The sequence below is a fragment of the Variovorax sp. DAIF25 genome (assembly GCF_050711835.1).
Taxonomy (GTDB): Bacteria; Pseudomonadota; Gammaproteobacteria; order Burkholderiales; family Burkholderiaceae_C; genus Variovorax.
Map to the genome: position 1 here is coordinate 5,061,501 of NZ_CP136636.1, position 113,033 is coordinate 5,174,533.

Consider the following 113,033-nt stretch of genomic DNA (forward strand, 5'->3'; position numbering starts at 1 on the left):
AGATCGCCGAGTGCGTGGCGCTCGAGCAGGCGGTGCGGCTGGGCTTCGACCGGCTCGAGGCCGAGGCGCAAGGCCGCGCGGGCGACGGCAACCACACGCGGCTGTTCAGCCGCATCGCCTGGGTGCTGCCGGGCCTCGATGGCCTGCCGGCCCTGCGCCGGCGCATCGCCGCGCTCGAACTGCAGCCCGCGCAGGCCACCGCGGCCTTCGCCAAGCTGGTCGCGGGGCTGCTGTCGGTGGTGTTCGAAGCCGCCGACGGCGCCACCGACCCCGAGATCTCGCGCCTGCTGGTGGCGCTGTTCAATTTCATGCAGGGCAAGGAGTTCGCGGGCCAGGAGCGCGCCCTCGGCGCCGCCGCCCTCGCCATGGGCCGCGTCGACGACGCCCAGCGGGCCCAGTGGCTGCACCTGGTCGAGTCGCAGGAGCGCTGCTTCCAGGTCTTCACCGAGTTCTCCAATCCCACGCTGCTCGCGCTGTGGCGCCAGAGCCAGAGCGACAGCACGCTGGCCGAGCTCGAGCGCATGCGCCGCATCGGCACCGTGCATCCGGGCGCGGCACCCGCGGGCGGTCTGCCCGATCCGCGGCTGAGCCAGGCCTGGTTCGACTGCTGCAGCGCGCGCATCGACGCCATGCGCACCGTCGAGGACCGGCTGGCCGACGACCTGCGCCTGCAGTGCGGCCACAAGACCGAACAGGCGCGGCGCGAGCTCGAGGACTACCGGCGCCTGCTCGACACCCTGGCGCCGCGCGACGACGGCGAGCGCTTCTTCGACGACGTGCTGGCGCCGGTACTGGTCGCGGCGCGGCCGTCCGCGCCCGAGGCCACCACGCTCTACGGCCGCACGCTCGAGCGCTCGGTGCTCGACATGGTGCAGGCCCAGTCGCGCCGGCTGCAGGCCATGGGCGACGAGCTCGAGACCGTGCGCGCCTCGCTCAACGAGCGCAAGCTGGTCGAGCGCGCCAAGGGTCTGCTGATGGCGCACCGCCGGATGAGCGAGGAAGAGGCGCACAAGATGCTGCGCCAGACCGCGATGAATCAGAACCGCCGGCTGGTCGACGTGGCCGAGTCGGTGCTCGCGATGGCCGACTACCTGCCACGCTGATCGGTCCGCTCTGGTGCAGTGCACAACAAGCGTGCCTTCTGACGCGCCGGCCGCCCTTCCCCACCGAATCGAAGGCCCGGGCGCACCCATACGGCGCATCGAGCTAGCAAAGCCATAGCAAAACCAGGCGCGCCGAGGCTGGCACGCGCTTTGCTCAAGACAGTTCATGAGGCCTGCGGGCCTCCAGGCAGAGGGCCCCCAATGGCGGGGGCCGTCCACCGACCCGGACAAAGGCGTCCTTATCCCGCGGGGCTGGCTCGTTTGCGAGCAGCCCCCTGCGGCGGTGAGGACGCCTTTTCGTTTTTGTCTTCCTTCCTTCTCTTCGCTGGAGTCCCCCATGTCCGATACGCTGCAAACCAAACTGAGCCGGCGCCGCGTGCTGCAGGCCGCCGCCATCGGCGCCGTCGGGATCGATCCCGCGCTGCGCGCCGCCGTCTGGGCCCAGGGCTCCGACAAGCCCGAGAAGGAGGAAGTGAAGATCGGGTTCATTCCGCTGACCGACTGCGCCAGCGTGGTGATGGCCTCGGTGCTGGGCATCGACAAGAAATACGGCGTGAAGATCGTGCCGAGCAAGGAGGCGAGCTGGGCCGGCGTGCGCGACAAGCTGGCCAACGGCGACCTCGACATGGCCCACGTGCTCTACGGCCTGGTCTATGGCATGCACCTGGGCCTGAGCGGCCCGAAGAAGGACATGGCCGTGCTCATGACCCTCAACAACAACGGCCAGGCGATCACGCTGTCGAAGAAGCTGGCCGACAAGGGCGCGGTCGACGCGGCCTCGCTCGCCAAGCTGATCGCCAGCGAGAAGCGCGAATACACCTTCGCCCAGACCTTCCCCACCGGCACCCACGCGATGTGGCTCTACTACTGGCTCGCCTCGGCCGGCATCGACCCGTTCAAGGACGTCAAGAACATCACCGTGCCGCCTCCGCAGATGGTGGCCAACATGCGCGTGGGCAACATGGACGGCTACTGCGTGGGCGAGCCCTGGGGCCAGCGCGCGATCATGGACGGCATCGGCATCACGGCCATCACCACGCAGGACATCTGGAAGGACCATCCCGAGAAGGTGCTCGGCACCACGGCCGAGTTCGCGAAGAAGTATCCGAACACCGCGCGCGCCGTGACCGCCGCCGTGCTCGAGGCCGGCAAGTGGATCGACACCGGCCTGCAGAACAAGAACAAGATGGCCGAGACCATCGCCGACAAGAGCTACGTCAACACCAGCGTGGACGCGATCAACCAGCGCATCCTGGGCCGCTACGTCAACGGCCTGGGCAAGAGCTGGGACGACCCCAACCACATGAAGTTCTACAACGGCGGCGCGGTCACCTTCCCCTACCTGTCGGACGGCATGTGGTTCCTCACGCAGCACAAGCGCTGGGGCCTGCTCAAGGAGCATCCCGACTACCTCAAGGTCGCGACCGAGATCAACCGCATCGACATCTACAAGCAGGCCGCCGCCGCCACGCAGACGCCGGTGCCCAAGGACCCGATGCGCAGCAGCAAGCTGTTCGACGGTTCGGTCTGGGACGGCAAGGACCCGAAGAAGTACGCCGAGTCCTTCAAGCTCCATGCATAGGGAGAACACCATGGTCAGCGCAGTCTTCCATTCGCCGCTCGAGGCGGTCGCCGCGCCGTCGGCCCCGGCCATTGCGGCCAAGCCCGCCGCCACCGCGGCACCCGTTCGCCCCCTGACAGCGCCCGAGCCGCGGGCGCGCACCCCGCTCGACCTGCGCGCCTTCTGGATGCGCGTGTTGCCGCCGCTCGCGGGCTTCGGCCTGCTGCTGCTGGTGTGGGAGATCGTGGCCATGCGCAGCACCACCGGCTTTCCCTCGCCGCTGGCGGTCTGGCAGCAGGCGCTCACGGTGTTCAGCGATCCCTTCTACAGCAAGGGCCCCAACGACCAGGGCGTGGGCTGGAACGTGCTGTCCTCGCTGCAGCGCGTGGCGCTGGGCTTCGGCCTCGCGGCACTGGTCGGCATTCCGGCCGGCTTCGCGATCGGGCGCTTCGAGTTCCTTGCGCGCATGTTCAATCCGCTGATCAGCCTGCTGCGCCCGGTCTCGCCGCTGGCCTGGCTGCCGATCGGCCTCCTGGTGTTCAAGGGCGCCAACCCGGCCGCGATCTGGACCATCTTCATCTGCTCGATCTGGCCGATGGTCATCAACACCGCCGTGGGCGTGCAGCGCGTGCCGAGCGACTACATGAACGTGGCCAAGGTGCTGAACCTCAGCGAATGGAAGATCCTCACCAAGATCCTGTTCCCGGCCGTGCTGCCCTACATGCTGACCGGCGTGCGGCTGGCCGTGGGCACCGCCTGGCTGGTGATCGTGGCGGCCGAGATGCTGACCGGCGGCGTGGGCATCGGCTTCTGGGTCTGGGACGAATGGAACAACCTCAACGTCGCCAACATCATCATCGCGATCTTCGTGATCGGCATCGTCGGCCTGGTGCTCGAGTTCGCGCTGATCAAGCTCGCGACGGCCTTCACGTTCGAAGAGGTGAAATCATGATCGACGAGTCGAGGTACATCGAGATCCACGGCGTCGAGCAGGCCTTCAAGACGCCCAAGGGCCGCTTCGTCGCGCTGCGCGACGTCCACCTCGGTGTGGCCAAGGGCGAGTTCATCACGCTGATCGGCCATTCGGGCTGCGGCAAGTCCACGCTCTTGAACCTGATCGCCGGCCTCACCACGCCCACCGCGGGCGCGCTGCTGTGCGCCAACAAGGAGATCAAGGGCCCGGGCCCCGAGCGCGCCGTGGTGTTCCAGAACCATTCGCTGCTGCCCTGGCTCACCTGCTTCGAGAACGTCTACCTCGCGGTCGAGCGCGTGTTCGCCGCCACCGAGAACAAGGCGCAGCTGCGCGCGCGCACCGACGCGGCGCTGGCGCTGGTCGGCCTCACGCCGGCGGCGCAGAAGCGCCCCGGCGAGATCTCAGGCGGCATGAAGCAGCGCGTGGGCATCGCGCGCGCGCTGTCGATGGAACCCAAGGTGCTGCTGATGGACGAGCCCTTCGGCGCGCTCGACGCCCTCACGCGCGCCAAGCTGCAGGACGAGCTGCTGGCCATCGTGCAGAAGACGCGCAGCACGGTCGTGATGGTCACGCACGACGTGGACGAGGCCGTGCTGCTGAGCGACCGCATCGTGATGCTGACCAACGGCCCGGCCGCCACCATCGGCGAGGTGCTCACGGTCGACATCCCGCGTCCGCGCAACCGCGTCGAGCTCGCGGAGGACCCGGCCTACGTGCATGCGCGCAAGGCCGTGATCGACTTCCTCTACACGCGGCAAGGGCACGTGGAGAAGGCAGCGGCCTGAACCACGACTTTGCCCCCGGGCGCATCACGACATGATGACCTGGAGGCTGTGCTCGTACGAGGCCGTGAGGCCCTCGAAGGTGTCGACCAGCGCCTCGCTCGAGCGCACCAGCGCGGCGCGACCGTCGGCGCTCTCGAGCGCGCGCACGCCGCCCACCAGCCGCAGCCATTCGTCGCGCGCGCTCGCGAGCCCGGCGCGGATCTCCGCGGTGCTCAGCGGCGCGCGCTCGAGTTCGAGCAGCGCGGCCTCGAACTCGTCCATGGTCGGCAGCAGCCGCGCCTGGGCGGCCTGCTGCTCGAGCGCCGAGGCCAGCAGCGCGTCCTTGGCCAGGCGCTGGGCGCGCATGCGCTGGCGTCCGCAGATGTTGACGATGCGCAGCGCGCGCCGCGCGCCCGAGGCTTCGAGCGCCTCGGTCAGCGCCTCGGCGGCCGCGAGCAGCACCTCGGCGCGATGGTCGATGTCGGCCAGCCCGGCCGCGCTGGGGCGCGCCGCGAGCGCGGTCGACAGCACGGTCCAGGCCGTCCGCGCCTCGGCCAGCGCCAGGGCACCCGCCGCCTGCAGGCCGAGGGTCGCGAGGTGATCGAGATTGCGCTGCACCCGCTCGGCCGACTGCGCACGCAGCACGCGCGCGCGCTGCACGTCGATGCCGCCCAACAGTTGCGCGGCCAGCCGCACCAGCCGCTGCGACAGCATGCGCAGCTGGCCCGCGCGGTTGATGGCGTCGGCCCATTGCGCGGCCTCGATGACCGAGCGCGAGACCTCGCCGAGCCGCAGGTTCGCATGCATCGCGGCACCGCGCAGCAGGCCGAAGGCCTCGTCCTCGCCGATGCCGCGCGCGGACATCAGCAGGCCCTTGGCGCGATCGACCCACTTGCGCTCGTCCATCCGGGTGCGCAGGTTCTCCAACTCGGTGCGCAGCGCGCGTTCGCGCTGCCAGCGGGCCTGCGCGCGCGCGAGCAACGCGACCAGCGATGCCGCGTCGAGCGACTCGAGCGGCGACCAGGCATGCACGCCGAGCGCGACCAGCTCCTCGTGCCGTGCGCCGTCGAGCGGCCCGCTCGCCAGGCTCAGCGCGCAGGGCGGCAGGCCCGACCAGGCGCGCAGCACCTCGCTCAGTTCGCGCGTCGGCGCGGCCGTGCAGACCAGCACCTGGCGCGGCGCGAGCGCCTCGGCCTCGCGCGCGAAGCCCGGCAGGTCCGTGCAGCCGAGCAGCTCGATGCCAGCCGCGGCCAGCGCATCGCTCATCGCCGCGGGCAAGGCGCTCGGGCCGGGTTCATCGGGCAGGACAACGAGAAGGGACATCGGGGAGATCGGACAAAGGGCATGGGATCGGGCACCGCGAGCATAGGCGAGGGCCGATGCCCCTCGCGTCTTTCGTGGGCGGCATGCGTCTTGCATGAAACGGGCCGCGGTGTAACGAAGCACCACTTTGGTGAGGCCGCAGGCTCCTGCGTCCGTTCCGGCAGCAACGATGCCGGCTGCACCCTTCATGCCGACGGCGCGCGCCGCCGGCTCCCCCGTCCCACCCCCGTCCGTCGACTCGGCCTCCACAGGGCCGGGCCGCGGCTTTTCGCACCCACGAACGCCATGTCCGGTTTCAGGAATTTCTTGCGCTCAGGCCACGGCCCGACACTGTTCGCGGCCTTCCTGTATTTCTCGTTCTCCTGCTGCATCTGGGTGCTCAACGGCGCCATGGCGCCCTTCATCGGCGAGAGCTTCGACCTCTCGCCGGCGCAGAAGGGGCTGATGCTCTCGGTGCCGATCATCGCGGGCGCGCTGATGCGCTTCCCGCTCGGCATCCTGTCGCAGTACATCGGCCGCAAGAAGGCCACGATGGTCGAGATGGCGCTGATCGCGGTGGCGATGCTGTTCGGCTTCTTCTTCGTGCGCAGCTTCAACGACCTGCTGGCCATGGGCGTGCTGCTGGGCATCGCGGGCGCGAGCTTCGGCGTGGCGCTGTCGCTCGGTTCGGGCTGGTTTCCGCCGCAGCACAAGGGCCTGGCGATGGGGCTGGTGGGCGCGGGCAACGTGGGCACGGCGGTGTCGGTGCTGATCGCGCCGCCGCTCGCGCAGTGGCTGGGCTGGCAGGCGGTGTACGGCGTGGCCGCCGGCGCGATCCTGATCCCGATGGTGGTGATGGTGGTGTTCGCCAAGGAGCCGCCCGACGTGAACGCCCATTCGAGCTTCCGCGAGCACATCGCCTGCCTGTTCGAGAAGGACGGCTGGGTGTTCAGCCTGATCTACGGCGTGACCTTCGGCGGCTTCATCGGCCTCACGACCTTCCTGCCCTCCTACTACTACGACCAGTTCGGCGTCAGCAAGGTGCAGGCGGGCCAGCTCACCATGCTCGCGGCCTTCATGGGCGCGGCGGTGCGCATCGCCGGCGGCTGGATCTCCGACCGCTGGGGCGGCGTGAACACGCTGACGGTGGTGCTGCTGGTGGTGGCCGTGGCGCTGGCGCTGGTGGGCCTGGCTTCGGGCTCGCTGGTGCTCACCACCCTGCTGCTGATCGTCTGCTTCGCGGCGCTGGGCGCGGGCAACGGCGCGCTGTTCCAGCTCGTGCCGCTGCGCTGGCCGCTGAGCACCGCGGTGGCCGGCTCGATGATCGGCGAGATCGGCGCCCTCGGCGGCGGCCTGGTGCCCAACGCCATGGGCCTGTCGAAGCAGTACCTGGGCAGCTACCTCTGGGGTTTCGTCTTCTTCGCGGCGCTGTCGCTCGTGATGCTGGGCGTGATGCGCGTGATGCAGATCCGCTGGACCCGCACCTGGGCCGAGAAGGGCGGCCGGGCACGCGTGGCGCCGGCAACCACCTCGCAGCGGAGGACCGCATGACCCGCCATCGCGCTCGCGCCTCAGCGTGGCAGGAACAGCAGCCACACCACCAGCAGCAGGTTGAACAGCACCGACACGCCGAGCGCGAGCTGGTAGAGCGCCAGCGGATCGCGGCGGATCAGCGGCGTGGCGACGGGCGCGCCCACCGGGCGCGAGGCGCCGCGCTCGAGCGCGAGCAGCAGCTCCTCGGCGGTCTCGAAGCGTTCGCGCGGATCGCGCGCCACGGCCTTGCGCACCAGGTGGTCGAGCCAGATCGGCACATCGGGCCGCAGGCGCGACAGCGCCACCGGGTCGCGCCGGTAGCGCCCCACCTGGTAGGGCTCGATTTCGCCGTAGGGCAGGTGGCCGGTGAGCCACTGGTAGAGGGTCACGCCGAGCGCGAACAGGTCGCTGCCGGCGTCGGCCGTGCCGCCCTCCTCCCACTGCTCGGGGTTGATGTAGCTCGGCGTGCCGGCATGCAGCTCGCGCTGCGCCGCGCTCTCGCGGCCCGACAGCGCCACGCCCAGGTCGAGGATGCGCCAGCGCCCGTCGTCGCCGCGGTGCAGGTTGCCGGGCTTGATGTCGCGGTGCACCACGCCCTGGCGGTGCAGCCGGCCGAGGGCGCGGCTCCATGCGATGGCGGCCGCCACCACCTCGGCCACGGCGCCGCGCGGGGCCGCCTTGCGCAGCTGCTCGAGCGTGCGGCCGCCATGCCAGTCGAACACGATGTAGAGCGCGCTGGCCTCGGCCGCGCGCTCGTGCGCCCGCACGAAGCCGTCGCCGCCCACGCGCAGCCCGAGCCAGGCCTCGTGCGCGAGCATCGCGCGCTCCTGCGGATCGCCGGCGCGCGCGGGATGCAGGGTCTTGAGCGCGACCAGCTCGCGCGTGAGCGGATCGCGCGCCTGGTAGAGCAGGTGCACGCCGGTGTCGGCCACCAGCGCCGTCACCACGTAGCCGTCGAGCGCCTCGCCCACCTTGAGCGCGGGCGGCGGCGCGAGCCGGCGGCCGTCGCCGAGCTCGTCGTCGAGCCGGCGCGCATCGAGCCCCAGCACGCGGATCACCAGCGCGGTCGCGTTGTCGCGCGTGCCGGCATCGAGTGCCGCGTTCACCAGCGCCTCGCTGGCGGCCTCGGCGTCGCCCTGCAGCGCCAGCGCGGCCAGTCGCCGCGCATCGAGCACGCCATGCACGCCGTCGGAACTCAGCACGAAGCAATCGCCCACGCGCAGGTCGCCCTGCAGGTAGTCGACGCGCACCTGGTCGTCGAGGCCGATGGCGCGCGTGAGCCGGCTGCGCAGGTCGGGATGGTCGAAGGCATGGTCCTGCGTCAGCGGCACGGCGGCGGCCTCGCCGGCGCGCACGCGCCAGGCGCGCGTGTCGCCCACGTGGGCCAGCGTGTAGCCCTGGCCGTGCAGCACCAGCGCGGTCAGCGTGGTGAGGGCGGCGCCGCCCTCCTCGCCCTTCCCGCGCTGGCGGCGGCGGTTGTGGTCGGCCAGCCAGCCGTTCTGCGCGCCGATCAGCCGGTCGAGCGCGGCGGTCGGCTCCCAGGTGGCGGGCGTGGCGAAGTAATCGGCCAGCAGGCCCATCACCGTGGTCTGCGCCGCCTCGCGGCCGCGCCCGCCGGCCGAGACGCCGTCGGCGATGGCCGCGATCAGCCCGCGCGCCTCGTCGCCCGGCGGCGCATGCACCGCGCCGGCGAAGTCCTCGTTGGCCTCGCGCGGGCCGCGCTGGCTGCTGTAGCCGATGTCCACCTCGAAGCTCATGGCGCGATTCTGACCGCGCGCGATGGGCAGGCGCTCGCTTGATGTCCCCTAGTTCGCAGAAAGGCAGGGCCCGATGGAAAAGATGAAACTCGTGCTGATCGGCAACGGCATGGCCGGCGTGCGCACGCTCGAGGAGCTGCTGAAGATCGCCCCCGGCCTCTACGACATCACGGTGTTCGGCGCCGAGCCGCATCCCAACTACAACCGCATCATGCTGTCGCCGGTGCTCGCGGGCGAGCAGACGCTCGACGAGATCGTGCTCAACGGCTGGGACTGGTACCGCGACCACGGCATCGCGGTGCATGCCGGCAGGAAGGTGGTCGAGGTCGACCGCGTGAAGCGCATCGTGCGCGCCGACGACGGCACCGAGGCCGCCTACGACCGCCTGCTGGTCTGCACCGGCTCCACCCCCTTCATGCTGCCGGTACCCGGCAAGGAGCTCGAGGGCGTGATCGCCTACCGCGACATCGCAGACACCGACTGCATGATCGAGACCGCGCGCACGCACCGCCACGCGGTGGTGATCGGCGGCGGCCTCCTGGGCCTCGAGGCCGCCAACGGCCTGATGCGGCGCGGCATGGAGGTGACCGTGGTGCACGTCATGCCCTGGCTCATGGAACGCCAGCTCGACGAGGCCGCGGCCCGGCTGCTGCAGCAGTCGCTCGAGGAACGCGGCCTGAAGTTCAGGATGGGCGCGCAGACGCAGGAACTGGTCGGCGGCGAGCAGGGCCGCGTCACCGCGATCCGCTTCAAGGACGGCACCGAGGTTCCGGCCGACCTGGTCGTGATGGCCGTGGGCATCCGCCCCAACGTCGAGCTGGCCGAGCGCATGCGGCTGCACTGCCACCGCGGCATCGTGGTCACCGACACCCTGCAGACCGTGACCGACGCGCGCATCTACGCGGTCGGCGAATGCGCGGCGCACCGCGGCATCGCCTACGGCCTGGTGGCGCCGCTGTTCGAGCAGGCCAAGGTGGCGGCCAACCACCTCGCGCAGTTCGGCATCGGTCGCTACCAGGGCTCGCTGACCTCGACCAAGCTCAAGGTCACGGGCATCGACCTGTTCAGCGCGGGCGAGTTCATGGGCGGCGAAGGCACCGAGGAGATCGTGATGAGCGACCCCTTCGGCGGCGTCTACAAGAAGCTGGTGCTCAAGGACGACAAGCTGGTGGGCGCCTGCCTCTACGGCGACACGGTGGACGGCAGCTGGTACTACGAGCTGGTGCGCGAGGGGCGCAGCGTGCAGGAGATCCGCGACCGGCTGATGTTCGGTGAAGCCGTCGTCGGCGATGCCGGCGGAGCCGGCGACGAAAGCCCCGCCGCCGAACCGAAAGCCACCGCATGACCGACACCCGCTCCACCTGCCCCTACTGCGGCGTCGGCTGCGGCGTGATCATCGAGTCCGAGGGCGCGCAGATCACCGGCGTGCGCGGCGACCCGGACCATCCGGCCAACTTCGGCCGCCTCTGCACCAAGGGCTCGACCCTGCACCTGACGGCCAGCGCACCGATCACGCGCCAGACGCGGCTGCTGCGCCCGATGCAGCGCGCGCGCCGCGGCGAAGCACCGCAGCCGCTGGGCTGGGACGCGGCGCTCGACCAGGCGGCCGGCCGCTTCGCCGGCATCGTGCAGGCGCACGGCCCCGACGCGGTCGGCTTCTACGTCTCGGGCCAGTTGCTCACCGAGGACTACTACGTCTTCAACAAGCTCGCCAAGGGCCTGGTCGGCACCAACAACATCGATACCAACTCGCGCCTGTGCATGAGCAGCGCGGTGGCCGGCTACAAGCAGACGCTGGGCGCCGACGCACCCCCTGCCTGCTACGACGACCTGCGGCATGCGCAGTGCCTGTTCATCGTCGGCAGCAACACCGCCTGGGCCCATCCGATCCTGTTTCGACGCATCGAGGACGCGAAGGCCGCCAACCCCGCGCTGAAGATCGTGGTGGCCGACCCGCGCCGCACCGACACGGTGGAGATCGCCGACCTGTTCCTGCCGCTGCAGCCGGGCACCGACGTGATGCTGTTCAACGGCATGCTGCACCTGATGCTGCGCGAAGGCTGGATCGACGCCGACTACATCGCGGCCCACACCAGCGGCTTCGAGGCGCTGAAGGCCACGGTGGGCGACTGCACGCCCGAGACGGTGGCACGGGTCTGCGGCCTGTCGACCGAGCAGCTGTTCGAGGCAGCCCGGCTGTTCGCCACCTCGCCGGCCACGCTGAGCCTGTACTGCCAGGGCCTCAACCAGTCCTCGAGCGGCACCGCGAAGAATGCCGCGCTGATCAACCTGCACCTGGCCACGGGCCAGATCGGGCGCGCGGGCGCGGGGCCGTTCTCGCTCACCGGCCAGCCCAATGCGATGGGGGGGCGCGAGGTCGGCGGCCTCGCGAACCTGCTGAGCGCGCACCGCGATCTCGCGAACCCTGCGCACCGCGCCGAGGTCGCCGCGCTCTGGGGCGTGCCCTCGGTGCCCGCACAGCCCGGCAAGACCGCGGTCGAGATGTTCCAGGCCGCGGCCGACGGCGAGATCCGCGCGCTGTGGATCGCCTGCACCAACCCGGCCCAGTCGATGCCCGACCAGGCCACGGTACGCCGCGCGCTCGAGCGTGCCGAGTTCGTGGTGGTGCAGGAAGCCTTCGCCACCACCGCCACCTGCGCCTACGCCGACCTGCTGCTGCCGGCCACCACCTGGGGCGAGAAGGAAGGCACGGTCACCAACAGCGAACGCCGCATCTCGCGCGTGCGCCCCGCCGTGCCACCGGCCGGCGAAGCACGCCACGACTGGTCGATCGCGGCCGAATTCGCGCGCCGGCTCGAGGCCCGGCTGGGCCGCGCGGCCACGCTGTTTCCCTACGAGAACGCCGAATCGGTCTGGAACGAGCACCGCGAATCGACGCGCGGGCGCGACCTCGACATCACCGGCCTGAGCTGGGCGCTGCTCGAGCACGCCGGCCCGCAGCAATGGCCGCTGCGCGAGGGCGAGACGGCCGGCCGCGCGCGCCTCTACGAGGACGGCGTGTTCCCCACGCCCGACGGCCGCGCGCGCTTCGCCGACACCGTCTACCGCCCGCTGGCCGAGCCGCGCGAACCGCGCTGGCCGTTCTCGCTCAACACCGGCCGGCTGCGCGACCAGTGGCACGGCATGAGCCGCACCGGCAACGTCGGCCGGCTGTTCGGCCACGTGGCCGAGCCCGCGGTGCAGATGAATCCGCAGGACATGGCGCGGCGCGCGCTGCGCGAGGGCGACCTGGTGCACCTGAGCTCGCGGCGTGGCTCGATCCTGCTGCCCGCACGTGCCAGCGAGGAGATCGCGCCCGACCAGGCCTTCGTCGCGATGCACTGGGGCGGCGAGTACCTGGGCGGCTCGTCCTCCACCGGCACGCCGCTCGCGGGCATCAATGCCGTCACTACGCCGGCGTACTGCCCCATCTCGAAGCAGCCCGAGCTCAAGCACGTGCCGGTCAAGATCCTCAAGGCCGAGCTGCCCTGGTCGCTGCTGGCCATGGCCTGGCTGCCCGACGACGACGCGCTGGCCGCGCGCCGGGCGCTGCAGGCGCTGATGGCGGCCTTCCCGTTCGCGGCCTGCGTGCCCTTCTCGGGCGCCGACGGCAGCCGCGGCGGCCTGCTGTTCCGCGCCGCCGCCTACGAGGCGCCCGACGACGCCCTGCTCTCGCGCATCGAGGGCCTGCTGGGCCTGCAGGCGCCCGACACCCTGCGCTATGCCGACCGCCGCCGCGGCCAGCGCCGCGCGGCGCGGCTGGCGCGCCGGGCCGACGGCGCGCGGCTCGAGGCCTTCCTGCTGGGCGGCGACACCAGCGCCGAGGCCTGGATCGCCACCGTGCTGCGCGAGGAGCTGCCGGCGCAGGACTATGGCCGGCTGCTGCTGTCGCCCGGCGCGCGCGCGCCGGTGGCGGTGCAGTCGCGCGGCAAGCCGGTCTGCACCTGCTTCAACGTGACCGACCTCGCGATCGAGCGCCAGCTGCGGCGCTGCGACGGATCGCCCGCGGAACGGCTGGCCGCGCTGCAGGGGGCGCTGAAATGCGGCACCAACTGCGGTTCGTGCATTCCCGAACTCAAGCGACGGGTGCGCTCGACGCCGGTGGAGGCGCTGGCGTGAGCCGTGCCCTGCCTTGCTCCTTCCCCCGCTGGGGGAAGGCCGGGATGGGGGCACCGGGCCGTTCCATCGTTACGCACGCATCCATCGCACGGTGCCCCCACCCCAGCCCTCCCCCAGCGGGGGAGGGAGCACAAGCCCCCGCGTCCAGGACAGGCATAAGCGAACTCTCATTCCGGCATAAGCCTTGCGGGACAATCCGCCTACCCATGGGAATCAGCCACTACATCAAGGAAATCGGCCGGGGCGCGCGCGGCGCCCGGCCGTTGTCGCGCGAACAGGCCTGCGACCTGTTCGGCCAGGTGCTCGACGGCACCGTCACCGACCTCGAGATCGGCGGCTTCTGCCTCGCGATGCGCATCAAGGGCGAAACGCCCGAGGAGATGGCCGGCTTCCTCGACGCCACGCATGCGCGGCTGGCGCGCTTTCCCGCCACCGAACGCCCGCTGGTCGTGCTGCCCAGCTACAACGGCGCGCGCAAGCTGCCGGTGCTCACGCCGCTGCTGGCGCTGCTGCTGGCGCGCGAGGGCCTGCCGGTGCTGGTGCACGGCAGCGCCACCGAGACCGCGCGCGTGCTGGCCTCCAACGTGCTCGAGGCGCTGGGCATCGCGCCGCTGGCCGCGGTGCGCGAAATCGCCGCCGGCGAGGCCGCCTTCGCCGCCACCGAGCTGATGAGCCCGGGCCTCAAGCGGCTGCTCGACGTGCGCCGCGTGGTCGGCCTGCGCAACCCGGGCCACAGCGTGGTCAAGCTGATGCAGCCGGGCGCCGGCGCCTGCGTGGTGGTCGGCAGCTATACCCATCCCGAGTACGCGCGCGTCATGGCCGAGACCTTCGAGCTCACCGGCATGACGGCGCTGCTGTCGCGCGGCCTCGAGGGCGAGGTGGTGTCGGACCCGCGCCGCACGGCCCAGATCGACGGCTTCGTGCGCGGCGTGCGCACCGAGCTGCAGGCCCAGCAGCCCGGCACCGACCCCGAGGTGCCCGGCCTGCCGAAGGACATCGACGTCGCGACCACGGCCGACTACACGCGCCGCGTGCTGGCGGGCGAGCTCCCCGTGCCCGAGGCGATCGCAACGCAGGTCCGGTACATCACGCAACTGGCATCCCACGCATGACAACCAACGCCCCCACCCCCTCCCTCATCGCCGGCCGCTGCACGCTGGTGGGCGCCGGCCCGGGCGACCCCGAGCTGCTGACCGTCAAGGCCGTGAAGGCGATCCAGGCCGCCACGGTGCTGCTGGTCGACGACCTCGTGAACGACGCCATCGTGCAGGCTTATGCCCGGCCCGATGCGCGCATCGTGCACGTGGGCAAGCGCGGCGGCTGCAAGAGCACGCCGCAGGCCTTCATCGAGCGGCTGATGATCACCGCGGTGCGCGAGGGCGAGACGGTGGTGCGGCTCAAGGGCGGCGATCCCTTCATCTTCGGCCGCGGCGGCGAGGAGGTCGAGCACCTGCGCGAGGCCGGCATCGAGTGCACGGTGGTCAACGGCATCACGGCCGGCCTCGCGGCCGTCACCGCGCTGGGCGTGCCGCTCACGCACCGCGACCATGCGCAGGGCGTGGTGTTCGTCACCGGCCATGCGAAGACGGGCGCCGGCGCCGCCGACGATCCGACCGACTGGCGCACGCTGGCCGCGACCGCGCATGCAGCGCGGCTCACGCTGGTGATCTACATGGGCGTGTCGGGCGCGGCCCGCATCGAGCGCGAGCTGCTGCACGGCCTGCCGGCCGGCACGCCGGTGGCCGTGATCCAGCATGCGAGCCTGCCGCAGCAGCGCCACGTCGCGACCACGCTGGGCCAATTGCAGCGCGGCATCGCCGAGGCCGGCCTCGCGAGCCCGGCGGTGATCGTGGTGGGCGACGTGCTGCGCGGCCTGGCCGCCGCCGGCCTGCCGGCGGACGCGGACCGCTTCGGCACCTGATCCCGGCACGCGCCGTACGCCCTAAGGCGTAGCGGCGAACCAGGCGGCCCGCGCACCCGAGCGCGTGGCATGGATCGTGCTCGGCCACGGGCAATGAATGCCGTCGCCACGCCCGTCCCCGCCGCCATCGAGATCGTCGCGCTGAGCAAGCGCTACGCCCCGGGCACCCCGGCCGCCGTCGACCGGATCGACCTGCGCATCGCCAGCGGCAGCTACTGCTGCCTGCTCGGCCCCTCGGGCTGCGGCAAGAGCACCACGCTGCGCATGATCGCGGGCCACGAGTCGGTGACCAGCGGCGACATCCTGCTCGACAACCGCAACATCACCGACCTGCCGGCCGCCGCGCGCGGCACGGCGATGATGTTCCAGAGCTTCGCGCTGTTCCCGCACCTGTCGGCCACCGACAACGTGGCCTTCAGCCTCAAGATGAAGGGCGTGGCCAAGGCCGAGCGCCAGCAGCGCGCCAATGCGCTGCTCGAGCGCGTCGCGATGGGGCACCTGGCCGCGCGCAAGCCCGGCGAACTCTCGGGCGGCCAGCAGCAGCGCGTGGCGCTGGCGCGCGCGCTCATCACCGAGCCGCGCGTGCTGCTGCTCGACGAACCGCTGTCGGCGCTCGACCCCTTCCTGCGCATCCAGATGCGCGCCGAGCTGCGGCGCTGGCAGAAGGAGCTGGGCCTGACCTTCGTGCACGTCACGCACTCGCAGGAAGAAGCGATGGCGCTGGCCGACACCATGGTGGTGATGAACCACGGCGTGATCGAGCAGGTCGGCTCGCCGCACGCGGTCTACAACCATCCGGCCAGCGAGTTCGTGGCGCGCTTCATGGGCGGCCACAACGTGCTCGACACGCCCGCCGGCCCGATCGCGGTGCGCAACGACCGCATGCGGATCGCGCCGGCCGCCGAGACGGCCGAGGGCCTCGCCGCCACCGTCACCGACGTCGAATACCAGGGCACCTACGTGCTGCTGGGCCTCGCGCTCGACGCGGCCGAGCCCGGGCGCGCGAGCGTGTCGGTGCAGCTCGGCGAGGCCGCGTTCCTCGCAAAGCCGTACGCGCTCGGCGAGGCCGTGCGGCTGTCGTGGGCCGAGGCCGATGCGCGCGTGCTCGGGCCGGGCGCGAAGCCGCCGGGCGAGCGCACGCCGGAGCCCACGGCCGCGCTGCGCGACGACACGGCAGCGATCGCGATGACGCTCTGAGCCCCCTCTTTTCTTTCTTCCCTTCCGCGTTCCTCCCCTTTCTTTCAGGAGACTCAGCATGACCGACACCCTCGACTCCCCCCTCGGACTCAAGCGCCGCACCTTGCTGCAAGGCACGGCCGGCATCCTGGCCACGGGCATCGCGCCCTTCGTGCATGCGCAGGACAAGGTGGTGCTGCGCTACCTCGGCACGGCAGTGAACCAGGACAAGGCGATCGCCGAGAAGTTCAAGGCCGACACCGGGATCGAGATCCAGTACGTGGCCGTGACCACCGACGACGTGACCAAGCGCGCGGTGACGGCGCCCAACAGCTTCGACCTGATCGACACCGAGTTCTTCTCGCTCAAGAAGATCGTGCCGACCGGCAACCTCAAGGGCATCGACAGCAAGCGCGTGAAGAACGCCGACAAGATCACCTCGCTGTTCACCAAGGGCGAGGTGGCGGGCAAGAAGGTCGGCGACCAGGGCACGGCGCCCGTGAAGGTGATCTACCTCGAGGGCGAGAAGAGCAAGGCCTTCGCCAAGTCGGCCACGCAGTTCATGTCGCTGATCCCGACCACCTACAACGCCGACACGCTGGGCATCCGCCCCGACCTGATCAAGCGCCCGATCGGCTCCTGGGCCGAACTGCTGAACCCCGAGTTCAAGGGCAAGACCGCGATCCTCAACATCCCCTCGATCGGCATCATGGACGCGGCGATGGTGGTGGAGGCCAAGGGCCTCCACAAGTACGCCGACAAGGGCAACATGACCAAGGCCGAGATCGACCTCACGATCAAGACGCTGATCGAGGCCAAGAAGGCCGGCCAGTTCCGCGCGCTGTGGAAGGACTTCAACGAGTCGGTGAACCTGATGGCCTCGGGCGAGGTGGTGATCCAGTCGATGTGGTCGCCGGCCGTGACGGCCGTGCGCAGCAAGGGCATCGATTGCACCTTCCAGCCGCTCAAGGAAGGCTATCGCGCCTGGGCCTCGGGCTTCGGCCTGCCGGCCACGCTGTCGGGCAAGAAGCTCGACGCGGCCTACGAGTTCATCAACTGGTTCCTCGACGGCTGGGCCGGCGCCTACCTCAACCGCCAGGGCTACTACAGCGCGGTGCTCGACACGGCGAAGGCCAAGATGGAAGCCTACGAGTGGGCCTACTGGATGGAGGGCAAGCCCGCGGCGCAGGACATCAAGAGCCCGCAGGGCGACGTGATCGCCAAGGCCGGCGCGGTGCGCGACGGCGGCAGCTACGAGCAGCGCATGGGCGGCATCGCCTGCTGGAACGCGGTGATGGACGAGAACGAGTACATGGTCCGCAAGTGGAACGAGTTCGTCGCGGCCTGATCCCGTGAGTGCACCCACCGCCCGCGCGAACGCCGCCACCGAGCCGCTGCATGCCGTGAAGGCGTGGTGGCAGGCGGCGCCGTTCGCGCTGGTGTTCCTGCTGTTCTTCCTGGTTCCGCTGGCGCTGGTGGCGATGGTGAGCCTGTGGAACTTCAACGAGTACGAGCTGATCCCGGCGTTCACGCTGCGCAACTACCTGAGCCTGTTCGAGGGCTGTTCGCGGCTGACCGACAACGGCGACCTCTGCGTGACGCTCAACACCTACCTGAGCACCTTCAAGTTCTGCCTGCTGGTCTGGGGCATCACGCTGCTGATCGGCTTCTCGGTGGCCTACTTCCTGGCCTTCCACGTGCGCTCGTCGACGATGCAGACGGTGCTGTTCGTGCTGTGCACGGTGCCGTTCTGGACCTCGAACGTGATCCGCATGATCTCGTGGGTGCCGCTGCTGGGCCGCAACGGGCTGGTGAACCAGGCGCTGATGGGCCTGGGGCTGGTGCAGCAGCCGGTGGAGTGGCTGCTGTTCTCCGACTTCTCGGTGGTGCTGGCCTTCGTGCACCTCTACACGATGTTCATGATCGTGCCGATCTTCAACAGCATGATGCGCATCGACCGCTCGCTGCTCGAGGCCGCGAACGACGCGGGCGCCTCGGGCTGGCAGACGCTGTGGAACGTGGTGGTGCCGCTGTCGCGCACGGGCATCCTGATCGGCTCGATCTTCGTCATCACGATCGTGATGGGCGACTTCGTGACCATCGGCGTGATGGGCGGCCAGCAGATCGCCTCGATCGGCAAGATCATCCAGGTGCAGACCTCGTACCTGCAGTTCCCGCTGGCGGCCGCCAACGCGATGATCCTGCTGGCCGTGGTGCTGATGATCATCTGGGGGCTGACGCGGCTGGTGGACATACGCAAGGAGCTCTAGCAGGCTGTTGAATTTCTCCGGGGAACTGCTGGTTCGGGAAGAGACTGATGCTGGTACGGTTGAAGTGACGCAACGACGTGGGGTGATACCGATGCGCGGATCAGATGGGATGCAGGAAGGCCTGTTCACGCTGGCCAAACTTGATGACTTCGTGCCGCCAGACCATCCGCTGCGAGCCATCCACGGGCTGGTCAATGAGGCACTGGTCGGCTTGAACGGTCTGTTCAACACGATCTACGCCGAGACTGGGCGAGCGTCGATTGCCCCCGAGAAGTTGCTACGGGCAATGCTGATCCAGGTGTTCTTCTCCGTGCGCAGCGAACGGCAACTGATGGAGCAGGTTCGCTACAACCTGCTATTTCGTTGGTTCATCGGGCTGGCCATCGATGACGAGGTCTGGGACCACTCAGTCTTTTCCAAGAACCGTGATCGCCTGCTGGAGCACGCTGTCGTCGAGAGCTTCTTCGCCCAGGTGATGCGACTGGCTGACAAGCGCAAGCTGCTGAGCAAGGAGCACTTCTCGGTGGACGGCACGCTCATCCAGGCTTGGGCCAGTCACAAGAGCTTCTTGCCCAAGGACGGCGACGGGCCCGGGGCGGGTGGCGGCCCCGCAGGTCGCAACCAGGAGCGCGATTGGAAGGGCCGACCACGCAGCAACGATACGCACCAGAGCAAGACAGATCCGGATGCCAGACTGTTCCGCAAGGGCGCCAGCACTGCAGCGATCCTGGCGTATCAAGGCCATGTGCTGATGGAGAACCGCAACGGTCTGGTTGTTGGCGCGGTGGTTACGTACGCCGACGGCTACGGCGAGCGCTCGGCAGCATTGGCGATGCTCGACACCGTCCCCGGAGCACACCGTAAGACGGTCGCAGCCGACAAGGGCTACGACACGCGAGACTTCATCGCCGACTGCCGCAAGCGCGGCGTGACGCCGCACGTGGCCAGCCACACGACGCGTTGGGGTGGCAGCGCCGTCGATGGACGAACGACTCGTCACGCCGGCTACGCTGCCAGCCAGGTCGTGCGCAAGCGCATCGAAGAGCACTTCGGCTGGGCGAAGACGGTCGGGAGGATACGACAGACGATGTACCGCGGACTCCAGCGTGTCGACCAGCAGTTCAAGCTCACCATGACGGCCAGCAATATCGTGCGGATGGCTCGAATGCTGTGCATTGGGCCTCAAAGGGCTGTGCAATGAGCCCACGAACGGCCCCCTGCCCGACGTGTGGCGCACGTGCGCAAAGCCTCATCGGTCCAAACCGACAGCCAAGCCCTGGCCAATTCGGCTTCAACCGCCTGATCAAGCTAACCAATCGACGTTTGCAACGTCGAATTTCAACAGCCTGCTAGGTGGTCTTCTTGCATTGCCAGTTTCGATGTGTGGGACGCGCTCGCGCCGACGGGGTGCTCTGCTCCGCGAATGTCCCCCGGCCTTCGGCCTCCTCCTTGATTTCGCTGCGCAGAGCACCCCATCGACGCGAGCGAGGCGCAGCGGTGATGACGGGCCGGGCACCACCGGCCTGCCCAGATGCACGGGGCACCGGGTACTCCCCGCAGCGAAATCAAGGAGGAGCCCGAAGGGCGGGGGACATTCGCGGAGGGGAGTACCCGGTGCCCCGTGCATCCGCCCCGAAAAAAGACACACCATGACCGACCACATCCGAGAGAAACGCAACAAGGGCTTCTGGCCCCTGGCCACCGTCTTCGCCCTCTTCGTGCTGTTCCTCTACGGCCCGATGATCACGATCTTCGTGCTGAGCTTCCAGGGCCCCGAGGGCGGCCTGACCTTCCCGCTGCGGGGCGTCTCGCTGCATTGGTTCCACAAGCTCGCCGAGGGCCTGGGCACGGTCGACATCGGCGCCGCGTTCCGGCGTTCGCTCGCGCTGGGCGCCGTGGTCATGGGCTTCACCGTCGTGCTCTCGGTGCTCGCCGGCCTCGCGTTCCGCAAGAAGCTCGCGGGCGGCAACACCCTGTTCTTCGTCACGGTAGCGAGCCTGATCATGCCGTCGATCATCATCTCGCTGGGCATCGGCCTGCAGTTCCGGCTGCTCGACACCGGCATCAAGGCCCTGCTGACCGCCATCGACGCCACCACCCTGCTCGAGGGCTACGGCACCGCGCTCGGCCTGTTCAGCTCCGCCCTCGGCGCCCACCTGACCTGGACCCTGCCCTTCGGATTGCTCATCATGTTCGCGGTCTTCAATCGCTTCAACCCGGCCTACGAGGAGGCCGCGCGCGACCTCGGCGCCACGCCCTGGCAGACCTTCCGCTTCATCGTGCTGCCGCTGATCGGCCCCTCGATCGTGGGCATCGGCATGTTCGGCTTCACCCTCTCGTGGGACGAGATCGCGCGCACCTCGCAGGCCATCGGCGACGTCAACACCCTGCCGCTCGAGCTGCAGGGCCTGACCTCGACCGTGACCACCCCTTCGATCTATGCCCTCGGCACGGTGACCACCGTGGTGTCGCTGCTGGTCATGGCGGCGGCGCTGGGGGCGGCCGCGCTGCTGCGGCGGCGCTCCACCCGAAGGGGGTGACCGCTTTGGCGCCGCCCGACCTAAAATCGCGCCCCTACAAAAAAGCAAGACAGAGGCGGGCATGCTGGAAATCGACAAACTCAACGAACTCGCCGAAAGCCACGGCGAGCTGCGCCGCGGCAAGGGCATGGTCACGGGCACCATCGCCATCAGCCTCGCGGTGCTGTGCTTCCTCGGCGTGCTGGTGTTCCACTTCCCGCAGTACCTGAGCACGCCCGAGCTGCGCAAGAGCTACAACGTCGACCTCATGCGCTGGGTGCTGCTCGTCGCCATGGTGGTCTCGGGCGGCCTCTCGCTGGTCAACATCATCTTCAACCGCACGCGCTGGCTCTCGTCCTTCGCCTTCCTGCTGATCGTGCTGTCGGCCCTGCTCGGCGGCCACAAGGTCCCCGTCAACGACTTCGCCGACAACACCCCCTACATCGGCCTCGACTGGTTCATCCTCGACCTGCTCGGCTCCTCGCTGATCTTCATCTTCATCGAGAAGCTGTTCGCGCTGCGCAAGGACCAGCCCGTGTTCCGCGCCGAGTGGCAGACCGACTTCCACCACTTCGTGGTCAACCACATGATCGTGGGCTTCGTGCTGCTGGCCACCAACCTCATGGTGCACAAGCTGTTCGGCTGGGCCGCCAACGACGGCATCCGCGGCTGGGTCGGCAACCTGCCGTTCTGGGCCGGGCTGCTGCTGATCATCCTGGTGGCCGACCTGGTGCAGTACTGGACGCATCGCGCCTACCACGAGGTGCCCGTGCTGTGGCGGCTGCACGCGGTGCACCACAGCGTGAAGAGCATGGACTGGATGGCCGGCTCGCGCCAGCACATCCTCGAGCTGCTGATCACGCGCACCCTGGTGCTGGCGCCGATCTACGTGCTGGGCTTCAGCAAGGAAGTGATCGACGCCTACATCGTGGTGGTGGGCTTCCAGGCGGTGTTCAACCACTGCAACGTGAGCGTGCGGCTCGGCCCGCTGCGCTACGTGATCGTGACGCCCAACTTCCACCACTGGCACCACAGCCAGGACCAGGAAGCGCTCGACAAGAACTATGCGGCGCACTACGCCTTCCTCGACTACCTCTTCGGCACGGCCGTGAAGACCACCCGGCTCTGGCCCGAGAAGTACGGCGTGCTCGGCGACTACGTGCCGAACGGCTTCTTCAAGCAGTTGAAGTTCCCGTTCCTCTGGAAGGGCTGATGCGCGTGTTCCGCCAGACCTGCGCGGCCCTCGCTGCCGCGGGCGCCGCCCTGTTGCTCGGGGCCTGCGCCACCCGCCTCGACCTGCCCTCGCAAGACAGCGGCCTGCGCCTGCGGGTGCAGAGCTCGGTGATCGCGCCGGGCAACGGCGGCGAGCTGATCGCGGCCGATGCGCTGGAGCCCGGCGACATCCTGCTGACCTCGATCGCCACGGTGAACTCCTTCGGCATCCGGCTGGGCACCTTCTCGCCCGTGAGCCATGCGGTGCTCTACCTCGGCGACGGCCGGATCGCCGAGGCCGTCGGCACCGGCGTGCGCGCGCGGGCGCTGGCCGAGGTGGTCGACGAGGAGCAGATGGTGGTGGCCTTCCGCGTGCCCGGCGTCGACGCGGCCGGCGCCGAGCGCATGCGTGCCTGGGCGCTGTCGCAGGTCGGCGTGCGCTACAACACCGTGGGCGTGCTGCTCAACGCCCCCTTCGTGCTGAACCGCCGGCTGTGCGAGCTGCCGCTGATGCCGGGCGCGGTCAGCCACTACTGCATGAGCGGCATGGCCATGGTGCAGCTGGGCGCGAGCCGCGACGACCAGTTCTTCTGCTCGCAGTTCGTGCTCGAGGCCTACAACCAGGCCGGCCTGCCGATCACCAGCGCCGACCCGCGCTGGGTCAGCCCGGCCGACCTGCTGCACATGCGCGAGGGCGACGTGCCCTCGATCGCCGCCACCCAGCCGCTGCGCTACGTGGGCCACCTCAAGTACAACCCGCCGCCGGTGCTGGCGGCCGACGGGCCATGAGCGCCGCGCCGGGCCGCCCCAAGCAAGCTCGCACCGCAGTGCGAAGCACGGAGGTACTTCAGTGAGCGAAGTCTCGCGTTTCGACGCCGTGGTGATCGGCGCCGGCGCCGCCGGGCTGTTTTGCGCGGGCGTGGCGGGCCAGCGCGGGCTCCGCGTGCTGCTGCTCGACCACAGCGAGAAGGTGGGCGAGAAGATCCGCATCTCGGGCGGCGGCCGCGCCAACTTCACCAACCGCGACCTCGACGTGCGCGCGCCGCAGCGCCACTTCATCGGCGAGAACCCGAATTTCTGCCGCTCGGCGCTGTCGCGCTATGCGCCGCAGCAGTTCATCGAGCTGGTGCAGAAGCACGGCATCGCCTTCCACGAGAAGCACAAGGGGCAGCTGTTCTGCGACGGCTCCTCGCAGCAGATCGTCGACATGCTGCTGGCCGAATGCGCGGCCGGCGGGGTCGAGCGCTGGCAGCCCTGCCGCATCGGGCAGATCACGTTCTCGGCCGAAAATGCAGATGGGACGAGCGTCGGCAGCTATCGAATCGAGAGCAGCCGCGGCCCGATCGAGACGCCGAAGATCGTGGTCGCCACGGGCGGCCTGTCGATCCCGCAGATCGGCGCCAGCGACTTCGGCTACCGCATCGCCGAGCAGTTCGGCCTGCGCATGGTCGCGCCGCGCCCGGCGCTGGTGCCGCTGACCTTCGGCGGCGAGGCCTGGGCGCCCTATGCCGAACTGGCCGGGCTGGCGCTGCCGGTGCGCATCGAGACCGGGGCCAAGAAGGAAAAGATGGCCTTCCTGGAGGACCTGCTGTTCACCCACCGCGGCCTCTCGGGCCCGGCCGTGCTGCAGATCTCGAGCTACTGGAAGCCAGGCGCGCCGCTCACGCTGGATTTCGCGCCCGGCGTGGACGTGGCCGCGGCCTTCGCCGAGGCCAAGCTGCGCTCGAAGAAACGCATCGCCAACGAGCTCGCCGCCCTGGTGCCCTCGCGGCTGGCCGATGCCTGGGTCGGCCAGGACGGCGCGCTGCAGCGGCCGATCAACGAGGCCGCCGACCGCGCGCTGGCCGCGCTGGCCGAGCGCATCGCGCGCTGGCAGATCGTGCCCTCGGGCACCGAGGGCTACAAGAAGGCCGAGGTCACGGCCGGCGGCGTCGACACCCGGGACCTGTCGTCCCAGACGATGGAATCGAAGCAGCCGGGCCTGTATTTCATCGGCGAAGTGGTCGACGTGACCGGCTGGCTGGGCGGCTACAACTTCCAATGGGCATGGGCGAGTGCCCACGCCTGCGCAAACGCGCTATAATCGCCGGCTAACTTTGGCCTTCCCTCAACGGCCACACACTTTTTCTTGTTGAGGAACCCCGGCCTGGGGCTCTCGATCCTCCCCCGGCCAAATTTCAAATCAACGATTCCTGATGACCACCATCCGCGTTAAAGAAAACGAGCCCTTCGACGTCGCCCTGCGCCGCTTCAAGCGCACCATCGAAAAGCTCGGCCTGCTGACCGACCTGCGCGCCCGCGAGTTCTACGAAAAGCCGACCGCCGAGCGCAAGCGCAAGAAGGCAGCCGCCGTGAAGCGCCATTACAAGCGCGTTCGCAGCATGCAGCTGCCCAAGAAGCTGTACTGACGCACCCTGGCACCGGACACCGCGGCCGATTCGACAACACCGAACCCGCCGCCCTCCGCCCCGCCAACTGCCTTCCAGCCGCGCCAGGGAAACCTGCCGCGGCTTTGTTTTTTCCCGCAGGAGACCCCATGAGCCTCAAAGAACAGATCACCGAAGACATGAAGACCGCGATGCGCGCCAAGGACTCCGAGCGCCTGGGCACGATCCGGCTGCTGCTGGCCGCGCTCAAGCAGAAGGAAGTCGACGAGCGCATCGAGCTCGACGACGCCATGGTCGTGGCCATCGTCGACAAGCTGGTGAAGCAGCGCAAGGACTCGGTCACCGCCTTCACCCAGGGCGGCCGCATCGACCTGGCCGACAAGGAAGCCGCCGAGATCAAGGTGCTCGAGGTCTACCTGCCGCAGCGCCTGGGCGCCGACGAGATCGCCGCCGAGGTCAAGGCCATCGTGGCCGAGCTCGGCGCCGCGGGCCCGGGCGACATGGGCAAGGTGATGGGCGCGGTCAAGACGCGCCTGGCCGGCAAGGCCGACATGGGCCTGGTGAGCGCCGCGGTCAAGGCCGCGCTGACCGGCGCCTGATCGCCATGACCGCCGGCACCGAGACCGCCGCGATCCCGAAGGCCTGCGCCTGCCTGGTCGACGCGCGCGGCCGGCTGCTGGTGTTCCGCCATCCCGAGGACGGCAACATGCAGCTGCCCAAGGGCACCATCGAACCGGGCGAATCGCCCGAGTTCGCGGTGCGGCGCGAGCTGCTCGAGGAATCGGGCATCGACCATGCCGGCGCGCTGGTCTCGCTGGGCACCCTGCAGCGCGACTGCGAGGCCGGCGTCGAGGGCAACACCCACCGCCATCCGCAGCTGTGGCACCTGTTCCTGATCCACGCCGAAGGGCCGCTGCCCGAGCACTTCGACCACGTGGCCATGGGCAGCCCCGAGGAGGACGGCCTGGTGTTCTCGTTCAGCTGGCTGGCGCCCGAGGATCCGATCGACGGCTACGCCCTGCCCTACCGCCAGGCCATCGAGCGCGTGCGCGCCGCGCAGGCCCTGGCGGCGGCCCAGCCCGTCGCCGCGGGCTGAACGCCCCCCAGCGCGCTCACCCCATGGCCCGCACGGCCATGTAGGCACCCAGCAGCCCCAGCCCGATCAGGAAGCAGCGCCTGAACACCGGCACCGGCAGCCGCTGGCGCAGCCAGGTGCCCAGCACCATCCCCACGATCGCCGGCACCAGCATCAGCGCCGAGCCGCCGAGCACCGCCAGCGGATAGCCGCCGTTGCCCGCGAGCCCGATCGCGAGCACCACGGTCGAGGTGGTGAACGAGATGCCCATCGCCTGGATCAGCGCGTCGCGCTGGAAGCCCAGCGCCTGCAGGTAGGGCACGGCCGGCACCACGAACACCCCGGTCACGGCCGTCACCAGCCCGGTCGCGATGCCGACCAGCGGCCCGAGCCAGCGCTCGTGCGCGGGCGCCACCTTCAGCTGCCGTCCGGTCAGCCCCCACAGCGCATAGGCCACCAGCGCCACGCCAAGCGCCACCGAGGCCCAGGCCCCGGCCGGCACGCCCAGCCACCAGGCGCCGCCCAGCGTGCCCGCCACGATGCCGGCCTGCATGCCGCCGATGCGCCGCAGCACCGGCAGGAAAGTCGCGCGCGGCCCGGTCTGCCAGACGTTGGTGATCAGCGAGGGCACGATCAGCAGCGCCGCCGCCTGCACCGGGCGCATCCACAGCGCGAGCAGGCCCATCGACACCGTGGGCAGCCCGAGGCCGATCACGCCCTTGATCACGCCGGCCAGCAGGAAGACCGCCGCGGCGGCGAAGCCGTGCCCCGCGAGGCCGGCCAGTTCGTTCGAGAAGGAGGAAGACGTCATCGGCGCGCAGTCTGCCGGCCGCGGCGCCGGCCGGGAATCCGGCATTCGCGCAGCGAGCCTCAGGCACAGACTGAGGCCGGCGTGCTACCTTGCGGGCTCACCATGCGATTCGATCTCACCGACCTGCGGCTCTTCCTCCACGTCGTCGAGGCCGGCAGCCTGACCGCCGGCGCGCAGCGCTCGCACATGACGCTGGCCTCGGCCAGCCAGCGCGTGCGCGGCATGGAGGATGCGCTCGGCACCCCGCTGCTCACGCGCCATGCGCAAGGCGTGCGCCCCACCGAGGCCGGCCGCACCCTGCTGCACCATGCGCGCGTGGTGCTGCAGCAGATGGAGCGGCTGCGCGGCGAACTCGGCGAATACGGCCAGGGCCTCAAGGGCCATGTGCGCTTCCTCTGCGGCACCTCGGCGCTGACCGAGCACCTGCCCGAGGTGCTGGCGCGCTTCCTGGCCCAGCATCCGCGGGTATCGATCGACCTCGAGGAACGGCCCAGCCCCGACACCGTGGAGGCGCTGCGCGCCGGGCTGTGCGACATCGGCATCGTCTCCGACGCCATCGACACCGAGGGCCTCGAATGCCATCCGTTCCGGCGCGACGACCTGGTGCTGGTGATGCCGCGCGGCCATGCGCTGGCCGGGCGCCGGCGCGTGAAGCTGGCCGAGGTGGTCGACAGCGAGTTCGTCGGCCTGCCCGCCGACAGCGCGCTGCAGCAGCTCGTGACCATGCATGCGCGCGCGCTCGGGCGCCACCTGTCCTACCGGGTGCGGGTGCGCAACTTCGAGGCCGTGTGCCGCATGGTCGAGCAGGGCATCGGCGTGGGCATCCTGCCGCAGACCGCGGCCGCGCGCTGTGCGCGTTCGATGAAGATCGCGCGCGCCTCGCTGGCCGATGCCTGGGCCGAGCGCACGCTGATGGCCTGCGTGCGCAATTCGGAGGAGCTGCCGCTGAACGCGCGGCGCATGCTCGCCTACCTGCTGGAGCCGGTGGAGAAGTGTCTTAAGCCCCGCGCGTGACCGGCCGCCCTTGCGCCGCGCGCGCCGCCACGAAGGCCTCGAAAGCCTCGGCGCTGGTCTTGCGCGGGCGGTAGCCGAAGCGCTCCTTCAGCGCGGTGTTCGAGAGCACCGGCCGGTAGCGCAGGAAGTCGAGCTGCTCGGGCCCGTAGCGGCTCACGCCGAGCGCCGAGCCCACCGCCAGCGCCGTCTTCAGCACGCCCGCGGGAAAGTCGATGGTGCGCTTGCCCAGGCGCGCCGCGATCTCGTGGATCGGCAGCGCGCCATCGCCCGCGAGGTTGTAGCACCCGGCCGGCGCGCCGCCCTCGAGCGCATGGGCGATGGCGCCGGTCACGTCCTCGTCCCAGACGAAGACGAAGGGACTCGCGCTGCCACGGATCGCGATCAGCCGCCGCTTCTCGAACAGCGCCGTGATCTGGTTGTCGACGCGCTCGCCGAGGATGGTGCCGATGCGCAGCACCGTCTGCGCCAGCGAGGGATGGCGCGCGCGCCAGTCGGCCAGCAGCTCTTCGACCTGGCGCTTGTGGTCGGCATAGGCGAACACCGCGTTGCCGCGCAGCGGCTGGTGCTCATCGATCCAGGCCGGGTTGTCGGCGTGGTAGCCGTAGGCCGCGCCGCTCGATGACACCACGATGTGCGCAACCCGGTACATGGTGCAGGCCTTGAGCACGTTGCGCGTGCCGCCCACGTCGACCGAATGCTCGAAGTCGCGGTTCGAGTCCCTGCCCGGCGTGACGATCGAGGCCAGATGCACCACGGTGTCGATCGCATGGTCGGCGAAGGCCTTGCCGATGCCGGCCTCGCGCACGTCCTGCGCCAGGTAGGCCACGCCCGGCAGCCGGCACGCGGGCGGCACCTCGCGCACGTCGAGCGCCACCAGGCCCTCGAGCTGCCCGTGGCCGAGCCGCGGCGCGAGCGCGGCCAGCACGCCGCGGCCCAGGAAGCCGTCGGCGCCCGTCACCAGCACGCGGCGCGCGGCGGCGGTCATGGCGTCGCGGGCCGGCGGCCCCACCAGCTCGCGAGCGCGAGGCCCGCGATGATGTCCCAGAATCCCCAGACGCCGGCCACCACCGCCATGCCGCCGAGTCCGCCGAAGAAGCTGAAGATCAGCACCAGCCCGAGCCCCGCGTTGCGGATGCCGACCTCGATCGCCACCGCGCGCCGGTCGTAGTCGGCCAGCCCCGACAGCCGCGCGCAGAGGTAGCCGGTGCCGAAGGCCAGCGCGTCGTGCAGCACCACGGCCAGCAGCACCAGCCCCACGTAGTCGAGGAAGTAGCGCCAGTTGCCCGCGATCGCGCCGACGATGAAGGCGATCAGCGCGAGGAAGCTCAGGATCCGCGCCGGCTTCTTGATGCGCGCCGTGAGCCCCGGCAGCCGGTGCGCGCAGGCCACGCCGAGCACGAAGGGAATGCCGATGATCATCACGATGTGGCCCAGCATGTCGAGCGGATCGAGCGCGATGGTCTGGAGCAGCGGCGCGGCGGTCGGATGCAGCCCGCCCCAGAAGGCGAAGTTCAGCGGCATCAGCACGATCGACAGCGCGTTCGAGATCGCGGTCATCGACACCGACAGCGCCACGTTGCCGCCCGCGCGGTGCGTGAGGATCTGCGAGATGTTGCCCGGCGGGCAGCAGGCCACCAGGATCATGCCGAGCGCGATGCTCGGCGCAGGCTTCAGCAGCAACGTGAGCGCGAAGGTCACGGCCGGCAGCACGATGAACTGCGCGCCGATGCCCACCGCCATCGCGCCGGGCATGCGCGCCACGCGCTTGAAGTCCTCGATGCGCGTGTCGAGCGCGATGCCGAACATCAGGAAGCCCAGCACCACGTTGAGCAGCACCAGCGAGGCCGGATTGAAGTGCAGGCGGATCTCGTCGACGGGCAGCATGGGGCGCGTGTCCTTTTTTCGTCGGCTCAGGAAGGATCGGCCAGCGCCGCCGAGGCGGCGCGCACCGCGGCGCGGTAGGTGTCCTTGTGCACGTAATAGGCCATGCGCTCGAGCTGCAGGTACTTGTAGCCGCCCGACAGGTCGGGCGGCGGACCCTTGGCGGCCGCGCGCAGCGCCGCGGCCTTGGGCGAGCCCGCCGCCTGCGCGCGCAGGTAGCGCGCCACCAGCTCGGCCTGCTCGTAGCGCCCCTGCCAGCCGATGCCGCTGGCCTCGATCATGCCGAGCACCGCAAGGTTCTCGAAGCGCGGCGAGAAGATGTTGAGGTGCAGCCGCGGCGCCATGCCCTGCCAGTCGAGCAGCGCGCGGTCGATGAAGGGGTAGTGCAGCGCATAGCCGGTGGCGGTGAGGATCAGGTCGTAGTCGTGCGTGCCGCCGTCCTTGAAGTACACGGTGTGGCCGGCCAGCCGCTCGACGTCGGCGCGCACCGCGATGTCGCCATGGCCGATGTGGTGCAGGATCAGCGAATTGACGATCGGGTGCGACTCGTACATGCGGTAGTCGGGCTTCGGAAAGCCGAAGCGCGTGGGGTCGCCTGTGAACCACTGCAGCACCTTGGCGTCCAGCCGCTGCTTGAGCCATGGCGGCAGCGGCTTGCTGCCGCCGAGCGTGTCGGCCGGCTTGCCGAACACGTACTTGGGCACGAAGTAGTAGCCGCGCCGCACCGAGATGTCCACGCACTTCGCGTAGTGCACCGCATCGACCGCGATGTCGCAGCCCGAGTTGCCCGCGCCCACGATCAGCACCCGCTTGCCCTTGAAGATCTCGGCATGCTTGTAGTCGCTGGTGTGCAGCAGCTCGCCCTCGAAGTGGCCGTCGAAGCGCGGATGCTTGGGCTCGGACAGCGTACCGTTGGCGATCACCACGCCCTTGAATTCGAAGGTCTCCACGCCCTCCTCGCCATCGCCGTCGGCCGGGCCCACGCTGACCTGCCAGGTGGTGTCGGGTGCGTCCGAGGTCGGCTCCACGCGCAGCACGCGCGTGCCGAAGCGGTAGTGCTCGCGCAGCCCGAAACGCGTGGCGAAGTCGCTGAAGTAACGGCGCAGCTCGCGGTGGCTCGGGTAGTCGGCCACCGTGTCGGGCATCGGGAATTCGCTGAACTCGGTGGTCCTCTTGCTCGAGATCAGGTGCGCCGAGTGGTAGACCGTGGAGCGCGGGTTCGCGATGTCCCACAGCCCGCCCACGTCGCTGTGCGCCTCGAAACCCTGGAAGGGAATGCCGTGCTTCTGCAGGTTGCGGGCACCGGCGAGGCCCGAGGGGCCGGCGCCGATCAGCGCGATCTGTTCGTGGGTGGGCACTGTCACTGTCACGTTGGCGGCGAGCCTTCCTTCGGCGAGGGCGGTGATGAAAAGGGTGGCAGCCCGGGGATCGGCGTGGCGCCGGCCTCGCCCGCGCGCGGCTTGCGCGGCTGGCCGCGCAAGAGCCGGTCGTGCAGCGCCTCGGGCAGGCAAGCCAGCGCCTTCGAGAGCCAGCCGATGCGCCGCGGCAGCACGATGCGCTCGCGGCCCGCGGCCACCGCCGCGAGCGTGCGGCGCGCGGCCTCCTCGGGCTCGAGCAGCCCCGGCATCGCGAAGCGGTTGCCGGCGGTCAGCGCGGTGCGGATGTAGCCCGGGCTCACCGTGTGCACCCCGACGCCGCTGCCGCGCAACTCGGCGCGCAGGCTCTCGAGGTAGCGGATCAGCCCGGCCTTGCTCGCGCAGTAGGCGCCGTTGCCCGGCATGCCGCGCCAGCCCGCGATGCTGGCCATGCCGACCAGCGCGCCGCGCGCCTCGCCACGCATCGCGGCCACGAAGGGCTGGAAGGTGGTGGCGGCGCCCAGCAGGTTGATCTCGAGCATGCGGCGCAGCACCGCGAGGTCCTCGGCCTGCGCGGTGTCGAAGCCGCCGGCCACGCCCGCGTTGGCGATCACCAGGTCGGGCGTGCCGGCCCGGGCCATCCAGTCGGCGGCCATGGCCTGCATCGCCACCGTGTCGGCCACGTCGGGCGTGTAGACCGCGCAGCGATCGGGCGCCAGTGCCTCGAGCGCGCGCAGCCGTTCGCGGTCGAGCCCCACCAGTGCCACCTGCGTGCCGTCGGCGATCAGCCCGCGCGCCAAGGCCTGGCCCAGGCCGCCACAGGCGCCCGTCAGCACGGCATTGCGAAAGCGAGGGGGCATCGGGGAAGCGCGGCTCGAAAAAAGATGCGCCCCAATGTAGCGGCGCGTTTTGCCGCACCGCCCCGGCGTTTTCCCTTGCACGCCGGAAAGCGGGATCGGACAGCCGAACGCAGAAGAAAGCCAAAAGAGCGCAGAGGTCGCAGAAGAAACCAATAAAAGTTTTGGCTGTCCTTCTGCGGCTTCTGCGAACCTTCGCGTCTTCTGCGTTCGGCTGTCCGCTCCCCCGCCTCAAGCCTCGGCGGGAAACTCGATCTGGATCTTCACGTCCGTCGCCCGCCCCGCCGCGGCCTCCTCGAAGGCGCGGATGCCGTCCTCGAACGCGAAGGTGCGCGAGATGAAGGGCTTGACGTCGACCTGGCCCGAGGCGATCAGCGCGAGCGCGCGCGGGAAGATGTTGGCGTAGCGGAACACCGACTCGATGCGCAGCTCCTTCGCCTGGATCGCGACGATGTCGAAGGCCACCGGCGCCGGTGGAATGCCGACCAGCACCACGCAGCCGCCGGGGCAGGCGAGCTCGAAGATGCCCTCGAAGGCGCGCACGCTGCCGCTGGCCTCGAACACCGCGTTGACACCCCAGCCGTCGGTCAGCTCGCGCACCGCGTCCGCCAGCTTGCGCTCGCGGATGTTCACCGTGCTCACGGCCGGGTTGTCGGCGAACAGCGCGAGCTTCTCAGGCACCAGGTCTGCCAGGATCACGCGCGCCGCGCCGCCCGCGAGCGCGGCCAGCACGGTCATCGCGCCGATGGTGCCGGCGCCCACCACCACCGCCACGTCGCCGGGCTTGAGCGCGGCCTTCTTCGCGGCCTGCAGGCCGATCGCCAGCGGCTCGACGATCGCGCCCTCGGCGAAGCTCACGTTGTCGGGCAGGCGGAAGGTGAAGGCCGCGGGATGCACCACATAGGGCGTGAGGCAGCCGTGGATCGGCGGCGTGGCCCAGAAGCGCACGGCCGGGTCGAGGTTGTAGATGCCCTCGCGCACCGCGCGCGAGTCGAGCTGCGGAATGCCGGGCTCCATGCAGACCCGGTCGCCGGGCCGCAGGTGCGTGACCTCGGCGCCGACCTCGGCCACCGTGCCCGAGGCCTCGTGGCCGAGGATCATCGGCGCGTCGACCACGTAGGGCCCGATGCCGCCGTGCTGGTAGTAGTGGACGTCGCTGCCGCAGACGCCGACGGTGTGCATGCGGATCTTCACGTCGCGCGCACCGAAGGGCTGCGGCGGCAGCTCGATCTCGCGCAGCGCGAGTTCGTGGGCTTTCTCGAGGACAAGGGCTTTCATGGAGGACGGGTGTTTCTGAGAGGAAGTCGATGAAGGGGTTCAGTGCAGCGGCGCCACCGCGTCGCGCCGCAGCGAGGCGCCGGTCTGCGCGTCGAACAGGTGGAGCTGGGCCGCGTCGATGCCGAAGCGCACGCGCTCGCCGAGCCGCGGCGCGCGCGCCGAATGCACCAGCGCGGCGATCTCGCTGCCCGGGCCGTCGCCGATGCTCACGAGCACCTCGTTGCCCAGGTACTCCACCAGTTGCACCTCGCCCACGAAGGCGCCCGCGTCGTCGGGCAGCGCCAGCAGGTGGGCCGGCCGGATGCCGAGCGTGACGCGCTCGCGCCCCTCGAGCGCGAAGCGGCGCGCATCCACGCGCACCGTGCCGCCGTGCCCGCGCAGCACGGCACCGCCGTCGCCGTGCGCCACCGTCATCTCGAGCAGGTTCATCGGCGGCGTGCCGATGAAGCCGGCCACGAAGGCCGAGCGCGGGTTCTCGTAGATCTCGCGCGGCGAGCCCACCTGCTCGATGCGGCCGTCGCGCAGCAGCACGATGCGGTCGGCCAGGGTCATGGCCTCGTGCTGGTCGTGCGTGACGTAGACCGTGGTGGTGCGCAGCGTCTGGTGCAGCCGCGCGATCTCCACGCGCATGTGGTTGCGCAGCTTGGCGTCGAGGTTCGACAGCGGCTCGTCGAACAGGAACACCTTGGGCGTCTTGATCATCGCGCGCGCGATCGCCACGCGCTGCTGCTGGCCGCCCGAGAGCTCGGTCGGCCGGCGCTCGAGGTAGCGCTCCAGTCCCAGCGTGTCCGACACCTCCTTCACGCGGCGCGCGATCTCGCTCTTGGGCACCTTGAGGCGCTTGAGCCCGAAGGCGATGTTGTCGCGCACACTCATGTGCGGATAGAGCGCGTAGTTCTGGAACACCATCGCGATGCCGCGCTCCTGCGGCGGCAGGTCGTTGACGCGCGTGCCGCCGATCAGCAGCTCGCCGCCGCTGATGTCCTCCAGGCCCGCGAGCATGCGCAGGATGGTCGACTTGCCGCAGCCCGAGGGGCCGAGGAAGACGACGAACTCGTTGTCGCAGACGTCGAGGTCGAACTGGTGCACCACTTGCGTGTCGCCGTAGCGCTTGATGATCTTGTGACAGCTGATTGCGGACATGTTGTTGCTTCTCTCGGAAAGGGGATGCGCGGTCTTCATGCGGCGTCGCGCTTGCGCTTGAAGGCCGCGTTGAGGAAGCCGCTGAGCACGCCGATCATCAGGAGCGGCGGCAGCGACAGCAGGATCACGGAGGCATTCAGGATGCCCCAGGGCACGTCGCGCCCGAGCTGGCTCAGCTCCGAGGCCACGATGGGCAGCGTCTTGGCGTCCGAGGTGGTCAGCATCAGCGCGATCAGGAACTCGTTCCACACCAGCACGAAGCCGAAGGCGATGGCACCGACCAGCGAGCGCGCGGCGATCGGCAGCGCCACCTTGAAGAAGATCGCGTAGGGACCGTAGCCGTCGACGCGGCCGGCCTCCTCCACCTCCCGGGGCACCGCCTTGAAGGCCGGGATCGCGAGCCAGATCACGGTGGACAGCGTGAGCAGCGTGTAGGTCACGATCAGCGCGATGCGCGTGTCGTAGAGCTCGAGTTGCAGCCAGATCACCATCAGCGGGATCGCCACCGCCACCGGCGGCAGGAAGCGCATCGACAGCACGAAGAACTGGATGTCGTCGGCGCGCCGCACCGGGTAGCGCGCCAGCGCATACGCCGCGGGCAGGCCCAGCAGCGCGCCGATCAGCACCGCCGAGCCCACCACCACGAGCGAGTTGACGAGCCCCTGCGCGACCGCCTCGCGGCCCAGCACGTAGGCGTAGTTCTCGAGCGTGGGCGTGAAGAGGAACTTCGGCGTCGCCGAGACGATGTCGACCCGGTTCTTGAACGAGTTGAGGAAGGTCCAGAGCACCGGCACCAGCGCCGAGAGCGCGGCGGCGGCGAGCACCAGCCGCGCCACCAGGGTGCCGAGGCCCGGCCGCCGGCGCGCGGCCGGGCGGGTGGCGGGCACATCGCCGGCGCGCAGCACGGGCGCGGCGGAAGTCGTGGCGGGGGTCATGCGGGCCGGGTCCATTTCCAGAGGTAGGTGAAGGCCACGGTCGAGGCCACCATCATCAGCACGGCCATGCTCGAGGCGTAGGAGATGCGGCCCGACTCGATGAAGCCCTGCGAGAAGGCATACATGTCGAGGGTCTCGGTCGAGATGCCGGGGCCGCCGCGCGTCATCACGTAGATCAGGTCGAAGGCGCGCAGCGACTCGATCATCTTCACGAAAGTGAGGCTGATCAGCGGCGCGCGCAGCATCGGCAGCGCGACGAAGGCGTAGACCTCCCAGGGCTTCGCATGGTCCATGCGCGCCGCCTCGAAGGGCTGCGGCGGCAGGGTCTCGAGCAGCTTGAGCACGATCACCGCGAAGAACAGGCCCCACTGCCAGACGTCGACGAAGGCCACCGTGAGCAGCGCCGTCAGCGGCTGCGCGAGCAGGTCCAGCGGCTCGCCGGTGATCGCCTTGTAGGGCCAGGTCAAGAGGCCGAACAGCGGATGGAAGGCGAACTTCCAGACGAAGGCGGCCGATACGCGCGGCAGCAGCACCGGCACGATGAACAGCATGCACAGCACATTGCGCCAGCGCGGCGTGGCGCTCTGGAACAGCAGCACGCCGAGCAGCACCGCGAGCCCCATGGTGGCGCTCACGGTCAGCAGCTCCCAGGTCAGCGAGACGCCGACCGAGTTGAGGAAGCGCCGGTCCGAGAACAGCTGCAGGTAGTTGGAGAACCACACCCAGCCGATGTCGGACTGGCCGAGCTCGCGGTCCTGCAGCGACACGGCGATGGCGAACACGGTGGGCACCAGCGCCAGCACCGCGAGCACGAGCAGGCCGGGGCCGATGAAGACGAGCGGCAGTCGGGTCTTGTGAAGGGTCATCGCGGGACTCGCAAGGAACGCGGGGCCGGGCGGCTCACTTGCGGCGCCGCGCGATCAGCTGCTTGGCGTAGCCGTCGAGCTCGTCGAGGCCGGCCTGGATGTCGGTGCGCGAACCGGTGATCAACTCCTCGAGGATGATCCCCCAGCGGTCGCCGAGGTCGGGCCAGGCCGGGTCCTGCCAGAAGTTGACCGCGGTGAGCTTGCCGGTGTCGGCCAGCGCCTTGCCGAGGTCGGCGCCGTAGCGCTTGGAGAACTCGGGACTGCCCAGCACGCTGGTGCGGTTCAGTTCGCCGAACTGGCCCTCGGCGAGGCGGCGCTGCTCGTTCTTCTTCGAGGTGGCCCAGGCGATGAAAAGGCCGGCGCACTTCTTCGCCTCCTCGCTCTTGTTGGCCTTGGCGCCGATCGCCAGGCCGTGGCCGTAGCCGCCGCCGGTCAGCGGCGCGGGCGGCGTGGCATAGGCGATCTTGCCGATCACGGTCGACATCTTGGGATCGAGCGCATTGCCCGCGAGCGGGGTCGACTCGACCAGCATCGCGACCTTGCCCGCGAGGAAGGCGCCGGTGGCCTCGTCCCAGCCACCGGTCTTGGTGCCGGGCGCCGAGTACTTGAAGAGCTCGAGGTAGGTCTGCGTGGCCTTGAGCGCCGCGGGCGAGTCGAACACCGGCTTGTCGCCGTCGAACCACTGGCCGCCGTAGCCGCGGAAGTAGGGCATCCAGCGCCACACGTTGGCGCCCGAGCCGCGCTGGCCGCGCAGCGCCACGCCGTAGACGCCGTTGGCCGGGTCGTTGAGCTTCTTCGCGGCGGCCACGAACTCCTCGAGCGTGGCCGGCGGCTTGATGCCGGCCTTCTCGAGCAGGTCCTTGCGGTAGACCATCAGGTCGCCGCCGCCGGTCAGCGGCGCGAACCAGGCCTCGCCCGCGTAGGTGGCGACCTTCTGGCGGCCGGGATCGAAGTCGGCGTAGTCGTAGTCGGCCGGGTAGTACTTCGCGAGCGGCACGATCCACTTCGACTGCGCGAACAACGGCACGTTGGCCTCGTCCACGTAGTAGACGTGGTACTTGCCCACGGTCGAGGCATCGGCGCGCGTCTTGGTGCGGCGGTCGTTCTCGTTGAGGTTGTCGATGCTGAACGAGGCGCCGGCCAGGGTCTTGAACTCGTCCTTGTACTTTTCGAGCAGGGTCAGGCCGTCACGCGGCTGCGCCAGCACCCGCACGTCCTCCTTGCACGACGCGGCCTGCGCGAGCGCTCCACCGGCGGCACCGGCCGCCAGCAGCGCCACGAGCAGCGTGCGGACCCGGACGCGCCTCCCTGCGGATTCTTTGAACATCGCTTGTCTCCGTTGAACTTGTTGCGGATCGCCGGCCGAAGCCGGGGAACAAGCCCGCCGTGCCGGACGCCCTTTTCGGGGGGCGGCGCGACAGCGACGGGACGGGGTGAAGCGTATGCAGCGGCTCAGCGGTGCCGCGTACCCCCCAACCGGGGTACTGGTACTTTCATGACCAGGCCGACTGGGGTTTTACCGGGGTCGTGGGCGGGTAGTGGACCGTGCGCAGCCCGAAGCGTTCCTGCGCCTGCTGGCGGTAGGCGCTGGGCGTCATGCCCTTGTGCTGCAGGAAGCGGCGGTTGAAGTTGGCGATGTTGAAGAAGCCGACCTCGTAGCAGATGTCGCTGACCAGCCGGTCCGAGGTCTGCAGCATCTGGCAGGCCTTGGCGATGCGCAGCCGGGTCACGAACTCGGTGAAGGTGCTGCCCATCTGGCGGTGGAAGTAGCGCGAGAAGCTGCTCTCGGCCATGTTCGCGATGGCGCTGACCGAGGCCAGCGAGATCTCCTCGGCCAGGTGCTCGTCGAGGTGGTCGAGCACGCGGCGCATGCGCGTGCTGGTGGCCGGATCGCCGTCGGAGGGTTCGTCCTCGCTCGAGATCAGGCGCCAGTCCTCCCAGCGCGCGAGCTCGTGCAGCAGGCCGATGAACTCCGCCAGCCGCGCCATGCCCTCGTGCGCCTGCACGCGCTGGAAGCGCTCGCGCGCCAGCTCGCCGATGCCGAAGAACTCGATGCCGCGGCGCGCGCGGTCGAGCATCGGCAGCACCGCGTCGATCTCGGGGAACAGCGCCGAGCCCTTGCGCAGCGGCTCCTCGCGGAAGTGGATCACCATGCTGCGGTCGGCGATGCCGTCGGCCGGCACGTCGTCGGAGATCCAGGTGTGCGGCAGCCGCGCCCCCACCAGCGCCACGTAGCCGGGCTCGAAGCGGCCGATGTGGTTGCCCACGAAGGCCTGGCCGGTGGTGCGGTTGATGATCTGCAGCTCGTACTCGTCGTGGTAGTGCCAGCAGTCGAAGGGCCAGGGCACACCGTGCTGCAGACAGCGCACGGTGCCGCCGCCCGCGGGCTCGAAGCCCAGGCGCGGGTCGCGCAGCAGTTCGTGTTCGAGTTCGGGTTTGCGGGCGGCGCGCTGTGTTCTGCTCATTGTTGTCTCCCCGGGGATCGGCAAGGCTCGAACCCTGGTGCCGCCGCCGCGGCGCCCGTGCGGCGTGGCCTCAGGCGCCAGCGACCTTCATGCGGTTGACCAGCAGCGAGCCCGTCGTCTTGGCGCCGAAAGTGTAAGCATCGGCCCCGATGGCTTCAATCCCCATCGGCCTGGCTTGCGGAATCACCCGCGTTGGTGCGGCGCAAGCCGAGCCTTTGATGCACAACGGCGCCTTCATGGCAGGGTCCGCAACGGACCATAGATATCGCCCAGCAATCCGTCGATCAGTTCATGGATGGCAATGGCAGCACGGGTGTGCACGGCCTGGGGCTTGATAGCCATGACCACGTCGCGGTACATGCGCTCGGCATCCAGGGGACGAACCACCAACCGCCGGCGTGGCCGTAGCAAGCGCAGGCTGATCCAGGGAAAGACGCTGGGCCCCAGGCCCGCGAGCACCGCTGCGACCTGGGTGGCCGTGGAGTTCACCTCACCGGCCACCTGGTAGCCGATGTCGAGCGGCGCAAAGGCCCGGTCCAGCGCGCCGCGCGTGGCATTGGGCAGGCTGGGCAGCAGCAGCGGCTGCCGCGCCAGCTCCCGCAGCGACATGGGCTTGCCATCCCCTTCGCTGGCCTCGGTCCGGGCGCAACCGAAGAAGAAAGGTTCGCGCACGACCGGCCGGGTCTCCAGCCTGGCCGTGGCCTCCGACGCGTAGAGCACGGCCATGTCGAAGCGGCCACTGTGCACGCCCTCCACCAGATGGCCGCTCAGCCCTTCATGCAGGGACAGGATGACGGCCGGCCAGCGCGCACGGCAAGCCGCCAGCAGGGGAACGGACAGCGCCTGGGCGATGCTGCCCGCGATGGCCACCGACACCGAGCCGGCCACCTGCGACTCCTCGGCCTGCACCGAGGCCCTGGCATCGGCCACCTGGCGCAGTATGGCCAGGGCCTGGCCATAGAGCAGCCGGCCCGTGGCCGTGGGCTGTACGCCCAGCGGGCCGCGCACCAGCAGCGCGCTTTGCAACTCCAGCTCCAGCAGCTTGAGCTGGTGGCTCACGGCGGACGGCACCACGTGCAGCGCATCGCAGGCGCGCGTGATGCTCTGGGCGTCGATCACGGCGACGAGGTATCGCAGTTGGCGCAGTTCCACGAGGGTCCGCAGGGGCATTCGATTTGGGAGAAGCCCGGTTCTGAATTCCTCAGCCACGGGCAGCGGGGTACTGCCTACATTGTGCTTGCCGCCCCCTTCCATCCCAAGTCCATGCTCCCTCGTCTCCGATCCCTGCTGTACATCCCTGCCACGGCAACGCGCTTCATGGCGCGCGCCGCACAGTATGGAGCCGATGCCATCGTGCTGGACCTCGAAGACGCCGTCGCCCCCGCGCACAAGGCGCAGGCACGCGCACTGCTGGCGCCGGCCATCGCCGGCCTGAAGGGGGCCTGCTCCTTGTTCGTGCGCATCAATGCCGGCGAGGGCCTGCTGCGTGCGGACACCGAGGCCGCGCTGTCGGCGGGCTGTGACGGCTTGGTGATCCCCAAGGTGGAGTCGGCCGCCGACGTGCTGCGCGTCGCAGCGCTGGTCGACGCCCGCGGCATGAGCGCCTTGCATCTCCAAGCCATCGTGGAGACTCCCCTGGCGATGCTGCGGCTCGACGAGATCGTCCACGCATCGCCCCGCCTCGCATCGGTGGCCTTCGGCGGCGAGGACTTCGCCACCGCCCTGGGTGTGCCGCCTACGCCGCGCACGCTGGCCATGCCGGCGCAGGCCGTGGCCATCGCGGCGCTGGCGGCCGGGCTGCATCCCGTGGGGCTGGCAGGGACCATAGGAAACTATGCCGACCTGGCTCAGTTCAGGGAACTGGCCGACCTGTCGCGCGCCCTGGGAATGCGCGGCGCCGCCTGCATCCACCCGGCCCAGCTGGCGGCGCTGCACTCGTGTTTCGGCGTCAGCCAGGAGGATCTGCAGCAGGCCCGCGACATCGTTTCGGCCTACCAGCATGCCTTGTCACGGGGACAGGGCGCCGTGGCCGTCGCGGGCCGCATGGTCGATGCGCCGATCGCGGAACGCGCGCGCCGCCTGCTGCTGGACGCGGGAGAAAACGCATGAACACCACCCCTCTCGCGCTGCGCGGCATCCGCGTGCTCGACCTCTCGCGCCTGGCCGCGGGCAACATGCTCACGCTGCAACTGGCCGACTTCGGCGCCGAGGTCATCAAGGTCGAGGCCCCCGGCGGCGACACGCTGCGCGACTGGAAGAACGACGGTCAGTCGCTGTGGTGGCAGGTCTATGCTCGCAACAAGAAGAGCATCTGCCTGGACCTGCACGACAGTGCCGATGTGCAAAGCCTGCTGCAGCTGGCCGAGTCCGCGCAGATCCTGGTCGAGAGCTTTCGCCACGGCGCCATGGAGAAATTCGGCCTGGGGCCCACCGTCTTGCTGCAACGCAATCCCCGGCTCGTGATAGTGCGCATCTCGGGCTGGGGGCAGACCGGCCCCTATGCGCACCGGCCCGGCTTCGGCACCCTGGTCGAGGCCTTCTCCGGCTTTGCCGAGAAAAACGGCTTTCCCGACAAGCCCCCCGCCCTGCCCAACCTGGGCCTGGCCGACATGATCGCGGGACTGGCCGGCGTGGGCGCGGCCATGTTCGCCCTGCGCGAGGTGGAGACCCATGGCGGGCAGGGGCAGGTCGTGGACCTGTCCCTGCTGGAGCCCATGCTGGCCGTGCTGGGCCCTGATCCGGCGATCTTTCAGCGCACGGGCCAACTGCCCCGGCGCATGGGCAACCGCGCCGCCATCGCGGCCCCGCGCAATGCCTACCAGTGCGCGGACGGGCGCTGGCTGGTGATGTCGGGCTCCACCCAGCGCATGGCCGAACGCATTCTGGAGGCCATCGGCCGCAAGGACCTGTGCAACGACCCGCGCTTCGCTACCAACGCCGATCGCCTGCGGCATATCGATGCGCTCGATGCGCTGATCGGCGACTTCACCGCCGCGCGCAGCCTGCGGGAGAACCTGGCGCACTTCGAGCAGTGGGGGGTGACCGTGGGGCCCGTGCTCGACGTGAAGCAGCTGATGGATGACGAACATGTGCGCGCCCGCGCCAGCATCACCAGCGTGGCCGGCGCCGACGGCAGCCCGCTTGCCATGCACAACGTCTTTCCCCGCCTGTCGCGCACTCCGGGCGCCATACGCAGCCTGGGGCCGGCGCTGGGCGAGCACCAGCACCTGGTGCCGCCGCGCACCTGAAACGCATCCCAACACAATGACGGAGACAACCATGGCCTTCTTGCGCAACCTGAACCACCTGCTGCACCTGACCACGCTGGCAGCGTTGGCGACAGCCTTGCTGCTACTGGCAACGCCTGCGCGCGCGGGCACCACGCCCCTCGTCACACTGGTCGTTCCCGCCGCGCCCGGCGGCTCCAACGATATCGTGGCACGCGTGCTGGAGCCGCAACTGCGCGGCGAACTCGCCGGCCCCGTCGTGGTCGAGAACCGGGGTGGCGGCGGCGGCAATGTCGGCGCCGCACACGTGGCACGCGCCGAGGCCGGCAGCAATGTCTGGCTGCTGACTTCGGCCAGCATCATCACCATGAACCCGAGCCTGTTCAAGAACCCGGGATTCGACACGCTGCGCGACTTCGCCCCCGTCAGCGGCATCGCCACCGTGCCCCATGTGCTGCTCGTCCACAAGGACTTCGCCCCCTCCACCCTGGCCGAGCTGCTGACCGCGCTGCGCGAGGCGCCCGGCAAGTACTTCTTCGGCTCGGCGGGCAACGGCACCTACTCGCACATCCTCATGGAATTCCTCAAACGCGCCGAGAAGGTAGACGCCTCCCATGTGCCGTTTCGCGGCGTGGCGCCGGCCATGACCGAGCTGATGGCCGGGCGCATACAGATGCTGGTCAGCACCCTGCCCTCGGCCATGCCCTACTTGAACCGCCGCGATGTCAAGGCCTTGGCCCTGTTCTCCGAGCAGCGCAGCGAATTCCTGCCCGAGCTGCCGACGGCCCGGGAGACCGTTCCCGGCCTGGTCGGCGACCTGTGGATCGCGCTGTATGCGCCCGCCGGCACGCCAGCACGGGACATCGAGCGCATGCGCCAGGCAGTGGAGAAAGCCAAGGCATCGTCCGGCCTGCGCGAGAAATTCCGAAAAATGGGCGCCAGCATCTACGCCCCCACGGTCGAAGAACTGCGCCAGCAGACCTCGGCCGATCTGTCACGCTGGAGCCAGCTGATCAAGCAGGCCGGCATCCAGATCGACTAGAGTCTGCCCGCTTTCAGCTGCCTGCCACCTTCATGCGGTTGACCAGCAGCGAGCCCGTCGTCTTGGCGCCGAAAGTGTAAGCATCGGCCCCGATGGCTTCAATCCCCATCAGCATGTCCTTGAGGTTGCCGGCGATGGTGATCTCCTCCACCGGGAACGCGATGCGGCCCTTCTCGACCCAGAAGCCGCTGGCGCCGCGCGAGTAGTCGCCGGTCACGTAGTTCACGCCCTGCCCCATCAGCTCGATGACGAACAGGCCGGTGCCCAGCTTCTGCAGCATGGCGTCGAGGTCGTCGCCGGCCTGCGTGAGGCGCGAGCTCAGCACCAGGTTGTGCGAGCCGCCGGCATTGCCGGTGGTCTTCATGCCGAGCTTGCGCGCCGAGTAGGTCGAGAGGAAGTAGCCCTCGAGCCGGCCCGCGTCGACCACCTTGCGCGCCCGCGTGACCACGCCCTCGTCGTCGAAGGGCGAGCTGCCCTTGCCACGCAGCACGTGCGGGTCTTCGCTGACGTCGACGTGCGAAGGCAGCACCGGCTTGCCGAGCGAGTCGAGCAGGAAGGTGCTCTTGCGGTAGAGCGCGCCGCCGCTGGTGGCCTGCACCAGCCCGCCGAGCAGGCCCGCGGCCAGCGGCGACTCGAACAGCACCGGGCATTCCACCGTCTTGATCTTGCGCGACTTCAGGCGGCTCAGCGCGCGCTCGGCGGCATAGCGGCCCACGGCCTGCGGGCTCGCGAGCTCGTCGGCCGAGCGCATCGAGCTGTACCAGGCGTCGCGCTGCATGTTGTCGCCCTTGCCGGCGATCGGCGCCACCGAGATCGAGTGGCGCGAGCTCGCGTAGCCGCCGCGGAAACCGTGGGTGTGGGCGCTGAAGAAGTGGCTCTGCTGGGCCGAGACGCCCGCGCCTTCGCTGTTGGTGATGCGCTTGTCGGTCGACAGCGCGGCCGCCTCGCACTCGAGCGCCAGCTTGGCGGCCTGCTCGCTCGTGACCTCCCAGGGGTGGAACAGGTCGAGGTCGGGATGCTCCTTGGCGATGTCGGCCTCGTCGGGCAGGCCGCTGACCGGGTCCTCGGCCGTGAAGCGCGCGATGTCGTAGGCCGCCTGCACGGTCTGCGCGATGGCCGCCTCGGAGAAGTCGGAGGTGCTGGCATTGCCGCGCCGGTGGCCGACGTAGACGGTGACGCCCAGCGACTTGTCGCGGTTGCGCTCGACGTTCTCGAGTTCGCCCTTGCGCACCGAGACGCTGAGGCCGCAGCCCTCGGAAGCTTCGGCCCCCGCGTTGGTGGCCCCCAGCTTCTTGGCATGCGCCAGGGCCGAATCGACCAGGTTTTCGAAGAAGGAGCGGCTGTAGGCGAAGCCGGAGTCGGCGCGCGAGGAAGAGGTCGTCATGTGGGTGGCTATGATACTTGCGCCCCCCGTTTCCCGTTTGGCACCGTTTTCCCCTCGGTCCCGCCGCGTTGCACCGCCGCGCGGCGCGGCACAGAATCCATCCCCATGTCCCGCAAACCCAAAAAAGGCTACTTCGTCCGCGGCCAGTTCGTCGCCGAAGGCAGCGAACTCGACCTGGAGCTCAAGCGCGAGCTCAAGGGCACCGACGACGCCAGCCGCACCGACCTCAAGCGCGAGAGCGCCGAACTGCAGAAGCTCGGCGAAGAGCTCATGACCCTGCGCGCCGCGCTGTTCGACGCGCTGCCGCTCGGCGAGAAGCTGGTCGAGGCGATCCACGAGGCCAGGCGCATCACCAATTTCGAGGGCAAGCGCCGCCAGATGCAGTTCATCGGCAAGCTGATGCGCAAGCTCGACGAGCCCACCATCGAGGCGATCCGCGCCGCGCTGGCCGAGCAGTCCAGCGGCCCGGCCGCGGAGACCGCGCTGCTGCACGAGGCCGAACGCTGGCGCGACCGCCTGATCGCCGACGACGATGCGCTCGGCGGCTGGATCGAGACCCACCCGGCCACCGATGCCCAGCAGCTGCGCGCCCTCGTGCGCCAGGCGCGCAAGGACATCAAGGCCGGCCCGGCCGGCGAGGCGCCGCGCCAGGGCAAGGCCTACCGCGAGGTGTTCCAGCTCGTGCGCGAGCAGCTCGCGGTGCATGGCGGCGACGACCATGCGGCGGCCGCGGCGGAACAGGGCCGGGAGGAGGATGCATGAGCGGTTTCGATCCGGTACGCATCGGCATCGTCTCGATCAGCGACCGCGCCTCGAGCGGCGCCTATGAGGACAAGGGCCTGCCCGCGCTGCAGGACTGGCTGCGCCGCGCGCTCCGCAACCCGATCGACTTCGAGCCCCGGCTCATCCCCGACGAAGCACCCGGCATCAGCGCCGCGCTGATCGAGCTGGTCGACGCCGGCTGCTCGCTGGTGCTGACCACCGGCGGCACCGGCCCCGCGCTGCGCGACGTGACGCCCGAGGCCACGCTGGCCGTGGCGCACAAGGAGATGCCGGGCTTCGGCGAGCAGATGCGCCAGATCAGCCTGCGCTTCGTGCCGACCGCGATCCTCTCGCGCCAGGTCGCGGTGATCCGCGACAGGAGCCTGATCATCAACCTGCCGGGCCAGCCCAAGTCGATCGCGGAAACGCTCGAAGGCTTGAAGGACGCCGAGGGCACGCAACTCGTGCCCGGCATCTTCGCGGCCGTGCCCTACTGCATCGACCTGATCGGCGGGCCCTACCTCGAGACCGACGACACGGTCTGCAAGGCCTTCCGTCCGAAGTCGGCGATCCGGCCCGCGCGTTAGGGCTGGACCGCCGCGCTCCTGGCCTCGACCTCCTTGAGGCAGGCCTGCACCGCGGCATTCGACGCCTGCTCGTAGCAGCGCGAGGCGGCCGCGCGCAGCTGCTTCTGCTGCTCGCGGCGCTGCTGCGCGCTGTCGATCTGCCAGGTCATGAGCCATTGCATGGCCAGCGCCAGCACGATGCCGAAGCCGATGGCGGCGCCGACCACGGTCGAGCGCCAGGTCCTCGTGGGGGGCGCGGAGGTCGCGGGCGCCGATGCCGCGTCGAAGGCCATCGGCGCATGCGAGGGTGCGTCGCCCTTGCGGCGCCGCGGCTCGCGGGCGGCGGCCGCCTCGATGGCGGGCGAATAAGACTGGCGGTGGCTGCGGCTCATCGGTCCTGTGTGCTGTGATTCGCGGCGGATTGTGCGCCATCCGCGAGTCACGAAGCGCTCAGGCGCCGAAGCCGTGCGTCTCCCCCGCCTGCTCGCACGGCACGCGCTCGGCCTGCACGGTCGAATGGTGGATGTCGAAGCGCTCGGCCAGCAGCGCGCGCAGCCGCTGCACCAGCGGCGCGAGGTCGTCGACGCCGGACGCGCTCACCACGTGCACGCTGAGGCTCACCTTGCCGCTGGACAGCGCCCACACGTGCAGGTCGTGCAGGCTGGCCACGCCCTCGCTCGCGAGCAGCGCGCGCTCGATCTCGGGCAGGTCGACCTCGTCGGGCACGCCCTCGAGCAGCACGTTGAGGCTCTCGCGCAGCAGGCGCCAGGTGCGCGGCAGCACCCACAGGCCGATGGCCACCGCGATCAGCGAGTCGACCCAGGCCCAGCCGGTGTAGCGGATCACCAGGGCGCCGACGATCACGCCCACCGAGCCCAGCATGTCGGCCCAGACCTCGAGGTAGGCGCCCTTGACGTTGAGGCTCTTGTCCTTGCCGCCGGCCAGCAGGCGCATGCCGATCAGGTTGACGACCAGCCCGCCCGCGGCCACCAGCAGCATCATGGTCGACTGGATCTCGGCCGGCGCCGCGATGCGCCGCCAGGCCTCGTAGAGCACGTAGATCGCCACCAGGAACAGCAGCACCGCGTTGAGCACCGCCGCGAGGATCTCGAAGCGGTGGTAGCCGAAGGTGCGGCGCCGGTCGGCCGGCCGCTGGCCGATGCGGATGGCGGCCAGCGAGATCGCCAGCGCCACCGTGTCGGTGAACATGTGGGCGGCATCGGACAGCAGCGCGAGGCTGCCCGAGACCAGCCCGCCGACCACCTCCGCCACGAGGTAGGTCGAGGTCAGCAGCAGCGCCCAGCGCAGTGCCTTCTCGTTCGCGCCGGCGCCGTGCGAATGCTCATGGGCCATGGGATGCGGCTCGCGGTTCGGGGTCGATCGGCGCGCCCTGCTGCCGTTCGCGGGCTTCCTCCTCGGTCTCTTCCTCGTCGCGCCGGTGCGCGATGCGGTAGAGCAGCGGAAGCACCAGCAGCGTGAGCGCGGTCGAGGACAGGATACCGCCGATCACCACCGTGGCCAACGGCCGCTGCACCTCGGCGCCGGTGCCGGTGGCGATGGCCATCGGCACGAAGCCCAGCGAGGCCACCAGCGCGGTCATCAGCACCGGCCGCAGCCGGGTCAGCGCGCCCTCGCGGATCGCGGCGTCGAGCGGCAGGCCGCCCTCGCGCAGGTTGCGGATGAACGACAGCATCACCAGCCCGTTGAGCACCGCCACGCCCGACAGCGCGATGAAGCCCACCGCGGCCGAGATCGACAGCGGGATGTCGCGCAGCCACAGCGCCACGATGCCGCCGGTGAGCGCGAACGGGATGCCGGTGAAGACCAGCAGGCCGTCCTTGAGGTTGCCGAACATCGCGAACAGCAGCACGAACACCAGCAGCAGCGACACCGGCACCACGATCTGCAGCCGCTTGGTCGCCGACTCGAGGTTCTCGTACTGGCCGCCCCAGTCGGTCCAGTAGCCCACGGGAATGCGCACCGACTGCATCGCCTGCTCGGCCTCGGCCACGAAGGAGCCGAGGTCGCGCCCGCGCACGTTGGCGCTGACCACGATGCGGCGCTTGCCGTCCTCGCGGCTGATCTGGTTGGGACCGGGCGCGACCGACAGCGTGGCGACCTCGCCGAGCGGGATGAAGCTCAGGCGCTGGCCCTCGGGCGCGGCGCCGGTCGCGCCCTGCACCGTGCTGCCGGCGATGCCCGCGGGCGCCGCCGTGCCGCGCGGCAGCGCGATCGGCAGCCGCTGGATCGCCTCCAGGTCGGTGCGCAGGTTCTCGGGCAGGCGCACCACGATGCCGAAGCGCCGGTCGCCGTCGAACAGGATGCCCGCTTCGCGGCCGCCGACCGCGGTCGAGACCGCGTCCTGCACGTCGCCCACGTTGAGGCCGTAGCGCGCGGTCTTGCCGCGGTCGATCTCCACCGTGAGCATCGGCAGGCCCGTGGTCTGCTCGACCTTGACCTCGGCCGCGCCGCCGATGCCGTTGAGCACGCCGGCCACCTGCGCGGCGGTCTTCTCGAGCACCGCCATGTCGTCGCCGAAGATCTTCACCGCCACGTCGCTGCGCACGCCCGAGATCAGCTCGTTGAAGCGCAGCTGGATCGGTTGCGAGAACTCGTAGTTGTTGCCCGGCAGCTTCTCGACCTCCTCCTGCACCGCCACCAGCAGCTCGGCGCGGCTGCGCCGGGGCGTGGGCCATTCGCTCTCGGGCTTGAGCATGATGTAGCCGTCGGAGATGTTCGGCGGCATCGGGTCGGAAGCGATCTCGGCCGTGCCGGTGCGCGCGAACACGCGCTCGATCTCGGGGAATTTCGCCTTCAGCGTGCGCTCGAGCTGCTGCTGCATCTCGACCGACTGCGTGAGGCTGGTGCCCGGGATGCGCAGCGCCTGGATCGCGAAGTCGCCCTCGCTGAGGCTGGGCACGAACTCGGTGCCCAGGCGCGTGGCCAGCAGGCCCGACAGCACCACCGCCACCGAGGCCAGCGTGATCACCAGCGGCTTGGCGTTCATCACGCGTGCCAGCAGCGGCGCATAGGCGCGGCGCGCCCACGACATCAGCCGGTTCTCCTTCTCGCCGACCTTGCTGCCGATGAACAGCGCCACGGCCGCGGGGATGAAGGTGATCGACAGGATCATCGCGCCCAGCAGCGCGATCACCACGGTGAAGGCCATCGGGTGGAACAGCTTTCCCTCGACGCCGGTGAGCGCGAAGATCGGCAGGTACACGATCATGATGATGAGCTGGCCGAACAGCAGCGGCCGGCGCGCCTCCTGCGAGGCCGCGAAGACCTCGTGGAAGCGCTCGCTGCGCGTGAGCGGCCGGCCCTTGTGGGCCTGCGCATGGGCCAGGCGCCGCACGCAGTTCTCCACGATCACCACCGCGCCGTCGATGATGATGCCGAAGTCGAGCGCGCCCAGGCTCATGAGGTTGGCGCTGATGCGCTGGTTCACCATGCCGGTGAAGGTGAACAGCATCGACAGCGGGATCACCAGCGCGGTGATGATGGCCGCGCGGATGTTGCCGAGGAACAGGAACAGGATCGCGATCACCAGCACCGCGCCCTCCAGCAGGTTCTTCTTCACCGTGGCGATGGCCTTGTCGACCAGCACCGTGCGGTCGTACACCGTCACCGCCTTCACGCCCTCGGGCAGGGTGCGGTTGATCTCCTGCATCTTGCGGTCCACCGCCTGCGAGACGCTGCGGCTGTTCTCGCCGATCAGCATGAACACCGTGCCGAGCACCACCTCGCGGCCGTTGTCGGTGGCCGCGCCCGTGCGCAGCTCCTGGCCGATGCCGACCTGCGCCACGTCGGACACGCGCAGCGGCACGCCCTGCGCGTTGCCGAGGATCACGTTGCCGATGTCCTCGGCCGACTTCACCTGGCCCGGCGCGCGGATCAGGTACTGCTCGCCGCGCTTCTCGATGTAGCCCGCGCCCACGTTGGCGTTGTTGCGCTCGAGCGCGGTCACGATGTCGGTCATCGTGAGGCCGTGCGCGAGCAGCTTGGCGGGATCGGGCGCGATCTGGAACTCCTTGGCATAGCCACCGATGGAGTTGATCTCGGTCACGCCCGGCACGTTGCGCAGCTGCGGCTTGATGATCCAGTCCTGGATCTCGCGCAGGTCGGTGGACGTGTAGGGCTGGCCGTCGGGCCGCTTCGCGCCCTCCTCCGTCTCCACGGTCCAGAGGTAGATCTCGCCCAGGCCGGTGGAGATCGGCCCCACCACCGGCGAGATCCCCTCGGGCATCTTCTCGCGCGCCGACTGGATGCGCTCGTTGACGAGCTGGCGCGCGAAGTAGATGTCGGTGCCGTCCTTGAAGATCACCGTCACCTGCGACAGCCCGTAGCGCGACAGCGAGCGCGTCTGCTGCAGGCCCGGCAGGCCGGCCATCACGGTCTCGATCGGGTAGGTCACGCGCTGCTCGGTCTCGAGCGGCGAGTAGCCGGGCGCGGCGGTGTTGATCTGCACCTGCACGTTGGTGATGTCGGGCACCGCGTCGATGGGCAGCTTCTGGTAGCTGAACACGCCGAGCGCGGCCATGCCCAGCACCGCGAGCAGCACCAGCCAGCGCTGCTCGATGGCGAATCGGATCACACGTTCGAACATCGTGCGTCCTCAGTGGGTGTGGGTCGCAGAGGCCTTGCCCTGCTGGGACTTGACGACGAAGCTGCCCGCGGCGGCATAGGCCTGGCCCGGCTTCAGGCCACCGGTGATCTCGATGCGCTGTCCGTCGCTGCGCCCGGTCTGCACCGCCTGCGGCAGGAAGCCGCCCGGCACGCGCAGGAACACGGTGGGCTTGTCCTCCACGCTCTGCACCGCCTCGGCCGACACCGTGACCGGCGCCTGCAGCTCGGAGGCCACCAGCTCGACATTGACGAACAGCCCCGGGCGCCACACGCGCTGCGGGTTGGTCAGCGTCACGCGCGCGGTCGCGGTGCGCGTCTGCGCACCGAGCAGCGCGCCCACGTACGAGACCTTGCCCTGCGCCACCTGGTCGAAGGCGGTGGAACGGATGCGGACCGTCTCGCCGGTGCGCACCAGCGGCAGGTGCTGCGCCGGCACGCTGATCTCGGCCCAGACGGTGGACAGGTCGGACACGGTGAAGACGTTGGCGTCCTCCTTGACCGATTCGCCGAGCGAGATGTGCTTCTCGACCACCAGCCCGTCGAAGGGCGCGCGCAGCTCGTAGCGGCCCAGCGAGCCGCCGCCCGAGCCCGGCACGGCGCCGAGCGCCAGCAGCTTCTGGTTCGCGTTGGCGACCGCGATCTGCGCCTCCTGCATCAGCTGCTGCGCCTGCAGGTAGTCCTGCTGCGGCGAGATCTTCTCCTCCCACAGCTTCTTCTCGCGCTCGTAGGTGCTGCGCGCCAGCTCGAGCCGGCGCTGCGCCGACTGCAGCTCGCTGCGCTGCTCCGACAGCGCCGGGCTCGAGATCACCGCCAGCACCTGGCCGCGCTTGACCTCCTGCCCGAGGTTGGCGGGCACGCTGTCGACCACGCCCGGCACGCGCGGCACCACGTGCGCCGTGCGGTCCTCGTTGAAGCGGATCTCGCCCGGCAGCTGCAGCGCGGTGCGGATGTTCGCGGGGCCGGTGGTCTCGATCGCCACGCCGGCGGCCTTGATCTGGGCCTCGGTGAAGGCGATCCTGCGGTCCTCGCCCTCGTGCCCGCCGGCGGCGGCCTTGGGCTCGGCCTTGGCGTCGCCCTTCGCTTCGCCCTTTGCTTCGCCCTTGGCCTCCTCCTTGGCCCCGTGCCCGTGGCCGTCATCACCGGCCTCGGCCTTCTTCTCGCCCTTGCCCTCCTCCTCGTGGTGCTCGCCATCGGCATGGCCCTTCGCCTCCTCGTGGTCATGGCCATGGCCGGCGGCCTCCTTGCCGCTCTCGTGGTGCTCCTCGTCGGCATGCGCGGCCGACTCGGCGTGGCCGCCGGCGGGCTTCGACGGTCCTCCGGTGCGCAGGATCAGCGCGCCGACGGCCAGCCCCACGGCCAGCACGACGGCGATCGCGATCCATTGCTTGCGGCCCACGGCGGGCGCGGCGTTCTTGCGTTCTTGTTCGATGCTCATGGGAAACCTCAGCGGGTGACAGCGGAATGGGGGGTGGCGGCGGGAATGGCGGCCATGGGGGCCGGGGTGGCGAGGTCGTCGGACAGGCCCTCGGTGCCGAGCAGCCGGTCGAGTTCGCCCGCGGCGCGGTGCGCCTCGGCCAGCGCCAGCAGGTACTGCGCGCGCACCTGGAACAGCGTGCGCTGCGCATCGAGCGCCTCGAGGAAGCTGAACTTGCCGAGCTCGAAGCCCTTGGTGGCCGCGCGCCAGGCCTCGGCCGCGCCGGGCAGCGCGTCGCGCTGCAGGGTCTCGGCGGTGGCACGCGCCGAGCGCAGCCGTTCGCTCGCCTGGGCCAGGTCGGCGCCGAGCTGCAGTTCGGCCGCGGCGAGCTCGTCGCGCGCCTTCTCCTCGCGGCTCAGGGCCTCGGCGAGGTTGCCGCGGTTGGTGTCGAAGATCGGCAGCGGCACCGACAGGCCCAGCACCACCTGGTCACGGCGCGAACTGCCGGCACCGCCCTCGCCTTCGGAGGCCGGCACGCGCTTGGCGCCCAGCGACACGGTCACGTCGGGAATGCGCTTGGCGCGCTCCAGCTCGGACAGCGCGCGCCGGCGCTCGACCTCGAGCCGCGCCTGGCGCAGCGCCGGTGCCTCGGCACGGCGCAGCGCCACCTCCTGCTCGCCCAGGGGCTGCGGCAGGCGGTCGACCGCGCCGTCGACCTGCGTGAAGCGCGGCGCCGGATTGCCCCACAGCGCCGCGAGCTGCTGGCGCGCCGTGCGCAGGGTGCCCTCGGCCTGCATCAGCTCGACGCGGATGCCGGCCTCGGCCACGCGCGAGCGGGTTTCCTCGAGCGGCGAGACCTTGCCGGCCGCCACGCGGTTGGCCGCGGCGCGCGTGGCCGCCTGCGCGAGGCCCACCGAGTCCTGCGCCAGTCGCAGCCGTTCCTGCGCCGAGAGCACCTCGAAGAACAGCGTGATCGCGGTGGCGCGCAGCTCGGCGCGCTTGGCCGCGAGCGCGGATTCGGCCTGGTCGCGCGCGCGTTCGGCCGCGCTCACGCGCGCCGCGCGCTTGCCGCCGAGCTCGATCGGCTGGCTCAGTTGAACGGTGGTGGTGCGGTTGTCGCGCCGCGTGTCCTCGAGCGTCACGTCGAGCGTGGGATTGGGCCAGGCGCCGGCCTGCACCAGCGCGCCATCGGTGGCCTCGCGCTCGCGCCGGGCCGCGAACAGGCCCGGGTTGGCCTGGAACGCCAGCGCGAGCGCGCTGCGCAGGGTCAGCGGGCCCGCGGGCTCGAGGCTGGCGGAGGCCTGCGATGAGGCAGCAGAAGTGGAAGTGCCGGTCGCGGCCTGCTGCGTGGGCAGCGAAGGCTGGGCGAAGACCGGGGGTACCGCCAAGGCCAACACGGCCAGCGGCACGAAGAGCGTGCGCATCGGATTCTCCTGGGTTGCGAAACAACGAACGGGAAAATCCGGCGAGAGCTCAGTGCATGAACGGTGTCAGTGCGAAAAGGGAATGAAGGCGTGCTCTCGCCGGATCAGGCGGCGAGAGTCCATGCGGGGCGCACGGGCACTTCGGGGATGTGGGAGTCGAAGGACTCGGCGAGCACGGCGCGCGGGCCCTGCGGAACGAAGGCGATGCCGGGCACTTCGGCGGGCGCCGCCACCGCATGCTGCGCATGACCGAAGTGGCACAGGGCACAGTCGCCGATCGCGGGGTTCGGCGCGTTGCCGGCGTCCTTCGACGTACCCGCGTCGGCGTGACTGCGGTCTTCGGCCGCGTTGCCCGGATGCTCGTGGTGGCCCCAGTGCTGTGTCTGCGCGTCCTGCTCGTGCGCGCAATAGGCGGCCGACATCGCCCAGCTGTACTGGAGCGGAAGCAGGAACACCAGGAAGATCAACAGCCAGCGGCGCATGGGAGCGGGAGTATATCGACGGCACCTGCGGCACCGAGGCTTTCAAGACCCCACGGAACGCGGGTGCAGCGCACTGTACGACGCCTCGACACGGCTTTGTCCGTCAAGCGGATTACGAATTTGTAACCCCCTGCGAGGGCCCTGTTTCATTACCATCCGGCGATGCGAATTCTTGTCATCGAGGACGAGCCCAAGCTGGGCGACTACCTCAAGAAAGGCCTGGAGGAGAACGGTTACGTCGTCGACATCGCGCGCGACGGCATCGAAGGCCGCTACCTGGCCACCGAGGGCGACTACGGCCTGATCCTGCTCGACGTGATGCTCCCGGGCATCGACGGATTCGCGGTGCTCAAGGCGATACGCCGCACCAAGAACGTCCCGGTGCTGGTGCTGACCGCGCGCGACAAGGTCGAGGACCGCGTCAACGGCCTGCAGCAGGGCGCCGACGACTACCTGGTCAAGCCCTTCTCGTTCTCGGAACTGCTCGCGCGCATCCAGGCCCTGCTGCGCCGCGGCCAGGCCCAAGACGCCACCGTGTTGCGTCTGGCCGATCTGGAGCTCGACCTCGCGAGCCGCAAGTGCCAGCGCGCGCGCAAGCGCGTCGACCTGACCTCGAAGGAATTCATGCTGCTGACGGTGCTGCTGCGCCGGCGCGGCCAGATCCTCTCGCGCACCACGCTGGCCGAGCAGGTGTGGGACATGAACTTCGACAGCGACACCAACGTGGTCGAGGTGGCGATCCGCCGGCTGCGCGGCAAGATCGACGATCCCTTCGAGGTGAAGCTGCTGCACACGGTGCGCGGCATGGGCTACGTGCTCGAAGACCGCTCCTGGGCCTGAGAGCCCGGTCCCCCTTTCTCTCCGGCGAGCATGCGCGCCCCCTCGATACGCCGCCGGCTGTCGCTCTGGTTCGCGGCCCAGACCTTCTTCGGCCTCAGCGTGGTGTGCCTCGCGGTCTACCTGGTCACGGCCTGGAACTTCGGCGCCAAGCAGGACACCGAGATCGCGCACAAGGCCGAGCTGGTGCAGCACCTGCTGGCCGAGGGCGAGAAGGCCGGCGATCTCTCGACCCTGCGGCACAAGCTCGAGGACTTCTTCTCGATGGAGGACGAGTTCAGCCTCTCCATCGTCACGGCCACGGGCGACACCATCTTCCGCTCCACGCCGCCCACGGGCGGGCGCTGGGTGCGCAGCGACCGGCAGATGCCGTGGCGCGCGCCGGGCGCGCCGGGCGCGCAGACCGCGCCGCTGACGGTCTCCATCGGCATCAGCGTGGCCAACGACGCGCGGCTGCTCGAGCGCCTGGCCTGGACCCTGCTGGGCGCGGTGCTGCTGGGCACGGCGCTGGTCTCGCTGACCGGCTTCTGGCTGGTGCGGCGCGGGCTGCGGCCGCTCAAGGCGCTGGCCGAGCGCACCGCGGCGATGGCGCCCGACCGGCCCAACGAGCCGATCGACGCGCTGGCCTTCGCCGAGGAGCTGCGGCCCTGGATCACGCAGTTCAACGCACTGCTTTTGCGTGTGCAGCGCGCCTACGTGCAGCTCGAATCCTTCAATGCCGACGTGGCGCACGAGCTGCGCACGCCGCTGGCCAACCTGATCGGCTCGACCGAGCTCGCGCTGACCCGGCCGCGCGGCAACGAGGAGCTGCAGGCCGTGCTGGCCTCCAACCTCGAGGAGATCGGCCGCCTCTCGGGCATCGTGACCGACATGCTGTTCCTCTCGCAGGCCGAGCGCGGCGGCGCGACGCGCTCGCGCGCGACCGTGAGCCTGGCGGCGCAGGCGGTGGACGTGATCGACTTCCACGACGCCATGCTCGAGGAGGCCGGGCTGCAGGCGCGCGTCGAAGGCGATGCCAGGGTCGACGTCGATGCGGCGCTGGTGCGCCGCGCGCTGTCGAACCTGCTGGGCAATGCCATCCGCTTCGCGGCGCCGGGCTCGGCCATCGCGATCGAGATCGGGCCCGACACCGGCCCGGGAAGCCAGCGCGACGCCATCGCGCTGGTGCTCGTCAACCGCGGCGCCGCCATCGCGCCCGAGGTGCTGCCGCGGCTGTTCGAGCGCTTCTACCGCGCGGCCCCGGCGCGCGACGGTTCGGCCCGCCACCATGGGCTGGGCCTGGCTATCGTCGAGGCCATCGCGCGCATGCATGGCGGCCGCGTGTTCGCCTCCAGCCAGGACGGCACGACGCGCATCGGCTTCACGGTGCCAACGCACCCATGATGCGCGGGCGTCCGGCCGCCGCGGGTCGCTGACGCCTTTCTTCTTCATCGCGAACGCAACGCCCGAGAACTTTGGGCTTCCTTCGCTGAACTGCGCGTACCTTTCGTCGGCCCAGCCGGGTTTATCCCGATACGGCGCAGGCGCCGCGCCCCCAAGAATCCGCCCTCAATAAAAGCACGGACGTTCGTTTTATTAACCGGCACTCAAGGAGATGAGCATGAATGGATTTTTCGGTGGTCTGCTGCGCCGCTTGGCGCTTCCGACGGTCTTCGCCCTGCTGGGCCCCCTGAGCCTTCTCGGCCTCGCGGCCCCCGCGCAGGCGCAGGACAACGCCACGCAGACCAAGTACCCGATCGTGCTCGTGCACGGCCTGTTCGGTTTCGATTCGCTGTTCGGCGTCGACTACTGGTACGGCATTCCCTCGGCGCTGCAGCGCAGCGGCGCGCGCGTGTTCGTGGCGCAGGTGTCGGCCGCCAACAGCACCGAGGTGCGCGGCGAGCAGCTGCTCGCGCAGGTGAAGAACGTCATGGCGATCACCGGGGCCGCCAAGGTCAACCTGGTGGGCCATTCGCATGGCGGCCCGACCATCCGCTACGTGGCCGGCGTGGCGCCGCAGCTCGTGGCCTCGGTCACCTCGGTGGCCGGCCCGAACAAGGGCTCGCGCGTGGCCGACATCCTGCGCGGCACCGTGCCGGCCGGCTCGCTCAGCGAGACGGTGCTCAACGGCGCGGTGAATGCCTTCGTCGCGCTCATCAACCTCGGCTCGGGCGGCAGCGGGCTGCCGCAGATGCCGGTGGCCGCGCTCGATTCGCTGACCGCGGCCGGCTCGGCCGACTTCACGCGCCGCTTCCCGCAGGCCGTGCCCACGGGCTGCGGCGACGGCGCCGAGGTGGTCGGCGGCGTGCGCTACTACTCGTGGACCGGCAAGCAGCCCGTGACCAACCTGCTCGATCCCAGCGACGCTTCGCTCGGCCTGCTGAGCCTGAGCTTCGGCGAGACCAACGACGGCCTGGTGGCCGTGTGCTCCTCACGCCTGGGCAAGCACCTGGGCGACTACCGCCAGAACCACCTCGACGAGGTGAACCAGCTGCTCGGCGTGCGCGACTGGCTCGCACCCGATCCGGTCGCGCTGTACCGCCAGCACGCCACCCGCCTCAAGCAGATCGGCCTGTGACGCGCCGCTGGCCCCTGGTTCTGGCCGCGGCCGCGGTGGTGGCGCTCGGCGGCTGGTGGTTCGGCGCGTCGGGCCCGGCGGAAAGCGAGGCGCGCACGGGCGAGGCCGCGTCGGCCGGCCCCGCGCCGTTGCCGCAGGCACCCGCGGCCACCGCACCCGCCGCCATCGCCGACAGCTTCCTCACGCCGAACCTGCGCGACCGCATCGAGGCGCTCTTGCTCGAGGCCGGCGAGGCCGCGAGCCCCGAGGACCTCAAGCGCCGCGTCGAGGCGCTGGTGCCCGCGCACTTCGCGCCGCACGAGGCGGCGCGCGCCCGCGCGCTGCTGGGCCGCTACGTCGACTACCGCGTGGCGCTCGGCGCGCTGCAGCTGCCGGCCGACCTCGGCGACCCGCGCGCGCTGCGCGACACGGTCGAGGCGCGCCGCCGGGTGCGCGAACGGCACTTCATGCCCGACGAATACCAGGCGCTGTTCGGTGCCGACGACGACTTCGACCGCTACAGCCTCGCGCGGCTCGAGATCGAGCGCAACACCGCCCTCACGCCCGCGCAGCGCCAGGCCGCGCTCGAGGACAACGAGCGCAGCCTCGGCGAGACGCAGCGCGCCCAGCGCGCCGGGACCGTGGCCCAGCTCCAGGTGGCCTCGCAGACCGCGGCGCTCGAGGCGCGCGGCGCCAGCGACCAGGAACGCTTCGCCGAGCGCAGCGCGCAGTACGGCGCGCCGGCCGCGCAGCAGCTCGCCCAGCTCGACCGCGAGGAACGCGACTGGCAGGGGCGGCTCGCGCAGTACGCGGCGTTGCAATCGGCCAAGGCCGACGCGCAGTCGCTCGAACAGATGAAGCAGCAGCTCTTCACGCCCGAGGAACGGATGCGGCTGGAAGCGGCGCTGCAGTTGCGCGCGCAGGCGGCGGCCGCGGCGCCGTCGATGACGCCGCGCTAGGACCCGCTAGGAGGCTTCGCGCGCGACCACGAACTCGGCGCCCGGCGCCGCGCTGCGCACCGTCAGCTGCCAGCCATGCGCGAGCGCGATCTCCTGGCAGATCGCGAGCCCCAGGCCCGAGCCTTCGTCGCGCCGTCCGGCGCCGCGCCAGAAGCGCTCGAAGACTTTCGGCAGCTCGGTGGCGCTCAGCCCGGGCCCCTGGTCGCGCACCGAGATTCGCTGCTCATCGGCCACCAGCCGCACCGTCGCGTTCGGCGGCGAATGCTGGATCGCGTTCTCGAGCAGGTTCTTCAGCAGCGTGAACAGCGCGCCGCGGTCGGCGCGCCAGCCGAGCGACTCGGAGGCCACGCGCAGGTCGAGCCGCACCCGGCGCCGCTCGGCCAGCCGGGCCAGGTAGTCGCCCACCTCGTCGACCAGCGCGGCCAGGTGCACGAGGCCGATCTCGTAGTTGCGCAGCTCGGTGGCCTCGGCCAAATGCAGCAGCTGGTTCACGTGGCGGGCCATCTGGTCGACGTCGCGCAGCAGGGCCTCGCGATCGAGGCCGGCATCGCCCGCGCCATGCAGCTCGATCTGGGCGCGGATCAGCGCCAGCGGGGTCTTGAGCTCGTGCGCCACCGTGCCGAGGAAGTCCTGCTGCGCGACATAGCCGCGCTCGAGCCGGTCGAGCGCGCGGTTGAAGGCCTCGATCAGCGGCAGCATCTCGGACGGCAGCCCGCGCACCTCGAGCCGCGCATCGAGCGTGCGCGGCGTGATGCAGGCGGCGCTGTCGGATGCCGCGCGCAGCGGCCGCAACATGCGGCCGAGCGTGAAGTACATGGCGACGGCGAACACCAGCACCGAGGCCAGGCTCGCGAACAGCATGCCCTGCCCCAGCGCCGGCAGGCCGACGGCGCGCTCCATGACCTCGATGAAGCGCCGGCTGATCGCCACCTGCACGTACCAGCGCCGGCCGCCATGCTCGATGGCCTCGGTCGCGACCCGCATCGGCAGGCCGTCCGCCACCGCGTCGAAGGAGCGGCCTTCCGGCTCGAAGCTGCCGTTGTCCGCGCGCAGCGCCGCCAGGCCCTGCCCCACGGGCAGCACGACCCGGCCCGCCGCGTCGAGCACGCGCACCGAGGTCTCGCGGCCCAGGCCCGCATAGAGCCACATCGTGAGGCGGGATTCGTCCAGGCCCACCGGCTGCCCGGCCGCGTCGAAGCGCAGCGCGCGAGCGATCAGGCGCGCATGGTTGGCGATGCTCTCGTTGAACACCTGGCCGCGCAGCGCGAACGCCACGGCACCGCCCGCGGCGATCAGCACGATGCACACGAGCACGCCCGCCACGTAGGTGACCAGCAGGCGCGTGCCGAGGCTACGCGGCATCGCGAAGCGCATAGCCGTGGCCTCTCACGTTGGCGATCTGCAAGCTCGAGTCCACGGCCTGCAGCTTCCTGCGCAGCCGGTGCAGGGCCACGTCGAGCGCATTGGGCGTGACCGCTTCCGACAGGCCCCAGGCGGCCGACTCGAGCGCGCCGCGCCGCACGGTCTGCCCACCGGCGCGCACCAGGCACAGCATGATCTGCAGCTCGGCCGGCGCCAGCGTGACCGCCTCGGGGCCGCAGGCCAGCGTGCCGCTGTCGGGCTGGATCCGGATGTCGCCATGGGCCGGCGACAGGCTCTGCAGTTGCACCGGCCGGCGCAGCAGCGCGCGCACGCGCGCCACCAGCTCCTCCATCGAGAAGGGCTTGGCCAGGTAGTCGTCGGCGCCGGACTCGAGGCCATCGACGCGGTCGTGCAGAGCATCGCGCGAGGTCAGCATCAGGCACGGCGTGCGCGTGCCGGCCGCGCGCAGCCGGCGCACCAGCTCCAGGCCGTCGCCGTCGGGCAGGCCGCGGTCGACCACCAGCGCCGCATAGGCGGTGTGGCGCAATGCATGCGCGGCGCTGTCGATGCGGCCGAAGACATCGGCCTCGATGCCCGCGCCCGACAGCGCCTTGCAGACCAGCGCGGCCATGCGTTCGTGGTCTTCGATCAGCGCGATCCGGTTCATGCGCCCGAGGATGCCTCAGAAACGGTAGAGGTAGCCGGCCGACGCCGAACCCAGGCTCGAGCGATTCACCAGCGGGCTGTTCTTGATCTGCTTGCCCAGCTGGGTGGAGCCGACGTCGAGGAACACCGACTGGTGGCGGTCGATCGCATAGCCCACGCGCAGGCCGATCTCGGTGTTGACGCTCGAGCGGCCCAGGTAGAGCGGACGCCCGATGCGGACCTCCTGCGCGCGCACGCCGTAGTAGTAGTCGACGTACTTGTCGTCGACCCACACGGCCTCGAGGCGCGGCGTGAAGGTGAAGCGACCGGCGCGGAAGTCGCGCTGCACGCCCAGGCGCAGGTGCTGGCCCTTGCTCTTGCCCGAGGCATCGCCAAGCCATTCGAGCGAGACGTCGGCCAGCTCGTTGCGCCAGACGAGGCCGGCGCCGAGCCAGATGCTGCCCTTGCGCTCTTCCATGCCCGAGAGCACGGGCGCATCGTCGGGCTTGTAGCCGCCCAGGCCGTAGCGGGCGCGCAGGCCGAAGGACAGCGAGGAACGGCCGCCCAGTTCGAGCGCCGGCAGCTTGAGTTCCGCGCCGGTGCCGAACACGCGCACATGGCGGTTCTCGAAGTAGACCAGCGGCAGGCCCTGCGACTTGTTGCCGGCGTCGGTGTAGGGCTGCTGCCTGACGCCGGCCGCGATGCCCAGGCCCCAGCGGGCGCGGTCATCGGACGCGGCGGCGGAAGGCTCGGCGAGCGGCTGTTCGAGGGCCGTGTCCTGTGCCCAGGCGGGCGCGGCCCACGGGGTCAGCGACAGGCCCGCGAGCACGGGCAGGCAACGGGAGAAGGAAGAGAGCGAGGAAGCACGCGGCATGGCGAAGCCAATCGGGTTGTCAGGGAAGCCCGGATGCTCGATGGGGCAGTCTTACCGCGGTCTTACCGGCCCGCGTCCGTACGGTAAGCCCGCGGAAAGACGGGCGGGCCGAGGATGCGCGCCTCTTTCGAACCGGAGCCGCCCATGCCCATGCGTTTCTCGACCCGACTTCCTGCTGCGCGATGCAGCACGCCGCGCTGATGCCCGCGCCCTGGGTGCCCTCGCCCTGGTCCGCGCGCAAGGCACCGGCGCGCGTGCCGCCGGCCGCACCGGCGCCTCCGCCTGCGCCTAGGACTCCACGCGCGCCGCCTCGGCCGCGCGCGCCTTGCGCCCCATCACGAGGTTGATCAGCGGCCCCGTCATCGCCGTGGTCGCCAGCGCCATCACCAGCAGCATGGTGAAGAGCTCGGGGCCGATCAGGCCGACGTCGAGGCCGATCTTGATGACGATCAGCTCCATCAGCCCGCGCGCGTTCATCAGCGCGCCGGTCGCCAGGCTGTCGCGCCAGCCGTAGCCGGCCAGGCGCGCGCCGATCGCGCCGCCGGCCAGCTTGCCGATGCTGGCGACCGCGACGATCAGCAGCAGCGCGCCGATGCCCGCGCCCGAGAAGGCGCTGGCCGTGGTGCCCAGCCCCGCGAGCGCGAAGAACAGCGGCATCAGCAGCACGATCGACAGCGGCTCGATGCGCTCCTGCAGCGAGCGCAGCAGGCGGTCGTCGCGCGGCAGGCAGGCACCGAACAGGAAGGCGCCGAACACCGCATGCAGGTGCAGCCATTCGGTGAGCAGGGCCGAGACCAGCAGGCCGATCATCAGCGAGGCCAGCACCGTGGTCGACGGTTCACCGTCGGGCGCGCGGGTGCGCAGCAGCCAGGCATAGGCCGGCTTCAGGCCGAGGAACAGGAAGGCGAACAGCGCCACCGCGCCGCCGCCGGTGCGCAGCAGCCCGAGGTAGCCCTCGCCCGCGCCGGCCAGCGCCACCACGAAGGCCAGCAGCACCCAGGCGAAGACGTCGACCACCGCGGCCGCACCCAGCGAGAGCTGACCGAAGGGGGTGCGCGTCAGGCCGCGGTCCTTGAGGATGCGCGCCATCACGGGGAATGCGGTGATCGACAGCGCCGCCGCGATGAACAGCGCGAAGGGCCAGAAGCCCACGCCGGCCGGTGCCAGCGAAGGATGCAGCGCGGGCGCGATCGCCAGCCCCAGGCCCAGCGGCGCGATCACGCTGGCGATGCCGACCCAGCCGGCCGACTTGAGCTGCGCCTTCACGCCCTGCGAGGCGCGCAGCTCGAGGCCGACCACGAACATGAACAGCACCAGGCCCACGGTGGCGAGCGCCGACAGGCCGCCCAGCGACTCCTTCGCGAAGATCTGGCCATGCAGCGAGGGGAACAGCGCGCCCATGACGGCCGGCCCCAGCATCAGGCCGGCGGCCATCTCGCCGACCACGCCCGGTTGGCCGAGGTGGCGCAGCACCCATCCGCAGACGCGGGCCGTGCCGAGGATGACGATCAGTTGCAGCAGCAGCGTCGTGGCGGACATGGCCGGATGTTAAGTCCCGCCGCGCTCGGCCTCGGTCCACAGCGCGGCCATGGCGCGCAGCAGCGACTCCTCGACCACCGGCTTGAACAGCACCGGCACGCCCGACTCGCGCACGCGCTGCAGCCGCGGCGGCGCGGTCTCGCCGGTCACCAGCAGCAGCGGCAGCCGTCCGCCCTGGCTCCGGCGCAGGCGCAGCCCGGCATCGAGGCCATCGGAGCCATCGGCCAGCCGGTAGTCGCACAGCAGCAGGTCGTAGGGCCGGCCCTCGGCGCCGGCCCGCGCCAGCGCCTGCGCGGCGGCGGCCTCGTCGGCCACCGCGTGCAGGTCGATCGCGTGCTGGCGCAACAGGCCGGTCATGGCATCGCGGATGTCGGCCTCGTCGTCGACCAGCAGCACGCGGCGCGGCATCGGTTCCATGCGCGGCATCGGCGCGCGCGGCCCGAACGAAGGCCCGGGCGTGAAGGACTGGCGCCACGGCGGCGCGGCCGCGGCGGCGGGCGCGCAGGCCTCGTCGCGCGCCGGCGCGGCGGGCACCACCACGCGCACGTGCGTGCCGCGGCCCAGGCGCGAATGCACCTGCACCGGATGACCGAGCAGGCGCGACAGACGCTGCACGATCGCCAGCCCGATGCCGAGCCCGCGCGAGCGGTCGCGGCCCGGGTTGTCGATCTGGTAGAACTCCTCGAAGATCCGGCCCGACTGCTCGGGCGCGATGCCGATGCCGGTGTCGCGCACCTCGATCCACACCACCTCGCCGCGGTCGCGCGCGATCACCGTCACCCCGCCGCGCCAGGTGTACTTGAGCGCGTTGTCCATCAGGTTCGACAGCATGCGGTGCAGCAGCTGCGGATCGCTGCGCACCCACAGGCCGCTGGCGCGCACGCGCAGCTGCAGCTGGCGCTGCTCGGCCTGGGCCGAGAAGGTGTGGTTGAGCGGCAGGAACAGCGCATCGAGCGGCACCGCGTCGAGTGCCGGCGCGACCACGCCGGCATCGAGCCGCGAGACGTCGAGCATGGTGTCGAGCGAATGGCCCAGCGCATGCACCGCGCGCATCAGCCGCTCGGCGTTGCGGCCCTCGGGGCGGTTGCGCAGCTCGTTCTCGAGCGCGGCGCCGAACAGCGCGATGGCATGCAGCGGCTGGCGCAGGTCGTGGCTGGCGGTGCCGAGGAAGCGGCTCTTCTCCTGGCTCGCGCGCTCGGTGGCCACCACCTGCTCGCCCAGGCGCGCGGCCAGCACCTCGTTGCGAAAGCGCAGCCGCAGCGCCTCGTCGAGCACGCGGTGCTGGCGCGTCGCGATGCGCAAGGTGAGCACCAGGTGCACCGCGCCGAAGACCGCGAGGAACAGGTGCACGCCGTCGCCCTGCCAGGCCAGCGCGAGCACCAGCCCCGCCATCATCGGGATGCCGTAGCCGAACAAGGCGGGCTTGAGCGAGCACAGCGACTGCATCGAGCGGGTCCAGCCGCTCATGATGACCACCACCAGCAGCGTGGTCGTCACCAGGTCGTCGCGCGCCATGAAGAAGGCCGGCACCGGCGCCGCGACGAGGCTCAGCAGCGTGACCTGCGCGGCATAGCGACGCGCCCAGGTCGCGCTCATGGCATCGGGGATGCCGGCATGCCAGCGCGGCGCCAGCAGCACCGCGAGGTCGATGATGACCACCAGACCCAGCCACAGCAGCGCGAGGACCGAGCTGCGCTCGAAGGTCGCGACGCCGAGCGCGATCGCGAAGCCGATGTGGGTGGCGACCGAGACGTTGCGCGAGGCATAGAACGACGCCAGGTGCTCGCGCAGCACGCGCTGCGCGAGGGCACGGTCGAGGGGCTCGCCGTTCGGGTCGCGGGCTGCGGCGCTGGTCATCGGGACGATTCTGGGGACCGCCCCCGGCGCTCGGAAGTGCCCTAAGTCATGGGACGAACCAGCGGTCGGCCCACTGGTTGAGCGGCTTCAGCCGCCGTACCAGCTCGGCGCCCGACTCGGTCAGCGCATAGCCCGCGTCGCCCAGCGCCACGATCCCCGTGGCGCGCAGCTCCTTCAGCCGGTCGTTGAGCACCGAGGGCGACATCTCGCCGCAGCTGGTGCGCAGCGCGCGAAAGCTCTGCGGCTGGCCGTCGCGCAGCTCCCACAGCACGCGCAGGGTGCCCTTGCGGCCGAGCTGCTCGAGCAGCCGCATGACGGGACGGCGGTGCACCGCGGGGGCTTCGGCGGGATCGTTCTCTTGCATGGTTCGGCGGGCGAGTCGCGTGCGTTACTGCGCTACGCATTTCGTAGCGATAGACTGGAGCATCGCTACGGATTTCGTAGCGATTTCGAGCCATTCTATGCAAGGAGTTCCCATGACTGCAGAGACCGCGCCCCGCATCCCGCCGCTCGAGGCGCCCTACCCCGAAGGCATCGCCGAACTGCTCGCGCGCATGACGCCACCGCAGGCCCCCGAGGTGCTGGGCCTGTTCCGGGTGATGGCCGTGAATCCCCGGCTCGCCGAGCGCACGCTCGAGCTGGGCCGCCACTTCCTGGGCCGCAAGGCCTCGATCTCGCTGCGCGAGCGCGAGCTCGTGATCCTGCGCGTGTGCGCGCGCTGCGGCGCCGAGTACGAATGGGGCGTGCACTGGAGCGGCTTCGCCGACGCGGCCGGCCTCGGCGAGGCCGAGCGGCGGGCGACCGCCGAGCGCGATGCGGACCTGGGCGCGCTGCAGCCGCGCGACGCGCTGCTGCTGCGCATGGTGGACCAGCTGCACGACACGGGCGACATCGACGACGTGCTGTGGCGCGCGCTCGGCGAACACTGGAGCCATGCGCAGCTGCTCGAGCTGATGATGCTCGCGGGCTGGTACCACGCGGTGAGCTACGTCTGCAACGCGGCGCGCGTGCCGCTCGAGCGCTGGGGCGCGCGCTGGTAGCTCAGGCGGCGTTCTTCTCGGCGCGCATCAGGCGCAGCCCGTTCGCCACCACCAGCAGGCTCGCGCCCATGTCGGCGAACACGGCCATCCACATGGTCGCGCTGCCGAACACCGCGAGCACGAAGAACACGCCCTTGATGCCGAGCGCCAGCGTGATGTTCTGCCACAGCACGGTATGCGCGCGGCGCGACAGCCGGATGGTCTCGGGAATGCGGCGCAGGTCGTCGTTCATGATGACCACGTCGGCCGCCTCCATCGCGGTGTCGGTGCCGGCGCCGCCCATCGCGAAGCCGATGTCGGCCTGCGCGAGCGCGGGCGCGTCGTTGATGCCGTCGCCGGTCATGGCGGCCATGCCGTAGCGCTGCTGCATCGCCTTCACGGCATCGAGCTTCTCCTCCGGCAGCAGGTTGCCGCGCACGTCCTCGATGCCGGCATGCGCGCCGATGGTCCGGGCGGTGGCGGCGTTGTCGCCGGTCAGCATCACGGGCACCACGCCGAGCGCGCGCAGCTCGGCCACGGCCGCCTGCGACGAGGGCTTGATGGTGTCGGCCACCGCGAACAGCGCGAGCACCGCCTGCTCCGAGGCCAGCAGGGTGACCGTGCGGCCGGCTTCCTCGTGGCGCTTCAGCGCGGCCTCGATCGCGGGCGTGCACAGGCCGCGTTCCTCGATCAGTCGGTGGTTGGCCAGCGCGTAGCGTTGGCCGCCGTGCACGGCTTCCACGCCGCGGCCGGGCAGCGCCGCGAAGTCCTGCACTTCCTCGAGCGCATGGTCGACCGACTTCAGCCCCTCGGCGATGGCCCTGGACACCGGGTGGTCGGAACGCCCCGCGATGCTGGCCGCGATGGCGAGCACGGCCGCGTCGCCGCCGGCCGTGGCGCCGAGCACCTCGGACTCGACCAGCCTGGGCTTGCCCTCGGTGATGGTGCCGGTCTTGTCGAGCGCCACCGCCTTGAGCTTGCGCGCCTCCTCGAGGTAGGTGCCGCCCTTGATCAGGATGCCGCGCCGCGCGGCCGAGGCCAGCGCGCTCACCACCGTCACCGGCGTGGAGATCACCAGCGCGCAGGGGCAGGCGATGACCAGCAGCACCAGCGCCTTGTAGATCGCCTCGAGCCAGGTCCAGCCCATGGCCCAGGGCGTGAACAGCGCGATGGCCAGCGCGATCGCGAACACGGCCGGCGTGTAGATCGCGGCGAAGCGGTCGACGAAGCGCTGCGTGGGCGCGCGCGTGCCCTGCGCCTCCTCCACCGCGTGGATGATGCGCGCCAGCGTGGTGTTGGCGGCCACCGCGGTGACGCGGAACTCGAGCCCCGCGGTCTGGTTGATGGTGCCGGCGAAGACGGTGTCGCCCACGGTCTTGTCGACCGGGATGCTCTCGCCCGTGACCGGCGCCTGGTCGATCGCGCTGCTGCCGGCCGTGACCACGCCGTCGAGCGCCACGCGCTCGCCGGGGCGGATGCGCACCACCGCGCCCAGCGGCACCTCGCTCGCGGCCACGGTCTGCCAGCCACCGTCGGGCTGGCGCACCTCGGCCTGTTCGGGCGCCAGCGCCAGCAGGCTCTGGATCGCGTTGCGCGCGCGGTCCACGGCGCGTGCCTCGATCAACTCGGCGATCGCATAGAGCGCCATCACCATCGCGGCCTCGGGCCACTGGCCGATGAAGAAGGCGCCGGTCACGGCCACCGCCATCAGCGCATTGATGTTGAGGCGGCCGCGCACCAGCGCCGAGAAGCCCTTCTTGTAGGTATCGAGGCCCGCGAGCGCGATGGCCGCGAGCGCGAGCCCCATCTCGAAGACCATGAAGCCCCGGCCCTCGAGCGCGAGGAAGGAGACGGACTCGGCGCCGACGGCGAGCACCAGCGCCGCGACCAGGCGCGCGAGGCCGGCGCTCTTCCAGCCCGCGGGCTCGATGGCGCGCGCCGCGCCCGGCGCGGGCGCGGCCACCGGCTCGGGCTTGAAGCCGGCCTTGCGGATCGCCGCCAGGGCCTCGGCCAGCGCCGCTGCGTCGGCCGTGATCGCCATCGTGCGTTCGCCGAGCCGGAAGCGCAGCGCGCCGATGCCGGCCACGGGCTCGAGCGCGCGGCGGATCTCGGACTCCTCGACCGCGCAGTCCATGGTGGGAATGCGGAACAGCGTCGCGCCCTTGGGCAGGTCGGCCGGTTCCGGCGCCGACACGAAGGCCGACACCGAGGCCGAGCCGCAGCCCGTGTGGCTGCAGCAGGCGTCGTGCGCGGGCGGCGCGGCCGCGGGCGCATGGCCGTGATCGTGCGCGTGGCCATGGTCGTGGCCGTGCGCGTCGGCGGGCGCCGTGCCCCCCCGAATATCCCTGTCGAGCGTGTTCTGGTTCGTCATGGGCTCGATTGAAAACCCTGAAGCAGGTGTAGAGTCAAACGCAGTTCCCCCACCCGCTGGCGGGGCTTCGCCGGCCACCACGGCCCGCCCCGCCCGCCAGCCTTCCATCTGCCGCATCATGAAAATCGGTGATCTGGCCAAGGCCGCGAACACGCCCGTCGAGACCATCCGCTACTACGAGCGCGAAGGCCTGCTGCCCGCGCCCGCGCGCACCGAGGGCAACTACCGCATCTACGGCGAGGACCATGCGCAGCGCCTGGGCTTCGTGCGCCGCTGCCGCTCGCTCGACATGACGCTCGACGAGATCCGCAGCCTGCTGAAATTCCGCGATGCGCCGCAGGAGGACTGCGGCGAGGTCAACCAGCTGCTCGACGACCACATCGGCCACGTGGCGGCACGCATCGCCGAGCTGCGCACGCTCGAGAAGCAGTTGAAGGCGCTGCGCCAGCAATGCGGCGGCGCCGATTCGGCCCAGCCCTGCGGGATCATCCAGGAGCTCGACGCGGTCGCGCTCGAGCCCGAGGGCTTCGGCCAGCACGCGGGCCACGTGCACGGCGCGCTGCACGCGCCCGCGCGGCGCTAGCGCTCGCGCGCGAAGCCTCCGAAGAACGCGGCCGCGTTCCGTTCGAGGCTGTCGAGGTGGTAGCCGCCTTCCTGCACGATCAGGGTCGGCAGCTTCAACCCGCCGATCGCCTCGCCGAGGCGGGCGAAGCCCGGCGTGGTCACCGCGACGCGCGACTGCGGGTCCTCGTGGTAGATGTCGAAGCCCAGCGCCAGCACCAGCGCATCGGGCTGGTAGCGCCGCAGCGCGCGGGCCGCCGCGTCGAGCCGGTCGAAGAACAGCGCCTCGCTGGCGCCATGGGGCATCGGCAGGTTGAGGTTGAAGCCCAGGCCGGCACCGGCGCCGCACTCGTCCTCGTGGCCCGCGACCACCGGGTAGAAGTTGGTCGGGTCGCCATGGATCGAGACGTACAGCACGTCGGCGCGCTCGTAGAAGATCTCCTGCACGCCCTGGCCGTGGTGCATGTCGGTGTCGAGCACCGCCACGCGCGCATGCTGCGCGCGCAGCGCCTGCGCCGCGATGGCCGCGTTGTTCAGGTAGCAGAAGCCGCCGGCGCCCTCGGCGCGCGCATGGTGGCCGGGCGGACGGCACAGCGCATAGGCCTCGCGTTCGCCCGCCAGCAGCGCCTGCGCGCCGGCCAGCGCCGACTGCGCGGACCCGTAGGCCGAGCGCCAGGTCTGCGCGCCCACCGGGCAGCTGCCGTCGGTCAGGTAGCGCGCGGCCTGCGCGAGCACGCCGCGCAGCGCGTTGCCTTCGCGCACGTAGATGTTCGACATCACCTCGTCGCCCCAGTCGGGGCCCGCGGCGCGCCACTCGGCATGGGCCTCCTCGAGGAAGCGCAGGTAGTTCATGCCGTGCACGGCCGCGAGCGGCGCGGCGCCGTGGTCGGCGGGCTCGCGCACCTCGAAGCCCAGCGCGCGCGCGGCGCGCAGCAGCCGCAGCGCGCGCTCGGGCACCTCCTGCGGCGTGCGCATGCGGCCGCGCGAGAGGTAGCTCTGCGGATGGTGCTTCAGTTGCTCGGGATGGAAATAGGTCAGCATCGGAATCGGATCGGTGTCGTTGCAGGATCAGTGCTCGGGCGCGCCGGCATCGGCGCGGCGGTGCTTGAGCGCGTCGAGCGCCATCACGCAGAGCAGCGACACGCCGGCCAGGCCCGTGAAGAAGACGGCCAGCGGCCACCACTGGCCGACGAAGCGGTGCGCCAGGTAGGTGCCCACCAGCGGCGTCAGGCCGCCCGCGATCGCGCCGCAGACGTGGTAGCCGATCGAGATCGCCGAGTAGCGCACGCGCGTCGGGAACACGCCGCTCACGAAGCCCGCGATCACCGAATAGAAGCTCGACAGGCAGACCACCGCGAGCGCGATGCCCAGCACCATCGACGGCACGCTGGCGCCCTGCACCAGCAGGAACATCGGGTAGGGCGAGAGCATCGCGAGGAAGGCGCTGAGCTTGAGGAAGCGCGCGCCGCCGATCTTCTCGGCCAGCAGCGCGGCCAGCGGCTGCGCCACGAACTGGATGATCGCGACCAGGAACAGGCAGTCGAGGATCACCGACTTCGTCACGCCCAGGTAGGTGGTCGTGTAGGCGATCATGAAGGTGTTGGTGAAGTACACGCCGGCCACGCCGAGCGTGTTGGCGCCGATGCACAGCGCCACCAGCAGCCCCGAGGACCGGAACACCTCGGCGATCGGCAGCTTCACCGTGAGCCGCGAGCGCTTCTCCTGCTCGAACTCGGGCGACTCGTGCACGCCGAGGCGGATGCAGGCGCCCACCAGCAGCAGCACGGCGCTGGCCAGGAACGGCAGGCGCCAGCCCCACGAGAGGAAGTCGGCCGGGTCCATGGTCGAGACCAGGCGGAACGCGACCAGCGACAGGATCAGCCCGGCCGGGCTGCCGAGCTGCGCGAACGACGCGAAGAAGGTGCGGCGGCCCTTGGGCGCGTGTTCGCCGGCCATCAGCACCGCCCCGCCCCATTCGCCGCCGACCGCGATGCCCTGCACGACGCGCAGCACGATCAGCAGCACCGGCGCCAGCACGCCGATCTGGCCGTAGGTGGGCAGCAGGCCGATGCAGACGGTGGCGATGCCCATCATCACGATGGTGGCCATCAGCGCCTTCTTGCGGCCGATCCGGTCGCCGATGTGGCCGAACACCACCGCGCCCAGCGGCCGCGCGAAGAAGCCGACGGCGAAGGTGCCGAACGAGGCCATCGTGCTCAGGAACGGGTCCTGCGAGGGGAAGTACAGCGCGCCGAAGACCAGCGCGGCGGCCGTGGCGTAGATGTAGAAGTCGTACCACTCGATCATGGTTCCGACGAAGGCCGCGGCCGCCGCGCGGGCGGGTTGGCGGACCGGGGCGGCGGACGGCATCGAGGCCGCCGGGTTGGCTGTGTTCAAGGTGTCTCCTCCGGGTGCCGCGGCGAAGGCCGCAGGCGAGCCCGGACTATCGTCAGCGCCCAAATATCAGTCAAATTTCTGTTTTTTATTTTTTACATAAGTTGAGCTAATCTTGAAGGCGGAGAACCACCGCCCATGACCTCGCCCAACCTCGACAAGGCCCGCTTCCTCAACGACCGGCTCGACTGGAACCTGCTGCGCACCTTCCTCGTGATCGTGCAGGAGCGCGGCGTGAGCCGGGCCGCCGCGCGCCTGCACGTCACGCAGCCCGCGGTGAGCCAGGCGCTCAAGCGGCTCGAGGGAGTCGCTGGATTGCCGCCTGATCCAGCGCCACGGCGCGCGCTTCGAGCCCACGCGCGCGGGCGAGGAGGTGTTCCGCATCGCGAGCGACATCTACGGCCACGTGTCGCGGCTGGAGAGCGAGCTCGACGAGCGGCGCGACGAGGTCGCGGGCTCGGTGCGGCTGCTGTCGCTCAGCCGCATGCAGTCGGCCGTCTACGACCAGTTCCTGGCCGACTTCCACCAGACCTATCCGCGCATCGAGCTGCAGATCGAGGTCATGCGCTCCTCGGACATCATCTCCTCGCTGCTGCAGAAGACCGCGACCGTCGGCCTGGGGCTGTGCCGCGCGCCCGACGAGCGGCTGGACCTGCGCTGCTTCATGCGCCAGCGCTATGCGATCTTCTGCGGCCGCCACCACCGGCTGTTCGGCCGCCACGGGCTGACGACGAACGACCTGCTGGCCGAGAACTTCGTCTCCTTCACCAGCGACCAGCTCGGCGACAGCCTCTCGCCGCTCACGGTGTTCCGCGACACGCGCGGCTTCACGGGCCGCATCGTGGCCGCCTCGTCGAGCCTGGACGAGGTGCGGCGCATGATCTTCGCGGGCTTCGGCATCGGCTGCCTGCCCGAGCACATCGTGCGCGAGGACCTGGCGCAGCAGCGCCTGTGGCGCCTGCCGCCCGACGAGGGCGTGACCGACGTCGACATCCAGCTGATGTGGCTGCGCGCACGCAAGATGAACGCCGCGGAGCAGGCCTTCCTCGAGGCCATGGAGCGCACGATGCAGCGCTACTCGCTGACCGAGCGGCTGAGCATGGTGCCGGGCTGAAGGCCCGGCCCGGCCTTCATTCGCAGAGATCGATCCAGCGCTGGAGCCGGCCCGCCACGCGCGCGGTGTTGAGCCGGGCGACCGAGCCTTCCATGTCCTCGCCGCCCTCGACCTGGCACAGCAGCACCACCTCTTCGCGTGCGGCACCGGTGCCGAAGAATCCCTCGCCATCGAGCTGTGCCATCGCGGCGATGCAGGCCTCGAAGAGGCCGTCGTGCAGCACGTCGAACTCGACGCCGCAGGGCAGGTCCTCCCGGTGGCAGGCCAGGAGCATGCGGTAGGCGATGTCGAGGAACTCGCCGCCGTCGCCGTGGGACCACTCGCCGGAGCTCCAGATCTCGCTCTCGTCCTCCATCTCGCCCGGTTCGCCCAGGGCGAGGTCGCTGGCGGCGTGGACGATGGTCATCGCGCTCTCGTCGCTGCCCAGCGCGAAAAGCCGGAAGGTCCGCTCGGGCTCGGCCGCGCGGATGGCCTCGAAGGCGCGGCGGGCGCCCTCGCGGATCTCGGCCGTGAGCAGCGCGAAGTCGACGCGGGCGGGGTCGTGGATGCCTTGGCGCACCCGCACGTAGCCCTGGGCCTCGATCTCGCGGCTGCGCTGCGCCAGGGCCTCCATCGCGGCCTGGGGACTGGCGAATTCGGCGACGCTGGAGCGCCCCCAGGTCTGCACCTTGCCGCTCGCGGCCCACAGCGAGTTGCCGAACTGCCGCAACTCGTGGAAGTCGGTGGGCCGCTCGTTCTCGAAACGATGGAACAGCGCCCAGCTCACGTCACTTCCCCACCAGCTGCGTGAGCTTCTCGGCCTCGAAGCACTCGTCGCGCGCCGCGTCGCCGGGCACGCAATCCTTGGTGCCGGGATGGGCCGAGAGCTTCTCGATCGCCTGCCACAGCAGCGCGATCTGGTGCTCCTGGCTCGAGGCGTTGTCGATCAGGCCGCGCATCGCCTGGCTCAGCGGGTCGTCGTCCTGCGTGATGCCGTAGGCGCTGAATTTCTGCGGCACGGTCACGTCGGCGCTCTCGCCGGCCTTCGAGGGGATGATGCGCGCCGGGATGCCGACCGCGGTCGCGCCGGCCGGCACCGGCTTGATGACCACCGCGTTGCTGCCGATCTTGGCGCCGTCGCCCACCACGAAGCCACCCAGCACCTTGGCGCCGGCGCTCACCACCACGTTGCGGCCCAGGGTCGGATGGCGCTTGGTGCCCTTGTAGAGCGAGGTGCCGCCCAGGGTCACGCCCTGGTAGATGGTGCAGCCGTCGCCGACCTCGGCGGTCTCGCCGATCACCACGCCCATGGCGTGGTCGAAGAACACCTCGCGGCCGATCTTGGCGGCCGGGTGGATCTCGATGCCGGTGAGCCAGCGCGCCATGTGCGCGATGAAGCGCGCGGGCCACTTGAAGCCATGGTTCCAACAGGCATGCGCCCAGCGATGCAGCACCACGGCATGCAGGCCCGGATAGACCGTGAGCACCTCCCAGGCGCTGCGCGCGGCCGGGTCGCGTTCGAGGATGCACCGGATGTCGGCGCGCAGGCGAGAGAACATCGCTGCCTTCGGATATTTTGGTTATGACGATGGGGGCCGCGCAGTCTATAGCCGGCCCTCATCGCGTACGGGCGATGGGGTTTTAGGCCCGCTCAGCGCCGGATCTTGCCGGCCGCGGCCTCGCTCATCGCCTTGGCGATGCCGCGCAGGATGTGGATCTCCTCGGCCGTGGGCTGGGCCCGGTTGAACAGCTGCTGCAGCCGCGGCATCAGCTTCTTGGGCGCCTCTGGATCGAGGAAGCCCACCTCCACCAGCGAGCGCTCCCAGTGCTCGAGCATGCCGGCCACGGCCTGGGCATCGGCGGCCGGCGGCGGCGCGACCGCGTCGCGCACCTCGAAGCCGCCGAGCGCGAGCCGCCATTCGTAGGCGATCACCTGGATCGCGGCGCCGAGGTTGAGCGAGCCGAAGTTCGGGTCGGTGGGAATGCTCAGGGCGACGTGGCAGCGGTAGACGTCCTCGTTGCGCATGCCGAAGCGCTCGGAGCCGAACAGGAAGGCCACGTGCGCCTCGCCCTGCGCGGCCAGCGCTCCGAGGTGCTCGCGCGGCGTGCGCGTGGGCGGGCCGAAGTCGCGCGGCACCATCGCGGTGGCGCACAGGTGGGTCACGCCGTCGAGGGCCTCGTCGAGGGTCTCGACGATGCGCGCGTTGGCCAGCACGTCGAGCGCGCCGCTCGCGCGCTGGATGGTTTCCTCGCGCCGCAGCACGTTGGCCCAGCGCGGCGCCACCAGCACGAGTTCGCCGAAACCCATGGTCTTCATGGCGCGGGCGGCGGCGCCCACGTTGCCGGCGTGGCTGGTCTGGATCAGGATGAAACGGGTGCGCATGAAAAGGGGTGGGGAGACAGGGACCGGCCGAGCCGTTAAAATCCCCCGATTCTCGCCGCCCGCATCGCCGGGCCGGTTTCCGGGTCCTTCAGGGTCCCACCCCCCAGTTCTTCCAGTCAGTCAGGAACGACAGCCGTGGCCACCCGGGCCTTTGCCGGGTCCGCGCAGGCGTTCCGCTCACGCTCACAATTCAGAATGTCGTCCCCCAACCTGCATCCCATGCTCAACGTGGCCGTGAAGGCCGCTCGCGCCGCCGGCGCCATCATCAACCGCGCCGCGCTCGACGTCGAGGCCGTGCGCATCTCCCAGAAGCATGTGAACGATTTCGTCACCGAGATCGACCACGCGAGCGAGCAGGCCATCATCGAAACGCTTCTCACGGCGTACCCGGGGCACGGCATCCTGGCCGAGGAATCGGGCTCCGAGCACGGCGCCAAGGATTCCGACTACGTCTGGATCATCGATCCGCTCGACGGCACCACCAACTTCATCCACGGCTTCCCGTTCTACTGCGTGTCGATCGCGCTGTCGGTGCGCGGCAAGATCGAGCAGGCGGTCGTCTACGACCCCACGCGCAACGACCTGTTCACCGCCACCAAGGGCCGCGGCGCCTATGTCAACGACCGCCGCATCCGCGTCTCCAAGCGCACCCGGCTGTCCGAATCGCTGGTGGCCACCGGCTTCCCGTTCCGCACCGGCGACAACTTCAAGCAGTACCTGGCCATCATGGCCGACCTGATGCCGCGCATGGCCGGCCTGCGCCGCCCCGGCGCCGCCGCGCTCGACCTCGCCTACGTGGCGGCCGGCTTCACCGATGCCTTCTTCGAGACCGGCCTCAACCCCTGGGACGTGGCGGCCGGCTCGCTGCTGGTGACCGAGGCCGGCGGCCTGATCGGCAACTTCACGGGCGAGCCAGACTTCATCGACCAGCGCGAATGCCTGGCCGGCGCGCCGCGCATCTACGGCCAGCTGGTGCCGCTCTTGGCCAAGTACTCGAAGTTCGCGAGCGTCGACGACAAGCTGCGCGCCAGCGACCGCGTGCGCGCGATCGCCGCCGCGAGCAAGCCCCAGACCGAGGGCTCGGACTACATCTACGCGCGCAGCACCGTGACCGAGATGGGCCCGGCCGAGGACGACCAGAACGCGGAGGCACCCGCCGCCACCGCCGCCCCGGCCAAGCGCAAGCTCACCCGCATCCGCCGCGACGCCCCCGCCGCCACCGGCCCGTTCGAGGGCGACGCTTCCGCCAAGTGATGGCAGGGGCCCGCGCCATCGGCGGCGAGACCCAGGCCTCGGTGCTGCAGCAGCGCCTGCGCGCCGCGCTGCGCATCGCGCTGAGCCACTACGTCGCCAGCGGCCTCACGGTCGCGCTCGGCCTGCTGTTCATCTCGGGCGGCGTGCATTTCTGGCTCGGTACCATCGCGGCCTCCTCGGCCGCGGTCGGCGTGATCGTCACCGCGCCGCCCGACCTGCCGGGCCCGCGCCGCGGCAAGTTCTGGCAGATGCTGCCGGCACCGCTGATCGGGCTGCCGCTGTTCTTCGCCGTGCAGCTGCTGCACGCCGCGCCGATCCGGCTCGGCCTGCTGCTGGTGCCGGCCACCTTCTTCGCCTTCCTGGCCATGGCCTGGGGCAAGCGCGGCATCCCGATCGCGATCGCCGTGATGTTCTCGATGATCTTCTCCATGGCCACGCCCACGCCGCACGGCATGGCCGAAGCCATCGAGCGCACCTGGCACTTCGGCCTCGGCGCCGGGCTGTACGTGGTGTGGTCGGTGCTCGCCAACCTGATCCTCAACACGCGCTACCGCGTGCAGTCGGTGGCCGACGTGCTGTATTCGCTGGCCGCGCTGATGCGCACCGAGGCCAGCCAGTTCACGCCCAAGGACGAGACCGGCGACGTGCGCGAGACCCCCGCGCCGATGCTGGGCCGCCTGCTGCGCGAACAGGCCGCGCTGGCCGACCAGCTGCAGGCCACGCGCGACATCGTGCTCGAGTCGCCGCGCACGCCGCGCCGCCAGCGGCTGGCCGCGATGCTGGTGATCGTGCTCGAGATGCGCGACCAGTTGCTCGCGAGCGAGCTCGACCTCGATGCCCTCAAGACCCATCCCGCCCATGCCGATGCGCTGGTCGAGATGCGCTGCGTGCTCGAGGAACTGGCCGAGGACACCATCGCGCTGGCCGACGCGCTGCTCATGGGCCGCCACCCGCACCTCGTGGCCGACCGCCGGCCGCGCCTCGCGGCGATCCACGTCGACGGCGAGGACTCGACCGGCCACCCGCATCCCATGCTGCCCGGCCCCAATGCCGCCATGCTCGCGCGCGGCCTCGCGAGCCGCATCGGCCACATCAACGACGAGGTGCTGCGCCTGTCGGCCATGGCGCGCGGCGACGCCGAGCCCAACCTCGCGGTGGTGCGCGCCAACTGGCAGATGTTCGTGAGCCCGACCGACTGGTCGTGGCGCCCCTTCTTCACCTTGTGGCGCTGGGACGCGCCGCCGCTGCGCCACGCGATCCGCGCCGCGCTCGCGATCGCGGCCGGCTACGCGGTCGCGGTGTCGATGCCCTGGGGCTCGCACGACTACTGGATCCTGCTGACCATCGTGGTGGTGCTGCGCGGCAGCCTCTCGCAGACGCTGGAGCGGCGCAACCACCGCGTGGCCGGCACCCTGCTGGGCTGCGTGCTCGCGGTCGGCCTGCTGTCGGCGCATCTTTCGGCGCTCGGGCTGCTGGCCGTGCTCACGGTGGCGCAGGCCATCGCCCACAGCTTCGCGGTGCGGCGCTACCTGATCACCGCGGTGGCCGCCACCGTGCTGGGCCTGCTGCAGGCCCACATGCTCAACACCGGCGCGGCGCCGCTGTTCGCGCTGTTCGAGCGCATCGCCGACACGCTGATCGGCGCCGCGCTCGCCTGGGCCTTCTGCTACGTGCTGCCCTCGTGGGAACGTGGCCAGATCCCGGCGCTGGTGGCGCGCGTGCTGACCGCGCAGGCACGCCATGCACGCCTCGCGCTGGGCCTGGGCCAATTGCAGACCGTCGACAGCAGCCCCGAGCTCGAATGGCGGCTGGCGCGCCGCGAGGCCTTCGACAGCCTCTCGGCGCTGGTGCAGGCCACGCAGCGTTCGCTGTCCGAACCGCGCGCGGTGCAGCCGCCGGTCGAGCCGCTCGAGCACCTGCAGGCCCACAGCTACCAGCTGCTGGCGCAGCTCAGCGCGGTCAAGTCGATGCTGGTGCTGCGGCGCGACCGCCTCACGCCCGGCGAGGTCGAGGGGCCGCTCGCGCGCACCACGCAGCGCATCGAGGCCGCGATCGGCGCGGTGCCCACCTCGGGGCCCTCGCAGCCCGAGAGCACCGCCTCCACCGCCGTCGGCGGCCCGATCCCGCTGCCCGATCCCTTCGACAACGACATCAGTCCCTGGCTGCTGCGCCGGCTCGACCTGGCGACCGCGCTGTCGACCCAATTGCGAGACGATGCGGCCCGGATCCTCCAGGCATTGAACGAACAGGAAGCTTCGGGACTCGCATCGGCATGACCCTGTTGCAATCCATCCTCTCCCATCCCTGGTTCGGCACCTGGCTGGCCGCCGTCATCGCCATTCCCGTCGCCCTCGCCGTGCACCGCATCGGCGGCATGGTGCTCAAGCGCATCACGCGCCCCGCGCCCGCCATCCATGCCATGGTGCTGGCCTGCCATGCACCCGCGCGCGTGGTGCTGCCGCTGATCGCGCTGCAGATGGTGTGGCAGGCCACGCCCGAGGACCTGCGCTACATCGCGAGCGTGCGGCATCTCAACGGCCTGCTGCTGATCGCGGCCACCACCTGGCTCGCGCTCAAGGCCATCGGCGGCTTCGCCGACGGCGTGCTCGCGCAGCATCCGTCGGACGTGGCCGACAACCTGCAGGCGCGCCGCGTGCTCACGCAGACCCGCGTGCTCGCGCGCACCGCCATGACCGTGGTGGTGGTGGCCGGCGGCGCGATGATGCTCATGACCTTCCCGGGCGCGCGCCAGGTCGGCGCCAGCCTGCTGGCCTCGGCCGGCGTGATCGGCATCGTGGCCGGCCTCGCGGCCAAGCCCGTGTTCAGCAACCTCATCGCCGGCCTGCAGCTCGCGCTCGCGCAGCCGATCCGCATCGACGACGTGCTCGTGGTCGAGGGCGAATGGGGCCGCGTCGAGGAGATCACCGGCACCTTCGTCGTGCTCAAGATCTGGGACGAGCGCCGGCTGATCCTGCCGCTGACCTACTTCATCGAGAAGCCGTTCCAGAACTGGACCCGCCACTCCTCGCAGATCCTCGGCTCGGTGTTCGTCTATGCCGACTACGGCATGCCGCTGGCGCCGCTGCGCGCCGAGGTCGAGCGCATCGTGAAGGCCTCGCCCGAATGGGACGGCCGCTTCTTCAACCTGCGCGTGACCGACGCCACCGAGCGCACCATGCAGATCCGCGTGCTGTGCACCGCCGCCACCTCGGGCCTGGCCTTCGACCTGCGCTGCAACGTGCGCGAGGGGCTGATCGACTTCATGCAGCGCGAGTACCCGCAGCACCTGCCGAAGGTGCGCGTGGGCAACGACCACCCGGTCGAGCGCGAGCCCGGCCCGCTGCAGCCGCAGGCCGTGGCCTGAGCGGCCTCCTTCGTCCCGAGCGTGCCGCGTTGAAGCCCGATCCCGAACCCAGAGGCCCGCTGGTACGCGCCCTGCTCTATGCCTTCGCCGTGCTGTGCCTGGTGCTCGGCCTCATCGGCGTGGTGGTGCCGGGCATGCCGACCACCGTCTTCATCCTGCTGGCCGCCTGGGCCGCGGCGCGCAGCTCGCCGCGGCTGCATGCCTGGCTGCTCGGGCACCGCATCTTCGGGCCGCTGCTGCACAACTGGGCCCACGGCCGCACCGTCAGCCGGCGCGCCAAGTGGAGCGCCACCGTCACCATGGCGCTGTGCGCCGTGATCATCTCGTACACCGCGCACCGGGCCTGGACCGCAGTGCTCGCGATCGGCTGCATGGCGGTGGTGCTGGCCTGGCTGTGGTCGCGGCCGCTGCCGCCGCCCTGAACCTAGCGCGCCTGCGCATGGAGGGCGATGCAGTTGCCCTCGCAGTCGGCGAACTCGGCGACGAAGCCGAAACTGCCCACCCCCGTCACCGGATACAGCAGCTCGGCGCCCTGCGCCAGCGCGCGCGCCAGCACGGCCTCGATGTCCGGCACGTCGAAGTAGAGCCGCGCACCGTCCCGCGACGGCCGGTAGCTGTCGCCCTTCGCCAGCGCGCCGCTCGCGCCCTCGCGGCCCGGTGCGTGCGCGAAGAACGCCATCTCGTTGCCGTCGACGCTGGCCCGCTCGAGCGCGTGGCCGAACACGGCTTCGTAGAAGCGGATCGCGCGATCCATGTCGAGCACCGGGATTTCGAAGTAGGAGACGGGGTTCATGCGTCGGTGCAGTGCGTCGATGCGCGCCGCATCGACGGCAGCGCGAGGTTCGTGAAGGCCCGCAGCAGCCACTCGACGGGCCCGTAGGCGAAGCGCCCCATCCACCAGCGGCTCAGCGGCAGCTGGCAACCGAAGATCGCGAAGGCGATCCCCATCGCCGCGAGCGGCGGCGTCGCGCCGATCCAGCGCAGCCCGTAGGCCAGGAACAGCCACGCGCACACGGCCGACTGCAGCAGGTAGTTCGACAGCGCCATGCGCCCCGCGGGCGCGAGCCAGCGTTCGAGCACGCGGCCGCGCGGCGTGCGGAACAGCAGCACCAGCGCGCAGGCATAGGCGGCGCTCAGGAACGGTGCCGTGAGCAGCGTGGCCGAGAGCCCGAGGAAGTCGCGCACCGAGCCATCGACGCGCAGCGCCGACTGGGCATAGAAGGCCGCGCCCGGCAGTCCCACCACCAGCCCCCAGGCCAGCAGGCGCCGGAACAGCGGCAGGTGCGCGCCGGTGTCGGCCAGCAGCGCATGCCGCCCCGCGACGAAGCCCGCGAAGAACATCGCGAGCGCCGTCGGCGCCTGCACCAGCGCCGTGAGCCACCAGATCTGCGACAGCTCGCGCAGGTGCTGCACGATGACCGTCATCGGCGTGCCGCGGTAGGCCGCCAACGCGGAGACGGCTTCCGCATAGGCGCTGCGCAGGTCCATCGGGCCGCCGCCCAGCGCGAACGACAGCAGCAGGCTGAAGGCGGCCCACAGCAGCGCGGTGCCGAGCACCAGCGCGACGCCGGCGCTCAGCAGGAAACGGTCGCCGCGCCGGTGCAGCATCAGCAGCACCACGCCGATCACGCCATAGGTCGTGAGGATGTCGCCCTGGTAGAGCAGCACCCCATGCGCCACGCCCAGCAGCCACAGCCCCAGCAGCCGGCGCGCCATGCGCGGCGCGAACGCGCGGCCCGCGCGCTGCGCGGCCTCCTTCTGCAGCAGGAAGCTGTAGCCGAACAGGAACGAGAACAGCAGGTAGAACTTGGTCTCGAAGACGAAGGTGCGCACGAACACCGCGAGCCGCTCGGGCAGCGAGTTCGCGAGCGGATCGGGCAGCCCCATGCCGTAGTAGGTCGAGGCGAAGGTCGCGATGTTGACCACCAGGATGCCCAGCAGCGCGAAGCCGCGCAATGCATCGACCGTGGTCTGGCGCTGCGGCGCATGAGGCGCGTGCGGCGCGAGCGATGAGGAAGGCGCTTCGGCCTCGTCCATTCCCTGCATGCGGCGCTCAGGCCACCGGCGCGCGCTTCGGGTCGGTCACCGGGCAGTGGCCATGCACCTCGAGCAGCCGCACCAGGTCCTCGGAGCTGCGCGCCTTGGCCCAGTCGCGCTCGGTGTCCGTGATGCCCACCACGTGCAGGAAATCGAACTTGCCCGAGTCGAGCTGCGCCGTCGCCGGATAGTGCTTCGGCTGCGCCAGCAGCACGTGGCGCAGCGCCGACGCGGCCTTCTGCCCGATCGGCCCGCCCAGCGGGATGCGGTCGCCGTAGTCCAGCGGCGGCTTGTCCTCGCCGAAGCGGCCATGCGCGAGCAGCACGTTGTAGGCCAGCAGCTTCTGCAGCAGCTTGATCGGCCAGGTCTCGCCGGCCTGCGACGGCACCTCGAGCACCAGCTCGGAGCCGATCCACGAGTAGTCCTCGGGGTCGTAGTCGGCGGGCTCGCCCTCCCAGGGCGTCGAGCCGCCCGAGGTCACGTAGAGCCAGGAGTTGCGCACGGGCGTCGGCTCGAACTCGAACACGCCCAGGTGCAGCCAGCGCGGATCGATGTCCTGCGCGCCCAGCGCCGAGAAGTCATCGGCGCCCAGCACGAAGATGCCCTTGCGCTTCTCGCCGAAGAGCTGGGGATAGAGCACTTCCTCGCGGTATTTCCAGACTTCTTCCATCGAGCTCATCGCGTCTTCTCCTGGTTCGGTACGGGCCGGCCCTGCGTGGACACGGGCCGTCAGAGAATGGCCAGCAGCATCGCGTCGCCGCGCCCGGCAGCCGCGGCATAGAAAAGCTGAAGCTGCGCATACCAGTGGGCCAGGTACTCGAAGGCTTCGTCTCCCTCGTCTTCCCAGATGCCCGTGGGATAGATGTAGGCCTCCTCGAGCTCGGCCGGCTTGAAGCGCTGGCGCAGTTCGTCGACAGGCAGGGCCGCCAAGGCCTCCGCGGCCTCCTTGACCTGCGGCGCGTCGAGATAGCGCGGCGCGCCATAGCCCATGTCGTCGCCGATCGCGGTGCCGCCCAGGATCGGCAGCGAGAGCGGTCCGCCGCCCCCATGGGCTTCGTGGGTCATCAGGAAGTGCAGGCCATGCCAGGCCTTGTCGATGTCGAGCACGCGGTCCTCGGCATCGCCACCGATCTGCGCCATGAAATGGTCGGCAGCGGTTTCCGGGGCGGCCTTCAATGCCTCGAGCGTTTCCTGCGTCAGTGCGACGAACGATGCGGTCATTCCCATGGCGACTCTCTTTCTTTTTGCGATGCGCCGATTAGATACCGAACGGGCGGCCCGGATCGGGGGCATGGCACGGCTCGGGCGGCAACGCGACGCCGATCCGTCCTCAAGGCGCGGCCTCATGGCGCCGGCCCACGATCCGCCGGATCGCCTCCACCAGCAGCCGCGCGCCCTCCCCGAGTTCGGCGCCGCGCCGCACCGTCATGCCCACCGGTCCCTCGGTGCTCGCGGTGTCGATCGCCACGCGCCGCAGTTCGCCGCGCGCGATGAAGCCTTCCACCGCCCCCTGCGGCGCGAACCACACGGCATCGGAGCGCTGCAGCAACCCGACGATGAAACTGGTGTCGGTCGCCTCCACGAGCCGGTGCGGCAGCTCCAGGCCGCGCGCGATCAGGAAGGCATCGGCCGTGTGGCGGATCAGCGTGCCCGACACCGGCAGCACCAGCGGATGGGCGGCCAAGGCATCGAGCGGCGGCCGGCGCCGCGCGGCCAGCGGATGGTCGGGGCGCACCACCAGCAGCAGCGGCTCGCTGTAGAACTGCTCGAAGGCGAGATCGGCCATCGCGGACGCCTGGGCGAGCCGCCCCAGCACGAGGTCGATCTCGCCCTGGCGCAACTGAGTCATCAGCTGCGCGTTGGTGCCGCTCATGACCCGCACGCGCAGCGCGGGATGCGCGGCATTGAGCTGCGCGACCGCCTCGGGCAGCAGGTTGGGCACCATGTTCGGCAGCGCACCGACGGCCACCAGCAACTGGTCGGCATCGGGCTGGTCCATGGCCAGGCCCATGCCCTCCCGCAGTCCGCGCAGGGCCGACACCGCGTGCCGCACCAGCACCTCGGCCGCGGGTGTGAGCTCGACGCCGCGGCGGCGGCGCAGCAGCAACTGGCGCCCCACGATCTCCTCGAGCTCGGCGATGGTCTTGGAGACCGCGGGCTGCGTCAGCGACAGGGCCTCGGCCGAGCGCACCAGGTTGCGCTCCTGCGCCACGGTCACCAGGCACTGCAGGTGGCGCAGCTTCAAGCGAGAAAAGTTCATGGCTGACATGGCGGCTGGCTGTGAAGCGGCGGGCACCAAATATAACGAGACGGAATACCTGGCGGAACAGCTTTCAGTTGTGCGCGCGGCACCGCGCTCCTAGAGTGCGCCGACACGGAGACAAGGAAACACCCGCATGACCCCCCGCATCCCGAAGGGCCGGCGCCTGGCGCTCGCCAGCGCCTGCATGGCCGCATCGCTCGTCCTGGGCCTCGGCGCCCCGGCCGCCGCCCTGGCGCAAACCGAAGCCGCGTACCCGGCCAAGCCCGTGCGCTTCCTCACCAACTTCCCGGCCGGCGGGCCGCTCGACATCCTCGGGCGCGCGCTCGGCGAGGTGCTGCAGAAGGAACTGAAGCAGCCCTTCATCGTCGACAACCGGCCCGGCGCGGGCGGCAACATCGGCGCCGACCTCGTGGCCAAGAGCCCGGCCGACGGCTACACGGTGCTGCTGAGCATCGACAGCACCTTCACCATCAACCCGCAGCTCTACGCCGCCATGCCCTTCGCGGCGAAGGACCTGAAGCCGCTGATGATCTTCAGCTCCTCGGGCCTGGCCTTCGGCACCGGCGCCGCGGTCAAGGCGAAGACTCTGCCCGAGTTCGTCGCGCAGGCCAAGGGCGAGTCGGTCACCTTCGGCTCGGCCGGCAACGGCAGTCCCGGCCACATCGCCGCGGAGATCTTCGCCAACGCCACCGGCGCGAAGATCACGCACGTGCCCTACAAGGGCAACGCGCCCGCCGTGCTGGCGCTGCTCTCGGGCGAGGTGCAGGCCGGCATCCTGGCCACGCCGGGCCTGCTGCCGCACCTGCAGGCCGGCAAGCTGCATGCGCTCGCGGTCACCGGCCGCCAGCGTTCGCCGCTGCTGCCGCAGGTGCCCACGGTGGGCGAGCTCGGGTTGAAGGACCTCGAGTTCGAGGTGCTCTACCTCGCGATGGTGCCGGCCGCCACGCCCGAGCCCGTGATGCAGACCTTGCGCACGGCGCTGCAGTCGGCACTGGGCCGGCCCGAGGTGAAGGCGCGGCTCGCCTCGCTCGACATGGTGGCGCTCGGCGAGACCGGTGCCGCGGCCGCGGCGCACCTCGACGGCAACCGCGAACGCTACGGCCGCATCGTCAAAGCCACGGGCATGAAGGTGGATTGAGAAGGTGTGAATGAACCTGCTGCGCGCCCCGATCTCGCACCTGCGGTCCTCACCGTACAGAGTACGGCTCCGGTCCTCGGCGCGACCTCGGGGCGCTCGCGACGGTTCCTTCACACCTTCTGAGATGCACCGCTCAGCGCGCGGCCGCCGACTGGCGCCTGCCCCGGTCCGCCTTCGGCAGCACCGCCTGCGCCACCATGCGCTCGGCCCGCTCCTGCAAGCGATGCAGCGCCGCATCGAAGCGCTCGGCCTCGCCGGCATCGAGCGCGCCCATCAGCTCGCCGTTGATCGCCGTCACGAGCGGAAAGAGCGCGTCGTACAGCGCCTGCCCGCTGTCGGTGAGGCGCAGCTGCACATGGCGCCGGTCGCCCGCGCGCGCCACGCGCGAGAGCAGTTTCTTTTCCACCAGCGAGCCCACGGCCTTCGAGGTGCGCGCGCGGTCGAGCTGCGCATGCTCGGCCAGTTGCGAGGAGCCGAGTTCGCCGCGGCTCGCGAGCGTGGCGATCAGTCGCCATTCGCGGCGCGTGATGCCGAAGCGGCCCTCGCACAGGCGGATCACCATGCTGCCGGCCACCGCGAGCAGGCGCGAGAGGCGGTAGAGCAGCAGGTCGTCGAGCGGACGGCGCGGCAACGCGAGGCTGGCGCCCTTGGCCGCCTCGATGGTGGCCTTGGCCGTCTTGCGAGCGGTCGCTTTCACGGGCACATCGATGGGCTGGGGCATCGCGCTCGGGTTAATCCGGGGAATGGTTGATTTGATCAATCGACTGTAGCGTCTCCAGAATCGTCCGCAGCCGCGGGACCACGCCCCGCCGACCCGGCGCCTTTCGGAGACTTCGCCCCATGCCTTCCCGCCCCTCGCACGCTTACCACCTGCCCGCCCCCGACCGCCGCCGGCTGGTCGCCGCGCTCGGCGGCCTCGCGCTCGCGCCCGCGCTGTCGCGCGCCCAGGGCTTCGCGCCGGGCCAGCCGATCAAGGTGCTGATCGGCGTGCCCGCGGGCGGCACGCAGGACGTGCTCACGCGCGCCATCGCGCAGGAGGTGCGCGACAGCCTCGGCCCGCTGATCATCGACAACCGCTCGGGCGCGGCCGGCCGCATCGCGGTCGAGACGGTCAAGACCGCGGCGCCCGACGGCCACACGCTGCTGCTGGGCACGGCCGGCATGATGACCATGTTCCCGAGCGCCTACCGCAACCTCTCGTACGACCCGATCAAGGACTTCGCGCCGATCCTCAACGCGGCGCGCTTCGAGCTCGCGCTGGTGCTCAACAAGGACGTGCCCGCGAACACGCTGCCCGAGTTCACCGCCTGGGCCAGGGCGCAGGGCGACAAGGTCAGCTTCGCCTCGTACGGCGCCGGCACGCCCTCGCACTTCCTCGGCGAGATGCTCAACCGCGCGGCCGGGCTGAAGATGGTGCACGTGCCCTACCGCGGCTCCACGCCCGCGCGGCAGGACGTGATGGGTGGCACCGTGCCGGTCTACTTCGACACCGTGGGCGGCGCGCAGCAGATGCTGCCCTCGGGCCGCGTCAAGGTGCTGGCTACCAGCGGCGAGAAGCGCTCGCCGCTGATGCCCAACCTGCCGAGCTTCGTCGAGGCCGGCTACAAGGACGTGGTCGCCACCGCCTGGTTCGCCTACTACGCGCCGCTGAAGACGCCGCAGCCCGTGGTCGAGAAGCTGCGCACCGAGTTCGCGCGCGCCGTCAACAAGCGCGAGGTGCGCCAGATGCTGCTGCAGAACGGCATGTACCCGGTGGCCGACACGGGCGACGCCCTCGTGAAGACCATGCGCGAGGACACGGCACGCTGGGCCGGCATCATGAAGGCCGTGAATTTCCAGGCCAACGACTGAACCCCATTACATGAAACGCAAGGAGGAACCCATGCAACCCACGCACCCGATCACCCGCCGCCTCGCCGGCCTGATGGCCATCGCCGGTCTCGCGACGGCCCTGACGGCCACCGGCGCCGCCGCGCAGGCGCTCGACGGCCCGCTGCACATCGTCGTCGGCTATGCGCCCGGCGGCGCCACCGACCGCGTCGCGCGCATCGTCGGCGACAAGCTCTCGCCCAAGCTCGGCGTGCCGGTCATCGTCGACAACAAGCCCGGCGCGGGCGGCCGCCTCGCGGCGCAGCAGGCCAGGGCCACGCCCGCGAACCAGAACGTGCTGATGCTCGCCAACCCCGCCGTGATGGTGGTGGCGCCGCTGGTGTTCAAGGACAACGGCTACGACCCCGAGCGCGACTTCGTGCCGGTCTCGCACGTCAACGACTACGACTTCGCGCTCGCCGTGTCGCCCACGCTGCCGGTGCGCGAGCTCAACCACCTGCTGGCCTGGATGCGCGCCAATCCCAAGCAGGCCAACGTCGGCGTGCCGGCCACCGGCAGCCTGCCGCACTTCTTCGGCCTCATGGTCGGCGAGAAGGCCAAGGTCCAGACCCAGGTCATCGGCTACCGCGGCTCGGCGCCGCTGCTCAACGACCTGATCGGCGGCCAGGTGCCGATCGCGGTCGACACCGAGGACGTGGTGATCCCGCAGCACGAGGGCGGCAAGCTGCGCATCCTCGCGATCTCGGGCGCCAAGCGCTCGCCCTTCGCGCCCTCGGTGCCCACCTTCAAGGAGGCCGGCCTCGACCTCTCGGCCAGCGGCTGGAACACCTTCTTCGCGCCCGCCACCATGCCGCGCGAGAAGGTCGAGCGCCTCGCCACCGCGATCCGCGAGGTGATGCAGGACCCCGACACAGTGCGCAAGTTCACCGACTCCAAGATGACGCCGGTGGTCAGCACCCCGGCGCAGACCGCCGCGATGCTCAAGGCCTACCGGCTGCAATGGGGTCCGGTGGTGCAGAAATCGGGCTACCAGCCCTGACCTTTTTCCCGGCCCTGCAGGCCCTCGAGACACCATGACAAGACCCAACATCATCTTCATCGTCGCCGACGACCTCGGCTATGCCGACCTCGGCTGCTACGGCGGCCGCGACGCCGTCTTCGGCCCCGTCTCGCCGGTGCTCGACGGCCTGGCCGCCAAGGGCCTCAAGCTCACGCAGGGCTACGCGAACTCGCCCGTGTGCTCGCCCACGCGCTTCGCGATGATCACCGCGCGCTACCAGTACCGGCTGCGCGGCGCGGCCGAGGAGCCGATCAACAGCAAGAGCCGCGGCAGCAGCACGCTGGGCCTGCCGGTCGACCATCCCACCCTGCCCTCGCTGCTCAAGGCCAGCGGCTACCGCACCGCGCTGATCGGCAAGTGGCACCTCGGCTATCCGCCGAGCTTCGGCCCGCTGCGCTCGGGCTACGAGGAGTTCTTCGGCCCGATGTCGGGCGGCGTCGACTACTTCACCCACTGCGACTCCAGCGGCCGCCACGACCTCTGGTATGGCGAGGAGGACAAGCAGGAAGAGGGCTATCTCACCGACATCCTCTCGAAGCGCGCCGTCGACTTCGTCGAGCGCATGGCGCAGCAGCCTGCGGAGGAGGCCAAGCCCTTCTTCCTGAGCCTGCACTACACCGCGCCGCACTGGCCGTGGGAAACGCGCGACGATGCCGACAAGGCGCCGCTGGTGAAGGACAACCTGTTCGACCTCGCGGGCGGCAACATCCACGTCTACCGCCGCATGATCCATCACATGGACGAGGGCATCGGCTGGATCATGGCCGCGCTCGAGAAGCACGGCATGGCCGACAACACGCTGGTGGTCTTCACCAGCGACAACGGCGGCGAACGCTTCTCCGACAACTGGCCGCTGGTCGGCGGCAAGATGGACCTGACCGAAGGCGGCATCCGCGTGCCATGGATCGCCCACTGGCCCGCCGTCATCGCGCCCGGCGGCGAGAGCGCCCAGCACTGCCTGACCATGGACTGGTCGGCCACCATGCTCGACGCGGCCGGCGTGCAGGCCGACCCGGCCTATCCGCTCGACGGCGTCTCGCTGATGCCCGTGCTGAAAGACGCCAAGCACGGCTTCCGCCGCCCGCTGCACTGGCGCATGAACCACCGCGGCCAGCAGGCGCTGCGCGACGGCGACTGGAAGTACCTGAAGGTCGACGGCAACGAGTACCTGTTCAACATCCCGTCCGACGAACGCGAGCGCGCCAACCGCGCGAAGCAGGAGCCCGAACGGCTCGCGGCGATGCGCGAGGACTGGCTCGCCTGGAACGCGACCATGCCGCCGATTCCGGAGGATGCGACGGTGAGCCTGGGGTATTCGGTGAAGGACATGCCGCAGCGCTGAGCGCCGCGCGAGGCTCAGGCCTCGTCGGCGCCACCCCGCGCGCTGGACATCCCCAGGCTCCACAACCGCAGCGCCACGTGGATCTCCAGCGCCCGGCTCGCGCTGCCCCAGTGCCCCAGCAGTTCCTCCACGCTCGCGAGCCGCTGGCGCACGGTGTTCACATGGATGCCCATGCGCGCCGCGGTGGTCTTCGCGTTCTGGTTGCAGTCGAAGTAGGCCAGCAGGGTCGACGTGAGCTCCGCGCCGCGCTTGCGATCATGGCTCGTGAGCGCGCCGATGGTGGCGTCGAGGAAGGTGTTGAGGCTGCCCTGGTCGTGGGTCTCGAACAGCACCGAATAGAGCGCCATCTCGTTCTGCCCGACGATGGCGCCGCGCATGCCCAGGCGCCCCAGCACGGGCAGCGCGCGGCGCAGCGCGGCATACAGTGCGGGCATCTCGGCCGGCGACTGCACGGGCCGCGACAGCACGCCGCGGTAGGCATCGCCGAGCTCGCGCCGCGCGAAGGCGGTGACGGCCTCGAGCACGTCCTGCGCGCGGGTCGCGGCGCAGACGATGGCGAGCGCGCCGTCGACCTCGTCGAACACCTGCTCCGACATCGGCGCGCCGGCGCGCAGGCGCCGGGCCCAGAAGCCGGGCCGGGGCTCGGCCATCTCGACCACCATCAGCGAGATCGGCTGCGACAGGTCGAGCCCGAAGCGCTCGGCGCGGTCGCGCGTGAGCGCGGGCTCGTCCTGGCGCGGCGAGATCAGGGTGCGCAGCAGCGCCGCCACCTCGCGGCTCTTGCCGGCCTCCACGCGCTCCTGTGACAGCAGCACGATGCCGATGATGCTGGAGCTGCGCTCGAAGGTGCGCAGCGAGGTCTCGCGCAGGTCCTGGTGCCGGAACAGCAGCACGGCACCGAGCACCTCGTTGCCGCCGAGCACCGCGATGGCGCGGCACAGCTCGCCGTCGCGCTCGTAGGCCACCACCGAGCGGCCGGCCTGCCGGCTCTCGCGCAGTGCCTTCGCGAGCGCGGCGCTGTGTTCGTCGTTCGGCGCATAAGCGTCGGCGGCCGTGCCCTCATAGCCGGGCGCCAGCGCGCGGCCGATGACCTGGTGGGCCTCGTCGAGCACCAGCACGCCGCCGTTGAGCAACTGCGCGATCGATTCGCACAGCGCGCCCAGCGACGCGCCCTTGGCCAGCAGCGAGGTCAGCTGCTCGTGCGCCTCGGCCGCGCCCTGCACGTCGCGCACGTGCCGCTCGAGCTCGCCGCGCGCCTGGTCGGCATGCGCGAGCGCATCCTTCGCCTCCGCGAAGGCCTTGGCGTTCTCGATCGCGACCGCCGCATGCGCGGCCAGCGTGCAGAGGATCGACACGTTGAGCGCCGTGTGCGTGCGGTGGTAGCGGTCGGCCACGAACAGCAGGCCGATCACCTCGTCGTCGCGCATCAGCGGCGCGCCCACCAGCGCGGCCACGCCCTCGTCGCGGAAGATGTCGTCGAGCGTGGGGTCGTGCACGAAGCGGTTGTCGTGCAGGTAGTCGGGCGTGAAGAAGGGCAGCCGCGTGCTCATCACGATGCCCGCGATGCCGAGGTTGCGGCCCACGGTCATGCGGCCGGTGCGGTCGGAGATCGCGCCGTCGGCCACCACCACCTGGAACGCGCCGGTCGCGGTGTCGTAGACCGTGAGCCAGCACAGGTGCGAGCCCATCAGGTGGCGCGCGCGCTTCACGATGGTCTTGAGCAGGCCCGTGAGGTCGAGCCGGCCCGAGAGGTCCTGCGCCGATTCGATCACGGCGAGCATGCCGCGCTCGCGCTGCTCGTGCAGCTCGAGCCGGTTGCGCAGCGCCATCGCCATGCGCACCAGCTCGACCAGGCTGGACTTGCGCCGCAATGCATCGGGCAGGGCTTCCACGGCCGCGAGCCGGCCGGCGAATTCTTCCGCGGGCGCATTCCGGTGCAAGAGGCCGATGAGTTCGGCGGCGATCTCGTCGGCCGCCTGCTCGCTCGCATCGCGCGAGGAGCCCGCCGCGCGCGGTCGTTCGGTGGACAGGGATGACATAGGGCCGCGAAGGCTAGCAGAACGATGCGGCCATGCCCATGGGTCCGATCCCTCTCCCCTGGTGCCGCGATGGCGATCGCGAACACCGCATCACATCGACAGGGGGTTGCCAGTGTGCGCGACGCACATAGTTTTGCCGCGGTGCTTTCAAGACACTGCCGATGAAGCGAGAGCGCCATGGCGCCCGCATGGACACAACGAGACACCACAGGAACCCATGAGCATCATCGATTCACTGCGGCCCGCGCCGGGCCTGCGGGTGCTGATCAGCGCGGGCGCGTCCGGCATCGGCGCGGCCATCGCGCTGGCCTTTCGCGAGACCGGCGCGCGCGTGCATGTCTGCGACATCGACCGCCTCGCGCTCGACCGCATGGCACGCGAGGCGCCCGAGATCACCTCGAGCATGGCCGACGCCTCGGTGCCCGAGGACGTGGCACGCGTGTTCGACGACGTGGAAGGCGCGCTCGGCGGGCTCGACGTACTGATCAACAACGTCGGCATCGCCGGTCCCACCGGCGCGCTGCAGGACCTGCAGCGCGGCGACTGGGAGCGCACGGTGGCGGTCAACCTGCACAGCCAGTTCTATTTCGCGCAGCGCGCGATCCCGCTGCTCAAGCGCTCGCAGGCCAATCCCAGCCTGATCGCGATGAGCTCGGTCGCGGGCCGGCTCGGCTATCCGTTCCGTACGCCTTATGCATCGACCAAGTGGGCCATCGTCGGCCTCATGAAATCGCTGGCCATCGAGCTCGGCCCGCATGGCGTGCGCGTCAACGCGATCCTGCCGGGCACGGTCGAGGGCGAGCGCATGAACAGCGTGATCGGCGCGCGCGCCGCCACCGCGGGCGTTTCGGTCGAGGCCATGCGCGCCGAGTACCTGCAGAAGATCTCGCTGCGCCGCATGGTCACGCTCGACGACGTGGCGGCGATGGCGCTGTTCCTCTGTTCGCCCGCGGCCCGCAACCTCACGGGCCAGGCGATCAGCGTCGACGGGAACATGGAATACCTCTGAACGCCGACGAGCGGCCCACCCCTTTTTTTCAAGAAGCATGGAGACATCAATGCGCACATCCGCCCCCTTCCCCCTCTCGTTCAACGCCGCCGCGTCGGCCCTGGCCTGCTCGCTGGCCCTGCTGTCGGCCGGTGCTTCGGCCGCGCCCGTGAAGATCGGCGTGCTCGAGACGCTGTCGGGCCCGCAGGCCTCGTCGGGCCAGGCCTACCGCACGGCCGTGCGCTTCGCGATCGACCAGATCAACGCGGCCGGTGGCTGGAACGGCGAGCCGGTGCAGCTGCTCGAGTACGACAACCAGGGCGGCCCCGCGGGCGCGGCCGACAAGCTCAAGGCGGCCGCGGCCGACGGCGTGCAGCTGATCGTGCAGGGCGCCTCCTCGGCCATCGGCGGCCAGATCACCGAGGACATCCGCAAGTACAACCTGCGCAATCCCGGCAAGGAGATGATCTACATCAACGTCGGCGCCGAGGCGCTGGAGCTCACGGGCGAGAAGTGCAACTTCCACCACTTCCGCTTCAGCGGCGACGCGCAGATCCGCACCAAGGCGCTGGTCAGCGCGATGAAGCAGGCCAACGCGCTCGGCACCCGCGTCTATGCGATCAACCAGAACTACTCCTGGGGCCAGGACATGGAGCGCGCCATCGTCGACAACGCATCGGCCGGCGGCTACCAGGTTGTGGAGAAGACCCTGCACGACGTCAACAAGGTGCAGGACTTCGCGCCCTACGTGGCGAAGATCAGCGCCGCCAAGGCCGACTCGGTGCTCACCGGCAACTGGTCGAACGACCTGCTGCTGCTGATGAAGGCCTCGAAGTCGGCCGGCCTCAAGGTGCGCTTCGGCACGGTGTTCCTCGACCAGCCCGGCAACATCGCGAACGCGGGCGATCTCGCGGTCGGCCATTTCGTGGCCCACACCTTCAACGCCGAGGCCGCCGGTGCCGAGGGCGAGCGCTTCGTCGCCGACTACAAGGCCAAGACCGGCCACGCGCCGGCCTTCATCGAGCCGCAGACCGTGTTCGGCATGGCGATGGTGGCCGATGCGCTCAAGCGCACCAAGCCCGAGAACGGCGCGCTCAACGTCAACGCGCTGGCCCGCGCGATCGAGACCGCGAAGATCAAGACCCCGATGGGCGAGATGAGCATGCGCGCGGCCGACCACCAGGCGCTGCTGCCGATGGTGGTGTCGACCGTGACCAAGGACGCGCGCTACAAGGCCGACGACACCGACATGGGCTTCAAGCCGGTGAAGCGCTTCACGGCCGAGGAGGCCTCGACGCCCGCGCAGTCGAGCTGCGTGATGAAGCGCCCGGGCTGAGCGCCCGCGCGCTTCCCTCCCCGGGGCCGCGCCGCGCGGCCCCGCTCCCCGAATCCCCTCACCGGCAGGACGCGCGCGTCCCGCCGGCGCAGCCTCGGCTGCTCGCAAGGACACCCATGGACCAGCTCATCGTCTCGCTCATGAACGGCATCGTCTACGGACTGCTGCTGTTCATGGTGTCGGCCGGCCTCACGCTCATCTTCGGAATGATGGGCGTGCTCAATTTCGCGCATGCCTCGTTCTACATGCTGGGCGCCTACTTCGCCTACACGCTGCAGGGCACCATCGGCTTCTGGGCCGCCGTGATCGCCGCGCCGATCCTGGTCGGCCTGATCGGCGTGGTGGTCGAGCGCTTCTTCCTGCGCCGCGTGCACCACCACGGCCATGCGCACGAACTGCTGCTGACCTTCGGCCTGTCGTTCATCATCGCCGAGACCATCAAGCTGTTCTTCGGCAACTTCCCGGTCGACTACCGCATCCCGCCCACGCTCGACGTGCCGGCCTTCGCCATCGGCGGCGCGCAGTACCCGGCCTACCGCCTGCTGATGGGCGGCATCGCGATCGCGATGTTCGTGGCCATCTACCTGCTGCTCACGCGCACCCGCGTCGGCATCGTGGTGCGCTCGGCGATCTACAAGCCGCGCATGGCCGAGGCGCTGGGCCACAACGTGCCGCTGGTGTTCATGGGCGTGTTCGGCGTCGGCGCCGGCCTCGCGGGCCTGGCGGGCGCGGTGGCCGGTGCCTTCTACACCACCAACCCCAACATGGCGCTCGAGCTCGGCGTGATGGTGTTCGTGGTGGTGGTGGTCGGCGGCCTGGGCTCGCTGGGCGGCGCGATGCTGGCCTCGCTGCTGATCGGCGTCATCACCTCGCTGGCCGTGGGCATCGACCGCAGCCTGGCCGACCTGTTCGCGCTGGTCGGCGCGGGCGACTGGGCGCGCGGCGTCGGCGGGCTGATGACGCTCAAGCTCTCGAGCCTGTCGGCCACCATTCCGTTCGCGCTGATGCTGCTGATCCTGCTGGTGCGGCCGAGCGGGCTGATGGGCGAGAAGAACTGAGCGGGAGGGCCGAGACGATGAAGACCACCCTCGCCCTGCTCGCCGCCGGCGTCGCGCTGCTGCTGGCCCTGCCCTTCCTGCTGTCGCAGGGATTGCTCAACGCGGCCATCCAGATGCTGATCGCCGCGCTGTTCGCGAGCGCCTACAACCTGCTGTGCGGCCAGGCCGGCATGCTGTCCTTCGGCCACGCGGCCTACTTCGGCGTCGGCGCCTTCGGCACCGTGCACGCGATGAACGCGCTCGGCGGTGCCGGCCTGCTGCCCACGCCGCTGATGCCGCTGGCGGGCGCGGTCTGCGGCCTGGCCATCGGCGGCATCGCGGGCTGGTTCGCCACCCAGCGCAGCGGCACCTACTTCGCGATGATCACGCTGGCCATCGCCGAGCTGATCCATTCGCTGGCGCCGCACCTCAAGGGCCTGTTCGGCGGCGAGGCCGGCGTGTCGACCATGCGCATGCCGGCCTGGGGCTTCGGCTTCGGCACGACCACCGAGGTCTACTACCTCACGCTGGGCTGGGTGCTGCTGTCGCTCGCGCTGCTCTACCTCTACACCCGCACGCCGCTGGGCCGGCTGACCTGCGGCCTGCGCGAGAACAGCCACCGGCTGCGCTTCCTCGGCTACAACGTGCACGGCCTCGGCGTGCTGGTGTTCGCGGTCTCGGCCATGTTCTCGGGCATCGCGGGCGGGCTGCAGGTGGTGTCGAACGAATCGGCGAACTACGTGGTGTTCGATCCCGCGCTGTCGGCCGCGGTGGTGCTCAACACCTACATCGGCGGCGTGCAGGTGTTCCTCGGCCCGGCCCTGGGCGCCGCGCTCATGACCTTCTTCGGCTACGCCGTGTCGGACCTCACGCGCTCGTGGCTGCTCTACCAGGGCATCCTTTTCGTGCTGGTGATGATGTTCATGCCGGCCGGCCTCGCGGGGCTGGTGGGCACCACCGCGCGGCTGCGCCAGCGCTTCGGCCTGGCCCGGCTGCTGCCGGTGATGGCGCTGTCGGTGGCCGCGGCGCTGCTGCTGAGCTTCGGCGGCGCCTTCGCGATCGAGATGCTGCAGCGCGCCTTCTCGCAGGACTACCGCTCGCTCGCCAACCTGCAACCGGGTGGCGGCTGGCCGCCGATCCAGTTCCTGGGCCGCGCCTGGCTGCCGCTGTCGTTCGCGACCTGGGCCGTGCCGCTCGCGCTGCTCGCGGTCGGCGGGCTGCTCGCGCGCTTCGCGCGGCAACGGCTGCGAACCCTGGCCCAGCGCGAAGCCGAAGGTCCCACCGCGGCGCAGGCCGCGCCCCTCACCGAGCGCACCGGAGGCGCCGCATGAACGACCCGATCCTGAGCATCCGCGGCCTGCGCAAGTCCTTCGGCCCCACCGAGATCATGCGCGGCGTCGACCTCGACCTGCTGGGGGCCGAGCGCCATGCGCTGATCGGCCCCAACGGCGCGGGCAAGTCCACGCTGTTCCACCTGATCTCGGGCCAGCTCGCGCCCACGGCCGGCAGCATCCATTTCGACGGCCAGTCGATCGCCGGGCGCACGCCGCAGGCCATCAACCGGCTCGGGCTCGCGCGCTCGTTCCAGATCACCAACATCTTTCCCAAGCTCACCGTGTTCGAGAACATCCGCCTCGCGGTCATGCGCCGCCATGGGCTGCAGTACGTCTTCTGGCGCTTCATCGACCGCGACCGCGCCATCCGCGAGGAGACCGAGCGGCTGCTCGAGCTGGTGCGCCTGCAGGCCCGCGCCGCGACGATCGCGGGCGAGATGGCCTATTCGGAACAGCGCTCGCTCGAGATCGCGATGACGCTGGCCTCCGACCCGAAGGTGATCCTGCTCGACGAGCCGATGGCCGGCATGTCGACCGAGGAGACGCACTACACGGCCGAGCTGATCCGCGAGGTCACGAAGGGCCGTGCGCTGATGATCGTGGAGCACGACATGGACGTGGTGTTCTCGCTGAGCGACCGCATCAGCGTGCTGGTCTACGGCCAGGTGATCGCCACCGGCACGCCGCAGGAGATCCGCGCCAATGCCAGCGTGAAAGAGGCCTACCTCGGCGAGGAGGTGGCGGCATGAGCACGAGCGACACACTGCTGAGCGTTCAGGACCTCCACGTCCACTACGGCAAGAGCCACGTGCTGCACGGCGTCGACCTGCGCGTCGGGCGCAACGAGGTCATCAGTCTGCTCGGGCGCAACGGCTCGGGCCGCTCCACCACCATGAAGGCCATCATGGGCCTGGTGCCGCCGTCCGCGGGCAGCATCCGGCTGCGCGAGCGCGAGCTGGCCGGCGCGCGGCCCTATGCCGTGTGCCGCGCCGGCATCGGCTACGTGCCCGAGGAACGCGAGGTGTTCGCCAACCTCACGGTCGACGAGAACCTGCGCATGGGCGAGCAGCGCGCCGTGCCCGGCGCGCACCGCTGGACCGTCGAGCAGATGTTCGACTACTTCCCGCGCCTCAAGGAGCGCCGCAACACCAAGGCCGGCAGCATGTCGGGCGGCGAGCAGCAGATGCTGACCATGTGCCGCTCGCTGCTGGGCAATCCGCTCCTGATGCTGATCGACGAGCCCACCGAGGGCCTGGCGCCCAAGATCGTGGCCCAGGTCGGCGAATGCATCGTCGACATGCACCGCAAGGGGCTGTCGGTGGTGCTGGTCGAGCAGAAGCTCGCGATCGCGCTCAAGGTCTCGACCCGGGTCTGCGTGATGGGCCACGGCCGCATCGTGTTCGAGGGCACGCCGCAGGCGCTCAAGGCCGACCAGCAACTCGTCTCGGAGTGGCTCGCGGTCTGACGTGGCCCCCCATCCTTCATCCCTTCCACACATCCCATGACAAGCACCCAAGACAAGGTCATCATTTCCTGCGCGGTCACCGGCTCGGTCCATACGCCGAGCATGTCCGAGCACCTGCCGCTCGCGCCCGACCAGATCGCCGAGCAGGCAATCGAAGCCGCCGAGGCCGGCGCGGCGATCCTCCACCTGCATGCGCGCGATCCCGTCGACGGCCGCCCTTCGGCCGATCCCAAGGTCTTCGACCAGTTCGTGCCGCGCATCAAGGCCGCCACCGACGCGGTCATCAACATCACCACCGGCGGCAGCACGCGCATGACGCTGGCCGAGCGGCTGGCCTACCCGCTGCAGGCCAAGCCCGAGATGTGCTCGCTCAACATGGGCTCGATGAACTTCTCGATCCACACGGCGGCGCGACGCATCGCCGAATGGAAGCACGACTGGGAGCAGCCCTATGTCGAGGGCATGGAGGACCTGATCTTCCGCAACACCTTCCGCGACATCAAGCACATCCTGCAGGTGCTCGGCGAGGACTGCGGCACGCGCTTCGAGTTCGAGTGCTACGACGTCGGCCATCTCTACAACCTCGCGCACTTCGTCGACGAGGGCCTCGTCAAGGGCCCGCTGTTCATCCAGAGCATCTACGGCATCCTCGGCGGCCTCGGGCCCGATCCCGAGAACCTCGTGACCATGCGTGCCACCGCCGACCGGCTGTTCGGCCGCGACGGCTACCGCTTCTCGATCCTCGGCGCAGGCCGGCACCAGATGCCGCTGCTCACCATGGGCGCGGTGATGGGCGGCAATGTGCGCGTGGGCCTCGAGGACAGCCTCTACCTCGCCCGCGGCCAGCTCGCGAAGTCCTGCGCCGAGCAGGTGCGCAAGATCCGCCGGATCCTCGAGGAGCTCTCGCTCGAGATCGCGAGCCCCGACGAGGCGCGCGCGATGCTGGGCCTCAAGGGCAAGGACGCGGTCGCGTTCTGAGCCCCGCTCCCCTTTTTTCTTCATTCATCGAGAACAGCAATGAACAAGACACTGGACGGCCGCGTGGCCATCGTCACCGGCGCGGGCAGCGGCCTGGGCCGCGCCCATGCGCTGGCGCTCGCACGCCACGGTGCGCGCGTGGTGGTCAACGACGTGGCCGGCGCGCATGAAGGATCGCCGGGCCGCGCCGTGGCCGACGAGATCGTGCGCGCGGGCGGCAGCGCCATCGCGGACGGCGGCGACGTCACCGACTTCGCGGCCATGGAAGCGATGGCCGCGCGCGCCGTGGCCGAATGGGGCCGCATCGACATCCTCGTCAACAACGCCGGCGTGCTGCGCGACAGGAGCTTCTCGAAGATGACGCTCGAGGACTTCCGCCGCGTGATGGACGTGCACCTGATGGGCAGCGTGCATGCCGTCAAGGCCGTGTGGGAGACCATGCGCGCGCAGCGCTATGGCCGCATCGTGATGACCACCTCCTCCTCGGGCCTGTACGGCAACTTCGGCCAGTCGAACTACAGCGCGGCCAAGATGGCGCTGGTCGGCCTGATGCAGACCCTCGCGCTCGAGGGCGAGCGGCAGGACATCCGCGTGAACTGCCTCGCGCCCACCGCCGCCACCGCCATGACCGAGGGCGTGCTGCCGCCCGAGGCGCTAGCACGGCTGCAGCCCGACTACGTGAGCCCCGGCCTGGTCGCGCTGGTGGGCGAGGACGCGCCCACGCGCACCATCCTGCTCGCGGGCGCGGGCAGCTTCGAGAGCGCCCACCTCACGATGACGCGCGGCATCTTCATCGACGGCAGCGCCGACACCGCGGCCGAGGTCGCCGCGCGCATGGACGAGATCCGCGACCGCAGCGACGAGCGCGTGCCCGGCACGGGCTTCGAGCAGTACCAGTGGGAGCTCTCGAAGGCCGGCTTCGAGGTGCCGCTGCCGCACTGAGGGCCGCCGCTCAGGGTTTACGCGGCATGGGCTGCGCACACAGGAACGCCGCCTGCTGTGTCCGGCCCGCACATTGGATTCGGGACCCGCGCGCGAGAGACTGTGCCGCGTCCCAAAACCAACGACATCGGAGACCCATGACATCCAGCCATCGCGACATCGTCCTGGCCGTCGCCGCCTGCATCGCCGTCAGCGCCACGCTCGTGGGCTGCGGCGGAGGCGGTGGCGGTAACGGCTTCCTGCTGCCCATCTCGGGCAACCCGCCGCCCGCGCCGCCACCCCCACCGCCCCCACCCCCCGCTCCGCCGCCATCGAGCACCGCGCTGAGCTGCGAGCAGCTGCCGGGCTTGAGCGTGCCGGCCGCGGCCATCGGCCTGCCGACCTCGGGCGCCACCGTCACCGCCACCAAGACCGTGCCGGCCGCCGGCACCGGCGTGGCCGCGCTGCCCGAGTACTGCGAGGTGTCGGGCAAGATCTCGCCGGTCGACGCCAGCGCGCCCGACATCCGCTTCACCGTGGCCCTGCCCACGAGCTGGAACCGCAAGGTCGTGATGTTCGGCGGCGGCGGCTTCAACGGCAGCATTCCCAGCGTCAAGGGCAACGTGCCCAACGGCCCGGTCGACCAGCCCGTGCCGCTGGCCCGCGGCTATGCCACCTTCGCGAGCGACTCGGGCCACCAGGCCAATGCGCTCGGCTCGCAGGACGGCCGCTTCGGCCTCAACGACGAGGCCGTGCGCAACTTCGGCGGCGATGCGCTCAAGAAGACGCACGACGCCGCGCTCGCGATCATCCAGGCACGCTACGCGGCCAGTCCCTCGAAGTCCTACTTCGCGGGTGGCTCCACCGGCGGGCGCGAGGCCGTCACCGCCATCCAGCGCTGGCCCGCCGACTGGGACGGCGCCATCGCCTGGTACCCGGCCTGGAACGACGCCGCCGCGCTGCTCGGCGGCCACCGCATGAGCCGCGCGCTGGCGCAGCCCGGCGCCTACCCCAACGCCGCCAAGCGCGAGCTGCTCTACAACGCCGCCATGGAGACCTGCGACGCGCTCGACGGCGTGGCCGACGGCCTGATCAGCAACCAGACCCTGTGCAACGCGCGCTTCGATCCTGCCACCGCCATGCTCAAGGGCACGCCCGTGCGCTGCGCGGGCGGCGCCGATACCGGCAACAGCTGCTTGTCGGATGCGCAAATCGCGGCCATGAAGAGCATCAACACTGCGACCAACTTCCGCTTCGCGCTGGCCAGCGGCGAGACCCAGTACCCGGGCTACAACATCTGGGGCGCCGATCCCGGCATCAGCACCTGGACCTCGCCGCTCGAGCCCACCGTGACCTTCCTGGCCTTCGGCAGCGCGCAGCCCACGCGCCCGATGCCGGCCAACGCGCCCTACATCAGCGTGCTGACCGACCAGTGGATCAAGTACTCGGTGACGCGCGACGCGAGTTTCGATTCGCTGTCGCTCGACCCCGAGGACCCGGGCCCCTGGGCCAGCCGCATCAGCGCGCTGAGCACCCAGCTCGACGCCAGCACCGACATCTCGGCCTTCAAGGCGCGCGGCGGCAAGCTGCTGCTCGCCCACGGCCTGGCCGACGTGCTCGTGAGCACACGCGCCACCGAGCAGTACTACCAGCGCCTGCAGTCGCGCTGGGGCCCGTCGGAGGTCGACGGCTTCGTGCGCTACTACGAGGTGGCGGGCCTGGGCCATGCGGTCAGCAGCGTGTTCAACGCCACCTGGGACTCGCTGACCGCGCTCGAGGGCTGGGTCGAGAAGGGCACCGCGCCGAGCAACCAGGTCACGACCGACACCGCCGGCGTGCCGGGGCGCACGCGGCCGCTGTGCGACTACCCGAAGTGGCCGCAGTACAAGGGGTCGGGGGACGTCAATCTGGCGGGGTCGTTTCAGTGCGTGAATTGAGGCGCTGAGGCTCCCCAAAAGGAAATGGCCCGATGTCGGGCCATTTCTGCGTGGAAGCGGTGGTCGGCTTCAGTAGATGCTCATGATCGAGAACGCATACAGGTCGCCGCAAAGAACGCCCTGGCATTGCGCGGAAGCCGAGTAGATGACCTTCTGCACCGGCTCCGACGAACCCGGGCCCGCGACCCTGTCGGTCCCCGAGGCGTAGTTGTCGACGAAGAAAGCCTTGCCGCGGCTCGCGTTGTCCTTCAACTGGGCCAGGAATGCCGACGCATCGGCGGGGCGATCGACGATCCAGTAGGTGAATTTCGGCGTCTGCGCCTTGTCCTTCACGTAGAAGGCCTTCGTCTCGCCGCTCTTCAGGAAGACGATGAAGTTGAGCCTGAATCCCTTGGCGCCCTGGGCATTCAGCTGCGCGATGAAGTCGGCGTCCTTTCCGGCCCCCGGCAACATCTCGTACTGGAAGGCTCCGCCACCGGCATTCTCATAGACGCTCTGGATATTGAAACGGCCGTCCGGCAGCGGTGCGAAATGCTTTTCCCCGATGTATCGACTGCCCTGCGCACCCTTCGCATTGAGCTGCGCCAGGAAGCCGTCCAGGCTCACCGGATAGTTGTTGGGGTCGGTATTGGAATTGTTCCTGCGCAAGCTCGTTTCCAGCGTGTAGCTGTACCAGGCACTCACCGCGCTGTTGCGCAGCAATGTTCCGTCGTTGAGCAGCCTGAAGCCATGGGCGCCCCTGGCATTGATCTGCGTCAGGTAGTCGTCCTGCGACAGCCCCGCGGCCAGGAATTCATTGATGTATTTGTCCGCCGCCTTGGTGTCCTTCGACAGCACATGCCTCGGGTCGTTCTTGAAGTTGGGCGAGGTGACCCAGCGGAATCCCTTGCTTCCTTCCGCATTCAGCGCGGCGAGCAGCTTCACCGGATCGAATTCGTTGGTCAGCAGCTCGAAGTCCAGCGACAGGGCCGGCAGGACGGGGTCCTGCGGCACCGGGTCGGGATTGGTTGCCGGTGGCGGGGTGACCGCGATGGGCGCGATCGGGAAACCGCCGCCTCCTCCACCGCCACCGCCGCCACATGCGGTCAACGTGGCAAGCAGCGCGATGCCTAGCGCGCGGTACGTGTTGTTCCTCATCCTCTTCTCCTCTTGGTTTGTTTTGCAAAGTGCTTTGGGGACATCCCCGGGGTCGCATCAACCCCGAGGAACGCCCTGCGCGTCAGACAGACAGCTCCGCGAACGCGCTTCGGGAAGCATCAGGACGGGCGCTTGTTACTTGAACCGAGCCGCAAAAATGGGCCCATTGCTGCGGAATTCCACAGGCTCCATCCAGGTCGCTTCTATGGAACCATCCACCAGCACATCCATCGAGGTGGATATTGCCGGTGTAGCACCCGTAGCGCTGACGCGAAACGGAGTGCGCCAGCCTTCGCCGGCCACATAGCGCCTTGCGAAAGTGCCCTCTTGGTCTCCACCATAGCCCGATTGATAGACGCCCCACAGCGCCATCAGGTTGCCATTGCGGTCAGCCACCAGGCTGGGGAGACGATTCGAGTAATAGGTCCCATGTGTCGTGCTGACAGTCGTGGCGGTGCTCCAACCCGAGCCAGCTGTGTACCGGCGATAGACGATCTCGCTGCTGAACTCGGAGCCGTACTGCTGCCAGATTGCATGGAAGTTGCCCGCGTCGTCGGCTATCAGCGCCTGATTGAAGGCGTGGCCCGCATCTTCGCTCTCGAGCAAGGCCGGCGACGTCCAACTACCGCCTGGCGCTGCGAGAACGCTCCACCAGAGGTCGAAGCGATACGAGCCCCCCGCGCCAATGAACGAATTCCACAGCGCCATCACCTGACCTGACTTGGAAACAGCGAGCTTCGGTCCGGACGGCTCGCCCAGGCGAACGGCGCCCACCGACACGGCGGGCTGCCAACCGCTGCCGGCCTGATAGCGCGCGACCCAGACAGGTGCCTCGCTGGTTCGTTGAACCCACAACACATAGGCATTGCCTGCGGCATCCACAGCCACCTGCGGCTGCTCGGCCTGGTCGTAGTTGCCGATGTTGGCCGAATTGCCCAGCCGGGTCGCCGCCTGCCAGCCGCCGGCCGGTGTGAAGCGGGCGCCCCAGATATCCGAATTGCCGTACTGCGTTTCACGCTTGCCCCATACGGCGAAGGCATTGCCGTCGGCGTCGATTGCGAGCGAAGCGCCATAGCCCGACGTGTCGAAAGTACGATCCAGCCGCGTCGGCATCTGCCAGCCGGTGCCCTTCACAAAGCGCGATGACCACACTTCGGTCCCCGTGCCATCCCCCTGCGTCCAGACAGCCAAGCCATTGCCTTGGCTGTCGAAGCGGATCTGAGGGAAGAAGGCGTTGTAGCTTCCGGGCGTGCTCAACCTGCTGGCGCCGCTCCAACCGCCGCTCGCACTCTGGACCGCAGTGTGGATCTCGAAAAAGCCGAGAGCACTCTGGCGGGTCCAGGCCACTACCGTGTTTCCCTGGCCGTCCTGGGCAGTGACGGCATGGCCCGCAATGGCCGTCACCGGCTCGATTTCGTGAGGAGCTTCCCAGCTGCCATCGGCCGTCCGGAATGACCAGGACTTCTCCGCAGCCAGGCTGTTGCCCGCCAGATCCTTGAGGCCCGTACCCGCCGTCACGGTGTAGTTGGCCAGCAGGTCCAGCGCCTTCGCCGACGCGAAGGAAACCTTGTGGCTCGTGGCGTCGTAATTCAGCGAGCCCGGAACCGCGGTGCCCGCACGCGTGATGCGGAGATTGCCGTCGGTCACCGTCGTTGCCAACAGGGCTTCGCTCAAGGTGGCCGAAATCTCGGTGTTGCGGGGAACGTCGGTGCTGGCCGTGGGATTGAAGGCCACGACGCTTGGCGGTGTCGTGTCGGCTGCAGGAGCCGGTGCGGGCGCCGGGGAAGGTGCCGGTGCAGGTGCCGGAAACGGCGGGAAAGCACCTCCACCCCCGCCGCCGCCTCCACCGCAGGCAGCAAGCAGCGTGGCCACGCAGGCGGCGGCCAATGTCTTTTTCAACACGATGACTCCTCTTTGTAATTGGGAAAAAGCGCCCCCCTCTCCGGGGCGCGTCGCGAATGTTAATCGCGTAAGTCCATGCAATTAATCAGCGTGTGCAGATCACTGGATTTTTCTTATCCATTGCAAGCGGCCTGTTTGCAATAAACAACCAAATGGCGGCCAAGCGGTCAATCTGGATTGACGTCGCTCGACCGAAAGGCTCAGGCACCAAGCGCTTCAGCGCGGCCGTACGAAGCGCTCGCGCGCCGCCTCCACCGCCGCGCGGCAGGCGCAGCCCTCGATGTGGTCGTTGACCAACCCCATCGCCTGCATGAGCGCATAGAGCGTGGTCGGGCCGACGTAGGTCCAGCCGCGCTGCTTCAGTTCCTTCGACATGCGCTGCGACGCCGGCGTGGTCGGGTTGGCGCGGTAGTAGGCGATGTCGACCACGGCCGGCCGATCCTTCGGCGCGGGCTCGAAGCGCCAGAACCATGCCCCCAGCGAGCCGGCCTCGGCGATCAGTTCCTGCGCGCGCTTCGCGTTGTTGATCGCCGAGACGATCTTCGCGCGGTTGCGCACGATGCCGGCGTCGGCCATCAGCCGCTCGATGTCCTTCTCGCCGAAGGCCGCCACCTCGTCGATCTCGAAGTTGGCGAAGGCCGCGCGGAAGGCCTCGCGCTTGCGCAGGATGGTGATCCAGGCCATGCCAGACTGGAAGCCCTCGAGGCAGATCTTCTCGAACAGCGTGCGGTCGTCGCCGACCGGGCGGCCCCACTCGTGGGCGTGGTAGTCGGGCATCTGTGGGTGCCAGGCGCAGTGGCGCCGGCCGTCGGCGGACTGGATCAGGCCGTCGTCGGCGGCGGGAGAGGCATCGGGTGCGAGGTCCATGGGGATGGCATTGTCGCGAAGTGCGCTCGCGCGTGCCTCGCCGGTTCCGGTCTTTCTATTCACGCCGGCTCGCGTGCAACCGCCCGGCCATGTCGCGCGTCGCCCACGCCCCCACCGAGGCCATGAAGCCATCGGCCGCACGCAACTGGTCCGCCGCGATCCATTCGTCGGGCTGATGCGCCTGCGCGATGAAGCCCGGCCCGCACACCACCGTAGGGATGCCGGCCTGCTGGAAGCATCCCGCCTCGGTGCCGAAGGGCAACTCGGCTTCGGGCCACAGCGCGCCGAGCGTGCGCGCGATCGCGACCGCCGGCTCGCTGCCCTGCGCCGACAACGCGGGCACACCCGCCACCTGCTCGACTTCGACCTTCACGCCCGCGGGCAGGGCCGCGAGGATGCGGCGCACCGCGGCGCGCACGCGCTCGGCCGCGGCTTCGTCCTCGGGGCGGAACTCCCAGAGCACCTCGCAGCAGCCCGGCACGATGTTGATCGCGCTGCCACCGTCGATGCGCCCGACATTGAGCGTGGCCACCTGCCCTTGCCGATCGAGGCTGCGGCGCAGCCGCGCGAGGCGCGTGACCAGATGCGCCGCGGGTTCGATCGCGCTGGCGCCGAGCGAGGGATCGCTCGAATGCGCGGCCAGCCCGCTGAACAGCGCGCGATGGCCGAAGAAGCCGCGGTGTCGCACGCCGATGCGCATGCCGGTGGGCTCGCCGACGATCGCGAGCGCGGGCGCCTGCACGCGCGCCTTGAGGCTGTCGACGAGGCGCGGCACGCCGAGGCAGCCGATCTCCTCGTCGTACGAGAACGCGAGATGGATCGGGCGCTTCAACCTGTCGCGTTGCCATGCGGGCACGGCCGACAGGCAGGCCGCGATGAAGCCCTTCATGTCCGCCGCACCACGGCCATGGAAGCGGCCCTCGCGCTCGACCAGCGCGAAGGGCTCGGAGCGCCACGACTGTCCCGCCACCGGCACCACGTCGCTGTGTCCCGAGAGCACCATGCCGTCCGCCGCATCGGGACCGACGCGCGCGAGCAGGTTGGCCTTGCGGCCATCGTCGCTGCGCACGAGGTGCACATCCGCGCCGTGGGCCGCGAGATAGTCGGCCACCCAGTCGATCAGGTCGAGGTTGGAGCGCTGCGAGGTGGTGTCGAAGGCGACCAGCGCGCGCAGGATCTCGACCGTCGTCATGCCGGCCCTACGCGGCCAGGCCGATGCGGATGCGCCGGTTGTGCTGCCCCTTGTTCTCGATCTTGAGGATGCGCAGCGATGCCGATTGCGAGGTCTTCGTCAGGTGGGTACCGCCGCAGGCCTGTCGGTCGAGGCCCGCGATCTCGATGATGCGCGTCATGCCGTCGTCCTGGCGCGGCGGCGCGACCGAGCGGCTGCGCAGCAGGCCGGGCTCGCGTGCGAGTGCGGCCGCATCGAGGTACAGCACGTTGACCGGCAGGCCGTCGCCGATCAGCGCGTTGAGTTCGGGTTCGAGCGCGCGCAACGCGTTGTTGTCGGCGGCGGGCAGGTCGAAGTCGATGCGGGCCGTGCCGTCGGCCGCCATCTGCACGCCGGTCACCAGCGAGCCCTCGAAGCGCTGGTAGACCAGCGCGTTGAGGATGTGCAGGCCCGTGTGCAGCTGGCTCATCAGGAAGCGGAACGCGGGGTCGACGTTCGCAACGACACGCGCGCCGGACTCGGGCGCGGTCTCGCCCCCGGCGAGGCAGTGCCAGGCGTTGGCGCCTTCGGTCTCGATGCGCTCCACGCGCAATTCGCCGCCCTTCCATTGCAGCGTGCCGCGGTCGCTCAGTTGGCCGCCACCGCCCGGATAGAAATACGAGCGGTCGAGCAACACGGCGTCGGGCCGGCGCGCGATCACGCCGGCTTCGAAGCGCAGGCAATCGGGGTCTAGATGGCAGAGATAGAGTGACATCGGATCTTCGGTCTGGCGGAGGAACTAGGAAAATCGCCGCGCGGTCACGATGCCGATCAGGATGATCGCGCCGCCGGCGAACTCGGTGAGGCTCAGGTACTCGTGGAACAGCCAGCCACCGAGCACCGTCGCGATCACGGGCTGCACCAGCAGCGTGATCGAGGACAGCGCCGCGGGCAGCCTGGCCAACGCATAGGCGATCAGGCCCTGCCCGCCCACGTGCGACACCAGCGCCAGTGCGAGCAGCATCAGCACGCCATGCAGCGTGTGCGGCAGCAGCGATTCGCCGCGCAGCAACGCGACCGGCAGCAGCACGACCAGCGTGCCGAGGCTGCTCCAGGCCATCACGCTCATGGTGCGGTGGTTGGAGCGCACGAGGCTGACCGCGAGCAGGTAGCTGCCGTAGAACACCGCCGACAGCAGGCCCAGCAGGTTGCCGGCCATGCGGCCCGAGCCGAAGTCGAGCCGATGGCCGATCAGGAGGAAGGCGCCGGCCAGCGCGCACAGCATGCCGGCGAGAAAGCCGCGCTTGAATTTCTTGCCGAGGAAGAGCCGCGCCCCGAGCACCACGAAGATCGGTGCGAGGTTCGCGAGCAGGTTCGCATTGGCCAGCGTGGTCAGGGTCATCGACCAGTGGTAGAGCGCGAGGTTGCCCGAGAAGATGAAGCCGACGAGCACCAGCTTGACCGGAAACGCCGCCGCGGCCCGGGGCGCCGGTTCGGCGCGCGCCGCCAGTGCATCGAGCAGGAAGAAGACCGGGATCGCGAGCGCCACGCGGTAGACCGCGCTGGCCGTGGGCTGCAGCTCGCTGTGGCGCAGGAACACGCCGCCCAGCGCCAGCGCGGCCGCGCCGAGCAGCAACGCGGCGAAGGAGAGGAACTGGCCGCGCGTGGCGGCGGGAAGCGCGAGGGTCGTGGTCATGGAGCGTGCCGTGGCGAAAAGGCCGAAGCCGTGGCACGCATCCTGGCCGGCGAACGCGCCGGCGTATTGGCGAAAATTGCGGGAAGCGCTCAGCCCTTGCGGGCGCGCACGTACTGCAACGGCGTCATGCCGAAGGTGCGCTTGAAGTGCCGCGTGAGCGCGCTCTGGTCGTAGAAGCCGCTCGCGATCGCCGCATCGGTCAGCGGCCGGCCCGCCGCGAGATGGCCGATGGCGGCCCGGATCCGCAACTGCGTGAGGTACGCATGGGGCGTGAGGCCGATCGTGCGGTTGAAGGCGCCGATCAGCTGGAACGGCGTGAGGTCGGCAACGGCCGCCATCCGCTCGAGGTTCAGGTTCTCGGCATAGGCGTCGTGCAGCAGTTCGAGCACCGGCGCGAGCACGTCTGCACCTCCGGGCATCGGCAGCGCGCGCTGCCCGGCAAGGGCATGGCGCTCGAACAGCGTGCCGAAGCCCTGCACGAACAACTCCTGCCGGCGCAGCGAATCACCGGGCAGGCCGTCGCCGTCGAAGGCCTGGTGCAGCGCGAGGAAGCTGTCGACGAGCTGCCGATCGTCGATGGTGTTCGATGCGAAGTAGCGAGTCTGGTCCAGCCCCAGCGAGTTCATCAGATGCCTGATGCCCGCATCGGCCAGATAGAAGGAACGATAGCGCCAGCGCTCGCTGCCCGCCATGCGCCCCGAGTGCGGCTCGGCCGGATTGAAGACCAGCAGCGAGCGCGGCCGCGCGATGCCGGTGCGGCCCCGGCTCGTGAACTCCGAACCGCCGGCCTCGGTGACCGCGATCACGAAGGAGTAGTGCACATGCGGTGCGTACTCGTGGGTCCTGAAGTCCGCATGCAGCAGGTCCATGCCCGGCAGGTCGGGGGCATGCCAGTAGCGCGAGGTGTTCAGCGGATCGAGCTTGGCCATCGGGATGGCATTCGATCATCTCCGGCGGCGAAAGTCGATACGCCACCGGGTCGCCGGATTGGTCAGTCGTTCCCGAACACCGGCTTGCGCTTCTCGATGAACGCCCGCACCGCCTCCCGGTGATCGCTCGTCATGTGCGCAATGGCCTGGTAGCCCGCCGACATCTCCAGCAGCGATTCGAGCGTGCTGCGCTCGCCCTCGCGCAGCAGCCGCTTGGTCATGCGCAGCACGCCGCCGGGGTTGGCGGCCACGCGCGCGGCGAGCTTGAGGCTCTCCTCCATCAGCCGCTCGTGCGGCACCACGCGCGAAACCAGGCCGCAGGCCAGCGCTTCCTGCGCGTCGAGGGCATCGCCGGTGAAGGCCATCTCCGAGGCCTTCGACATGCCGACCACGCGCGGCAGCAGCCATGCGCCGCCGTCGCCCGGCACGATGCCGACCTTGACGAAGCTCTCGGCGAAGGTGGCCTTCTCGGAGGCGATGCGCATGTCGCACATGCAGCTGAGGTCGAGGCCGGCACCGACCGCGGGGCCGTTGACGGCGGCGATCACGGGCACGTCGAGGTTGTAGAGCGCCTTGGGCAGGCGCTGGATGCCGTTGCGGTACTCCTCGCGGATGACCTCGGGCGAGAGGCCCTCCTTCTCGTAGCGCTGCATGTCCTTGACGTTGCCGCCCGAGCTGAAGACGGGGTCGGCGCCGGTCAGCACGACGACGCGGATGCCGCGGTCGCGCGTGACCTGGGCGCAGGCCTGCACGATCTCCTCGACCGCGCTGTTGCCGGTGAGCGCATTGCGCGTCTGCGGCTGGCTCATGGTGAGCACGAGGATGGCGCCATCGCGCCGGGATTGGAGGAAGCTGTCCATGGGGTGATGTCTCCGGATAAGGGCGGTCAGGCCGCGACGGGATCGGTGGCGGCGCGCAGCAGGTCGAGCGAGCGCTCGAAGCGGCCGTCGACGAGCAAGGTGCCGATGAGATCGTGCCAGTGCGATTCGGCACCGGCCGCCTGGCGCCAGGCATGCAGGCGGCGCGTGTAGACCTGCAGGTCGAACTCGGCCGTGAAACCGATGGCGCCGTGGATGGAATGGCTCAGGGCCGCGACCTCGAGCGCGGCCTCGCTGGTGCGTGCCTTGGCGACGGCCACGCGCAGCGCATCGGGCGCGAGCGCCTGCGCGCCGCCAGCGGTGCAGCCCATCTGCGCGGCCATGCGCGCGGCGAACACATGCTCGGCCATCACGCTGAGCTGGTGCTGGATCGCCTGGAACTTGCCGATGGCGCGGCCGAACTGCTGGCGCTCGTTGGCGTACTGCAGGGTGCGTTCGAACACGGCCGACAGCGCGCCCGCGAGCTGGGCCGCAATCAGCCGTGCCTGGTGCAGGCGCAGGGCCTCGCCGCCCTCGAAGGAAGGCGCGGCCGCCAGCGCATCGGCCGGCCAGCGCAGGCCGGCATCGAGCGGCGCGACGGCCGGCGTGGCCTCGGCCGCATCGACGGGCAGCAGCAGGCAGCGCGACGGCGAACCCTCGACCTGCACCAGCACCCAGTCGGCGACGCGGCCGAAGACCACGCGCTCGCAGTGCAGCGCGCCATCGGCGCCGAGCCTGCCCATGGCCAGCGCGATGCTGCCGCCGGGGCGCCGCACGCCGGCCCGCGCGAGCAGGGCGCGCGCGGTCATGGTTTCGGCCAGCGGCACGGGCACGGCGAAGCGGCCGCAGAGTTCGAGCAGCGCGAAGGCGTCGGCCGGGGTCAGGCCCGCGCCGTCGTCCACCGATTCGGGCAACAGCGCATTGGCGAAGCCCGAGGCTTCGATCGCTTCCCACAACGCGCCCGCCGGGCCGCCGGCCTCGATCTCGCGCACATGGCGCAGGGTGCAGCAGTCCTCGAGCAGCCCGCGCAGGGCGTCGGCGTAGATGTCTTCCATGTTTTGCTTCCTTGTGGGCGCCGCGGGCTCAGCGCAGGCCGAGGCCGCGCGCGATCATTCCGCGCAGGATGTCGCGCGTGCCGCCACGCAGCGAGAACGAGGGCGCGACCTGGGTCACGTATTCGAGAGTGAGCAGCAGCTCGAGCGGCACGGGCGTGCCGTCGGCGCGGCCGTAGAGGTCGTCGGCGATGGCGGCCGGGATCAGTTGCTCGACGCCGGTGCCCAGGTCCTTGACCAGCGCGGCCTCGACCACCGGGCTGCCGCCCTCGGCCACCTTCCGCGTGACGGCGAGCGACATGGCGCGCAGCGGCGCGAGCTGGCCCATGATGCGGCCCGCGAGCCGCACCGCCGAGGGCGTGCGGCCGGCCTCGGTGCGCACGAAGGCCAGCCACTCGTCGAACAGCACGATGCTCGAGAACAGGCGCTCGGGGCCGCTGCGCTCGAAGGCCAGCTCGGCCGTGACCTGCTCCCAGCCGTGGCCCTCCGCGCCGATGAGCGCATCGGCGGGCAGCTGCACGTTGTCGAAGAAGACCTCGCAGAAATGCGAGTCGCCCGAGAGGTCCTCGATCGGCCGCACGGTGACGCCGGGCAGCGAGAGGTCGACGATGAGCTGCGACAGCCCCTTGTGCCGGTCCTCGGGCTCGCCCGAGGTGCGCACCAGCGCGATCATGTACTGGCAGTGGTGGGCGTTGGTGGTCCAGATCTTCTGGCCGTTGAGCGTCCAGCCGTCGGCGCCCTTCACGGCGCGCGTGCGCACGCTCGCGAGGTCGGAGCCGGCGTTGGGCTCGCTCATGCCGATGCAGAAGAAGGATTCGCCGCGGCAGATGCGCGGCAGGTGGAAGCGCTTCTGCGCCTCGGTGCCGTACTTGAGGATCAGCGGGCCGCTCTGGCGGTCGGCGATCCAGTGCGAGCCGACGGGCGCGCCGGCGTCGAGGAACTCCTCCACCAGCACGTAGCGCGCGAAGGCGCTGCGGCCACCGCCGCCGTATTCGGTCGGCAAGGTGATGCCGAGCCAGCCCCTGGCGCCGAGCGCGCGGCTGAAGGCGCCGTCGTAGCCCGACCAGGAGCGCGCGCGCACGGGGGCCGGCACGTCCTTCAACGCCTCGGCCAGGAAGGCCCGCACGGGCGCGCGCAGCGCCTCGTCCTCGGGCGGGATCGCCGTCATCGACAGCGAGCTCAGGGCTCCACTCATGCAATCACTCCTTGGTTCGTCAAGTCGCCGATCTGTTGCGCCGACAGGCCCATCAGATCGCCCAGCACCTCGCGCGTGTCCTGCCCGAGCGTGGGCGGCGCGCGCCGGTACTGCACGGGGGTCTGCGACAGCCGCAGCGGACTGGCCACCAGCGGGATCTCGCCCGCCACCGGATGCGCCATGCGGATCTGCGTGCCGCGCGCCTTCACCTGCGGGTCCTCGAACACGTCGGCGATGGTGTTGATGGGACCGCAGGGCACGCCCACGCGCTCGAACAGCGCGATCCATTCGGCGGTGCCGCGCGTGACCGTGACCTCGCGCATCAGCGCGATCAGCGCGCTGCGGTTCGCGATGCGGTCGGCATTGGTGGCGAAGCGCGCATCGCTCGCCCACCCGGCCTGGCCGACGGCGCGGCAGAAGCTCGCGAACTGGCCGTCGTTGCCGATGGCCAGGATCATGTGGCCGTCGGCCGTGGGAAAGTCCTGGTAGGGCACGGTGTTGGGATGCGCGTTGCCCATGCGCCTGGGCCGGCCGCCGTACAGGTGGTTCATGCCCTGGTTGGCGAGGCAGGCCACCTGCACGTCGAGCAGCGCGAGGTCGATGTGCTGGCCCACGCCACTGAGGTCGCGCGACTGCAGCGCGGCCAGGATGGCGGTGCTCGCATAGAGGCCGGTGAGGATGTCGGTGAGCGCCACGCCCACCTTGACCGGGCCGGCGCCCTCCTCACCGTCGGCGCGGCCGGTGATGCTCATGAGACCGCCCATGCCCTGCATCAGGAAGTCGTAGCCGGCGCGCTCGGCATAGGGGCCGGTCTGGCCGAAGCCGGTGATCGAGCAATACACCAGCCGCGGATTGAGCGCGAGCAGCGAGGCATGGTCGAGGCCGTACTGCGCGAGGCTGCCGACCTTGAAGTTCTCGATCAGCACGTCGCAGCGTTTGGCAAGTTCGCGCACCAGCGCCTGGCCGGCGGCGGTGGTGAAGTCGATGGCCACCGACTTCTTGTTGCGGTTGGCGCACAAGTAGTAGGCCGAGTCGCGCGTGTCGGCGCCCTCGCGGTCCTTGAGGAAGGGCGGGCCCCACAGGCGGGTGTCGTCGCCACGGCCGGGACGCTCGACCTTGATGACCTCGGCGCCCAGGTCGCCCAGCGTCTGGCTGGCCCAGGGGCCGGCCAGCACGCGCGAGAGATCGAGCACGCGGATGTGCGAGAGCGCGCCGGGCACGGGCGCATCGGCAGCGGGCTTCTTCATCTCACTGCTGCTCGACACGGGCCGTCACCGCGATGCGCTTCCAGAGCTGGATCTCGGCGTTCTGGAAATTGCGCATCTCCTCGGGGCCGCCCTGCATCACCTCGGCGCCGATGCGCTCGTAGAACTCGCGCGTCTCGGGCATCTTCTCGATCTTCGTGAGCAGCGCAGCGAGCTTCTCGGTCTCGGCCCTGGGTGTCTTGGCCGACACCATGCCTGCCACCCAGGTGTAGGCCGTGAAGCCCGGCAGGCCGGCCTCGGCCGCCGTGGGCACCTCGGGCAGCGCGGGCACGCGCCGGTCGGAGGCCACGGCCAGCGCATGCACCTTGCCCGAGCGCGCGAGCTCCTGCACGCTGGTGATCTCGGCGAAGGCGAAGTTCACCGTGCCCGAGACCACCGCGATCACGGCCTCGGCCGCGCCCTTGAAGGGCACGTGCGCGGTCTGCACCCTGGCCGCGTCGTTGAAGAGTTCCGACATCAGCTGGTAGCCGGCCGAACCCGCGCCATAGTTGAGCACGCCGGGCCTGGCCTTGGCGCCCGCGATCAGCGCCGGCAGCGTCTTGTATTCGGAGTTGCCGGGCACCACGACCAGCGCGGGCGAGCGCATCATCATCGTGAGCGGTGCGAGGTCGGCCACGGGGTCGTAGGGCAGTTGCTTGAACAGCGCGACGTTGACCGCGAGCGTGGAGTTGCTGCCGACGAACACGGTATAGCCGTCGGCCGGCGCCGCGAGCACGGCCTTCACGGCGATGAAGCCGTTGGCGCCGGGCTTGTTCTCGACCACCACGGGCTGGCCCGTGAGTTCGTTGAGCTTGCGCGCGAAGTAGCGCGCCGAGGTGTCGGTGCCGCTGCCCGGCGGGAAGGGCACGACGAACTTGATCGGCTTCGAAGGAAAGTCCTGCGCAGCGGCCGGGGCGGCGCTGCCCAGCAGGCCCCATCCGAGCAGCAGCGCGGGCGCGATGCCGAAGGCACGGCGGCGCGCGGTGCGTGTCTTGCGTGGTGTGGCGGTCATGGTGCGTCTCCGGTCAATCGAGCGTCACGCCCGTG

At 70.3% G+C, this 113,033-nt stretch carries 102 protein-coding genes and 2 pseudogenes (2 of these 104 cut by a window edge); 50 read left to right on the forward strand and 54 right to left on the reverse strand.

What is annotated here, in order from left to right:
- From R0232_RS23305 to R0232_RS23320, 4 genes are all read left to right on the forward strand, one after another.
- Positions 1-1,103, forward strand: partial view of a nitrate- and nitrite sensing domain-containing protein gene (locus R0232_RS23305; protein WP_431509558.1) — the 3' portion only. 190 nt of this gene lie to the left of the window's left edge; 1,103 of the gene's 1,293 nt are visible here — the last part of the coding sequence; its start codon lies beyond the left edge, outside the window; it ends in the stop codon at positions 1,101-1,103.
- A 337-nt stretch (positions 1,104-1,440) separates the two neighbouring features.
- On the forward strand, positions 1,441-2,685 hold the full coding sequence (locus tag R0232_RS23310) for a CmpA/NrtA family ABC transporter substrate-binding protein (RefSeq protein WP_203201921.1): 1,245 nt from the start codon (positions 1,441-1,443) through the stop codon (positions 2,683-2,685).
- 10 nt (positions 2,686-2,695) lie between these two features.
- On the forward strand, positions 2,696-3,616 hold the full coding sequence (gene ntrB / locus R0232_RS23315; RefSeq protein WP_431509559.1) for a nitrate ABC transporter permease: 921 nt from the start codon (positions 2,696-2,698) through the stop codon (positions 3,614-3,616).
- Entirely contained in the window at positions 3,613-4,422 is an 810-nt protein-coding gene (locus tag R0232_RS23320) for an ABC transporter ATP-binding protein (RefSeq protein ID WP_431509560.1), read from the forward strand. The genes ntrB and R0232_RS23320 overlap by 4 nt, the downstream gene beginning before the upstream one ends.
- 24 nt (positions 4,423-4,446) lie before the next feature.
- Here R0232_RS23320 and R0232_RS23325 read toward each other — a convergent pair whose 3' ends face one another.
- Positions 4,447-5,724: an ANTAR domain-containing protein gene (locus tag R0232_RS23325; RefSeq protein ID WP_431509561.1), complete on the reverse strand. Its 1,278-nt coding sequence runs from the start codon at positions 5,722-5,724 to the stop codon at positions 4,447-4,449.
- 285 nt (positions 5,725-6,009) lie between these two features.
- Here R0232_RS23325 and R0232_RS23330 point away from each other — a divergent pair, with 285 nt between their 5' ends.
- Positions 6,010-7,254: an MFS transporter gene (locus R0232_RS23330; protein ID WP_431509562.1), complete on the forward strand. Its 1,245-nt coding sequence runs from the start codon at positions 6,010-6,012 to the stop codon at positions 7,252-7,254.
- 20 nt (positions 7,255-7,274) lie between these two features.
- Here R0232_RS23330 and R0232_RS23335 read toward each other — a convergent pair whose 3' ends face one another.
- Positions 7,275-8,993: a protein kinase domain-containing protein gene (locus R0232_RS23335; RefSeq protein WP_431509563.1), complete on the reverse strand. Its 1,719-nt coding sequence runs from the start codon at positions 8,991-8,993 to the stop codon at positions 7,275-7,277.
- A 73-nt stretch (positions 8,994-9,066) separates the two neighbouring features.
- Between R0232_RS23335 and R0232_RS23340 the strand changes: the two are divergent.
- From R0232_RS23340 to R0232_RS23410, 15 genes and pseudogenes are all read left to right on the forward strand, one after another.
- A pseudogene (locus R0232_RS23340) lies at positions 9,067-10,323 on the forward strand (NAD(P)/FAD-dependent oxidoreductase); the annotation flags it as partial.
- A gap of 11 nt (positions 10,324-10,334) precedes the next feature.
- Positions 10,335-13,112, forward strand: a complete 2,778-nt coding sequence (locus tag R0232_RS23345) for a molybdopterin-dependent oxidoreductase (RefSeq protein WP_431509564.1) — start codon at positions 10,335-10,337, stop codon at positions 13,110-13,112.
- Between the two features lie 206 nt (positions 13,113-13,318).
- A complete protein-coding gene (ybiB, locus tag R0232_RS23350; protein WP_431509565.1) occupies positions 13,319-14,224 on the forward strand; it encodes a DNA-binding protein YbiB in 906 nt (301 codons plus the stop codon).
- Positions 14,221-15,033 carry a uroporphyrinogen-III C-methyltransferase gene (cobA, locus tag R0232_RS23355; RefSeq protein ID WP_431509566.1) on the forward strand — a complete coding sequence of 271 codons (813 nt, stop codon included), beginning with the start codon at positions 14,221-14,223 and terminating at the stop codon, positions 15,031-15,033. The genes ybiB and cobA overlap by 4 nt, the downstream gene beginning before the upstream one ends.
- Positions 15,034-15,126: 93 nt before the next feature.
- A complete protein-coding gene (locus tag R0232_RS23360) occupies positions 15,127-16,230 on the forward strand; it encodes an ABC transporter ATP-binding protein (protein ID WP_431509567.1) in 1,104 nt (367 codons plus the stop codon).
- 58 nt (positions 16,231-16,288) lie between these two features.
- Positions 16,289-17,557, forward strand: coding sequence for an ABC transporter substrate-binding protein (locus R0232_RS23365; protein ID WP_431509568.1), 1,269 nt, complete (start codon positions 16,289-16,291; stop codon positions 17,555-17,557).
- A gap of 4 nt (positions 17,558-17,561) precedes the next feature.
- Positions 17,562-18,479: an ABC transporter permease gene (locus R0232_RS23370; RefSeq protein ID WP_093339420.1), complete on the forward strand. Its 918-nt coding sequence runs from the start codon at positions 17,562-17,564 to the stop codon at positions 18,477-18,479.
- 91 nt (positions 18,480-18,570) lie between these two features.
- Positions 18,571-19,680 carry an IS5 family transposase gene (locus R0232_RS23375; protein WP_431512875.1) on the forward strand — a complete coding sequence of 370 codons (1,110 nt, stop codon included), beginning with the start codon at positions 18,571-18,573 and terminating at the stop codon, positions 19,678-19,680.
- Between the two features lie 448 nt (positions 19,681-20,128).
- Positions 20,129-21,019 (forward strand): ABC transporter permease, encoded by an 891-nt coding sequence (locus R0232_RS23380; protein ID WP_431509569.1) that lies wholly within the window; start codon positions 20,129-20,131, stop codon positions 21,017-21,019.
- A gap of 61 nt (positions 21,020-21,080) precedes the next feature.
- On the forward strand, positions 21,081-22,211 hold the full coding sequence (locus tag R0232_RS23385) for a sterol desaturase family protein (protein WP_203201933.1): 1,131 nt from the start codon (positions 21,081-21,083) through the stop codon (positions 22,209-22,211).
- Positions 22,211-22,999, forward strand: coding sequence for a YaeF family permuted papain-like enzyme (locus R0232_RS23390; RefSeq protein ID WP_431509570.1), 789 nt, complete (start codon positions 22,211-22,213; stop codon positions 22,997-22,999). Before R0232_RS23385 ends, R0232_RS23390 begins: the two co-directional genes overlap by 1 nt.
- Before the next feature lie 61 nt (positions 23,000-23,060).
- Positions 23,061-24,293: an NAD(P)/FAD-dependent oxidoreductase gene (locus R0232_RS23395; protein WP_431509571.1), complete on the forward strand. Its 1,233-nt coding sequence runs from the start codon at positions 23,061-23,063 to the stop codon at positions 24,291-24,293.
- A 112-nt stretch (positions 24,294-24,405) separates the two neighbouring features.
- Entirely contained in the window at positions 24,406-24,618 is a 213-nt protein-coding gene (rpsU, locus tag R0232_RS23400) for a 30S ribosomal protein S21 (protein WP_007833691.1), read from the forward strand.
- A gap of 128 nt (positions 24,619-24,746) precedes the next feature.
- On the forward strand, positions 24,747-25,196 hold the full coding sequence (locus tag R0232_RS23405) for a GatB/YqeY domain-containing protein (RefSeq protein ID WP_431509572.1): 450 nt from the start codon (positions 24,747-24,749) through the stop codon (positions 25,194-25,196).
- A gap of 5 nt (positions 25,197-25,201) precedes the next feature.
- Positions 25,202-25,693, forward strand: a complete 492-nt coding sequence (locus R0232_RS23410; RefSeq protein ID WP_093339434.1) for an NUDIX domain-containing protein — start codon at positions 25,202-25,204, stop codon at positions 25,691-25,693.
- 16 nt (positions 25,694-25,709) lie between these two features.
- On the opposite strand, the gene R0232_RS23415 is transcribed toward R0232_RS23410, so the two are convergent.
- Positions 25,710-26,483 (reverse strand): sulfite exporter TauE/SafE family protein, encoded by a 774-nt coding sequence (locus tag R0232_RS23415; RefSeq protein WP_431509573.1) that lies wholly within the window; start codon positions 26,481-26,483, stop codon positions 25,710-25,712.
- 102 nt (positions 26,484-26,585) lie between these two features.
- On the opposite strand from R0232_RS23415, the gene R0232_RS23420 reads away from it, so the two are divergent.
- Positions 26,586-27,497 (forward strand): LysR family transcriptional regulator, encoded by a 912-nt coding sequence (locus R0232_RS23420; protein WP_431509574.1) that lies wholly within the window; start codon positions 26,586-26,588, stop codon positions 27,495-27,497.
- Here the strand turns inward: R0232_RS23420 and R0232_RS23425 are convergent.
- The 12 genes from R0232_RS23425 to R0232_RS23480 all read right to left on the reverse strand — a co-directional run bounded on the left by R0232_RS23425 (position 27,481) and on the right by R0232_RS23480 (position 39,396).
- Complete coding sequence (locus tag R0232_RS23425; RefSeq protein WP_431509575.1) at positions 27,481-28,482, reverse strand: NAD-dependent epimerase/dehydratase family protein; 1,002 nt, start codon at positions 28,480-28,482, stop codon at positions 27,481-27,483. The genes R0232_RS23420 and R0232_RS23425 overlap by 17 nt on opposite strands.
- The gene (locus R0232_RS23430) at positions 28,479-29,381 is read right to left on the reverse strand and encodes a bile acid:sodium symporter family protein (RefSeq protein ID WP_413762920.1); all 903 of its coding nucleotides are present in this window, start codon (positions 29,379-29,381) and stop codon (positions 28,479-28,481) included. The genes R0232_RS23425 and R0232_RS23430 overlap by 4 nt, the downstream gene beginning before the upstream one ends.
- Positions 29,382-29,407: 26 nt before the next feature.
- Positions 29,408-30,748: a flavin-containing monooxygenase gene (locus R0232_RS23435; protein WP_431509576.1), complete on the reverse strand. Its 1,341-nt coding sequence runs from the start codon at positions 30,746-30,748 to the stop codon at positions 29,408-29,410.
- Positions 30,745-31,593, reverse strand: coding sequence for an SDR family oxidoreductase (locus R0232_RS23440; RefSeq protein WP_431509577.1), 849 nt, complete (start codon positions 31,591-31,593; stop codon positions 30,745-30,747). Before R0232_RS23440 ends, R0232_RS23435 begins: the two co-directional genes overlap by 4 nt.
- Before the next feature lie 228 nt (positions 31,594-31,821).
- Positions 31,822-32,868: an NAD(P)-dependent alcohol dehydrogenase gene (locus tag R0232_RS23445; protein ID WP_431509578.1), complete on the reverse strand. Its 1,047-nt coding sequence runs from the start codon at positions 32,866-32,868 to the stop codon at positions 31,822-31,824.
- A gap of 39 nt (positions 32,869-32,907) precedes the next feature.
- On the reverse strand, positions 32,908-34,011 hold the full coding sequence (locus R0232_RS23450; protein ID WP_431509579.1) for an ABC transporter ATP-binding protein: 1,104 nt from the start codon (positions 34,009-34,011) through the stop codon (positions 32,908-32,910).
- 35 nt (positions 34,012-34,046) lie between these two features.
- Positions 34,047-34,946, reverse strand: a complete 900-nt coding sequence (locus tag R0232_RS23455; protein WP_431509580.1) for a carbohydrate ABC transporter permease — start codon at positions 34,944-34,946, stop codon at positions 34,047-34,049.
- Entirely contained in the window at positions 34,943-35,812 is an 870-nt protein-coding gene (locus R0232_RS23460; protein WP_057592131.1) for a carbohydrate ABC transporter permease, read from the reverse strand. Before R0232_RS23460 ends, R0232_RS23455 begins: the two co-directional genes overlap by 4 nt.
- Before the next feature lie 34 nt (positions 35,813-35,846).
- Positions 35,847-37,139 (reverse strand): ABC transporter substrate-binding protein, encoded by a 1,293-nt coding sequence (locus R0232_RS23465; RefSeq protein WP_296799710.1) that lies wholly within the window; start codon positions 37,137-37,139, stop codon positions 35,847-35,849.
- 166 nt (positions 37,140-37,305) lie between these two features.
- Entirely contained in the window at positions 37,306-38,277 is a 972-nt protein-coding gene (locus R0232_RS23470; protein ID WP_208513028.1) for a helix-turn-helix domain-containing protein, read from the reverse strand.
- Positions 38,278-38,347: 70 nt separating this feature from the next.
- Positions 38,348-38,515 carry a hypothetical protein gene (locus R0232_RS23475; protein WP_431512958.1) on the reverse strand — a complete coding sequence of 56 codons (168 nt, stop codon included), beginning with the start codon at positions 38,513-38,515 and terminating at the stop codon, positions 38,348-38,350.
- Complete coding sequence (locus R0232_RS23480) at positions 38,512-39,396, reverse strand: LysR substrate-binding domain-containing protein (protein WP_431509581.1); 885 nt, start codon at positions 39,394-39,396, stop codon at positions 38,512-38,514. Before R0232_RS23480 ends, R0232_RS23475 begins: the two co-directional genes overlap by 4 nt.
- On the opposite strand from R0232_RS23480, the gene R0232_RS23485 reads away from it, so the two are divergent.
- The 3 genes from R0232_RS23485 to R0232_RS23495 are packed head-to-tail and all read left to right on the forward strand — an operon-like array spanning position 39,352 to position 42,546.
- Positions 39,352-40,386: an HpcH/HpaI aldolase/citrate lyase family protein gene (locus R0232_RS23485; protein ID WP_431509582.1), complete on the forward strand. Its 1,035-nt coding sequence runs from the start codon at positions 39,352-39,354 to the stop codon at positions 40,384-40,386. The two genes, R0232_RS23480 and R0232_RS23485, sit on opposite strands and share 45 nt — an antisense overlap.
- Entirely contained in the window at positions 40,383-41,525 is a 1,143-nt protein-coding gene (locus tag R0232_RS23490) for a CaiB/BaiF CoA transferase family protein (protein ID WP_431509583.1), read from the forward strand. Before R0232_RS23485 ends, R0232_RS23490 begins: the two co-directional genes overlap by 4 nt.
- A gap of 40 nt (positions 41,526-41,565) precedes the next feature.
- The gene (locus R0232_RS23495; protein ID WP_431509584.1) at positions 41,566-42,546 is read left to right on the forward strand and encodes a Bug family tripartite tricarboxylate transporter substrate binding protein; all 981 of its coding nucleotides are present in this window, start codon (positions 41,566-41,568) and stop codon (positions 42,544-42,546) included.
- A 13-nt stretch (positions 42,547-42,559) separates the two neighbouring features.
- On the opposite strand, the gene pmbA is transcribed toward R0232_RS23495, so the two are convergent.
- Positions 42,560-43,930 (reverse strand): metalloprotease PmbA, encoded by a 1,371-nt coding sequence (gene pmbA / locus R0232_RS23500; RefSeq protein WP_431509585.1) that lies wholly within the window; start codon positions 43,928-43,930, stop codon positions 42,560-42,562.
- 105 nt (positions 43,931-44,035) lie between these two features.
- Between pmbA and yjgA the strand changes: the two genes are divergently transcribed.
- Both yjgA and mog read left to right on the forward strand, forming a co-directional pair.
- Positions 44,036-44,692: a ribosome biogenesis factor YjgA gene (gene yjgA / locus R0232_RS23505; RefSeq protein ID WP_093339460.1), complete on the forward strand. Its 657-nt coding sequence runs from the start codon at positions 44,036-44,038 to the stop codon at positions 44,690-44,692.
- Entirely contained in the window at positions 44,689-45,279 is a 591-nt protein-coding gene (gene mog / locus R0232_RS23510) for a molybdopterin adenylyltransferase (RefSeq protein WP_431509586.1), read from the forward strand. The genes yjgA and mog overlap by 4 nt, the downstream gene beginning before the upstream one ends.
- Here the strand turns inward: mog and R0232_RS23515 are convergent.
- The 6 genes from R0232_RS23515 to czcI all read right to left on the reverse strand — a co-directional run bounded on the left by R0232_RS23515 (position 45,276) and on the right by czcI (position 53,204).
- Positions 45,276-45,650 carry a hypothetical protein gene (locus R0232_RS23515; RefSeq protein ID WP_431509587.1) on the reverse strand — a complete coding sequence of 125 codons (375 nt, stop codon included), beginning with the start codon at positions 45,648-45,650 and terminating at the stop codon, positions 45,276-45,278. The genes mog and R0232_RS23515 overlap by 4 nt on opposite strands.
- A gap of 58 nt (positions 45,651-45,708) precedes the next feature.
- Positions 45,709-46,611: a cation diffusion facilitator family transporter gene (locus R0232_RS23520; protein WP_431509588.1), complete on the reverse strand. Its 903-nt coding sequence runs from the start codon at positions 46,609-46,611 to the stop codon at positions 45,709-45,711.
- Entirely contained in the window at positions 46,601-49,864 is a 3,264-nt protein-coding gene (locus R0232_RS23525) for a CusA/CzcA family heavy metal efflux RND transporter (protein ID WP_431509589.1), read from the reverse strand. Before R0232_RS23525 ends, R0232_RS23520 begins: the two co-directional genes overlap by 11 nt.
- 9 nt (positions 49,865-49,873) lie before the next feature.
- Positions 49,874-51,319 carry an efflux RND transporter periplasmic adaptor subunit gene (locus tag R0232_RS23530; protein WP_431509590.1) on the reverse strand — a complete coding sequence of 482 codons (1,446 nt, stop codon included), beginning with the start codon at positions 51,317-51,319 and terminating at the stop codon, positions 49,874-49,876.
- An 8-nt stretch (positions 51,320-51,327) separates the two neighbouring features.
- Entirely contained in the window at positions 51,328-52,722 is a 1,395-nt protein-coding gene (locus R0232_RS23535) for a TolC family protein (RefSeq protein WP_431509591.1), read from the reverse strand.
- A 104-nt stretch (positions 52,723-52,826) separates the two neighbouring features.
- A complete protein-coding gene (gene czcI, locus R0232_RS23540; RefSeq protein ID WP_296775998.1) occupies positions 52,827-53,204 on the reverse strand; it encodes a cation efflux protein, CzcI family in 378 nt (125 codons plus the stop codon).
- Positions 53,205-53,366: 162 nt separating this feature from the next.
- Between czcI and R0232_RS23545 the strand changes: the two genes are divergently transcribed.
- The 4 genes from R0232_RS23545 (at position 53,367) to R0232_RS23560 (ending at position 57,536) form a co-directional block, all read left to right on the forward strand.
- The gene (locus tag R0232_RS23545; protein WP_057594849.1) at positions 53,367-54,044 is read left to right on the forward strand and encodes a heavy metal response regulator transcription factor; all 678 of its coding nucleotides are present in this window, start codon (positions 53,367-53,369) and stop codon (positions 54,042-54,044) included.
- Positions 54,045-54,074: 30 nt separating this feature from the next.
- Entirely contained in the window at positions 54,075-55,424 is a 1,350-nt protein-coding gene (locus R0232_RS23550; protein ID WP_431509592.1) for a heavy metal sensor histidine kinase, read from the forward strand.
- Between the two features lie 217 nt (positions 55,425-55,641).
- Positions 55,642-56,598 (forward strand): esterase/lipase family protein, encoded by a 957-nt coding sequence (locus R0232_RS23555; RefSeq protein ID WP_431509593.1) that lies wholly within the window; start codon positions 55,642-55,644, stop codon positions 56,596-56,598.
- Positions 56,595-57,536 (forward strand): lipase secretion chaperone, encoded by a 942-nt coding sequence (locus tag R0232_RS23560; RefSeq protein WP_431509594.1) that lies wholly within the window; start codon positions 56,595-56,597, stop codon positions 57,534-57,536. Before R0232_RS23555 ends, R0232_RS23560 begins: the two co-directional genes overlap by 4 nt.
- A gap of 6 nt (positions 57,537-57,542) precedes the next feature.
- Here the strand turns inward: R0232_RS23560 and R0232_RS23565 are convergent, their stop codons facing one another.
- The 6 genes from R0232_RS23565 to R0232_RS23590 form a co-directional block, all read right to left on the reverse strand.
- Positions 57,543-58,898, reverse strand: a complete 1,356-nt coding sequence (locus R0232_RS23565) for a HAMP domain-containing sensor histidine kinase (protein WP_431509595.1) — start codon at positions 58,896-58,898, stop codon at positions 57,543-57,545.
- Complete coding sequence (locus tag R0232_RS23570; protein WP_431509596.1) at positions 58,888-59,565, reverse strand: response regulator transcription factor; 678 nt, start codon at positions 59,563-59,565, stop codon at positions 58,888-58,890. The genes R0232_RS23565 and R0232_RS23570 overlap by 11 nt, the downstream gene beginning before the upstream one ends.
- Before the next feature lie 15 nt (positions 59,566-59,580).
- The gene (locus tag R0232_RS23575; RefSeq protein ID WP_431509597.1) at positions 59,581-60,417 is read right to left on the reverse strand and encodes a MipA/OmpV family protein; all 837 of its coding nucleotides are present in this window, start codon (positions 60,415-60,417) and stop codon (positions 59,581-59,583) included.
- A gap of 288 nt (positions 60,418-60,705) precedes the next feature.
- Positions 60,706-61,956: a cation:proton antiporter gene (locus R0232_RS23580; RefSeq protein WP_398492109.1), complete on the reverse strand. Its 1,251-nt coding sequence runs from the start codon at positions 61,954-61,956 to the stop codon at positions 60,706-60,708.
- Positions 61,957-61,965: 9 nt separating this feature from the next.
- A complete protein-coding gene (locus tag R0232_RS23585; RefSeq protein WP_431509598.1) occupies positions 61,966-63,813 on the reverse strand; it encodes an ATP-binding response regulator in 1,848 nt (615 codons plus the stop codon).
- A gap of 46 nt (positions 63,814-63,859) precedes the next feature.
- Positions 63,860-64,177, reverse strand: a complete 318-nt coding sequence (locus R0232_RS23590; RefSeq protein WP_208508752.1) for a winged helix-turn-helix transcriptional regulator — start codon at positions 64,175-64,177, stop codon at positions 63,860-63,862.
- 112 nt (positions 64,178-64,289) lie between these two features.
- Here R0232_RS23590 and R0232_RS23595 point away from each other — a divergent pair, with 112 nt between their 5' ends.
- Complete coding sequence (locus R0232_RS23595) at positions 64,290-64,853, forward strand: carboxymuconolactone decarboxylase family protein (protein WP_431509599.1); 564 nt, start codon at positions 64,290-64,292, stop codon at positions 64,851-64,853.
- A 1-nt stretch (position 64,854) separates the two neighbouring features.
- Here R0232_RS23595 and R0232_RS23600 read toward each other — a convergent pair whose 3' ends face one another.
- Positions 64,855-67,203: a heavy metal translocating P-type ATPase gene (locus R0232_RS23600; protein ID WP_431509600.1), complete on the reverse strand. Its 2,349-nt coding sequence runs from the start codon at positions 67,201-67,203 to the stop codon at positions 64,855-64,857.
- Between the two features lie 118 nt (positions 67,204-67,321).
- On the opposite strand from R0232_RS23600, the gene cadR reads away from it, so the two are divergent.
- Positions 67,322-67,786, forward strand: a complete 465-nt coding sequence (gene cadR / locus R0232_RS23605; protein ID WP_093339498.1) for a Cd(II)/Pb(II)-responsive transcriptional regulator — start codon at positions 67,322-67,324, stop codon at positions 67,784-67,786.
- Here the strand turns inward: cadR and R0232_RS23610 are convergent.
- Together R0232_RS23610 and R0232_RS23615 are read right to left on the reverse strand one after the other, a co-directional pair.
- Positions 67,783-68,805, reverse strand: coding sequence for a histone deacetylase family protein (locus R0232_RS23610; RefSeq protein ID WP_431509601.1), 1,023 nt, complete (start codon positions 68,803-68,805; stop codon positions 67,783-67,785). The genes cadR and R0232_RS23610 overlap by 4 nt on opposite strands.
- 27 nt (positions 68,806-68,832) lie before the next feature.
- The gene (locus tag R0232_RS23615; RefSeq protein ID WP_093341179.1) at positions 68,833-70,134 is read right to left on the reverse strand and encodes an MFS transporter; all 1,302 of its coding nucleotides are present in this window, start codon (positions 70,132-70,134) and stop codon (positions 68,833-68,835) included.
- A 162-nt stretch (positions 70,135-70,296) separates the two neighbouring features.
- Between R0232_RS23615 and R0232_RS23620 the strand changes: the two are divergent.
- Positions 70,297-71,272: pseudogene (locus R0232_RS23620) on the forward strand (LysR family transcriptional regulator).
- A 16-nt stretch (positions 71,273-71,288) separates the two neighbouring features.
- Here R0232_RS23620 and R0232_RS23625 read toward each other — a convergent pair.
- From R0232_RS23625 to R0232_RS23635, 3 genes are all read right to left on the reverse strand, one after another.
- A complete protein-coding gene (locus tag R0232_RS23625; protein WP_431509602.1) occupies positions 71,289-72,038 on the reverse strand; it encodes a DUF4303 domain-containing protein in 750 nt (249 codons plus the stop codon).
- 1 nt (position 72,039) lies between these two features.
- Entirely contained in the window at positions 72,040-72,810 is a 771-nt protein-coding gene (cysE, locus tag R0232_RS23630) for a serine O-acetyltransferase (protein WP_093339507.1), read from the reverse strand.
- A 92-nt stretch (positions 72,811-72,902) separates the two neighbouring features.
- On the reverse strand, positions 72,903-73,634 hold the full coding sequence (locus R0232_RS23635; protein ID WP_431509603.1) for an RNA methyltransferase: 732 nt from the start codon (positions 73,632-73,634) through the stop codon (positions 72,903-72,905).
- A 195-nt stretch (positions 73,635-73,829) separates the two neighbouring features.
- Here R0232_RS23635 and R0232_RS23640 point away from each other — a divergent pair, with 195 nt between their 5' ends.
- From R0232_RS23640 to R0232_RS23655, 4 genes are read left to right on the forward strand one after another with little or no spacing between them, the layout of a single operon-like run.
- Positions 73,830-74,888 carry an inositol monophosphatase family protein gene (locus R0232_RS23640; RefSeq protein ID WP_296776039.1) on the forward strand — a complete coding sequence of 353 codons (1,059 nt, stop codon included), beginning with the start codon at positions 73,830-73,832 and terminating at the stop codon, positions 74,886-74,888.
- Complete coding sequence (locus tag R0232_RS23645) at positions 74,888-77,164, forward strand: FUSC family membrane protein (protein WP_431509604.1); 2,277 nt, start codon at positions 74,888-74,890, stop codon at positions 77,162-77,164. Before R0232_RS23640 ends, R0232_RS23645 begins: the two co-directional genes overlap by 1 nt.
- Positions 77,161-78,252 carry a mechanosensitive ion channel family protein gene (locus tag R0232_RS23650; protein ID WP_431509605.1) on the forward strand — a complete coding sequence of 364 codons (1,092 nt, stop codon included), beginning with the start codon at positions 77,161-77,163 and terminating at the stop codon, positions 78,250-78,252. The genes R0232_RS23645 and R0232_RS23650 overlap by 4 nt, the downstream gene beginning before the upstream one ends.
- Positions 78,253-78,281: 29 nt before the next feature.
- Positions 78,282-78,674, forward strand: a complete 393-nt coding sequence (locus R0232_RS23655; RefSeq protein WP_093339520.1) for a YbaN family protein — start codon at positions 78,282-78,284, stop codon at positions 78,672-78,674.
- Between the two features lie 2 nt (positions 78,675-78,676).
- Here R0232_RS23655 and R0232_RS23660 read toward each other — a convergent pair whose 3' ends face one another.
- From R0232_RS23660 to R0232_RS23680, 5 genes are all read right to left on the reverse strand, one after another.
- Positions 78,677-79,045: a VOC family protein gene (locus R0232_RS23660; protein WP_431509606.1), complete on the reverse strand. Its 369-nt coding sequence runs from the start codon at positions 79,043-79,045 to the stop codon at positions 78,677-78,679.
- A complete protein-coding gene (locus R0232_RS23665) occupies positions 79,042-80,289 on the reverse strand; it encodes a DUF418 domain-containing protein (RefSeq protein WP_431512927.1) in 1,248 nt (415 codons plus the stop codon). The genes R0232_RS23660 and R0232_RS23665 overlap by 4 nt, the downstream gene beginning before the upstream one ends.
- 16 nt (positions 80,290-80,305) lie before the next feature.
- Entirely contained in the window at positions 80,306-80,968 is a 663-nt protein-coding gene (locus R0232_RS23670) for a suppressor of fused domain protein (RefSeq protein ID WP_431509607.1), read from the reverse strand.
- A gap of 50 nt (positions 80,969-81,018) precedes the next feature.
- On the reverse strand, positions 81,019-81,516 hold the full coding sequence (locus R0232_RS23675; protein WP_431509608.1) for a YfbM family protein: 498 nt from the start codon (positions 81,514-81,516) through the stop codon (positions 81,019-81,021).
- Between the two features lie 103 nt (positions 81,517-81,619).
- Positions 81,620-82,549 (reverse strand): LysR substrate-binding domain-containing protein, encoded by a 930-nt coding sequence (locus R0232_RS23680; RefSeq protein WP_431509609.1) that lies wholly within the window; start codon positions 82,547-82,549, stop codon positions 81,620-81,622.
- Between the two features lie 136 nt (positions 82,550-82,685).
- On the opposite strand from R0232_RS23680, the gene R0232_RS23685 reads away from it, so the two are divergent.
- Entirely contained in the window at positions 82,686-83,690 is a 1,005-nt protein-coding gene (locus tag R0232_RS23685) for a Bug family tripartite tricarboxylate transporter substrate binding protein (protein WP_296776053.1), read from the forward strand.
- 133 nt (positions 83,691-83,823) lie between these two features.
- Here R0232_RS23685 and R0232_RS23690 read toward each other — a convergent pair whose 3' ends face one another.
- Entirely contained in the window at positions 83,824-84,387 is a 564-nt protein-coding gene (locus R0232_RS23690) for a MarR family winged helix-turn-helix transcriptional regulator (RefSeq protein WP_431509610.1), read from the reverse strand.
- Positions 84,388-84,530: 143 nt separating this feature from the next.
- On the opposite strand from R0232_RS23690, the gene R0232_RS23695 reads away from it, so the two are divergent.
- From R0232_RS23695 to R0232_RS23705, 3 genes are read left to right on the forward strand one after another with little or no spacing between them, the layout of a single operon-like run.
- The gene (locus tag R0232_RS23695) at positions 84,531-85,541 is read left to right on the forward strand and encodes a Bug family tripartite tricarboxylate transporter substrate binding protein (RefSeq protein WP_431509611.1); all 1,011 of its coding nucleotides are present in this window, start codon (positions 84,531-84,533) and stop codon (positions 85,539-85,541) included.
- A gap of 31 nt (positions 85,542-85,572) precedes the next feature.
- Positions 85,573-86,559 (forward strand): Bug family tripartite tricarboxylate transporter substrate binding protein, encoded by a 987-nt coding sequence (locus R0232_RS23700; RefSeq protein ID WP_093341181.1) that lies wholly within the window; start codon positions 85,573-85,575, stop codon positions 86,557-86,559.
- Positions 86,560-86,593: 34 nt separating this feature from the next.
- The gene (locus tag R0232_RS23705; protein WP_431509612.1) at positions 86,594-87,922 is read left to right on the forward strand and encodes a sulfatase family protein; all 1,329 of its coding nucleotides are present in this window, start codon (positions 86,594-86,596) and stop codon (positions 87,920-87,922) included.
- 14 nt (positions 87,923-87,936) lie between these two features.
- Here R0232_RS23705 and R0232_RS23710 read toward each other — a convergent pair whose 3' ends face one another.
- Positions 87,937-89,961, reverse strand: a complete 2,025-nt coding sequence (locus R0232_RS23710) for a helix-turn-helix domain-containing protein (protein ID WP_431509613.1) — start codon at positions 89,959-89,961, stop codon at positions 87,937-87,939.
- A 217-nt stretch (positions 89,962-90,178) separates the two neighbouring features.
- Between R0232_RS23710 and R0232_RS23715 the strand changes: the two genes are divergently transcribed.
- The 9 genes from R0232_RS23715 to R0232_RS23755 all read left to right on the forward strand — a co-directional run bounded on the left by R0232_RS23715 (position 90,179) and on the right by R0232_RS23755 (position 99,957).
- Positions 90,179-90,970, forward strand: coding sequence for an SDR family oxidoreductase (locus R0232_RS23715; protein ID WP_431509614.1), 792 nt, complete (start codon positions 90,179-90,181; stop codon positions 90,968-90,970).
- 49 nt (positions 90,971-91,019) lie between these two features.
- The gene (locus R0232_RS23720; protein ID WP_431509615.1) at positions 91,020-92,285 is read left to right on the forward strand and encodes a branched-chain amino acid ABC transporter substrate-binding protein; all 1,266 of its coding nucleotides are present in this window, start codon (positions 91,020-91,022) and stop codon (positions 92,283-92,285) included.
- A gap of 116 nt (positions 92,286-92,401) precedes the next feature.
- Complete coding sequence (locus tag R0232_RS23725) at positions 92,402-93,343, forward strand: branched-chain amino acid ABC transporter permease (protein ID WP_208509039.1); 942 nt, start codon at positions 92,402-92,404, stop codon at positions 93,341-93,343.
- A gap of 17 nt (positions 93,344-93,360) precedes the next feature.
- Positions 93,361-94,653, forward strand: coding sequence for a branched-chain amino acid ABC transporter permease (locus R0232_RS23730; RefSeq protein ID WP_431509616.1), 1,293 nt, complete (start codon positions 93,361-93,363; stop codon positions 94,651-94,653).
- Positions 94,650-95,405, forward strand: a complete 756-nt coding sequence (locus tag R0232_RS23735; RefSeq protein WP_398492067.1) for an ABC transporter ATP-binding protein — start codon at positions 94,650-94,652, stop codon at positions 95,403-95,405. The genes R0232_RS23730 and R0232_RS23735 overlap by 4 nt, the downstream gene beginning before the upstream one ends.
- A complete protein-coding gene (locus R0232_RS23740) occupies positions 95,402-96,121 on the forward strand; it encodes an ABC transporter ATP-binding protein (protein WP_209543521.1) in 720 nt (239 codons plus the stop codon). The genes R0232_RS23735 and R0232_RS23740 overlap by 4 nt, the downstream gene beginning before the upstream one ends.
- 36 nt (positions 96,122-96,157) lie before the next feature.
- The gene (locus tag R0232_RS23745) at positions 96,158-97,099 is read left to right on the forward strand and encodes a 3-keto-5-aminohexanoate cleavage protein (RefSeq protein ID WP_431509617.1); all 942 of its coding nucleotides are present in this window, start codon (positions 96,158-96,160) and stop codon (positions 97,097-97,099) included.
- Between the two features lie 39 nt (positions 97,100-97,138).
- Complete coding sequence (locus R0232_RS23750) at positions 97,139-98,041, forward strand: SDR family NAD(P)-dependent oxidoreductase (RefSeq protein ID WP_431509618.1); 903 nt, start codon at positions 97,139-97,141, stop codon at positions 98,039-98,041.
- Positions 98,042-98,178: 137 nt separating this feature from the next.
- Complete coding sequence (locus tag R0232_RS23755) at positions 98,179-99,957, forward strand: tannase/feruloyl esterase family alpha/beta hydrolase (protein WP_431509619.1); 1,779 nt, start codon at positions 98,179-98,181, stop codon at positions 99,955-99,957.
- A gap of 69 nt (positions 99,958-100,026) precedes the next feature.
- Here the strand turns inward: R0232_RS23755 and R0232_RS23760 are convergent, their stop codons facing one another.
- From R0232_RS23760 to R0232_RS23820, 13 genes are all read right to left on the reverse strand, one after another.
- Positions 100,027-101,094 (reverse strand): hypothetical protein, encoded by a 1,068-nt coding sequence (locus R0232_RS23760; protein WP_431509620.1) that lies wholly within the window; start codon positions 101,092-101,094, stop codon positions 100,027-100,029.
- A 135-nt stretch (positions 101,095-101,229) separates the two neighbouring features.
- Positions 101,230-102,828 (reverse strand): Ig-like domain-containing protein, encoded by a 1,599-nt coding sequence (locus R0232_RS23765; protein ID WP_431509621.1) that lies wholly within the window; start codon positions 102,826-102,828, stop codon positions 101,230-101,232.
- Positions 102,829-103,212: 384 nt separating this feature from the next.
- Positions 103,213-103,863: a DNA-3-methyladenine glycosylase I gene (locus R0232_RS23770; RefSeq protein WP_431509622.1), complete on the reverse strand. Its 651-nt coding sequence runs from the start codon at positions 103,861-103,863 to the stop codon at positions 103,213-103,215.
- Between the two features lie 55 nt (positions 103,864-103,918).
- Entirely contained in the window at positions 103,919-105,055 is a 1,137-nt protein-coding gene (gene argE, locus R0232_RS23775) for an acetylornithine deacetylase (protein ID WP_431509623.1), read from the reverse strand.
- Positions 105,056-105,062: 7 nt separating this feature from the next.
- Positions 105,063-105,788, reverse strand: a complete 726-nt coding sequence (locus R0232_RS23780; protein WP_431509624.1) for an alanyl-tRNA editing protein — start codon at positions 105,786-105,788, stop codon at positions 105,063-105,065.
- Between the two features lie 24 nt (positions 105,789-105,812).
- Positions 105,813-106,709 (reverse strand): DMT family transporter, encoded by an 897-nt coding sequence (locus tag R0232_RS23785; RefSeq protein WP_431509625.1) that lies wholly within the window; start codon positions 106,707-106,709, stop codon positions 105,813-105,815.
- Between the two features lie 89 nt (positions 106,710-106,798).
- Positions 106,799-107,638: a helix-turn-helix domain-containing protein gene (locus R0232_RS23790; RefSeq protein WP_431509626.1), complete on the reverse strand. Its 840-nt coding sequence runs from the start codon at positions 107,636-107,638 to the stop codon at positions 106,799-106,801.
- 62 nt (positions 107,639-107,700) lie between these two features.
- On the reverse strand, positions 107,701-108,498 hold the full coding sequence (locus R0232_RS23795; RefSeq protein ID WP_431509627.1) for a crotonase/enoyl-CoA hydratase family protein: 798 nt from the start codon (positions 108,496-108,498) through the stop codon (positions 107,701-107,703).
- A gap of 26 nt (positions 108,499-108,524) precedes the next feature.
- The gene (locus R0232_RS23800; RefSeq protein ID WP_431509628.1) at positions 108,525-109,550 is read right to left on the reverse strand and encodes an acyl-CoA dehydrogenase family protein; all 1,026 of its coding nucleotides are present in this window, start codon (positions 109,548-109,550) and stop codon (positions 108,525-108,527) included.
- Between the two features lie 28 nt (positions 109,551-109,578).
- Complete coding sequence (locus R0232_RS23805; RefSeq protein WP_431509629.1) at positions 109,579-110,742, reverse strand: acyl-CoA dehydrogenase family protein; 1,164 nt, start codon at positions 110,740-110,742, stop codon at positions 109,579-109,581.
- Entirely contained in the window at positions 110,739-111,989 is a 1,251-nt protein-coding gene (locus R0232_RS23810; protein ID WP_431509630.1) for a CaiB/BaiF CoA transferase family protein, read from the reverse strand. The genes R0232_RS23805 and R0232_RS23810 overlap by 4 nt, the downstream gene beginning before the upstream one ends.
- Before the next feature lies 1 nt (position 111,990).
- A complete protein-coding gene (locus tag R0232_RS23815; protein ID WP_431509631.1) occupies positions 111,991-112,998 on the reverse strand; it encodes a Bug family tripartite tricarboxylate transporter substrate binding protein in 1,008 nt (335 codons plus the stop codon).
- Between the two features lie 13 nt (positions 112,999-113,011).
- On the reverse strand, positions 113,012-113,033 hold the 3' portion of the coding sequence (locus R0232_RS23820; RefSeq protein WP_431509632.1) for a tripartite tricarboxylate transporter substrate binding protein. 989 nt of this gene lie beyond the right edge of the window; only the last 22 of its 1,011 coding nucleotides appear in the window; its start codon lies beyond the right edge, outside the window; its stop codon occupies positions 113,012-113,014.

Bases quoted from the DNA above. Each gene is read 5' to 3' on its own strand.
- R0232_RS23310 (WP_203201921.1), top strand. From the start codon at position 1,441: ATGTCCGATACGCTGCAAACCAAACTGAGCCGGCGCCGCGTGCTGCAG.
- ntrB (WP_431509559.1), top strand. From the start codon at position 2,696: ATGGTCAGCGCAGTCTTCCATTCGCCGCTCGAGGCGGTCGCCGCGCCG.
- R0232_RS23320 (WP_431509560.1), top strand. From the start codon at position 3,613: ATGATCGACGAGTCGAGGTACATCGAGATCCACGGCGTCGAGCAGGCC.
- R0232_RS23325 (WP_431509561.1), bottom strand. From the start codon at position 5,724: ATGTCCCTTCTCGTTGTCCTGCCCGATGAACCCGGCCCGAGCGCCTTG.
- R0232_RS23330 (WP_431509562.1), top strand. From the start codon at position 6,010: ATGTCCGGTTTCAGGAATTTCTTGCGCTCAGGCCACGGCCCGACACTG.
- R0232_RS23335 (WP_431509563.1), bottom strand. From the start codon at position 8,993: ATGAGCTTCGAGGTGGACATCGGCTACAGCAGCCAGCGCGGCCCGCGC.
- R0232_RS23345 (WP_431509564.1), top strand. From the start codon at position 10,335: ATGACCGACACCCGCTCCACCTGCCCCTACTGCGGCGTCGGCTGCGGC.
- ybiB (WP_431509565.1), top strand. From the start codon at position 13,319: ATGGGAATCAGCCACTACATCAAGGAAATCGGCCGGGGCGCGCGCGGC.
- cobA (WP_431509566.1), top strand. From the start codon at position 14,221: ATGACAACCAACGCCCCCACCCCCTCCCTCATCGCCGGCCGCTGCACG.
- R0232_RS23360 (WP_431509567.1), top strand. From the start codon at position 15,127: ATGAATGCCGTCGCCACGCCCGTCCCCGCCGCCATCGAGATCGTCGCG.
- R0232_RS23365 (WP_431509568.1), top strand. From the start codon at position 16,289: ATGACCGACACCCTCGACTCCCCCCTCGGACTCAAGCGCCGCACCTTG.
- R0232_RS23375 (WP_431512875.1), top strand. From the start codon at position 18,571: ATGCGCGGATCAGATGGGATGCAGGAAGGCCTGTTCACGCTGGCCAAA.
- R0232_RS23380 (WP_431509569.1), top strand. From the start codon at position 20,129: ATGACCGACCACATCCGAGAGAAACGCAACAAGGGCTTCTGGCCCCTG.
- R0232_RS23385 (WP_203201933.1), top strand. From the start codon at position 21,081: ATGCTGGAAATCGACAAACTCAACGAACTCGCCGAAAGCCACGGCGAG.
- R0232_RS23390 (WP_431509570.1), top strand. From the start codon at position 22,211: ATGCGCGTGTTCCGCCAGACCTGCGCGGCCCTCGCTGCCGCGGGCGCC.
- rpsU (WP_007833691.1), top strand. From the start codon at position 24,406: ATGACCACCATCCGCGTTAAAGAAAACGAGCCCTTCGACGTCGCCCTG.
- R0232_RS23405 (WP_431509572.1), top strand. From the start codon at position 24,747: ATGAGCCTCAAAGAACAGATCACCGAAGACATGAAGACCGCGATGCGC.
- R0232_RS23410 (WP_093339434.1), top strand. From the start codon at position 25,202: ATGACCGCCGGCACCGAGACCGCCGCGATCCCGAAGGCCTGCGCCTGC.
- R0232_RS23415 (WP_431509573.1), bottom strand. From the start codon at position 26,483: ATGACGTCTTCCTCCTTCTCGAACGAACTGGCCGGCCTCGCGGGGCAC.
- R0232_RS23420 (WP_431509574.1), top strand. From the start codon at position 26,586: ATGCGATTCGATCTCACCGACCTGCGGCTCTTCCTCCACGTCGTCGAG.
- R0232_RS23425 (WP_431509575.1), bottom strand. From the start codon at position 28,482: ATGACCGCCGCCGCGCGCCGCGTGCTGGTGACGGGCGCCGACGGCTTC.
- R0232_RS23430 (WP_413762920.1), bottom strand. From the start codon at position 29,381: ATGCTGCCCGTCGACGAGATCCGCCTGCACTTCAATCCGGCCTCGCTG.
- R0232_RS23440 (WP_431509577.1), bottom strand. From the start codon at position 31,593: ATGCCCCCTCGCTTTCGCAATGCCGTGCTGACGGGCGCCTGTGGCGGC.
- R0232_RS23445 (WP_431509578.1), bottom strand. From the start codon at position 32,868: ATGAAAGCCCTTGTCCTCGAGAAAGCCCACGAACTCGCGCTGCGCGAG.
- R0232_RS23450 (WP_431509579.1), bottom strand. From the start codon at position 34,011: ATGTCCGCAATCAGCTGTCACAAGATCATCAAGCGCTACGGCGACACG.
- R0232_RS23455 (WP_431509580.1), bottom strand. From the start codon at position 34,946: ATGACCCCCGCCACGACTTCCGCCGCGCCCGTGCTGCGCGCCGGCGAT.
- R0232_RS23460 (WP_057592131.1), bottom strand. From the start codon at position 35,812: ATGACCCTTCACAAGACCCGACTGCCGCTCGTCTTCATCGGCCCCGGC.
- R0232_RS23465 (WP_296799710.1), bottom strand. From the start codon at position 37,139: ATGTTCAAAGAATCCGCAGGGAGGCGCGTCCGGGTCCGCACGCTGCTC.
- R0232_RS23470 (WP_208513028.1), bottom strand. From the start codon at position 38,277: ATGAGCAGAACACAGCGCGCCGCCCGCAAACCCGAACTCGAACACGAA.
- R0232_RS23475 (WP_431512958.1), bottom strand. From the start codon at position 38,515: ATGAAGGCGCCGTTGTGCATCAAAGGCTCGGCTTGCGCCGCACCAACG.
- R0232_RS23490 (WP_431509583.1), top strand. From the start codon at position 40,383: ATGAACACCACCCCTCTCGCGCTGCGCGGCATCCGCGTGCTCGACCTC.
- pmbA (WP_431509585.1), bottom strand. From the start codon at position 43,930: ATGACGACCTCTTCCTCGCGCGCCGACTCCGGCTTCGCCTACAGCCGC.
- yjgA (WP_093339460.1), top strand. From the start codon at position 44,036: ATGTCCCGCAAACCCAAAAAAGGCTACTTCGTCCGCGGCCAGTTCGTC.
- mog (WP_431509586.1), top strand. From the start codon at position 44,689: ATGAGCGGTTTCGATCCGGTACGCATCGGCATCGTCTCGATCAGCGAC.
- R0232_RS23515 (WP_431509587.1), bottom strand. From the start codon at position 45,650: ATGAGCCGCAGCCACCGCCAGTCTTATTCGCCCGCCATCGAGGCGGCC.
- R0232_RS23520 (WP_431509588.1), bottom strand. From the start codon at position 46,611: ATGGCCCATGAGCATTCGCACGGCGCCGGCGCGAACGAGAAGGCACTG.
- R0232_RS23525 (WP_431509589.1), bottom strand. From the start codon at position 49,864: ATGTTCGAACGTGTGATCCGATTCGCCATCGAGCAGCGCTGGCTGGTG.
- R0232_RS23530 (WP_431509590.1), bottom strand. From the start codon at position 51,319: ATGAGCATCGAACAAGAACGCAAGAACGCCGCGCCCGCCGTGGGCCGC.
- R0232_RS23535 (WP_431509591.1), bottom strand. From the start codon at position 52,722: ATGCGCACGCTCTTCGTGCCGCTGGCCGTGTTGGCCTTGGCGGTACCC.
- czcI (WP_296775998.1), bottom strand. From the start codon at position 53,204: ATGCGCCGCTGGCTGTTGATCTTCCTGGTGTTCCTGCTTCCGCTCCAG.
- R0232_RS23545 (WP_057594849.1), top strand. From the start codon at position 53,367: ATGCGAATTCTTGTCATCGAGGACGAGCCCAAGCTGGGCGACTACCTC.
- R0232_RS23550 (WP_431509592.1), top strand. From the start codon at position 54,075: ATGCGCGCCCCCTCGATACGCCGCCGGCTGTCGCTCTGGTTCGCGGCC.
- R0232_RS23555 (WP_431509593.1), top strand. From the start codon at position 55,642: ATGAATGGATTTTTCGGTGGTCTGCTGCGCCGCTTGGCGCTTCCGACG.
- R0232_RS23565 (WP_431509595.1), bottom strand. From the start codon at position 58,898: ATGCCGCGTAGCCTCGGCACGCGCCTGCTGGTCACCTACGTGGCGGGC.
- R0232_RS23570 (WP_431509596.1), bottom strand. From the start codon at position 59,565: ATGAACCGGATCGCGCTGATCGAAGACCACGAACGCATGGCCGCGCTG.
- R0232_RS23575 (WP_431509597.1), bottom strand. From the start codon at position 60,417: ATGCCGCGTGCTTCCTCGCTCTCTTCCTTCTCCCGTTGCCTGCCCGTG.
- R0232_RS23580 (WP_398492109.1), bottom strand. From the start codon at position 61,956: ATGTCCGCCACGACGCTGCTGCTGCAACTGATCGTCATCCTCGGCACG.
- R0232_RS23585 (WP_431509598.1), bottom strand. From the start codon at position 63,813: ATGACCAGCGCCGCAGCCCGCGACCCGAACGGCGAGCCCCTCGACCGT.
- R0232_RS23590 (WP_208508752.1), bottom strand. From the start codon at position 64,177: ATGCAAGAGAACGATCCCGCCGAAGCCCCCGCGGTGCACCGCCGTCCC.
- R0232_RS23595 (WP_431509599.1), top strand. From the start codon at position 64,290: ATGACTGCAGAGACCGCGCCCCGCATCCCGCCGCTCGAGGCGCCCTAC.
- R0232_RS23600 (WP_431509600.1), bottom strand. From the start codon at position 67,203: ATGACGAACCAGAACACGCTCGACAGGGATATTCGGGGGGGCACGGCG.
- cadR (WP_093339498.1), top strand. From the start codon at position 67,322: ATGAAAATCGGTGATCTGGCCAAGGCCGCGAACACGCCCGTCGAGACC.
- R0232_RS23610 (WP_431509601.1), bottom strand. From the start codon at position 68,805: ATGCTGACCTATTTCCATCCCGAGCAACTGAAGCACCATCCGCAGAGC.
- R0232_RS23615 (WP_093341179.1), bottom strand. From the start codon at position 70,134: ATGCCGTCCGCCGCCCCGGTCCGCCAACCCGCCCGCGCGGCGGCCGCG.
- cysE (WP_093339507.1), bottom strand. From the start codon at position 72,810: ATGTTCTCTCGCCTGCGCGCCGACATCCGGTGCATCCTCGAACGCGAC.
- R0232_RS23635 (WP_431509603.1), bottom strand. From the start codon at position 73,634: ATGCGCACCCGTTTCATCCTGATCCAGACCAGCCACGCCGGCAACGTG.
- R0232_RS23640 (WP_296776039.1), top strand. From the start codon at position 73,830: ATGTCGTCCCCCAACCTGCATCCCATGCTCAACGTGGCCGTGAAGGCC.
- R0232_RS23645 (WP_431509604.1), top strand. From the start codon at position 74,888: ATGGCAGGGGCCCGCGCCATCGGCGGCGAGACCCAGGCCTCGGTGCTG.
- R0232_RS23650 (WP_431509605.1), top strand. From the start codon at position 77,161: ATGACCCTGTTGCAATCCATCCTCTCCCATCCCTGGTTCGGCACCTGG.
- R0232_RS23660 (WP_431509606.1), bottom strand. From the start codon at position 79,045: ATGAACCCCGTCTCCTACTTCGAAATCCCGGTGCTCGACATGGATCGC.
- R0232_RS23665 (WP_431512927.1), bottom strand. From the start codon at position 80,289: ATGGACGAGGCCGAAGCGCCTTCCTCATCGCTCGCGCCGCACGCGCCT.
- R0232_RS23670 (WP_431509607.1), bottom strand. From the start codon at position 80,968: ATGAGCTCGATGGAAGAAGTCTGGAAATACCGCGAGGAAGTGCTCTAT.
- R0232_RS23675 (WP_431509608.1), bottom strand. From the start codon at position 81,516: ATGGGAATGACCGCATCGTTCGTCGCACTGACGCAGGAAACGCTCGAG.
- R0232_RS23680 (WP_431509609.1), bottom strand. From the start codon at position 82,549: ATGAACTTTTCTCGCTTGAAGCTGCGCCACCTGCAGTGCCTGGTGACC.
- R0232_RS23685 (WP_296776053.1), top strand. From the start codon at position 82,686: ATGACCCCCCGCATCCCGAAGGGCCGGCGCCTGGCGCTCGCCAGCGCC.
- R0232_RS23695 (WP_431509611.1), top strand. From the start codon at position 84,531: ATGCCTTCCCGCCCCTCGCACGCTTACCACCTGCCCGCCCCCGACCGC.
- R0232_RS23700 (WP_093341181.1), top strand. From the start codon at position 85,573: ATGCAACCCACGCACCCGATCACCCGCCGCCTCGCCGGCCTGATGGCC.
- R0232_RS23705 (WP_431509612.1), top strand. From the start codon at position 86,594: ATGACAAGACCCAACATCATCTTCATCGTCGCCGACGACCTCGGCTAT.
- R0232_RS23710 (WP_431509613.1), bottom strand. From the start codon at position 89,961: ATGTCATCCCTGTCCACCGAACGACCGCGCGCGGCGGGCTCCTCGCGC.
- R0232_RS23715 (WP_431509614.1), top strand. From the start codon at position 90,179: ATGAGCATCATCGATTCACTGCGGCCCGCGCCGGGCCTGCGGGTGCTG.
- R0232_RS23720 (WP_431509615.1), top strand. From the start codon at position 91,020: ATGCGCACATCCGCCCCCTTCCCCCTCTCGTTCAACGCCGCCGCGTCG.
- R0232_RS23725 (WP_208509039.1), top strand. From the start codon at position 92,402: ATGGACCAGCTCATCGTCTCGCTCATGAACGGCATCGTCTACGGACTG.
- R0232_RS23730 (WP_431509616.1), top strand. From the start codon at position 93,361: ATGAAGACCACCCTCGCCCTGCTCGCCGCCGGCGTCGCGCTGCTGCTG.
- R0232_RS23735 (WP_398492067.1), top strand. From the start codon at position 94,650: ATGAACGACCCGATCCTGAGCATCCGCGGCCTGCGCAAGTCCTTCGGC.
- R0232_RS23740 (WP_209543521.1), top strand. From the start codon at position 95,402: ATGAGCACGAGCGACACACTGCTGAGCGTTCAGGACCTCCACGTCCAC.
- R0232_RS23745 (WP_431509617.1), top strand. From the start codon at position 96,158: ATGACAAGCACCCAAGACAAGGTCATCATTTCCTGCGCGGTCACCGGC.
- R0232_RS23750 (WP_431509618.1), top strand. From the start codon at position 97,139: ATGAACAAGACACTGGACGGCCGCGTGGCCATCGTCACCGGCGCGGGC.
- R0232_RS23755 (WP_431509619.1), top strand. From the start codon at position 98,179: ATGACATCCAGCCATCGCGACATCGTCCTGGCCGTCGCCGCCTGCATC.
- R0232_RS23760 (WP_431509620.1), bottom strand. From the start codon at position 101,094: ATGAGGAACAACACGTACCGCGCGCTAGGCATCGCGCTGCTTGCCACG.
- R0232_RS23770 (WP_431509622.1), bottom strand. From the start codon at position 103,863: ATGGACCTCGCACCCGATGCCTCTCCCGCCGCCGACGACGGCCTGATC.
- argE (WP_431509623.1), bottom strand. From the start codon at position 105,055: ATGACGACGGTCGAGATCCTGCGCGCGCTGGTCGCCTTCGACACCACC.
- R0232_RS23780 (WP_431509624.1), bottom strand. From the start codon at position 105,788: ATGTCACTCTATCTCTGCCATCTAGACCCCGATTGCCTGCGCTTCGAA.
- R0232_RS23785 (WP_431509625.1), bottom strand. From the start codon at position 106,709: ATGACCACGACCCTCGCGCTTCCCGCCGCCACGCGCGGCCAGTTCCTC.
- R0232_RS23790 (WP_431509626.1), bottom strand. From the start codon at position 107,638: ATGGCCAAGCTCGATCCGCTGAACACCTCGCGCTACTGGCATGCCCCC.
- R0232_RS23795 (WP_431509627.1), bottom strand. From the start codon at position 108,498: ATGGACAGCTTCCTCCAATCCCGGCGCGATGGCGCCATCCTCGTGCTC.
- R0232_RS23800 (WP_431509628.1), bottom strand. From the start codon at position 109,550: ATGGAAGACATCTACGCCGACGCCCTGCGCGGGCTGCTCGAGGACTGC.
- R0232_RS23805 (WP_431509629.1), bottom strand. From the start codon at position 110,742: ATGAGTGGAGCCCTGAGCTCGCTGTCGATGACGGCGATCCCGCCCGAG.
- R0232_RS23810 (WP_431509630.1), bottom strand. From the start codon at position 111,989: ATGAAGAAGCCCGCTGCCGATGCGCCCGTGCCCGGCGCGCTCTCGCAC.
- R0232_RS23815 (WP_431509631.1), bottom strand. From the start codon at position 112,998: ATGACCGCCACACCACGCAAGACACGCACCGCGCGCCGCCGTGCCTTC.